Raw genomic sequence first — 115,343 nt, 5'->3', positions numbered from 1 at the left:
ACATCGAGGTGAGGCTTCGGGGAGTACCGGTCGACAACTGCGGCGCTCACGTATTGGGACGCCCACTTGCGGGAAGGCGTGGCCATGGTGTGTTGAGCGGCGCTTGACCCGGCCTGGCCGGTTCTCTCCAGTCCTGTTTCAACAACTTCACCCAGACTGATATTCGAATGACGGCACGGTATTGAAGGTACAGAGCTTGAATGTTCACGACAATCCATTCCTGCTGAAGTCAAGAATTGATCGTGTCGGAAGATGCTTCGAACTCGACTGCGGGCCGTGAATGTGCGCGAAACGTCTTGACGAGCAGCGCACGAGCGGCGCACGGGCGGCAGATCCCGTTGCATCGGCTGGACGCCTTTATGGTCGGCGTCTCACGGGACTGAGACGCCAATGAGGACAACCCCCTGGCTTCCTTCCGGCTAATGCGGCATGCCGATTTCGATCACCTCTCCGTTCAGCTTCGTATTTTGAAAACTGTTGTAGGCAACCGTAATGGAAGTGAAACGCTCGCCTTCGATTTCGTACATGATCAGGCCGCGATAATCGAATCGCTCCCCTTTCTCGACGGCGCCGAACAGGGTGTCGGCTTTGTCCAATGCGGTGAACTGCGTCCACATGCTGATTGCCAGCGTATTGTCATTGCTGATGAAACGCAGCACGTTCAACTTCTCTTCGAAGAACGGCCAGATCCGGCTTTCGTAGTGTTCGCGCATCCCGGCCGACCCTGTAAACGTCAGCGCTCCGTTGACCATCTTCATGTTCGGCGCGATGAACTCGTCGAAGGCCGAAGCATCGCACTCGTTGAAGCGGCGGATATACTCGTTAAAGCGTGCACGTTCCATGATGGATCTCTGCTCTCTCTTGATTGAGTTAATTGCAGCAATCGAAACCCGCGCGGGTTCCGGCATCACATCGCCCGACGGATCGCGAGCCAGTTCCCGCCCAGTTTGTCGCGAAGGATCGGCCACAAGCCGGCCGGGCTGTAAAGCATCGTCGCCACGGCGACACCGCCCATGGCAACCATGTACCAGGTGCCGGAAAGCGGCAGGACAACCGTGAGCAACTGTCTGAGCGCGAAGTAGATCAGCGTGCCGAGAATCGGCCCTTCCAGCGTCCCGATTCCGCCTACCACGACCACGAACGTCATGATCGCGGTCCAATCCGCGGAAAGCGCGTTGCCCGGCTGGACAGTCAGTCCACTCAAACAACTCAGCGCACCGGCGGCGGCACAGCCCGCAGCCGACAGCACGTAAGCGAGAAAGCGGTTACGCCATACGTCGACGCCAATGGTGCGAGCGGCCAGTTCATTGTCGCGAACGCACATGAAAGCGAGACCCGGCTTTGAGCGCAAAAGCCACAGGAACCCCAGCACCGTCAGCAACACCATGGCGCCGCCGATGAGAAACATCTGCGATTCGAAACGCGTGAAATCGAGCACCGAGATATCGGACAGCGACACCCCGCTGATGCCGCCCAACGCGTCCGTTTTCTGCACAGCAATGGACACCACCTCGGCGATCACCCAACTGGCGATCGCGAAATACGCGTCGCGCAACCGAAAGAGCACCGGGGCGATAATCGCCGCAGCGCAGGCGCCGAACGCGAAAGCCATCGGGATACCGAAATAAGGGGACATGCCGGTTGCGTTCGCGAACATGAACAGGACATATCCGCCGGCGCCGAAGTACATTTGATGACCGAGCGATACCAGACCCGCATATCCGGCGAGGAAATTCCACATCGACGCGATAACGATAATGATGAACATCTCGTTGGCGAGGTGCAGCGCGCCGTCGCCCAGCACGAAAGGGGAAATCGCCAGGAAGGCTACAAACAACACAAAAGGAATCGATCTGACGACTAGCTTGTTCAAGATTTTGCTCCCATCAATCCGTTCGGACGCACGAGCAGGAAAGCAAGGAAGGTCAGGTGCGCGTAAAGAAGTCCTGAATTGGCGTCGAACTGAAAGCTCATCAACTGCACCACCCCGAGCATGACGCCAGCAAGGAGCGCCCCCCAGATCGACCCCAAGCCGCCCAACACGACGACTTCGAACGCGATCAGGATACGGTCGACGCCCGACGACGCCGAAAAGGAAGTCCGCATGGCCAGCAGGATGCCCGCAATCGATGCCATGACGAACGCAATGCCCATGACGACGGCGTAAATTCGTTTCGGATTCACGCCCATCAATCTCACGATATCGGGATTGTCAGCCGTTGCGCGGATCATGCGTCCAAAGGCGGTTCGAACAAGCGCGTATTGCAGAGCACTGAATAGCAGAACAGAAATCGCCAGCGTGACGAGCGGCAACAGCCCGATATGAATCCCGGCCACGGAAAACGACTCCTGCGCGATCGGTCCTGTTCGAAGCACCGTCGGATTCGAGCCGAAGCGGGCCAGCATGAGATTGCGCACCACGATCGACACGCCGAAAGTGATCAGCATGGGCGGCAGCATGTCCCCGCCGCGAACGACCTTGTTCAGCAGAATCGTCTGGAAGACATAGCCCATGACAAACGCAATCGCAGCCACGGGCACGATGGCGACGAGCGGAGGCATTCCGGGAACGAGGCTCGTCACCGTCAAGGCCACGAAAGCCGCGCCGACAATAAACTCCCCATGCGCGACATTGATGACACGCATCACGCCAAAAACCAGTGCCAGCCCCAGGCCGAGAACGCCGTACAAACCACCCAGCAACAGGCCATTAATCAGGGTTTCTAAATAACTCATCCGCTCACCCTCCGAAATACGCGGTCGTCAGTCGATCCATATCCGCCACCGCTGCATCGAATTCGAGCGTCACCTGCCCTTTCAGCAGGCAGATCAAACGGTCCGACACGGCCAGGGCGCGCTTGATGTCCTGCTCCACAACGATCACCGCCGTGCCTTCTGCGCGAATCAAGCCGAACGAGTCATAGATTTGCCCGACGATGACCGGCGCGAGGCCAAGGGAGATTTCGTCACAAAGCAGCACGCGCGGATTGGAAAGCAGCGCGCGCCCGATCGCCACCATCTGCTGCTGGCCGCCGGAGAGCGTGATGGCCATCTGCCTGGCGCGTTCGCGCAAAACGGGAAAGAGTTCGTAGACACGGGCCAGCGTCCAGGGCCCGCTTCGTCTCGTGAGCGTACCCATCAGGAGATTCTCTTCAACGCTGAGCGAGGCGAACAGCATGCGCCCTTCTGGCACCATCGCAATGCCCGAACGCGCGATCACTTCCGCCGACGTCGTCGTAATGTCCTTGCCCTGATAGGCGATGCGGCCCTTGAGCTTTCGGTTCAACCCGGTAAGCGCACGCAGGATAGTCGATTTGCCCGCGCCATTCGCCCCCACCAGCGCCAGGCATTCACCTTCGGCAAGCGTGAGGGAAACACCGAATAGCGCCTGCATGTCGCCGTAGAACGCCTCGAGCGCGTCCACCTCAATGATGTTCTTCAACGCCGAGCCCCATGTAGATTTTCTTGACGACCGTGCTGTTCATGACTTCGTCTGGATGGCTGTCCAGCAGTTTTCTTCCGAAATCAAGCACGACAATGCGATCGGCGACGGCTTTCAGCGCGTGGGCAATATGTTCGATCCAGATAATGGCGTACTCACTTTTCAGCCCGGCAATCGTCTCGACTAAACGCATGACTTCGCGCTCCGTGAGCCCTGCGCCAATTTCGTCGAGCATCAGGAGCCTGGCATTCAGCGCCAACGCTTTCGCGAGTTCGAGCCGCTTGCGGTTCAGAAGCGTGAGCGATCCGGCGAGCGCGTTGCCGATAGGCGCGAGGTCGGTCCGCTCCAGCACTTCGAGGCTTTTCGATCGCGCTTTCGCTGCGGACATTTGCCCGCCGAAACTGGCCGCCGCGAAAACATTCTCGTACACCGTCAATCCCGCAAACGGCTTGGGAATCTGAAAAGCCAGGCCGATGCCGAGACGCGCCCGCTTGCTGGTTGAAAGAAAAGTGATGTCCTCCCCATTCAGGCGGATGTTGCCGCTGTCCGGTTTGAGAATCCCGGAAATCATTCCAAACAGCGAACTCTTGCCCGCCCCGTTCGGGCCGATCACGCCGACGCACTCGCCCACATCGAGTTCAAGATTGATGTCATCCGCAACAACGATCTGACCAAATCGCTTGCTCAGTTTTACGACCTCTAGCAGCGCCAAGACGACCTCTCCCATCAACGCCAGTTTGACCAGATACGGCGTCCGCCAAAGCGGACGCCGCTTTCCTCACAACAGCCCCCGTTTATCCGAACGCGAGCGGCTCCAGTTTTCCGCTGAGCGGCACAGCCGGGTTGCTGGAATTGCCGACGACCTTGAGATCGAATTTGAACTTCCCGGCGTCGGCCTTTTGCCACTGGCCGGCCACAATGTGCGTGACACCGATGTTCTTGAGCGGCGAATGCTGGAAATCGACCTTGCCGACGACCGTGTCCAGCGTCATCCGGGCGATGGCGTCTCGAACGGCCGTGGCGTTCTTCGGGTTGCCCGACGCTTTCAGGGCGGCGATGCCGACTTCCAGTAGCGCATGGTCGTAACCGAGTGGCTGTGTCCATTGATTGCCGGTCGCTGCCGTATAGGCATCGGCAATCTGCTGCGCGGACTGGCCAGTCAGGGAAGACTTGAACGGGAAAGTCGGCGTCCACCAGACCTCGGTCGACATGCCGTTGCCGTGACTGCCGAGATTGCTGACCGACGTCGGAAAGAGCAGGCCCGCGGCAATGGTGCAGATCTTCGGCCTGAAACCGGCCTGCATGGCCTGGTTCCAGAAGGTCGCCAGATGGTTTTCGAAGGTGTGGCCCGCGACGATTTCGACGCCAGCTGCCTTGAATCTGGCGATCTGAGTCGAGAAGTCGTCCGTGTTCAGCTGAAAGAGCCCGGTGTCGATCACCTCGTAGCCCGCCGCCTTGAAGGCAGGCGGAAAGCCGTGCTGCGGGTCGCTCATGGCCCGGCCGCCGTCATCGTCGGCATACAACGTGCCGACCTTCTTGTTGGTCGGAAGATGATCCCAAAGCGATGCGTAGGTCCGGCCCAATTCGTCAGCACCCCAAAAGAAGTGGAACGTGAAAGGGAAACCTTTCTTGGGGTCGTAGTGGCGCTGCGCCACCCATCCCTGCCAGGGGCCTCCGCACGAAACCTGCGGGATTCCGCGCGCATCGGCAAGATTGGCGATTGCCGTAGCCCCTTCTGCATCGGACACGAGAATGATGTCCGGTTTGTCATTCAGAATTAACTCGTTGCCCACCTGCAGCGAACGCGACGGACTGGACTGATTGTCCTTGACGATGATTTCGACGTCGTACTTCTTTCCAGCGATTTCAATACCCTCCTTCAGGTACTTGCGAACGAAATCAATGGAGAAATTAGTCGATGCGCCGAAGGACGCACGGATACCCGAGAGCGGGACAATAAACCCGATCTTGATGGTTTGGTCCGGCGATCGGGCCATGCTGAAGCCCGGAAGCGCGGTTGCGGAAACCGCGGCTGTCAACTGTGCGGCACTTTTCAGGAAGTCGCGCCGGCGCAGATCAGGGTGCTCGGCGTGCAGATCCAAGGTCTTGTCCATGATTTCCTCTTCGCTTGTTTTTTGTGAGAGCCATCTACGCTGAACCGCGCGCTTTCCCAGCGATCGACCAACCCGAACATCTTTTCAAAGACGATGCTCGCAATCACAATCGAGAAAATCCCGTTTCTCAGCGTTACTACCTATTCCAGATTCATCCGCTTGCTCGTCGACTGCGTGCCCACCCCGCATCCGCTCAGTTTGATACGGACTACTGGCAGCGATAGACACACTCCGCCAATCAGGTCATTCCCGCAGCGGGAAACGACTGTTCAGGCGACGTAATAATCAACAGATTGGGAATCAACGAGCACAATCGTGCAGCCGGTCAGATCGCTGACCGCGACAAACACAGGTGCTGTTTTACGCTGCACGGTTCATCGCGCCGCGACGAAAATGGGGACTGGGATAGCAGCGAATGCGCCTGCGGACGACGGCCGCGCCACGGGCAATATCGGCGCGATGACCATCGGGTCGACGTCGAATAAATTGCCGCGCTCAATGAACACGTGATAGGGCCTCGGCTCGCGCGCCAGCGCGGCCGACTGCAGTGTCGACAGGGCATACACCAGGTTGTCTCCAAACGCCGAAACGGTTAGCGCGTGACCGTTGACGGCATGGCCGTCCGATCGCGTTCCGCAGCTTTAGTAGTTGTCGAATGATTCCGCTCATTCGGTTTCGGCACAATCAGATTGTGTCGACAGCACCATTCGATTCTGTCGAATTCAACCCGGCGCGGGCGGTACGCTGTGAGGCGGAGAGGTGTTCGCGTCGGGCGCTGTCGCGCGAACGCGGTGATCAGGCAGGCGGCTTAAATGCGCCTCGCGCCGATGGGTGAAATGCCTTGCATCAGGCGGCATTCCTGAGCGAGAAAAAAGGCCGTGCTCGCGGCCTGTTGCTACGGCTGGAGAGGGGTGTATATCGCGCGATGGCGATGGTGATTCATGCGGCCATCACCGTGATCGCCCCGGATTGGTGGCGCGGTCGTTACGGCAAACCTCTGCGGGAAGCCGTAGCGCCCACCAACCCGGAGCGCAGTTTCTATTTTGCGTTGCTCAAGTCCCGGCAACCGCTTTCTGGCCCGCTTCGAGATACGCGCTCATCTCCGCTTGCGGCACCATGCCGCCGCCGGTTGCCCAGATCACATGCGTCGCATTGCGCATGGTTGCATCGTCGAGATGCATGCGCGTGCGATAGTCCTGCGGCGCCTTCGACACGCGCGCGAAACCCGGCGCGCCCGCCAGTGCGGACGGCTCCAGACGGATATCCTGCGTTTGCGCCATCAACGCGAGCAGCGCATAGAGTTCGCGATCATCGACCGTGTAATAGCCGTCGATCATGCGCTGCATCGCGCGACCCACGAAACCGGACGGACGCCCCACCGCAAGACCATCGGCGGCCGTCACGTTGTCGATGCCGAAGTCCTGCACCGCGAGCTTTTCATGCAGGCCCGTGAGCACGCCCATCAACATACACGGCGAATGCGTCGGCTCTGCAAAGATGCAATGCACCGCATCGCCGAAAGCGAGTTTCAGGCCGAACGCCACGCCGCCAGGACCGCCGCCGACGCCGCACGGCAGATACACAAAGAGCGGATGCGCCGCGTCCACGCGCACCTTTGCGGCCTCGAACTGACGCTTCAAACGCTCGCCCGCAACGGCATAACCGAGGAACAGCGTCGTCGAGTTTTCATCGTCGACGAAATGGCACATCGGATCGTTTTCCGCGAGACGCCGCCCGCTTTCGATCGCCTCGCCATAATCGCCCGCGTATTCCACCACCGTGACGCCATGCGCGCGCAAGCGGTCCTTCTTCCACTGGCGCGCATCGGCGGACATATGCACGGTCGTCGTAAAGCCGAGCGTCGCGCTGGCGATGCCGATCGACATCCCGAGATTACCCGTCGATCCCACCGCGATGCTGTGCAGGCGAAACAGCGCACGGCAAGCGTCGCTCGCGAGCACGCGGTAATCGTCGTCTTCCTTGAGCAGACCGTGACGGATGGCGAGTTGCTCGGCATGAAAGAGCACTTCATAAATGCCGCCACGCGCCTTGATCGAGCCGGAAATCGGCAGATGGCTGTCCTGTTTGAGCAGCAGACGCGCAGGCGCTTCCACGTCGTAGCGCTGGCTCACTACCCGCGCGAACGCAGGCACTTCGGTCAACGGCGATTCGATCATGCCGCCCGCCTCTCGCACATCGTCGAAGGCTTCGGCGAGCAACGGCGCGAAACGCTGAAGACGCGCGCTCGCATCGGCGATATCGGCGGCATCGAGCGGAATATCGTGAATCGCTTCAGCGAGCGGCGCCACGGCCGGATTGAACCACTCGACCGGTTTGAGCGCCATGAGGTCGCGCAGGAGCGGGTAATCGTGCAGCCAGGCATCGAGCGGCTTGCCGTAAATCGATTCGATCATGGTGAATTCAAACAGCGGAAGCAGAGTTATTGGAAGACGCGACAGCATCGAGCACGGGCGGATGCGTGACGATGGACTTCAGGTCGACATTCGATGCGCGCAGTTTCGCGGCATCGGGAATCGGACGCCGCAATTCTTCAGAAGTTTCAAACAGCGTTTCAAAGGCACGCGCGGCATCGAGCAGCGCGAGATCGCCGCGAAATGCGCCGATCATCTGCAAACCGAACGGCATGCCGCGATGATCGACACCGCACGGCAGCGACAAGGCCGGATTGGTCGCGAGCGTCACCACATACGTGAGCGAGAGCCAACGATAGTAATTCTCCAGCTCGACACCATTCACCGATTTCAGATACGGCTGCGTCCACGGGAATGGCGAAACCGGCGTGGTCGGCGAAAGAATCACATCGTAACGATCGAACAGCGTCTGGAAACGGCGGAACAGGCGCGTCTGATCGCCATGCGCACGCACGCAATCCGCGAGTCCCAGACCAATACCCATTTCATAATTCGCACGCGGATTCGGGCCGAGCGAATTGGGATCGGCTTCATAGGCTTTTTGCAGGCCCGCGACAAAGGCTTCGGCGCGCAGCACGTCGAAGCAGCGATGCGCACCGTCGAAATCGACTTCGATCGGCTCGCATACCGCCACCTCGCGACGCAGCAATTCGATCTTGCGGCGAAACACGGCGCGAATATCGTTGTCGACTTCGCAAACGCCGAAATCCTCCGTATAACCGATGCGCAGTTTCGACACGTCGGTGAGCGCGCGGCCGTCCATCGTCGGGTTCATCGCGAACGGATAGCCCAGCGGATCGCTGCCCGATTGACCGACTGTCGCCGCGAGTTGCAGCCAGGTGTCTTCGACGTTACGGCCCATCGGGCCGACCACCGCAATCGGCGTCCAGCCCAGCGGCTTGCGATCGCTCGGCACGAGTCCCGGCGAGGTACGCAAGCCCACCACGCCGCATTTCGCGGCGGGAATGCGCAACGAGCCGCCCGTATCCGAGCCGCTGGCGAGCGGGACCATATCGAGCGCGAGCGCGGCCGCCGAACCGCCCGACGAGCCCCCCGCATTCAGACGCGGATCGAATGGATTGCCCGTCGCGCCCCAGACCGGATTAAAACTGTTTGCGCCCGCACCCATTTCCGGCACGTTGGTCTTGCCGACGACAATCGCCCCCGCTGCACGCAGGCGGCGCACCAGCGTGTTGTCCTGCGCGGGCACGTTCGCGCGATAGATCGGCGAGCCATACGTGGTGAGAATGCCTTCGGTCTCTTCGAGATCCTTGATGCCGATAGGCAAGCCGTGCAAGGCGCCGATGGCGTCGCCGCGTGCGAGTGCCGCATCGGCCGCGCGGGCTTCGATACGCGCGCGCTCGAAGCTCGTGGCCGTGATGGCGTTCACAAAGGGATTCAGCGTTTCGATACGCGCAATACAGGCTTCGAGCAATTCGACGGCGGAAATTTCGCGCGTCTGCAACAGCGTACGCAGTGCGACGGCGCTATGACGGGTGAGTTCGTGGCGATCGTTCATCGGACAGTCCATTTAGCGACAAGCAAGAGTTCGCCCAATGTAGACGACGACAAATACGGCCGCTAGTGATGATTATCGAAAGGTCAATTCACTTTTGGTCAACGCTATTTTCAATCGACATGCGGCGACAGTTCACCGCTCAAGCGTTCGATAAACGATTGCAGCAGCGGCGGCAACGCGCGCCGCGCGAGCGTCTGTATTTCCACCGTGCGCTCGCTCGTCGTGAGTTCCGGCACCGGCAGCGCAACCAGTTCGCCGCTCGCGACGCGCGGGCGCACAAACAACTCTCCGCTGAAAGTGACGGCGTCGCTGGCGATCGTAAAACCCAACAGCGTTTCGAGCGTCGCGCTGCTCAGCACGCTTTTGCACGCCACGCCTTCGCGACTGCAATAGATATCGATCAGCTTGTGCAGCGTCGAATGAACGCCCGGCAAGGCGAGCGGATAGGCCAGCAATTCACGGAACGACACCTGCGCCGATTGCGCAAGCGGATGCGACGCCGCCACGATCGCGAAGATGGGCGAAGGCGCGGAGAACGCCACGTGAATATCCTTTTCAGGCCCGAAACTGAATGTGAGGCCAATATCACATTCCGCTTCGCGCACGCGCTGCGTGACGCCTGCCGCCGTATCGACGACGACTTCAAACGAGGCAGGCGCAACCGTGCGGCGAAACTCCGCCATCGCGCGCGGCAAAAACGCAGCGGAGAAACCTTCCGTGCAGGCAATATGGATCGTGCGTTCGGCTTCGCCGCGCAATGCGTCGATTTCCAGCGAAATCTGCTCGGCGTCCAGTTGCGAGCGGCGCGCATAGGCGGCAAGCATTTCGCCCGCCTTGCTCGGCACCATGCCGCGCGACTGCCGCACGAAAAGCGGCGTACCGAGTTCGCTTTCGAGCCGCGCAATCTGGCGACTCACCGCCGACGGCACGACGTTAAGACGACTGGCAGCATCGGCAACGGAACCGGTGTTGACCACTTCGAGGAAGTAGCGAACAGCGGCTTCCTGAAGAATACGGGCGCTCATGATGGATCGATGGGAATACGCGGAATGTTCCATCATAGCGCCTCATTGTCCGCCGATGCGATCGATACGATCACGCCTCCTCAGGCACTCCCAGCCGTGCATCGGCTTCGGGCGAGAGGCGGATCGACAGACTGGTCACGAGCGCGAAGGCCGTCGCCACGATCAGGAAACCAAACACGGCGTTGTAATTGCCGGTGACGGAGACCAGCAAACCAATCACCGCGGGCGCAACGAATCCCGCGACCTGTCCGCCGAAATTCACCATACCCGCGCCCGTGCCGATAAGTTTTTGCGGCAGGAATTTAGCCGGCAGCGCAAATACGCCAGCGAATACGAACGACTTGAAGAAGTAGACGATCGATTGAAACGCGATGACGCCCGTCACCGTTTCAGCCGTATACATTTCATAGAGAAAGAAGCCGGAAATTGCGCAGCACGCCGCCATCAACCATTTCTCGCGGCCATCGAACCAGCGCGTGAGAATCCAGCCGCCCAGCGCCGTCGAAATGCTCGCCGCCACGAACGGCAACGGCGTGAGCATCCCGACCGCCTTGAGATCGAGATGGCGCTCGGTCAGCAGATACGCGGGCATCCAGGCATCGAGTCCCTTGTTGACGATGCCCATACCGAACCACGTCAGCAGGATTTTCCACATCAGCGGCATTTTGAGGAGCGCGCGCGTAGCGGCGCCGTCGATGCGCGTAGAGCGGCCCGTCGAATCGCGCTTTTGATGGGTGTCCTTTACCGCGAACAGATAAAAGAGCGCGAACACCAGACCGGCGCAGCCGGCCACGACAAACGCATGACGCCAGCCCAGCAGCAGAATCAGGGGCGCGATGGCGAGCGGCGCAATAAAGCTGCCCACGTAATTCGACGACATTAGGAAAGCGGACATCTTCGGACGATCGGCGCGCGCGCACGATTCGGTTACGCCTTTAACCGCCGCGCCGGGATAACCGCCTTCGCCGAGACCGAAGATAAAGCGGATCGCGATCAGCGAGGCCAGCGACCAGGCGAGGCCGGTCATCAGCGTAAACAGGGACCAGAACGCCACCGAAACGACGATGACTTTCTTGCTACCCCAGCGGTCCGCAATCCAGCCGCCCGGAATCTGCATGGCGGCGTAGCTGATGTAGAAGGTGCTCATGACCACGCCGAGCGCCGCCGCGCCAACGTGAAACTCCTTACCAATCGCCACCAGCGACAAGGCAATCGCCGAGCGATCGATATACGAAATGCAGTAGCCGAGATAGAGCAGCGCGAATACCGCGAAGCTGGCGCGTCTGCTTTTATTGGGGTCGATCATGCTGGGCATCCGACGAGAGAGTGAAGACCGGGCCCGCGTCGGCTGTGCCGAGCGCTCCCACCGCGACTAGTCGAACTGATCCTAAGTAGCCACAAATGGGGCGACAAGTGACATATTCCGATGCCTGCGTTCGCGAAAACTCATCGGAAAGCGTGCAGCCCTTCTCTCGGCTCTACCCCCTCGCTTTGCATCACGGCGCTCACGCACAGGAAAACCCTTAAGTAATTCCCCATACCGGCCGTTATTTCACAGGCGAACCAAGCCGCGGGAACACCTGCGCGAGACATGGTGCCAGCGGACACGCTGTGTAATAAATAAAAAGGAAAATGATGAAACTGAAAGACCTCCCCGTGAGAACGGGGTTCATTGCGGTGTTGGGACTGTTTGGCGTGCTCGTTCTGCTAATGGCCTTGCTAGGTATCGCCTCGCTCAACGAGAACAATGCCCTCTCCGGGCGAATTTCCACGCTGAATGCGCAGGTTCTCGATCTCAAAGACGTCTATATCAACAACCTGAAGGCGCGGAGCGCGCTGGCCCGTGCTTTTATCGCCATCTCGGCGAATCCGTCGGCCAAAGACGCTGCCGTGCAGGACGCCCAGCGCTTCTTCGATCTTGCCAAAGCGTCCAATAGCGATTTCGAAAGGATTCCGAAAGACAATGACGACTTGCGCGGGACGGCTGAGACCGTAGGCGGAGCATTCCGCGCGCACTCGGGTGCCATCGACGGTCTGTTCGCCGCCATCGCGAACAACGACACGAAGGCCTACGCCGAAACCAACGAAGGTCCGATGACGCAGACCAGCATGGCGTTCGGCAAGAGCAGCGACGCGTTTTTCGCGGTCGCCGCTCAACAGACGAAAATGCTGCAAGAACAAAAAGCGCATACACGTTCGCTGCTGATTGGCGTTGCGATCGGCTTGCTGGCCTTGTCAATCGTCCTGATCATCCTCGTTTATGTTGCGCTTGACCGCATGATCGTCAGGCCGCTCAAGGAAGCGGTTGACGTGGTGGAGCACGTGGCGCGCGGCGATCTCACCATTAAAATCGCGCGCGAGTCGTCGAACGAAATCGGCCGGTTGTTCGCGGCGATGGAGGCAATGCGGAGCAGCCTTGCCGGTATCGTCCGTGCGGTGCAGGGCGGCAGCGAAGTCATCGTGACGGCCGTTCACGAAATGGCGAGCGGCAATACCGACCTCTCGCAGCGCACCGAGGAACAGGCGGCGGCATTGCAGCAAACGGCTTCGTCGATGGAGCAACTCACGAGCACGGTCAGGCAGAACGCCGAAAACGCGAAGCAGGCCACGCAGCTCGTCACGAGCACGGCGGAATTGACCCAGCAAGGTCATCACGCGTCGAAGGATGTCGTCGCGACCATGCGCGGGCTTTCCGAGCTTTCCGGCAAGATTTCCGACATCACGAACGTGATCGAGGGCATCGCCTTTCAGACCAATATTCTCTCGCTGAACGCTGCCGTCGAAGCGGCGCGCGCGGGCGAAGAAGGACGCGGCTTTGCCGTGGTGGCGAGCGAGGTGCGCTCGCTCGCGCAACGCAGCGCGAGCGCAGCGAAGGAGATCAAGGAGCGCATCACCGACTCGCTCGCACGCGTGGAATCGGGCGCGCTACAGGTCGAGAAGGCAAGCGGCGTGATGGCCGAAATCCTCGCCTCGGTGAACAAGGTCAACGATCTGATGGGCGAAATTTCCGCGGCTTCGACCGAGCAATCGACGGGAATCGAGCAGGTCAGCCGCTCGGTGGCGCAAATGGATCAGGTCACGCAGCAGAACGCCGCGCTGGTCGAGGAAGCATCGGCGGCCGCGCTGTCTCTCGAAGATCAGACGCGGGTGCTCAAGGATGCAGTGGCGGTCTTCCGCACGGAGGCGAGCGGCCTGGGCTTGCGTCGGTAAGCGCGCATTGCCCACACGGAAGTCTAGAGGACCAGGGGCAGCGTCATTCGCCTGCGCTGCCTGGTCTTACTGGCAACAACAAACAACGAAGAAGAAGAAGAACAACAACGCCGAACCATCGGCGAAAAAAACTGGCGGAAAGCAGACAGAGTCGAACTGTCCCAGGAACGGCTGACGTCCCCAACTGGGTTTGAAGCCCAGCCGCACCACCCGATGCGATTGCCTTCCTTCAAAAAACGCTAAACGTCACCACCCTTTCACAGCCATTCACGCATCCGGCTATCGGGTCTTAGCAGATGCCGTTCACGCTGGAAACGAGTATATCCAACGCGGTCGAAGAACTCCAGAATCTGGATCGCGCGTTTTCTCCCGAGACCCGACGCATCGCGAAACGCCGCCGCGCCCACACCCGCGCCCTGCTCCTGCGCAAGTTTCGCCACCAGACGCGCAAGCTCGTGCACCACGTCCTGATCGTAAAACAGATCGCGCACGATCTGATAAAGCCTGCCCAGCCGCGCAAGCTTGCGCAACAACGCACGCACCTTTTCTTCGGATTCCTGCGTTTCTCTCGCCAGATCGCGCACCCACGGCGGATCATAGCGTCCCTGCGCAATCAACGGCATGAGCCGCGCGGCCAGCGCTTCCTCCTGCGCATCGAGCGTCACCGCATGCGACGGCAAATGCAGCCACGGTCCGCTTCGCGCAATCCGTCCTTCGTCGACGAGCGCATCCACCGCCGCGCGCCAGACCGTATCGCTCGCGAGCGGCGCCGCCATGCGCCGCAAGCGCGCGGCGTCCGGGCCCTGCTCGTCGGGCGAGCGCGCATGAAAATCGCCCAGCACCTCGACGATGCGTGCCGCGAGTCGCGTCCAGTGATCGCGCGCGAGCACGACCGATTCCTCGGCGCGGCCTTGCGGCGCGATCGTCACCGCGTCGGCGGGTAACGCCAGCGCATCGGCGGCCTGCCCCGTCAACTGCATGAGCGTCGCGAGCGCGAGCCCGCGCGGCGCTTCGCCGATCAGCGCATCGACGCGTCCTTCATCGAGCCACACGCGCAACGCATCGAGCCACGCGCGCCGCTCCGGTGTGCGTCTGCGCCGCGCCGGACCGAACGGATCGAGCACGCGCCCGCCGCCCACCGTCCGGCTCGCCTGCGCATTGCGCACGATGAAGCGGTCGCCCGGGAGCGCATGCAGCGGCGCGTCGAATACGAGCTGCACGCGCGCCGTGTCGCCCGCGCCCAGCGTATCGCCGTCGATCAGCGCGACGTTGGCGACGCGATGTGTCGTGCCCAGATGCACGTGCAGCGGCGACCAGTGCGTGAGCGTGATGCCCGCATCGGCGAGCAGATGCAGTTCGACGTCGAGACGCGTCGCGGTTTGCGCGAGCCGCGCGTCGACGATCCAGTCGCCACGCGCGATCTGCGCCTTGTCGATGCCCGCGAGATTGAGCGCGCAGCGCTCGCCCGCGCGTCCGGTTTCGGCGGCGCGGTTTTGCGCGTGGATGCTGCGCACGCGCACCGTTTCGCCCGCTGGCGCGAGCAGCATCGCGTCGTTGGTCTGCACGCGGCCCGCGAACACCGTGCCGGTCACGACCGTGCCTTGTCCCGTCAACGTGAACACGCGGTCGACGGCGAGCCGGAACAGGCCGTCGTCGCGACGCGCCTGCCACGCGGTCGCGCGCTCGCGCAAGAACGCGTCGAGTTGCGCGACACCTGCATCGCCGTTTTCCGTCGCGTTCGTTTCGAAGCAAGGCGCGCCCGCCAATGCGCCCGGCGCGAGCCACGCATCGATTTCCGCGCGCACTTGCGCGAGCCGCGCGGCATCCACGCGATCGGTCTTCGTCAGCGCGATCGCGCCTTGCGTGACGCCCAGCAATTGCAGAATCGCCAGATGCTCGCGCGTTTGCGGCATCACGCCGTCGTCGGCGGCAATCACGAGCAACGCGAAGTCGATGCCGCACGCGCCCGCCGCCATCGTATGCACGAGCTTTTCGTGGCCCGGCACGTCGATGAAACCGAGCACGTCGCCGTTCGCGAGCGGCGTGTACGCATAGCCGAGTTCGATGGAAATGCCGCGCGCTTTCTCTTCCTTGAGGCGGTCGGTATCGACGCCGGTCAGCGCGCGCACGAGCGTGGTCTTGCCGTGATCGATATGCCCCGCCGTGCCGACGATCACAGGCGCAGCTCCGCGAATTGCGCGACGAACGCGGCTTCGTCCGCGCCTTCGACGCAACGCAGATCGAGACGCAAGGCATCGTCGGCGATGCGGCCGATCACGGGACGCGGCAGCGCGCGCAACGCGCGCTCCAGCTTGAGCAACGCGCGTCCGCTGCCACCCTTCCCCGCGTGGCGGATCACGAGGCCGCTGCTCGGCAGCAGATCGACGGGCAGCGCGCCGCTGCCGATCTGGCTGAACATCGGCTCGATGCCCGCCGTGTACGCGTCGCCGAGCGCGCGTTGCAAGGCGGGCAATGCGCGCGTGGCCGCGTCGTGCATCTCCTGCGCGGGACGCGTGAGCAGACGCAGCGTGGTGAGCCGTTCGCGCAGCAGTTCGGGCGCGCGATAGAGCCGCAGCACGGGTTCGAGCGCGGCGAGCGTGAGCTTGCCCACGCGCAGCGCGCGCTTGAGCGGATGCTTCTTGATCTTCGCGATCAGTTCCTTGCGCCCGACGATCAACCCGGCCTGCGGTCCGCCGAGCAGCTTGTCGCCGCTGAAGGTCACGAGGTCCGCGCCCGCTTCCACGGTCTCGCGCACCGTGGGTTCGGCGGGCAGGCCCCATTGCGTCAGATCCGCGAGCGTGCCGCTGCCGAGATCGACCGCCACCGGCAAGCCATGCTGGCGCGCGAGCGGCGCGAGTTCGTCGAGTTCGACGGTCTTCGTGAAGCCGCTGATCGCGTAGTTGCTGCAATGAACTTTCATCAGCAGCGCCGTGCGGTCGCTGATCGCGGCCTCGTAGTCTTTCAGATGCGTGCGATTGGTCGTGCCGACTTCGCGCAGACGCGCGCCCGCGCGGCTCATGATGTCAGGAATGCGAAACGCTCCGCCAATCTCCACGAGTTCGCCGCGCGACACGATCACGTCCTTGCGCGCGGCCAGCGCCGAAAGCGACAGCAGCACCGCCGCCGCATTGTTGTTGACGACGGTCGCCGCCTCCGCGCCCGTGAGTTCGCAGATGAGTTCGTCGATCAGATCGTCGCGGTCGCCGCGCTTGCCGGTGGCGAGATCGAATTCGAGGTTCGCGGGCTGCGTGAGCGCTTGCACCACGGCGCGCACCGCTTCGTCGGGCAGCAGCGCGCGGCCGAGATTCGTGTGCAGCACGGTGCCGGTGAGATTGAACACGGCGCGCAACGCGCTTTGCGCGCGCGCCTGCAAGGTGGTCGATGTGGCTTCGATCACGCGGGCAATGGAGAACGGCGCGGCGCCTGCACCTTCGTTCGCGTTCACGTCGAACTTCAACGTGCCCGCCTGCGCCTCGCGCCGCCAGCCGTCGAGCGTCGCGCGGATCGCCGCGAGCACCTGCGTGCGGCCGTATTCGGTAATCAGCGGCTGCGCGTTTTCAGACGCGATCACGCGTTCCACCGCGGGCATCTGCGCGAGCATCGCGTTGAGCGCTCGCGCATCGGATTCAGCCGGTGACGCGCCGTGTTGCAGATCCGTTTCGCTCATGGGCGGGGTTCGCGTCATTGATCGGCAGGCGCTTCGGGATACAGCAGCGGATTCGCGCTCGCGCGCCTGTATCCGGCTTCGCTCATCAGCAAGTCGAGCGTGAGGCTCGCGAGATCGTCGGCGAGCGGTTCGAAGTCGAGATCCTTCTCCTGATAGCCGATCTTGCGATACGTATGGCATTCGTCGCACGATTCGGCCTTCAGCGCGCCGTTGCCGCCTTCGATGCCGTGATACGCGATGCCCTTGGTCGAATCGCAATTCGTGCATTTGACGCGCACCACGTGATGCTCGGTCGCGCACAGGCTGCATTGCGTGAAGCGATAACCCTGCAACGCGCCGCCCACGCGCACGATGCTCGCGACCGGCGGCGTGCCGCACACCGGGCACACGCCGGGCGCATCGACATAGGGCACGTCGCGCGCGTTCAGGCGGCTCGCGAGATCGGTCCACACCACTTGCAGCGCGGCCATGATGAACGGCGCGGTGGCCGGCGACACTTCGCTATGACGCTGCGCGAGCAATGCGTCGGCTTGCGCGTCGAGTTGCGCGTCGCTCATCGCACGCAACGCATCGAGCACTTTCGCGAGCGCGGGCGTCACCGCGCCCGCGGCTTCCACGCGGTCGGCGAGACGGCGCAGCACCTCGCGCCATTGCGGATCGCGTTCGCCGCCGAGCGCAGGCAGGATCGGCATCGAATGGCGTTGCGCGTGCTCGATGGCCTCGCGCTCGGGCATACGCGCGTCGAGAGGGTCGAGCGCCTGCTGCTGCGCGTCGACGAGCGCCGCCATCAACCGCACATAGCCGCCGATGGGATTGTGGTCCGCGAGCTTGCGCAGCCGCGCCGCGCGTTCCTTGAACAGCGTGGCGCGTTCGGGCAGACGAATGCGCGGAATCGCGGAAGGATCTTGAGTCTGAATCTGCTCAGGGTCGAGTATGCGTTGCGTCACGGCGAGTCTTCTCCCACACCTGCTCCGACAAACAAAAAGCCGCCGCGCCTTCGCAGGCGGGCGGCTTGCCGGCGGCGCGCGCCACGCGCAAGGCGTGAGCGCACGCGAGCCTTATTTGATGCTCTCGCGGAACCAGCGCGGATGATGCTTGCGCGCCCAGCCCCACGTCACATAACCGCGCGTCATGGCGCCGATCGATCCCTTCACCCAGAGCGCCGCATAGATATGCACGACGATGGAGACGATCAGCACGAAGGCCGCGGCCGCATGCACGACGGAGGCCACGCGGATCACCGTGATCGGGAAATAGAACGAGAAATAGCGACGCCAGATCACGATGCCGCTCACGAGCAGCAGCACGAGGCAAACCACCAGCGTGAAGAATAACAGCTTCTGTCCCGCATTGTATTTACCGATTTCCGGCAGCTTGTCCTCGCGGTTGTTGAGCACGTCGTCCATCTGTTTGAGCCATTGAATATCGGCTTTGTCCAGATAGTTGTGATGCCAGAAACGCAGCACGAGAATCATGAACGACACGAACATCACCACGCCGATGAACGGATGCAGAATGCGCGTCCACTGCCCGCCGCCGAACAGCGCGGAGAGCCAGAACATCGCCGGATGAAACATCGCGAGACCGGAGAGCGCGAGCAGCACGAACGTGATCGCCGTAATCCAGTGATTGCTGCGCTCGTTGGCCGTGTAACGCTGGATCAGACGCGGTTTAGGGTCGTTCATCGTTGCGCTCCTCGGGAGGTTCGCCGCGGGATTCGCGAATGCGCCGCGCTTCGTCTACGGCGGCCTGTTCGTCTTCGGCATGCGTTTCGTTCGGGCCGATGCGCGTGTAGTGGAAGAAGCCCGCCAGCGCCGCGACCGCAATGCCCGCGAGCGCGAGCGGCTTCGCCATGCCCTTCCACAAGCGCACGAACGGACTGATGCGCGGATTGTCGGGCAAGCCGTGATAGAGCGACGGCTTGTCGGCGTGATGCAGCACGTACATCACGTGCGTGCCGCCCACGCCCGGCGGATCGTAGAGACCGGCCTTGTCGAAGCCGCGCTCCTTGAGGTCCTCGATGCGCTCGGCCGCGTGCACTTTCATGTCCTCCTTGGTGCCGAACACGATCGCGCCCGTCGGGCAGGTCTTCACGCAGGCGGGCTCCTGCCCCACGGCCACGCGGTCGGAACAGAGCGTGCATTTATACACGCGATGTTCCGTCTTCGAGAGCCGCGGAATATTGAACGGACAGCCCGTGATGCAATAGCCGCAGCCGATGCAGTTTTCCTCGTGAAAATCGACGATGCCGTTCGTGTACTGCACGATCGCGCCCGGCGAAGGACACGCCTTCAAACAGCCCGGATCCTCGCAATGCATGCAACCGTCCTTGCGGATCAGCCATTCGAGGTTGCCGTCCGGGTTCTCGTATTCCGTGAAGCGCATCACGGTCCACGAGTGCTCGGTGAGGTCGCGCGGATTGTCGTACACGCCGGTGTTGATGCCGACTTCGTCGCGCAGGTCGTTCCATTCCATGCATGCGGTCTGACACGCCTTGCAGCCGATGCATTTGGTGACGTCGATAAGCTTCGCGACCGTGCCCGTGACCGGCTCGCGCACGCCCGGCGGCGGCGTGGTGGTGGCCGACTGGCGTTTGACGTCGAGTGACTGTAGTGCCATGTTCCCCCCTTACGCCTTTTCCACTTTCACGAGGAAGGACTTGAACTCGGGCGTCTGCGAATTGCCGTCGCCGACGGGCGGCGTGAGCGTATTCGTCAGATAGCCGGGTTTCGTCAGTCCCGTGAAGCCCCAGTGCAGCGGCACGCCCACGGTGTGCACCTTCTTGCCCTCGATCGTGAGCGCCTTGATGCGCTTGGTGACCACGGCCACCGCGATCAGATAGCCGCGGTTGCTCGACACCTTGACGCGTCCGCCGTCGACCACGCCCACTTCCTTCGCCAGCTCCTCGCCGATCTCGACGAATTGCTGCGGCTGGATGATGGCGTTCAGCCGCGCGTGCTTGGTCCAGAAATGGAAATGCTCGGTGAGGCGATACGTGGTCGCGACATGCGGGAAGTTCTGCGCGGTGCCGAACGTCTTGCGGTCGTCCGGGAACACGCGCGCCGCCGGATTGCTGGTGGCCTGCGGATTGTTGGGATGGAACGGGTTGTAGCCGAGCGGATTCTCGAAGGGTTCGTAATGCTCGGGGAACGGTCCTTCGTTCATGCCGTCGCGCGCGAAGAAACGCGCCACGCCCTCGGGGTTCATGATGAACGGCCCCATGCCGAGATCGGGCGACTCATCCACCTTGTAGTCGGGCACGTCCGCGCCCGTCCACGCCGCGCCGTTCCAGCCAATCAGCTTGCGCGTGGGATCGAAGGGCTTGCCCGCCGTATCGCACGAGGCGCGGTTATACAGAATGCGCCGGTTCGCGGGCCACGCCCACGCCCAGTTGAGCGTCTGGCCGATACCGGTCGGGTCGGAGTTGTCGCGACGGCCCATCTGATTGCCCGCCTGGGTCCACGCGCCGCAGAAGATCCAGCAGCCGCTCGCGGTGGTGCCGTCGTCCTTCAGTTGCGCGAAGCCGGAAAGCAGATCGCCCTTCTTCACGAGCACCTTGGTCGGGTCCTTCGCGTCGGTCTGATCGGCGAGCGCCTTGCCGTTGTATTCCTTCGCGAGTTCCTCGGGCGTGGGGCTCGCGGGATCGGAATACGGCCAGCTCAGCTTGACGATCGGATCGGGCAGCTTGCCGCCGTCCTTCTGATACGCCGCGCGGATACGCAGGAACAGCCCCGACATGATCTCCAGATCGCTCCTCGCCTCGAACGGCGGCTCCGCGCCCTTCCAGTGCCATTGCAGCACGCGGCTCGAACTGACGAGCGAGCCGTTTTCCTCCGCGAAGCAGGTGGTGGGCAGGCGGAACACCTCGGTCTGGATCGACGCCGTATCGACATCGTTGAACTCGCCGTACTTCTTCCAGAACTCGGACGTTTCGGTCGCGAGCGGGTCCATGATGACGAGCCACTTGAGCTTGCCCAGCGCGGACAGCGTCTTGGCCTTGTCGGGCGCCGACGCGATCACGTTGAAGCCCTGGCAGATATAGCCGTTGACCTTGCCCTGATTCATCAGCTCGATGGTCTGCAAGAGATCGTAGGGCTTGTCGAGCTTGGGCAGCCAGTCGTAACCCCAGTTGTTTTCCTGGGTCGCGTTGTCGCCCCACCACGCCTTCATGAAGCTCACGAAGAACGCGCCGTAGTGCTGCCAGTAGCTGAGCTGATTGGGCCGCATGGGCTGCGAGGCGCGCTTCTTGATGTAGCCGTCGTAGTCCTGTTCGCCCTCGGTCGGCAGCGTCATGTAGCCGGTGAGCAGATTCGACATCAGCCCGAGGTCGGTGAGACCCTGGATGTTCGAGTGCCCGCGCAGCGCGTTCATGCCGCCGCCCGCGATGCCGATGTTGCCGAGCAACAATTGCACCATCGCGCCGGTGCGGATCATCTGCGCGCCGATCGAGTGATGGGTCCAGCCGAGCGCGTACAGGATCGTGCCCGCGCGGCCCGGCACCGCCGTGCTCGCCAGCATTTCGCACACCTTGAGGAATTTATCCTTCGGCGTGCCGCAGACCTTCTCCACCATCTCCGGCGTATAGCGCGAGTAATGCAGCTTGAGCAGCTGATACACGCAGCGCGGATTCTGCAGGGTGTCGTCGGTTTTCACGAAACCGTCGTCGCCGATTTCGTAGTTCCACGACGCCTTGTCGGGATACGCGTGCTTCGCCGGATCGTAGCCCGAATAAATGCCGTCGTTGAACGCGAAATCGTCGCGCACGATGAACGAGAAGTCCGTGTAGTTCTTCACGTACTCGTGCTGGATCTTGTCGTTCGTGAGCAGCCAGTTGATGACGGCGCCCAGGAAAGCGATGTCCGTGCCGGTGCGAATCGGCGCGTAATAGTCCGCGACCGATGCCGTGCGCGTGAAGCGCGGATCCACCACGATGAGCCGCGCCTTGCGGTGCGCCTTCGCCTCCGTGACCCACTTGAAGCCGCACGGGTGCGCCTCGGCCGCATTGCCGCCCATCACCAGAATCACGTCCGCATTGCGAATGTCGACCCAATGGTTCGTCATCGCACCACGGCCAAACGTCGGGGCAAGACCTGCCACCGTCGGGCCGTGTCAGACACGCGCCTGGTTGTCGAATGCGAGCAGGCCCATCGAGCGGGCCACTTTATGCGTGAGGTAACCGACTTCGTTGCTGCCCGCCGACGCGGCCAGCATGCCGGTGGTCAGCCAGCGGTTGACGGTCTTGCCGTCCGCTGTTTTCTCGACGAAGTTCGCGTCGCGATCTTCCTTGAGCAGCTTCGCGATGCGGTCGAGCGCCTCGTCCCACGAGATGCGTTTCCACTCGTTCGACCCCGCCGCCCGGTATTCCGGGTACTTGAGCCGGTTCGGGCTGTGAATGAAGTCGATCAGGCTCGCGCCCTTCGGGCAGAGCGTGCCGCGGTTGACCGGATGATCGGGATCGCCCTCGATGTGGATGATGCTCGCCGTGGCGTTCTTCGCGCCGTCGCCGAGACCGTACATGAGGATGCCGCAACCCACCGAGCAGTACGGGCAGGTATTGCGGGTTTCAGTGGTACGCGCCAGTTTGTATTGTCGGACTTCGGCAAGCGCGTCGGCGGGCGCGAAGCCCATCAACGCGAGGCTGGATCCTGCCAGCGACGTAGCCGTGACCTTGAGGAACTGACGCCGGGACATCTGCAACATGATTGCGTCCTCGGCTTTCTGGTTGTGGGTCGTTTCAGTATAAGACGTTTTGGGCGCCGGATCGCGCGAGATGCACCGCGCAGATCCAGCGCGCCCGGGTATTGCGCTTGCTATATTCGTGTGACTAACTTCGTGTGACTCACGCGTGGGGCCGCCGGGCTTCGGGGCGCTTCGGGACTTGAAGCGAAACGCGATCTGCTCCATGCCTGCGGGATCGGTTGCGCGCGCCGCGACCGGCTGCAACGCAGCACGTCGACCAGCACGACGCAGCATTTCGAAACAGCACGAACCAGCACGAACCAGCAGCGAGCCGCAACCGCATCACCCTGTTTTCACGCCGAACCGCGGGACGTCGATCATGGCAACTATTTCCTCCGAACGGCTCGAATCGGCCGCGCGCAAAGAAGCGTCGTGGGCGGTAGGCGCCTGCCGCCAGTTCATCGCCAACCGCTGCCCGTCGCTCGCCGCCAGCATTGCCTTCTATTCCGCGTTTTCGCTCGCGCCGACGCTGGTCATGGTGATCGCCGTGGCGGGCTGGTTTTTCGGCGCCGACGCGGCGCGCGGCGAGTTGTTCCGCCAGGTTCACAACGTGCTCGGCAACGACGCCGCCGCCGCCATCACCACCATCGTGCAGAACGCCCATCGCGCGGGCAGCGCGGGCGGCGTCGCCGCCGTGATCTCGCTGGCGATGCTCGCGGTCGGCGCTTCCGCAACGTTTTCGTCGCTCAATTCCGCACTCAATATTGTTTGGCCGCTCGAAGGGCCGCGCTCGTCGTCGGTCTTCGCGCTCGTGCGCGTGCGGCTGATCTCGTTCGGCCTCGTGCTGGGCGTCGCCTTTCTCCTGATTGTTTCGCTGGTGCTCGACGCGGCCATCACCTTCGTCGGCCAGTGGCTGATGGGCGAATCGACCTATCTGATCATCGGCAACATCATCCAGCTCGTGGTCGGGCTGCTGGTGCTCGCGGTCGCGTTCGCGGGGCTGATGAAATTTCTGCCCGATGCGCCCGTGCAGTGGCGCGACGCGCTGGTCGGCGGCATCGTCGCGGCCGTGCTGTTTTCGGTCGGCAAGAAGCTGTTCGCGCTTTATCTGGCGCACGCCGGCATGGCCACGGCGTTCGGCGCGGCCGGGTCGCTGGCCGTGCTGCTGATGTGGCTGTATTTCTCGGCGGCGGTGCTGCTGCTCGGCGCGGAGTTTTCCGCCGCGCGCGGCCGTCTGCACGATCCGCGCGGCGCGTGGGGAATGCTGGAGGAAACGCCGCCGGGCAGCCGCGCCAAGCTGGCTTCGGTACTGGCCGCGTCCACCATTGCGCCGATGCGCGAAGCGGCGGCGGGCGCGCAGATGGCGAAAGCCATCGCGGCGGGCAGCGGCGCGGATGCGGCGGGGAACGGTGCGAATGGTGCGGATGGTGCGACCAGTGCGAACGGCGGCAACGGCGCGACTCGCGCAGGCCATGGTGCAGCCCGTGGAGCAACCGCCGAACCGGCCCCCGGCGCCATCGGCGCCGCACCGCCTTATGCCGCGGCCATCGCCGCCAGCGTGCAGCCGGGCGTGCCTCCGCGCGCCGCCGACGCCCCGCTGCGCGCGATCGGCAAGGCCCGGTCGGCGGGCGGCGCATTCGCGCGCCGGCACGGCGGCGGCCTGCAGATCCGACGCTCGGTCGTGCGTCTCGAAGACAGCGCCACCTACGCCGCCGCTTTGACGCTGGTCCAGGCGGGCCGCACGGTTGCGGCCGCCGACCGCTACGTCAAACGCCACCCGTGGAGTTCGGTCCTGATCGTGGCGAGCGCCGCGATCGCCATGACCGCCGCCACCGGACGCCGTCACACCGTCGGCCGCCGCAAGGGCTGAACGCCGCTGCCGCACCTCCCGCCCGCGCCCGGCACCCACGTCAGTCGGGCGTTCGACCGGTAATACTTCGCGCACTCCAGGCGCAACCAGGGCACACCCCTAGTTGCACCCTGTTTACCCTGATTCGCCATCTCGCGAGGTTGCACATTTCGCCACTTGTATCAGAAACGACAATAATGCAGAGTCAACAATCCAATATTTCGTTATCAGGAAGAATCGCTCAATAGCCCGTGTCATAAGGGCTCGTGAGGCGGTGTCAGCTTTTTGCGACACTGATTTTTTTTTAATTCTAGGGATTTGCACCCCTGCGTTATTCTCCATCGCGCAACAGCAACAATTAAACCAAACAACTGCGTGGAGAAAACTGGATGAAACGAATCGCACTCTCGACCCTTTCCGTGGCACTGCTGGCCGCAACGGGCGCAGCACACGCACAAAGCAGCGTGACCCTGTATGGCGTGATCGATGAATCGATCCAGTGGGCACACAACACCATGGATGCCAACGGCAACAACGCAAACCTCGTTGGCCTCTATGCAGGCAATATCTCGGGCGATCGCTGGGGCCTCAAGGGCACGGAAGATCTGGGCGGTGGCCTGAAGGCTATCTTCCAGTTGGAAAACGGCTTTGACCTGAACACCGGCGCTGCACAGCAAGGCGGCCGCATGTTCGGTCGTCAGGCATTCGTCGGCCTGACGCATGACCAGTACGGCACCGTGACGCTGGGCCGCCAGTACGACCCGCTGGTCGACATGGTTCAGCCGCTGACCGCCGACAACTACTTCGGCAGCACGTTCACGACGCCGGGCGACATCGACAACAACGACAACAGCTCGCGTACCAACAACGCGATCAAGTACGTCTCGCCGGTTCTGAGCGGCTTCCAGTTCGAAGGCCTGTACGCACTGGGCGGCGTCGCGGGCGCGACGGGCTCGGGCCAGACGTGGTCGGCTGCCGCCACGTACGGCATCGGCTCGTTCAACATCGCCGCGGGCTACTTCCGCGCCGACAACTCGTCGAGCCTCTCGGATCGTTCGACGTCGGCATGGAGCACGGTCTCGACGTCGGGCGCTGTGTTCGACAACCAGATCACGGAAGGCTACCAGACGGCCAAGTCGCTCGGCATCGCTTCGATCGCCCTGCAATACGTCGCCGGTCCGTTCACGTTCGGCGCACGTTACAGCAACGTCCAGTTCAAGCCGGACGCGTACTCGACGGCTCTGAACCCGGGCTTCACGTCGACCGAGCGCTTCAACATCGCTGCTGGCTTCCTCGGCTATCAACTGACGCCGGCGATGCTGCTGGGCCTCGGCTACACGTACACGCACGGCGCGGGCAACGTGTCGAACACGTACCACCAGGTGTCGATCGGCGCGGACTACAACCTGTCGAAGCGCACCGACCTGTACGCACTGGCTGCTTACCAGCACGCCAACGGCACGCAGCTGAACGCGGACGGCTCGACGTCGGTCGCCGGCGCGGCAATCGGCTCGTACAGCTACAACTCGGCTTCGAGCTCGCAAGAGCTGGTCAGCCTCGGCATCCGCCACAAGTTCTAATCGAGCAGCCAGGCCGGGCGCGAGCCCGGCGGCGCGAAGAGACCTCGCAGCTAAAAAGCACACGCTGCATGAGCCAGCCCCAAGCGAAAGCCGGGCTGGCTTTTTTATTGCCGCTGCACTTCTGCACCGCTGTATCTCTGCGGCTCCTGCGCAAGTTGCGCGACCGCCCCCCCGGCAGCCAGTCGATCACAGCATCCTGCGTGCGATGGCAGCCTCGCGCTCGGCGCTCGACGTCGTCTTCGACGTCACCCGAAACGCCACCCCAACGTCACCCGCCACGCGCCCTCAGCGCAACCTGCCCAGCGCCGCCACCGCCTGATCGACGAACGCCTGCGCAAGCGGCGCACGCTCCTGCTCCGCATAACGCGCCACGTAAAGCGGCTCCGGCAACGCGGGCGCGAAGCGCTTCACCGCCACGCGTGCACTCGCGGCCGCCGCCGTGAGCGGATCGATCAGCGCGATGCCGCAGCCCGCTTCCACGAGCGTCACGACCGCCTGCGCGAGACTCGCCTCGACGCCCAGACGGCGCGTCACGCCGCATTCCGAAAACGCACGGTCGACCCGCAAACGCGCCTCCGTTCCCGCCGCGAACGAGACGAAAGCCTCGCCCTCGCAGTCCGCCGCACTCACCGCGCGCTTGCGCGCGAGACGATGGCCGCGCGGCACGATGCAGCGCATCGGCCACTCGCCGAGCAAATCGAGCCGCACCGCGCGCGGCGCCGCTGCCGCGCCGACAAACGCCAGATCGCAGCGCCGCGCCGCAACACGCTCTAGCGCGAGCGCGGGCTCCAGCGCGAGCAGCGCCACGTCGACACCCGCATGCTCGTGCGCGAACGCCGCCGCCACGCGCGGCAGAAAATCCGCGGCGAACTCCGGCGCGCCCGCGATGCACAGCGCGCCGCGACGCTGCTCGCGAATCTGCGCCGCCGCCTGAATGACCCGCTCGAATCCCGTGAAGGCCCGCTCGACTTCCTCGTGCAGCGCGTGCGCGTGCGCGGTCGGCCAGAGGCGTCCGTTGCGGCGCTCGAACAGCGCGAACCCGACGCCCGCCTCGAAGTCGGCGAGCAGACGGCTCACCGCCGGTTGCGAGACGCCGAGCGCCGCCGCCGCGCGCGTCACGGTGCGCGCCTGCATCAAGGCACGAAACGCTTCGATCTGGCGGATGCTGGGTTCGGAATCAGGCATAACATCGAAGCATGGATGAAACGGAAATCTCGGAACTTGCGTTAAGAATCGGCAGGCCGTTCGTCACAATCGCCCTAGGATTACGGCTCATTGCTGACAAGACACATCAATAACATCTGAACATAGATAATACGCCCGCCACATCGCCGCTACGTTTCTCGCGCGCAAATAAAAATCCCCGCGGGCGCGATGCCAACGGGGATTCTTTGGGTACTGAAGCAAAAGCTGACGCAAACCGTGACCGCGAGGCCACGGCGAAGGCGATTAGCCTGCTGCTGCGTCCTTCAGCTTCTTCAGTGCGCGTGCCTTGACGCGGACCGATGCCGGCTTGGCCGGGAACCAGCGCTCTTCACCCGTGAACGGGTCCTTGCCGAAGCGCTTCTTCTTCGCCGGAACAGCCTGAACGACGATCTTCAGAAGACCCGACAGCGTGAACTCGCCGGCGCCCTTCTTGTGGACCGAACCCAGGATCGTGTCTTCCAGCGCGGCGAGCACGGCCTTCGTGGCCTTCGGCTCGACGCCAGCGCGCTCAGCAACGTGAGCAGCCAGCGAGGCCTTCGTGAAGGTGTCCTTGATCGGCGACGAAACGCCGGACGCCTTCACGGCGACCTTCTTAGCTGCGGCCGTCTTGGCGGGCGCTTTCTTTGCTGCAACTTTCTTGGTAGCCGGGGCTGCTGCCTTTTTGGCTACTTTCTTTGCGGAAGTCGGCATGTTTCTCCTACCAGTGTTGGTCAGTGAGTCGACGAAGCACAGCGGGATGCAAATGCTTCAACGGCGGATTCTACAAGCGTGCAAGCGTTTTGCGTGATTCTTTTGCATCGCAGATGCAAATCTGTTGCTCCGCGCTGACTGCACGACGCATTTTGACACCTGTTTACAGGGGTAAACGCGCTCCCGAGCGCCTCGCGTGCGACGCGTCCGCGTCGGTCCGACACAGCCGCGATGGCGCAAAAACGCCACACGTATGGCGTTTTTGCGCCGCTGGAGTCGTTTTTGCGTCGTGCAGAAGACACTTCAGCGGGGTAAAGACACGCCCGCAATGTGCCGTAACAGCTTTTACGACGTCTGCAATCGCGTCGCGAGCGCGGCGAGCGCCGTGTCGATCTGCTCGACCTCCACCGCGCCGTAGCCGAACAAAAAGCCGCGCTGCGCCGGTTCGCGCAGATGAAACGGCGTGAGCGCATGCAAGCCGACCGACGCCGCGCGCGCCGCTGCCACGAGCGCGGCTTCGTCGGCGCCCGGCGCGAGACGCGCGGCCAGGTGCAGGCCCGCGGTGTTCGGCATCACGGGTTCGAGCCAGCGCGCGAGCGGCCCGCGCAAATGCGCGAGCAAGGCCGCGCGCCGCGCCGCATAGGTCTGATGCATGCGCCGCAGATGCCGCGCGAAATGGCCGTTGAGCATGAAGCTTGCGAGCGCCGTCTGCGTCAGCATGCAGCCGTGGCAGTCGGCGACCTGGCGCGCGCGCATCAGCGGTGCGGCGAGCGCGGCGGGCGGCACCATGTAGCCCACACGCAGCTCGGGGAAAATCGTCTTCGAAAAGGTGCCCACATACGCCACGAGACCCGCTTGATCGAGACTCTTGAGCGGCTCCAGCGAGCGTCCCTCGAAGCGGAACTCGCAGTCGTAGTCGTCTTCGATCACGAGCGCGCCGCGCGCCTGCGCCCATTCGAGCAGCGCCACGCGCCGTTCGAGACTCATCGGCATGCCGAGCGGAAACTGATGCGACGGCGTCACGTAGACGATGCGCGCCGCCTCCGGCAACTGGTCGACGATCAGGCCGTCGCCGTCGACGGGCACCGGCACGACCGTCGCGCCCAGCGAGGCGAAGATGTCGCGCGCGGGCGGATAACCGGGATCTTCGACGGCGACCGTATCGCCGGGACGCAGCATCACGCGCGCCAGCAAAGTCAGCGCCTGCTGCGCGCCCTGCGTGACGATCACCTCGTCCCAGTTGCTCTCCACCGCGCGGTTGAAGGCGAGATAGCGCGCGATCGCAAGACGCAGACTCTCCTCGCCCGCCGGCTCGCGATACGCGCCGTGGCCGCGCGCCTGCACGCGCAGCGCCTCGTTCACGCAGCGGCGCCAGACGTCGAACGGAAAGCGCGACTTGTCGATCACGCCGCCCGCGAAATCGCAGACGAGCCGCGCATCGGGACGCGGCAGCGCGAGCATGCCGTCGGACGCGCCTTCGTCCACGCGCCACCATGGCTGCGCCTGCACGCCGGGCGGCACGGCGGTCTGGCGGTTAGCTTCGCGGCTTGCGTTGCGGCTCGGGTCACGGCTCGGGTCACGGCTTGGTTCGAGGCTTGCTTCGAGGCGTGCTTCGGCGGCCTGCGCCGCGCGGATCTGCGCGTTCGCATGCACGGGCGTGCGCGCGGGCAGACGCTCCAGCGTTTCAGCGACGAAGGTGCCCGAACCGCGCCGCGCGACCAGATAGCCTTCGGCGAGCAGACGCTCGAACACGTCGAGCGTGGTCTTGCGCGAGACCTTCAGTTGCAGCGCGAGGTCGCGCGTGGACGGCAGGCGCGTGCCGCCCGCCAGCCGTCCCTCGACGATGCGCTCGCGCAACTGCCGGTAGATCTGCCCGGCGAGATCGCGGCGGCCTGAAACGGTGACGTGGAGATCCATGCGGAAAACGGGAAAACGGTCGATGCGGATGGGCGGCGCGATTCAACGCGCGAAACGTGCGAAACGTGCGAAACGCGCGAAACACACGATCAAACGCGCGGATAGCGCACGCTCGCCTTGCCTCGCGGTGGCGCAGGCGATTAGCGGTGATCAGCAGGAATATTGCCAGAATGGCGCTAACAACGCGTTCCTGCACGCGCGAACGTCCCATTGCGATTTCGCCGCGCAAGCGATCGCGTCCAACAAAAAACGCCCGGACTGACGCAACGTCCGGGCGCTCTCCTCACGTGCCGCGCCTACCGCACAGCGCGCGCGTCGCGTATTAAGCGGCGGCTGAAGGCTCGCGCTCGTCGCCTTTAACCTGGACGCTGCTCGCATGATGCTCGCGCGAGAGGCGGCGCATCAGCGGCAGCAGCAACACCGCGATCAGCATGCCGAGCGCCGCGAGCCAGCCGAGGCCGGTAAACAGCCGCGTATAGAGCGGCAGCGACGTGACGGCGTCGAGTTCGCCCGACGGCATCTTCGCGAAATTCGCCACCACGCTGCCCAGATACTGCGAAACGCCCGTCGCGACCAGATACGCGCCCATCATGAAGCCGCCCATGCGCGCGGGCACGTAGCGCGCGACCATCGCGAGCCCGAGGCCGCTCACGAGCAGTTCGCCGAGCGAATAGAGGCCGTAGCCCGCCACCATGAACCACGACGACACGCGTCCGTCCACGGCGTAGCGTCCGCTGCCCGCGAACACGAAGAAGCCCGCCGCCACCACCGCGAAGCCGATCGCGTATTTGACGGCCACCGCCACATCGCGGCCGCGCCTGGCGAGCGACGTGTAAAGCATCGCGAGCGGCGGCGAAAGCAGCATGATCCAGATCGGATTGAGCGCCTGGAATTGCGCCGCGCTCCAGCTAAAGAGCGCGTGGCCGAACAGCGAGAATTGCGGATCGACGTTGCGCAGCGCGAACAGCGTCAGCGAGGTCGACATCTGCTGATAGAAGATGAAGAACAGAATCACCTGGAACACGAGGATCAGCGCGGCGACGAGGCCCGCGCGCTCGGCGCGTTCGCAGCGCGCCAGCATCCACGCGAACACCAGCAGCACGGCGACACCCGCCGCATAGACGCAGGCCACCGCCACGTCCTTGTGCTGGAGCACGAACAGCGTGGCCGCGCCCAGCGCCACGCCGCCCACGGCGACGAGCGCCACGCGGCCGGGACGCAGCGGTTCGTCGTCGGGCGCGGAGCCGATGTGCGCGAGCGTGCGGCGCATCAGGAAGAAGTTGAGCACGCCGAACACCATGCCCGCGCAGCACACCGCGAAGGCCGCGTGCCAGCCCCAGTGATCCTTGATCCACGGCGTCGCGAGCATCGACACGGTCGAGCCGACGTTCACGGCCATGTAGTAGATCGTGAACGCGCTGTCGAGGCGCGCGTCGTCGCCCTCGTAGATGCGGCGCACGAGGTTGGCCGCGTTCGACTTGAACAGGCCGTTGCCGACCACGATCACGCCGAGCGACGCGAACATGTGGTGCAGGCTGTCGTTGGGCAGCGCCAGCATCAGGTAGCCGACGGCGAGCACGGCCGCGCCCGCGATCATCGAGCGGCGCGCGCCGAGCACCTGGTCGCCGATCCAGCCGCCGATGGCTGGCGCGGCATAGACGAGCGCCGTGAAGGCGCCCCACGTGAGATTGGCCTGGCTGTCGGTGAAGCCGACCTGACCGACCATGAAGAGGACGAGCAGCGCGGCCATGCCGTAGTAGCCGAAGCGCTCCCACATTTCGATCAGAAAGACGGTCGTGAAGGAGCGCGTCTGGGAGATGCCAGGAGTGGGGGGAGTCATGTCGAGTCCTGCGAATACAGAGTGGCCCGGATTGTACGCATGTGCGGACGGTGGCCGCGGTTAGCTGCGCGCGACGAGAATTTGCGCGGGTTTATGGGGCGTTTGTGCACAGTTCGCGGCGTGATCAGGCACGCTGAAGCGGCACGCGCCGCGCGTCTGCACCACGCTCGTGCGCGCGCAGCATGCGCGTCAGCGATCGCCATCGTCGATGGGCGCTGGCAGCTTTTACGCCTTTTTTGGCGCTCCGGCGCGCGCGCGGGAACCTAAAGTCGTGATGTGGGCCGTCGGCGAATTGCATCGTCATCGATGCCCTCACGCTTTCTTCAACGCTCCCTTCCCCTCACTCGACGGAACACAGCATGGCGCTCCAGATCGGCTTTCTCCTTTTCCCCAACGTACAGCCGCTCGATCTCTGCGGCCCCTGGGACGTGCTGGCGTCGATGCCCGACACGGCGGTGCGGCTCGTCGGCAAGACGCGCGACGCGGTCACCGGCGCGACCGGCCTCGTGCTCACGCCCGATACGACCTTCGACGATTGCCCGCCGCTCGACGTGATCTGCGTGCCGGGCGGCAGCGGCGTCGGCCCCCTGCTCGACGACGACGCCACGCTCGCCTTCCTGCAACGCCAGGCAAGCGGCGCGCGCTACGTCACATCGGTCTGCACAGGCGCGCTCGTGCTGGGCGCGGCAGGCCTGCTGCGCGGCCGCCGCGCGACCACGCACTGGGCCTTTCACACGCTGCTGGAGCCGTTCGGCGCGATCGCGGTCAAGGCGCGCGTGGTGCGCGACGGCAACCTGATCACGGGCGGCGGCATCACGGCGGGCATCGATTTCGCGCTGACGCTCGCGGCGGAACTGATCGGCGTGGAAGCGGCGCAAGCGCTGCAACTGGAGCTGGAATACGCGCCCGCGCCGCCGTTCGACGCGGGCAGTCCCGACAGCGCGCCGCCCGCCGTGGTCGAGCGCGTGCGCGCGCTCAACGCGGCGTCGCTGACCGAACGCGCGCGCCTCGTCGCGCACGCGGCGGCGAAGCTCGGCGTTTAGCGGCGCACGTTGATCGGGGCAACGCGTCACAACGTGGCATAACGCGGCGCAAGCGCCATAAACGGCATGGGCGGTGGAACCGGCATCCATTCACGCTCGCGCGCGAGGCGCACGCATCATGCGATAAACGCCGCGCAAAACCCCACGCCATCCCCGCTCAAAATGCGCGCGACAAGCGCCCTGCAAGCCAGGGTCGGCCTTGCTACCGTCTTCGGCACGGATCGTATACATTGGGCGCGGGCCGTCATGGGCCCGTCGACGGCGTCCGCGCGGACGCCGCTTCTCGCGTCCTTGCATCACAGCCCTAAACCAGCAGTACAAATCAACCAAGAGGGGTATCAATGCGTTCCACCACCAGCAAGCTGACTTTCGCCGCGGCCCTCGCCGCGTTCGCGCTCGGCGTCACCGCACCGGCCTTCGCTCAGGACGCCAGCGCACCGGCCGCCACGGAAGCCGCGCCCGCCGCCTCGGCGCCGCTCACCAAGGAACAGAAAGCGCAGCAACACAAGGAACAGAAAGCTCAGCAGAAGGCGCAGCACAAGGCCGAACGCAAGGCCGCCCGCGCCAAGAACAACGCGGAACTGAAGAAGCTCGAAGACGCCGGCTACAAGCCCGCGAACAACGACCCGAACTACCCGCAGAACATCCAGGACGCGCAGAAGAAGGCCGCTGCGGCCGCAGGCGCGAGCCAGTAACGCGCATGGGGGACCGGCGTGATAGCCGGTCCCCCTTTCCTTTTCCCCCGCCTTTCCCCCCACCTTTTCCCGCCTCGCCGCGATCTTCCCCGGCTCGCGCACCGCCTCCCCGACGTTTGCAACACAGTCGTTTCGCGCGCACCTTCAGCGCAGCGCCCTGCCCGATATGGGACGATCTTTCCCGCCATCGGCCAAACGCGCATCCGGCCCAGGATTAAACCGGTCGCCGATTTTGGCCGCGTGATAGCGGATCGATTGCCGACCGACGGCTGCCCGATAACCGATCCACAGCCACACCCAGGACACACGCACCGACACGATTCGCCTCGCGCGCCGCCGCCGCCCGCCTTGCATCGCTTCGCATCGCCTCGCGGCCCGCGACTTCCACCCGGAGTCCACGTCATGAATACAGCGAATCCGCAGGCCAGTTCACAGCCGACACCGGCGCCCAAAAAAGGCATCCCCATCGGCTTGATCGCGGGCGTCATCGCGCTTGTCATCGTGTTGCTGCTGCCCTTGCCCGCGAGCCTGCCCGCCGCCGGCCAGCGCATGCTCGCGATCCTCGCCTTCGCCGTGGTCGTGTGGCTGACCGAAGCCGTCTCGTACGAAGCCAGCGCGATCATCATCACCTCGCTGATGGCGTTTCTGGTCGGCACCGCGCCCACCATCGAGAATCCGGCCGTCGACTACGGCACCTCGAAAGCGATCAGCATGGCGCTCGCGGGCTTCTCGAACTCGGCGCTCGCGCTGGTGGCGGGCGCGCTGTTCATCTCGGCGGCGATGACCGTCACCGGCCTCGACAAGCGCATCGCGCTCGTCACGCTCTCGCTGATCGGCACGACCACGCGGCGCATCCTGATCGGCGCGGTCGCGGTGACCATCGTGCTCTCGCTCGTGGTGCCGAGCGCCACCGCGCGCAGCGCCTGCGTGGTGCCGATCATGGTCGGCGTGATCTCGGCGTTCGGCGTCGAGAAGCGCTCGAACATCGCGGCCGGCATCATGATCGTGGTGGCGGAAGCGACCAGCATCTGGAACGTCGGCATCCAGACGGCCGCCGCGCAGAACCTGCTGACCGTCGGCTTCATGGACAAGATGCTCGGCGCGCGCGTGACCTGGCTCGACTGGCTGATCGCGGGCGCGCCGTGGGCGCTCATCATGTCGGCGGTGCTGCTCGTGCTGGTGCTCAAGATGCTGCCGCCCGAAACCGACGCCATCGCGGGCGGCAAGGAAGCCGTCGAAAAGTCGCTGCGCGAGCTTGGGCCGATGACCGGGCCGCAGAAGCGCCTGCTCGGCGTCTCCATCGGCCTGCTGTGCTTCTGGGCTACCGAGGGCAAGCTGCACCCCTTCGACACCACCTCGGTGACCTACGTGGGCCTCGTGCTGCTGTTGCTGCCGCGCTTCGGCGTGATGGACTGGAAGACCGTGCAGAACCGCATCCCCTGGGGCACGGTGATCGTGTTCGGCGTGGGCATCAGCCTCGGCACCGCGCTGCTCACGACCAAGGCGGGCCAATGGCTCGGCGATCTCGTCGCGCATCACACCGGCCTCGACACGGCCGGCCCGTTCATGGCCTTCGCGATCCTCTCCGCATTCCTGATCGTGATCCACCTCGGTTTCGCGAGCGCGACCGCGCTCACGTCCGCGATGCTGCCGATCCTGATCGCAGTGCTGCAATCGATGTCGGGCGACTTCAACCGGCTCGGCGTGGCGATGCTGCTCGGCTTCACGGTGAGCTTCGGCTTCATCCTGCCGATCAACGCGCCGCAGAACATGGTGTGCCTCGCCACCGAAACCTTCACCGCGAAACAGTTCGCGAGAGTGGGCATCGTGCTCACGATCGTCGGCTATCTGCTGTTACTGCTGTTCGCGGCGACGTGGTGGCGCTGGCTCGGCTGGCTTTGATCGAACGATCGACGTTGACGGATTTTCATCGAACGAAACGCATCGGCCGACGTTCGTTAACCGAAGTTCATTAAGCGCAGTTCATTAACCGCAGTTCGTCGGCCGATTTCATCGCTATTTCACGGCGCCCCGCTGCACGCGGCCCGGGCGCCGCTTCACGCAACCAGGAGCCGCTGATGGAAGTCGCAATCGCCGATGCACGCCGCTTCGCCGTGGACGTGCTCACGCATCTCTCGGTGCCCGCCGATATCGCCGCCGATGTCGCCGATCACCTGATCGAATCCGACCGCGTGGGCTACGCGAGCCACGGCCTGTCGATCCTGCCGAACTACCGGCGCGGACTCGAAGCGGGTCTCGTGGTCGCCGACGGCCGGCCCGAGCGCGTGGTCGACCGCGGCGCGCTGATCGCCTACGACGGCCACACGGGTTTCGGCCAGCACGTGGGCAAGGTCGTGATCGACGACGCCATCGCCCGCGCGCGCGATCACGGCCAGTGCATCGTCACGCTGCGCCACACGCATCATCTGGGGCGCATGGGCCATTTCGGCGAGATGGTCGCCGAGCAGGGCTTCGTGCTGCTCGCGTTCACCAACGTCGTGAACCGCCCGCCGATCGTCGCGCCGTTCGGCGGACGCGAGCCGCGCCTCACGACCAATCCGCTCTGTTTCGCGGGGCCGCTGCCGGGCGGACGGCCGCCGTTCGTGGTCGATATCGCGACCAGTGCGATCGCCGTGAACAAGGCGCGCGTGCTCGCGGAAAACGGCCTCGAAGCGCCGCCGGGCTCGCTGATCGACGCCGACGGCCAGCCGACCAACGACCCGCACGTGCTGCAAGCCGATCCGCCCGGCGCGCTGCTGCCGTTCGGCGCGCACAAGGGCTATGCGCTTGGCCTCGTGGCGGAACTGCTCGCGGGCGTGCTGTCGGGCGGCGGCACGATCCATCCCGACAATCCGCGCAACGGCGTCGCGCATAACAACATGTTCGCGCTCGTGCTCGATCCGCAGGTGGATTTCGACGCGACGTGGCGCTCGCAGGAAGTCGATTCGTTCCTCGACTATCTGCTGAGCTGCCCGCCGCAGGACCCGGCGTATCCCGTGCAGTATCCGGGGCAATACGAGGCGAACAATCGCGCGCGGCATCAGACGACGATCGATCTGCCCGATTCCGTGCGCAAGCCGTTCAACGATCTGGCGGCGGAGTTCGGCATCGCGCCGTTGACGGCGATCTGAGCGGGCCGCGTTGCGCTTTGCGCCGATGTGCGTTGGCCTGCTTCTGGCGAATGCACCATGAAACAAGGGGCGCCTGAGCGCCCCTTGTTTTTTACCGCGAGTTTTACCGCGAGTTTTACCGCTGGATTTCCAGCAGATTGTCGTGAACGCGCGCGCCGCGCCTCAAACCGCGACCGCGCCGACGTAGTTCTCGGCCATCGCCATGGCCGCCGCGCGCGAGGTGGTGACGTGCTCCAGTTCCGCGACCTGCAAACGCTGCTCGAACGGCGAAGCATCGTCGAGGCGGTGCATCATGCGCGTCATCCAGTACGAGAAGTGCTCGGCGCGCCAGATGCGGCGCAGCGCGGTTTCGCTGTACGCATCGAGCAGATCGGTACGGCTTTCCTTGTAGAACGCGACCAGCGCCGCGGTCAGCACGCGCACGTCGGCGACTGCGAGATTCAGGCCCTTCGCGCCCGTGGGCGGCACGATATGGGCCGCGTCGCCCGCGAGAAACAGGCGGCCGTGCTGCATCGTCGTCGAAACGAAACTGCGCATGCCGACGATATTCTTCTGGAAGATCTTGCCCTCGACCACCTGATGCCCGTCGTGCGAGTCGACGCGCGCATGCATTTCGGCCCAGATGCGGTCGTCGGACCAGTTGTCGACGCTGTCTTTCGGATCGCACTGGAAATACATGCGCTGCACGTTCGGCGAGCGCGTGCTGACGAGCGCGAAGCCGCGTTCGTGACGCGCGTAGATCAGTTCCTCGGACGACGGCGGCGCTTCGACCAGAATGCCGAACCAGCCGAACGGGAACACACGTTCGTAATCCTGGCGCAGCGCCGCCGGAATCGCGGCGCGCGAGACGCCTTGCGAGCCGTCGCAGCCGATCACGTAGTCGCAATGCAGCGTGTGCTGCTCGCCTGCATGCTCGAAACGGATCGACGGCGTATCGGTTTCGATGCCGTGAATCGACGTGTTGCTGACGTTGAAGAACAGCTTGCCGTCCGCCTGCACGCGCGCGGCGACGAGGTCCTTGAGCACTTCGTGCTGCGCGTAGACGGTGATCGATTTGCCGGTCAGATCGGTGAGGTCGATGCGGCGGCGCTTGCCTTCGAACGCGAGTTCGAAGCCGTGATGCAGCGCGCCTTCGGCCTTCATGCGCGCGCCGACGCCGGCTTCGCTGAGCGTGTCCATCGTGCCTTGCTCGAGCACGCCTGCGCGGATCGTCGATTCGATCTGCTCGCGGCCGCGCATTTCGAGCACGACCGAGTCGATGCCGCGCAGATGAAGAAGGTGGGAAAGAAGCAGGCCTGCGGGCCCGGCGCCGATGATGCCGACTTGTGTGCGCATGCTGGTTGTCTCCGTTTGCATGTTGAGCATGTTGATTTTTCGCAAGTTTGGCGGGCGCAGGCGATATCGCGCAACGCGATATCGAGAATAGGGACTATCTTGATTACGAATAACGTACCGGAACGCGAGTTTCCGAAAGCGAATAGTTGGCGCCGCCGATGCCGATGGGAAACACGCCGCCGCGAGCGGCGTTTCCGATCGGCACGATAGTGAGCGGAAGTGAGTGGAATGGAAATTGCTGCACCGCGCCAGCGCCTTGTTACCGACCTCCTCGAAAAACGACCTCAAGCCATGCCGACTTCGTTTGCTTCGTCCGCTTCGTCCGCCTCTCGTCGCCCTTCCGCAGCAAAAGTTTTCCCGATTTCCGATTGGAAACCGCACACGAACTTGAAGCAGCGCGCCGCCGCGCTGTGCGTCGCGTTCGCGCTTGGATGCGCCGCGCAGGGCGCGGCGTTCGCGCAGGACGTGGCGCAATCCGCTGTGCCCGCCACAGCGCAAGCCGCTTCGCAACCCGCTTCGCAACCCGCCCAAGCCGCATCGGCATCGGCAGCGCAGCAACCCGCCGCCCTGCCGCTGCCGCCGTCCGAGCTGTACGGCCAGCTTTATCGCGACGTCGAACTCGCGCAGGTCTTTCCAGACAGCAAAACGTTCGCGGACATGACGCCGAACGAAGCACCCGCCAGAATCGTCGAGGAATACGAAATGTGGCGCGCCCAGCACGCCGGCATCACCGACGCCGACGCGCGCAAAACCGCGCTCCGGCAGTTCGTCGGGCAGCATTTTTCCGAAGCGAAACTCGCCACCGACCGCTATGTTTCCGATCCGAATCAGGACGTCGCGAGCCATATCGACACGCTCTGGAACGTGCTGCGCCGCAACCCCGATGCGGGCCAGCAGACGTATTCGTCGCTGCTGCCGCTGCCGAATCCTTACGTGGTGCCGGGCGGCCGCTTCAACGAGATTTACTACTGGGATTCGTACTTCATCATGCTCGGCCTGGAGGCGAGCGGACGTCACGATCTGACGCGCGACACGCTCGATAACTTCGCTGCCCTGATCGACCGCTACGGCCACATTCCGAACGGCAACCGCAGCTATTACCTGAGCCGTTCGCAGCCGCCGTTTTTCGCGCAGATGGTGGCGCTCGTCGCGCAGCGCGACGGCGACGCCGTCTACGTGCGCTATCTGCCGGAACTGCGCAAGGAATACGACTACTGGATGGCGGGCGCGGACACGCTCAAGCCCGGCGAGGCCGCGCAGCACGTGGTGCGGCTCGCGGACGGCACGCTGCTGAACCGCTACTGGGACGCGCGCGACACGCCGCGCGACGAGTCCTACCGCGAGGACGTGCTGACCGCGCAGGCCGCGCCGCAGCGCGAGGCCGCCGACCTCTGGCGCAATCTGCGCGCGGGCGGCGAAACCGGCTGGGATTTCAGCTCGCGCTGGTTCGCCGACAACCGCACGCTCGCGACCATCGACATCACCTCGCTCGTGCCCGTCGACCTCAACTCGCTGCTCGTCGATCTCGAACGCACGCTCGCGAAAGCCTACGGCCTGAAGGGCGACGCCGCGCAGGCCGAGGCGATGAGCCAGCGCGCGCAGCAGCGCAGCGCCGCCATCGGCCGCGTGCTCTGGGACCCGAAACTGCACGCGTTCGGCGACTACGACTTCGTGCACCACACGCTCACGCACCGGCTCACGGCGGCGACCGTCTATCCGCTTTACGCGGGCGTCGCCACGCGCGCGCAGGCCCGCCAGGTGGCCGCCGCCGTGCGCGCGGGCCTGCTGCGTCCGGGCGGACTCGCGACCACGCAGGTGTCGAGCGGCCAGCAATGGGACGAGCCGAACGGCTGGGCGCCGCTGCAATATCTCGCCATCGCCGGGCTGCGCCGCTACGGCGAAAACGCGCTCGCGCAGACCATCGCCACGCGCTGGATCGCGACCAACCTCGTCTACTATCGGCGCACCTTCAAGCTGGTCGAAAAGTACGACGTGAGCGCGGCGGCCGCGAAGGCTTCGTCGGCGGGCGGCGGCGAATATCCGCTGCAGGACGGCTTCGGCTGGACCAACGGCGTGCTGCGCGTGCTGCTCGCGATGTATCCGCATACCGAAGGGACGACGATTCCGGCGCGCTGATTCCGCCCCGCCGATCGTTGCACAGCACGCGGCAATCGCGCGGATCGCCGCGTCGAAACCCGCTCCGCAACGCAGCATCGGCACCCGCATCGCGCCGATACCCCGTTCATGCACCGCGCGCGTGCGCGGCCCCGGACCGGCCATGACGTGCACGCGCCGCGCCTTCGGCGTATGCTCGAACTCATGACCGCAGAGCGATCTGCATACTGGCCGCCGGCTCAAGCCGTCCGAACCGCCATGAACGCATCCGATCCCGCCTCAGCGTCCGAATCCGCGCCCCGCACGGGGCCGCGCGTCACCGTGATCGTGCTCACGCGCAATCACGTGCGCCAGACCATCGACACCGTCGCGCGCCTCACGGCGCTGCCCGAGCATCCGTACGTGATCGTCGCCGACAACGGCTCCACCGATTCCACCGTCAGCCTGCTCGCCTCGCTATTCCCGCAAGTGCGCATCGTCCAGGCGCTCGGCGACGTCGGCATGGCGGGCTTCAACCGCGCCATCGCGCTCGCGCCCACCGACTACGTCGCCTGCTGCGACGACAGCACGTGGTTCGCCCCCGGCGCGCTCGCGCGCGCAGCGCTGCTGCTCGACGAGCATCCGCAGGTCGCCGTGCTCAACGCGCGCGTGGTCGGCGACGACGAGCGCGAAATCCATCCGGCCTGCCTGATGCTGCACGCCACCTCGCCCGGCGTCGACGAGCAACCCGGCCCCACGCTCGCTGGCTACATGCCGGGCGCCTGCATTTTCCGCGCGGCCGCGTTCCGTGCGCTCGGCGGCTACGAAACGCGCCTATCGCACGGCGGCGCGGAAGAACTGGCCGCGCTCGACCTGCTCGCCGCCGGTCATTCGATCGTCTATTGCGAGCAGGCGCTCGCGCATCGCGAACCGCTCTACCGCGCCTTCACGCGCGCGCAGCACTGCACGTTCGCGCGCAATGCCGCCTGGGTCGCCTGGATGCGCCTGCCGATGCGCGACGCCCTCGCCGCCACGGGCCGCGCGCTGGCCGTGTTCGCGCGCCAGCGCTCGCTCGGGCCCGCCGGTTTCGCGCTGCTGCGCGGCGCGTTCTGGACGCTGCGCCGCCGCCGTCTCGCGCCGCCGCACGTCGTGCTGCTCACGCGCCAGGTGCGCCGCGCCGAGCGCCAGGTGCGCGCCGGCATTCCCGCCGTGGCCGAAAAGTACGACCGCGCGGGCCAGCGTGCGTGGTAAGCTGCGCCCGGACAGCGGCGCCCCGGCGAAGGGACGCCGGACCGCGCCAGGCGCGCGTCTTGCGCGCCCTGATCACCTGAGAGACCTCAACGCGACTACAAGGACCATGACGACGTCCGGCCCCGCCCTGCAACCCGACACCGGCCTCGCAGCTGAAGGCCATAGCGGACGCCGCTTCGAAGCGCTCGTGCAGCCGATCGAGGATTACGCGATCTTCCTGCTCGACCCGCGCGGCTATGTCGTGAGCTGGAATAACGGCGCGGCGCGCATCAAGGGTTACGCGGCCCACGAAATCATCGGTCAGCATTTCTCGCGTTTCTACACCGACGAAGCCAACGGCCGCCGCTGGCCCGAGCACGAACTCGAACAGGCCGCGCTGCACGGCCGCTTCAACGACGAAGGCTGGCGCGTGCGCAAGGACGGCTCGATGTTCTGGGCCAACGTCGTGATCACGGCGCTGCGCGAACAGGACGGTTCGCTCGCCGGTTTCGCCAAGGTCACGCGCGACCTCACGGCCGAGCGCCGCCAGGTCGAGGCGCTGCGCCTGTCCGAGGAACGCTTCCGCCTGCTGGTCGAAAGCGTCAGCGACTACGCGATCTTCATGCTCGATCCGCAGGGCCGCGTGGTGAGCTGGAACAGCGGCGCGACCAATCTCAAGGGCTATCGTCCCGCCGAAATCGTCGGCCAGCATTTTTCCGTGTTCTATCCGCCCGAAGCCGCCGCCGCCGGCGCGCCCGAGCGCGAGCTGCGCCGCGCCGCCGAGCTGGGCCGCTGCACCAACGAAGGCTGGCGCGTGCGCAAGGACGGCTCGATGTTCTGGGCCAACGTCACGCTCACGGCGATTCACGACATGCACGGCCGCCTGACCGGCTTCGCCAAGGTCACGCGCGACATGACAGAAAGCCGCCGCACCGACGAGCTAGAACATTCGAGCGAGCAGATGAAGCAGTTCCTCGCGATGCTCGCGCACGAGCTGCGCAATCCGCTCGCGCCGGTGCGCAACGCCATCGCCACGATGCGGCTGATGCAGGCGAGCCCCGAAATCGAACAGGCGCGCGACCTGATCGACCGGCAGATCGTGCATCTCACGCGGCTCGTCGACGATCTGCTCGACGTGGGCCGCATCACCTCCGGCAAGATCGAATTGCGCGAGGCGCCGCTCGATCTCTGCGAAGTCATGAAGCACGCCGTCGATGCCGCGCGGCCCTTCACGGCGGCGCGTCGCCAGCAGGTCGAGGTCAACATGCCCGACGCGCCGCTGATCATGACCGGCGACCACACGCGTCTCGTGCAGGTGCTCCAGAACCTGCTGCACAACGCCTCGAAATTCTCGCCCGACGAAAGCCGCATCGTGATCGACACGCATCGCGCGGGCCGTACGGTGCAGATCCAGGTGCGTGACGAAGGGCGCGGCCTGCGGCCCGAAACCTTCGAATCGATCTTCGGCCTCTTCAGCCAGGACCGCTCGATGCCGGGACCGAGCGAGAACGGACTCGGCATCGGCCTGATGCTGTGCCGCTCGCTCATCGAACTGCACGGCGGCACGATTTCGGCGACGAGCGCGGGGCCCGGCACCGGCAGCACCTTCACGATCCGGCTGCCGCTGTCGCGCGCGAGCGCGCAGGCCATGAGTGGTGCGAATCCGCTCGGCGACGGCCTGATCAGCACGGTCGAGCCGATCGCGAGCGCGCAGGACGCCGCCGCGCCGCTGCGCGTGCTCGTGGTCGACGACAACCGCGATTCCGCCGACAGCCTCGCGATGCTGCTGGAATTGAAGGGCCACGACGTGCGCGTGGCCTATAGCGCGACCCAGGCGCGCGAATGCGTGAGCGACTTCACGCCCGACGCCGCGCTGATCGACATCGCCATGCCCGAGATCGACGGTTATGCCGCGCTGCGCTTCCTGCGCGCGCACGCGCCGCTCGCGCATACGCTGTTCGCCGCGATGACCGGTTTCGGCCAGGCCGCCGACATCGAACTCACGCGCGCGGCGGGCTTCGAGATGCACCTGGTCAAGCCCGTCGATACCTCGCTGTTCGACGAAGTGCTCGCGCGCGCCGCCGTGCGCCGCGCCGCGCTTGCACCACTCTCGCCGCTCACGCCACTATCGCCGCTCACTCCGCCTTCATCCTCGTCGTCTTCGTCGAGCTGAAGCCGCGACGGCGATTTCAGCCCTTGTTTCAGGGCATTTTCGGCACGAAATCGCGATACTCGATCTGCGCGCCGCGCACCACGATCGCGGTCGATTCCGGCACTTCGGACCACACGCCCGGCAAATCGACAATCGGCTCGGACACGAGCAGATAGGCATCCTCTCCCACCGCATCGATACGCGGATCGTCTGGATACAACTCGCGCAGATGCTTGAACGAATTGCTATGAAACAGCGAACGCGAATTGCGCTCGCTCGAATAGCGCACGGCCACGATCTGCTCGCCGTCGCTCGCGCAAACGGTCATGTTCAGCGCCTGCTCGATACCGTGCGCCTTCGCCGTCGCCTCGACGAAACCCGCCATGCGCTCGAGCGCGAGCACGGGATCGAGTTCGAGGCCGAAGGTCATCGCCAGATAAAACATCGCCTCCGAATCGGTCGAACCTTCGAGCGCGTTGAAACGGCCCGGATCGATCGCGACCAGCAACTCGCGCCGCACCAGCGGAAAACTCTCGATCAGCCCGTTATGCGCGAACATCCAGCGCCGATGCCGGAACGGATGGCAATTGGTTTCCTGCACGGGCGTATGCGTGGCGGCCCGCACGTGCGCGATGAACATCGGCGCGCTGACGGCCCGCGCGAGTTCGCGCAGATTGCGGTCGTTCCAGGCCGGATGCACGCTGCGGTAACGATACGGAATGTCGTCGGGACGCTGATACCAGCCGAGCCCGAAGCCGTCGCCATTGGTCGTGGTGGCGCCGAGCTTCGAATGCAGACTCTGGTCGATCAGCGAATGGCGCGCGCGAAACAGCATGGTTTCGAGCGGCACGGGGTTGCCCGTGTAGGCGAGCCAGCGGCACATGATTGCACTCCTTCATCCGGCGAAGTCGAGGCGATGCGGGCGTGTTGCGGGCGTGTTGCCGACGTGTTGCGAACGGCCAGGCTCACCCAGGCGGATCAGTTCGCGTGAAGACCGGCGATCGGCGTGAGAAAGCCCGTCAGCCCGGTGAGTATGATCTGCACGCCGATACACAGCAACAGGAACGACGACACGCGCATCGCCACGCGCGTGCCCTCCACGCCGAGGTAATGCGCGAGGCGCGCGGCGCGGCTGTAGACGTAATAGATCACGAGCATCACGAGCACCGAGATCGCCACCGACGCGATGCTCGACAGCAGCCACGCCGACAGCTTGTGCGTGCGGTTCGCGTTCAGCGCGATGGCCGTGGCGATCGAGCCAGGACCGGTGGTGAGCGGAATCGTCAGCGGAAAGAAAGCCTTGCCGGTCGCCGACCACGCGCTCACGGGCTTGATGGCCGGATCGTTCGCCACGGGCGGCTCGGGTTCCGGCGCGTTGAGCATCTGCCAGCCGCTCACGGCCACCGCGAGCCCGCCGCCGATCCGCAGCGCCTCCATCGAAATGCCGAAGAAGTGCAGGATCGGCGTGCCGACGAAAAAGGCCGCGAGCAGCACGAAACACGCGTTGGTCGCGACGCGCTTGGCGAGCAGGCGGCGCTCCTCGTCGGTGAGCGTCGAGGTGCGGTCGAGAAAGACGAACGCAATGCCGATCGGGTTGATGATGCTGATCAGTCCGGTGAACCCGAACAGGATGTCTGAAATGAGGCTCTCGATCATAAAGGCGATCCGGTAAGGCCCCACGAGGGCCAGGCTGCGAGCAGTGTACCCAAAGCGGTGCGCGGCGTGTCCCGACGGTGCCGGATCGTGCGCCCGGGCGTCGCCTGAAGTCCGGCGCGCTTGACGCGACGCAGCAACGGCGGGCACAAGCCATGCGCGTCGCAAACGATAAATCGGGGATTTTTGGCGGCTTTACGGGGCAAATTCGCAGGCATAGAGTGGCGGGACCGCACCCGGACGCAACGTTTGCCTTCTTCCAAAGGAGTCGCCATGTCACTGAGGTTGCTTGCCGCCCTGCCTTTCATCGGCATTCTGCTGGGCGTGCCGTTCGTGAACCATACCGAGCCGCTCGTGCTTGGCATGCCGCTCGTGCTGGCGTGGATCGTCATGTGGGTCGTGCTGACCTCGGTGATCATGGCGATCGTCTACCGGCTCGATCCGTCGAACCGGCTCGTGCAGGACGGCGAATCCGACCTGCGACGCGAGGTGCGATCATGAGCGCGCTCGTCATCATCGCGGCCATCACGGTCGTGGCGCTCGTGCTGGGCATGCGCGCGCGGCGCGGCCACGACATGAGTCTCGAACAGTGGTCGGTGGGCGGACGCAGCTTCGGCACCGCATTCGTGTTCCTGCTGATGGCGGGCGAGATCTACACCACCTTCACGTTTCTCGGCGGCAGCGGCTTCGCGTACGGCAAGGGCGCGCCGGTCTATTACATCCTCGCTTACGCGACGCTCGCGTACATCCTCTCGTACTGGATGCTGCCGCCGATCTGGCGCTTCGCGAAGCAGCACCGCCTCGTTTCGCAGCCGCACTTCTTCGCGCGCAAATACAACAGCCCCGCGCTCGGCGTGCTGGTCGCCTGCGTGGGCGTGCTCGCGCTGGTGCCCTATCTCGTGCTGCAACTGAAGGGGCTCGGCATCATCGTGACGACGGCCTCGTATGGCGCGATTTCGTCGACGGCGGCGATCTGGATCGGCGCGGCCGTGGTGACGGCCTACGTGATCGTCTCGGGCGTGCGCGGCTGCGCGTGGAATTCGGTCGTGAAGGACACGATGATTCTCGCCATCGCCGTGTTCCTCGGCATCTATTTGCCGATCCATCATTACGGCAGCCTCGGCGACATGTTCCGCGCCATCGACGCCGCGAAACCCGGCTTCCTCACCTTCCCGGCGAAGGGCCAGAGCGTGACGTGGTTCCAGTCGACGGTGCTGCTCACGGCGCTCGGCTTTTTCATGTGGCCGCATACGTTCGGCTCGGTTTACACCGCGAAGGACGACCGCATTTTTCGCCGCAACGCGATGATCCTGCCGCTGTATCAGCTGATCCTGCTGTTCGTGTTCTTCTGCGGATTCGCGGCCGTGCTCAAGGTGCCGGGCCTCAAGGGCGGCGACATCGATCTCTCGCTGTTCCGCCTCTCGCTGCAAACCTTCGATCCGTGGTTCGTGGGCGTGATCGGCGCGGCGGGCGTGCTCACGGCGCTCGTGCCGGGCTCGATGATTCTGACCACAGCGTCGACGCTGCTCGCCAACGACGTCTATCGCGGCGCGATGATGAAAAGCGCCGACGACGCACGCGTCACGCAACTCGCGCGCATGTTCGTGCCGGTGATCGCACTGGTGGCCGTGGGCTTCACGCTCAAGGGCGGCGATACGATCGTCGCGCTGCTGCTGATGGGCTATAACTTCGTGACGCAGCTGTTTCCCGCGCTGGTGTGCAGCCTCGCGCCGCGCAATCGCGTGACGAAACAGGGCGCGTTCTGCGGGATTCTCGCGGGCGCGCTGGTGGTCGCGCTGACCACGCTGATGCACGTGAGCGTCGCGCAACTGATTCCGTTCGCGCCCGATGCGCTCAAGGACATCAATATCGGCTTTCTGGCGCTCGGCGTGAATATCGTCGTGCTCGCGGCCGTGAGCGTGGTGACGCAGCCGCGCACGCATGCGGATCATGAGCCTGCGGGGGCGCATTGACGACCTGAACGTCAGACGCGAAAAAGGCCGTTACAAGACGGCCTTTTTCATTTTGCTCACTTCGCGGACCCCGCCGCTTTCGTCAGCCTCGACGTTGCGGCGCGGGCTTCGACCAGCAACGTATCCCAATCGTCGGGCGGCCGCTTGCGGTCGAGCATCTTGCCGAACACGCGGTACGCATCGCTCGCCGAACCATAGGCGCGTTTGGTCTCGTCGTCGTTAACCCAGCCGAGAATGAGGGTGCGGCTCGGCTTGTGAAAACGAAAAAACAATCGATATTGCTGGAAAAATTTCGCCCGGAACCAGTGCTTGCGGCCATCGCCCAAGGTGTCGCCCTGCCGGTATTCCGGCTTCTCGGGATCACCGGGGATCAGTTCCCATGCGAGCTTCGCGATAGCCGCGAGCCGTTTCGCGGCATTTTTCCTGACGTACTCTTCCGGCAGCTTGCGTTTGAGCGATTCCACTTCCTCAATCAGCGATTCGAGCTGATCGAGAAAGCATGGGTGAGCGAAGATCGCCCATCCATTGACCACGAGGATGGGCGTTTGCTCCGGCGCGGCGGTCATTCGTCATCCGGCGAAAGCGCCGCGTCGAGATCGATCTCGACGCCTTGCGTCAACGCCTGGACGCGCGCCACATAAGCCGGCGGAAACGAGCGCAGCGATTCCGGCCGATGCTGGATCTCGCGCGCGAGGAAATCGAGAAACGGCGCGAACGCGGGATCTTCTTCGTCCTCGGGCGCCGCGCGCTCCATCACGACCTCGCCCGAGGCTTTGACCCTGTAATGAATCTTGTCGCGCTTGCCGAGTTTCAGCGCGCGCCGGATCGGCTCGGGCACCGTGGTCTGGTAGCGGTCGGTCAGCGAAGATTCCGCTTCGACCACGAGGTCCGCGTCGCTCACAAAAGAAGAGGCCATGATCGACTCCCATTGCTTCAGTTCGTCACTGTCTGCAATGGTAATGCAGTCGCATTGTCAAGGCAATGCAAATGCATTGTCGCCGGTCAAATCGCGTCAAGCCCAGCCAAACGCACGAGAAAATGCGTGCCTTATCGCTTCCCCACCCCATACAGCTTCGAATCCGCGAATCCTTCCGCGCCCAGCACACGACCAACCAGAATCAGCGCCGTGCGCTCGATATCGGTGGCCTGCACTTTCTCGACGATATCCGCGAGCGTCCCCGTCACGCGTTCCTCATCCGGCCAGCTCGCGCGATAAACCACGGCCACGGGACAATCGTCGCCGTAATGCGGACGCAGTTCCTCGACGATCCGCGCGATATGGCGCACGCCCAGATGAATCGCCATGGTCGCGCGATGGCGCGCGAGATCGCCGAGCGCCTCGCCTTCGGGCATCGTCGTTTTGGTCGCATAGCGCGTGAGAATCAGCGTCTGCGAAATGCCGGGCAGCGTGAGTTCGCTGCCGAGCGTCGCGGCGCACGCCGCCGTTGCAGTTACGCCCGGCACGATTTCATAAGGAATCCCGAGTTCCCGCAAACGACGGATCTGTTCGCCGATCGCGCCATACAGCGACGGATCGCCCGAATGCACGCGCGCGACGTCGTGGCCCGCGCGATGCGCCGCGTCGAGCAGCGCCACGATCTCGTCGAGCGTGAGCGGCGCGGTGTCCACGACCTGCTGCGCGCGATGGCCGTCGAGCACGGCGGGCGGCACGAGCGAACCCGCGTAGAGAATCACGGGGCACGTGCGCACGAGGCGCTGGCCCTTCACGGTGATCAGTTCGGGATCGCCCGGACCCGCGCCGATAAAGTAGACGGTCATGCGTTGAAATCCTGCTGGTTAATCGGATAAAGCGGAGATAGCGGAGATAGCGGAGATAGCGGAGATAGCGGAGAAACGAAAGCGCGGATCGCGTCGATGGCTTCCTGCGGCGCGTCGAATTCGCGCTGCGCGGGCGGCAGCGCCGGACGCCGCATCATCACCACCGGCAGGCCGCGTTCGCGCGCGACGGCGAGCTTCGCTTCGGTGGCCGCCCCGCCGCTGTTCTTGCTGACGATCACGTCGAAGCGCCCCGCCTCGAACAGCGCGCGCTCGCCTTCGGGCGTGAACGGTCCGCGCGCGTCGATCACCTCGGCGCGCGCGTGGCCGGGATGCGCGTCGAGACAGCGGATCGTCCAGTGTTGATGCGCCGGGATTTCGTCGAGATGGGCGAGCGGTTCGCGGCCGAGCGTGAACAGCGGACGCGCAAACCCGGCGAGCGCGTCGATCACGCCGCCCCAACCGTCCACGGCGCGCCAGTCGTCGCCCGCTTGCGGCTGCCACGGCGCGCGGCGCAGCGCCCAGTACGGCACGCGCGCGTCGGCGCAGGCCTGCGCCGCGTTCGCGCTGATGCGCGCGGCGTACGGATGCGTGGCGTCGAGCACGAGCGCGATCTGTTCGTCGGCGAGATAACGCGCGAGCCCTGGCGCGCCGCCGAAGCCGCCCACGCGCACGGCGCACGCGAGATCGGCGGGCACGCGGCCCAAACCCGCGAGGCTGTAGACGTGCCCGGGTGCGAGCGTGCGTGCGATGCGCAGCGCGTCGCCGGTCCCGCCGAGCAAAAGAATACGAGGCGCGCGCGCGTTCATGGCTTGCGCACGTCGTAGAGCGTGACGGGCAGCGCCTGACGCCAGGTATCGAAACGCCCGAGCGGTTCCGCCTCGCCGATGCCGATGCGCGTGAGCGTGCCGCCGTGCCGCGCGCGCCACGCGACGAGCGCCGCCTCGCTCTGCACCGTCACGGCGTTGGCGACGAGACGCCCGCCCGGCGCGAGCCGTTCCCAGCAGGTGTCGAGCACGCCCGGCACCGTCACGCCGCCGCCGATGAACACGGCATCCGGCGCGGCGAGGCCCGCGAGCGCATCGGGCGCGCGGCCCGCGACGAGTTGCAGCGCGGGCACGCCCAGCGTGTTGCGGTTGTGCTCGATGAAGCGCTGGCGCTCGGCGTTCGCTTCGATCGCGATCGCGCGGCAAGCGGCATGCGCGCGCATCCATTCGATGCCGATCGAGCCGCTGCCCGCGCCCACGTCCCAGAGCAGCGCGCCCGGCGTCGGCGCGAGGCGCGCGAGCGTGAGCGCGCGCACGTCGCGCTTGGTGAGCTGGCCGTCGTGCAGGAAGGCGTCGTCGGGCAGGCCGGGCGTGAGCGTCCAGGACTGCGCCGCGCGTGCGCCATCGACGTCATCCGCTTCGCATTCGAACGCGACCAGATTGAGCGCGGCGCTCTCCTCGACTTGCCACGCATCGGCGCGGCCTTCGATGCGGCGTTCGAGCGCACCGCCCAGATGCTCGAACACGGTCAGACGCGTCGCGCCGAAACCCTGCGCAACGAGCAGCGCGGCGAGCGCGGCGGGCGTGCGGCCATCGGCGCTCAGGGCGAGCACGCGCGAGCGCGTGAACAAATGGCGGCGCAGCGCGTCGAGCGGACGGCCGACGAGCGACACCGCCGCCACGTCCTGCAAGGCCCAGCCGAGCCGCGCCGCCGCCAGCGACAGCGACGAGGGCGCGGGCAGCACGTCCATCTCGTCGATCGGCACATGGCGCGCGAGCGTCGCGCCCACGCCAAAACACATCGGATCGCCGCTCGCGAGCACGCACACGCGCCCGTGACCGTTACTATGAGACTCACGCAGCGCCAGCAGCGGCGCGACGCTGAACGGCTGCGGCCAGGCCTCGCGGCGCGCGCCCACGCGCGCCGGCAGCATCGCGAGATGCCGCTCGCCGCCCGTCACGACATCCGCCTCGAACAGCGCGCGCCGCGCGGCGCGTCCGAGTCCCGCGTATCCGTCGTCGCCTATGCCGATCACCGTCAGCCACGCCCGCCTGCCCTGCATCCGATCTCCGTTTCGGGTTGCGCGCGCGCCGTTTCGTCTCGCGGAGCGCGCTGGAAAACGGGCATAATACCGCTTCCGCCGGCGCCGGACGGGCCTGAAAACCTCGACGGCATAAAAGGGAACACAGCAAAACTGTGGCCGCCCCCGCGACTGTGAGCAGCGAGACCGCATCCACCCGAGCCACTGGTTTTACCGGGAAGGCCGATGCAGCCGCCGACCTGCGAGCCAGGAGACCTGCCGGCCGAACGACTGTTCGTGCGAGCCCATGCCGGGCGGGGTGTACCGGCGGCCATCGTCCCGCCAGCGCATGTCGCGCCGGGGCGGTCCGCCTCGCGCGACGCAACCACGGTGTCCCTTGAATCACGACTCGAAGCCCGCTTCGTCCCCTGCCACGCTTGCCGAGGCGCGCCGCTCGGCGTGTCCGGGGCTCGTGCGCGTCGTCGCGGCGCGTGACGGCGGGCTGTGCCGCATCCGCCTGCCCGGCGGCGTGCTGAGCGCCGCGCAGGCGCACGCCATCGCGCACGCGGCGCGCGCGTTCGCCGACGGCACGCTCGAACTGACCAACCGCGCCAACGTGCAGGTGCGCGGCGTGCGCGCGGGCCAGGAAGCGGCGCTCACGGCCGCGCTCGTCGCGGGCGGGCTCGGGCCCGCGAACGGCGTGCAGACGCCCGACAATCTCTGCGCCGCCGACGAACTGCGCAACCTGATGCTGAGCCCGCTCGCGGGCCTCGATCCGCACGCGCTGTTCGACACCGCCGCGCTCGCCGCGCCCCTCGTCGCGATGCTGCAAGACGAGCCGCGTTTCGCGGCGCTGTCGCCGAAATTCGCCGTGCTGATCGACGGCGGCGAGCGGCTCGCGGCGCTCGATCATCCGCACGATATCTGGCTCGCGGCCACGCGCGAGCACGGCGAAACGCGTTTCGCCTTCGGCCTCGCGGGCTGCCCCGACGACGGCGCGCTCGGCTTCATCGCCGCCGCGCACGTGCAAACGCTGATCCGCGCGCTGCTGCATGCGTTTCTCGATCTCGCCGCGCCCGATCAATTGCGGATGCGCGATGTGGTCGCCACGCACGGCGCGGCCGCGGTGCTCGACGCCGCGCAACATCACGCCGATATCGCGATCGCGGCTCCGCAGCCCGCCGCCGATGAACACGCGCCATCCGCATGGCGACGCCCGCGCGTCGATCTCACGCAACGTCTGGGCGCACACGCGCTGCACGCGAACGGCGACGGCTACGTGGGCGCGCAACCGCCGCTCGCGCGCCTCGACGCCGCCACGCTCGACGCGCTCGCCGACCTCGCCGAACGCCACGGCGACGGCACGCTGCGCATCACGCCGTGGCAAGGCGCGCTGGTGCCGCACGTCGCGCGCGACGCGCTGATTCCCGTGCTCGACAGCCTGCGCGCGCTGGGCCTGAGCGTCGATGCCGCCGATCCGCTCGCACGCACGATCGCCTGCACCGGCTCGGCGGGCTGCGCGAAAAGCCGCGCCGACACCAAGGCCGACGCGCTGCGCCTCGCGCCGCATCTGCCGCCGCACGTGCAGGCGCACCTGAGCGGCTGCGAGCGTTCCTGCGCCGCCGCGCATCGCGCGCCGTTCACGCTGCTGGCCGCCGCGCCGGACCATTACGACCTTTACGAACGCGACGCGAGCGCAGCCGGTTTCGGCCGCCTCGTCGCGCGCCACCTGACCCTCGAAGCCGCCGCGCACGCCATCGCGCAGCGGCCCCGGAGCCTTTCCGATGTCTGATTACATCCGCGACGGCCAGGCGATCTATCGCGAGTCGTTCGCGACGATCCGCGCCGAAGCCGATCTCGCACACATTCCCGCCGACCTCGAAAAACTCGCCGTGCGCGTGATCCACGCCTGCGGCATGGTCGACATCGCCGCCGACCTCGCGTTCTCGCCGGGCGCAGGCGACGCCGGCCGCCGCGCGCTCGCGCAAGGCGCGCCGATTCTCTGCGACGCCAAAATGGTCGCGTTCGGCGTCACGCGCGCGCGCCTGCCCGCCGACAACGCCGTGATCTGCACGCTCGACGATCCCGCCGTGCCCGCGCTCGCGCGCGAACTCGGCAACACGCGTTCAGCCGCCGCGCTCGAACTGTGGCGTCCGCATCTCGAAGGCAGCGTCGTCGCCATCGGCAACGCGCCGACCGCGCTGTTCTATCTGCTCGACATGATCGCGGCCGGCGCGCCGCGTCCCGCGCTGATTCTCGGCATGCCCGTGGGCTTCATCGGCGCGGCGGAATCGAAAGCCGCGCTCGCCAGTTCGACGCTCGGCGTGCCGTTCGTGGTCGTCCGCGGACGGCGCGGCGGCAGCGCGATGGCCGCCGCCGCCGTCAACGCACTCGCTTCGGAGACCGAATAAATGTCCGAGCACGAACACAATAACGAACCGCGCATCGGCCGCCTGCATGGCATCGGCGTCGGTCCCGGCGATCCCGAGCTGCTCACGCTCAAGGCGCTGCGGCTGCTGAAAGCCGCGCCCGTGGTCGCCTACTTCGTCGCCAAGGGCAAGAAGGGCAACGCGTTCGGCATCGTCGAGTCGCATCTCGGCCCCGAGCAGGAACGCCTGCCGCTCGTCTATCCGGTCACGACCGAAGCGCTCGAACCGCCGCTCTCGTACGAAACCATCATCGCCGACTTCTACGACGGCGCCGCGCGCACCGTGGCCGCGCATCTCGACGCGGGCCGCGACGTCGCCGTGATCTGCGAAGGCGATCCGTTCTTCTACGGCTCGTACATGTATCTGCACGACCGCCTGGCCGCGCGCTACGACGCCGAAGTCGTGCCCGGCGTCTGCTCGATGCTCGGCGGCGCGGCGGTGCTGGGCGCGCCGCTCGTGTACCGCAACCAGAGTCTCGCGGTGCTCTCGGGCGTGCTGCCCGAAGATCAATTGCGCCGCCGTCTCGCCGACGCGGACGCCGCCGTCATCATGAAGCTCGGCCGCAACTTCGAGAAAGTGCGCCGCGTGCTCGCCGATCTCGGTCTCGCGAAGCGCGCGCTCTATGTCGAGCGCGCGACCATGGCGAACCAGCGCATCGTGCCGCTCGACGACGTCGATCCGATGGCCTCGCCGTATTTTTCGCTGCTTGTGGTGCCGGGGGAAAAATGGCAAGCATGAACGCCGAGTTGCGTCCGCCCGCCGTGATCGTGCTCGGGCCGGGCGCGCTCGCCACGGCGCAGCGCGTGAAGGCGCTGTACGCGCACGCGCAGATCCACGCGCTGCAGGACCGCGCGCAAGGCGACGTCGCGTTCAGCGAACTCGGCGAGCATCTGCGCGAGCTGTACCGGCGCGGCACGCCGCTCGTCGCACTGTGCGCGGCGGGCATCGTGATCCGCTGCCTCGCGCCGCTGCTCGCGAACAAGGGCGCGGAGCCGCCCGTGCTCGCGCTCGCCGAGGACGGCAGCGCGGTCGTGCCGCTGCTCGGCGGCCTGACCGGCGTGAACGTGATGGCGCGCGAGATCGGCGCGGCGCTCGGCATCGCGCCCGCGATCACGACCAGCGGCGAATTGCGATTCGGCACCTGCCTGCTCAATCCGCCCGACGGTTATGCGCTGTCGAGTCTCGCGCAGGGCAAGCGCTTCGTTTCCGATCTGCTCGCGGGCGACGCGACGCGCATCGAAGGCGACGCGCCCTGGCTCGATCACGTCGATCTGCCGCGCGACGCGGCGGCCGCGCATGCGATCCGCGTGAGTCCGCATGTCTGGGACGGCGATCCCGCGCAACTCGTGATTCATCCGCGCAGCGTCGTGGCCGCCGTGCGCGCATCGAACGAACGGCTCGCCGATCACGTGCAGGCCGCGCTCGACGAACGCGGTCTCGCGGCGGCCTCGCTCGCGGCGCTGCTCGCGCCCGCCGCGCTGATGGGCGACGCGTCGCTCGCGCAGGCGGCGGCGGTGCTGCATGTGCCGCTGCGCTTTGTCGATCAGGCCGATGCGGCCAATGTCGCCGATGCCGATCACGACAACGCATCACGCCTGATCGAAGCCCTGAAGCTCGACGACGCCACGCTGCACGCCGACGACACCCACGGCATCGCGCTCGCCGTCGCGCGCGCGCCGCTCGACGCGGCCACGCTCGGCCAGGCGCGCGGCAAGCTCACGGTGCTCGGTCTCGGGCCGGGCCGCGCCGACCTGCTCACGCCGATGGCGCGCGCCGCGCTCGACGACGCGACCGACCTCGTCGGCTATGCGACCTACGTCGACATGGCCGGCCCGCAGCGGCCCGGCCAGCGCCGCCACGCCACCGACAACCGCGAGGAATTGCAGCGCGCGCGTCACGCCTTCGAACTCGCGTGCGAAGGCCGCCGCGTGGCCGTGGTGTCGTCGGGCGATCCCGGCGTGTTCGCGATGGCCGCCGCCGTGCTCGAAGCGCTCGAAGGCGCCGACGATCCGCGCTGGCAGCGTGTCGAGTTGCAGATCGTGCCGGGCGTCTCGGCCGCGCTCGCCACCGCCGCGCAGGCCGGCGCGCCGCTCGGCCACGACTTCTGCATGCTCTCGCTCTCGGACAATCTGAAGCCGTGGGCAGTGATCGAAAAGCGTCTGCATCACGCCGCGCTCGCGGACCTCGTGATGGCCTTCTACAACCCGATCTCGCGCGCGCGTCCGTGGCAGCTGGACCGCGCGCTGGAGATCGTGCGCGCGGTGCGCGCGCCCGCCACGCGCGTCGTGCTGGGCCGCGACGTGGGCCGCCCCGGCGAGACGCTGCGCACGATGACGCTCGGCGAACTCCAGTCGTCGGATGTCGATATGCGCACGATGGTGATCGTCGGTTCCTCGACCACGCGCGGATTCGCCCGCGAAGGCACGCATGAAGCGCTGAGTGAATGGGTCTACACGCCGCGTTTTTATGCGGAATAAATCGCGATATCGACCGTTGAATCCGCACTGAAGTTTTGTCGCGGCGCGCCGTTAACACAGGGAATCTGTTACCCAACCCTGGCGCGCCGATGACCGACACTCTTGCCACCGCATCCGCTGCGGCTTCCGAAGTCGCTTCTGAATCCGCAACTGAATCCGCCGCTGCGCATAGCGCGGCAAATACCGCTGCAAGCGCTTCCACCGACCTCGCCGCGCTGACACCCGCCGACGTGCCCGTCGGCCAGCCGCTCGACTGGCCGCTCGTCGACCGCGACGGCACGCTGCTGCTCGAACGCGGCGCCTCGCTCGTCGGCGAAGTCGAACGCGATTTCCTGTTCCGCCATTTCGCGCCCCATCGCGGCGACCTCGACGCGTCCGCCGCCGAACAGGCCGCTGCGCCCGCCCTCAAAAGCGACGAACCGGCCGCGACGCTGCCGAGCGTGCGCGACCTGCATCTGAACATCGGCGCGCTGATGGGTCTGCGCCCGCAACAGGGCGCGAGCGGCGCGCCCATGCATCCGTGCAAGCTGATCGGCTTCGCGCCGAACGAAGCGATCTTCGTCACGCTGCCTTATGTCGATGGCCGCCCGATCGAGATCACGCCCGGCGAGAACGTCGAACTCGTCGCCATCGCGAGTCAGGCCGTCTATCGCTTCGTCTGCACGATTCACGCGATGAATCAGGCGCCGCTCGGCTATCTCGTGCTCTCGCAGCCCGCCAACATCCGCATGCTGCGCGAGCGCAAGTCGATTCGCGTGCGCGCGCAGTTTCCGGTGCGCTACGGCATCGGCGCGGAGAGCGAGGGATATCAGGGCGTGGCGCTCGCGCGCGGCATCAGCGCGCTCGGGCTGTCGATCGCCGCGCCGTGGGCGCCCGGCAAGGTCGGCGAGCGTCTGCGCGTGGCGTTCCGGCTGCGTTCGGGCGATCTCGACACCGTCGTCGAAACGAGCGCGGTGATCCGCAACGTGCATCAGGAAGACGCCACGCCGGCGCACAGCACGCTCGGCCTCGAACTCGACAGCCTCACGCCCGCCGAACAGATGGCGATGAAGGTCTACGTATTCGACCGTCAGGACGACGTGCTCTACTGGACCGGCGCGTCGCGCTGAACCGGACGCCGCGCGGGCTCAGGCGAGCAGCGCGTCGGCGTCGAGACACTCGCCGCCCCACGCCTGGGCAAGCGCGCGACAGCGTCCGAGACGCAGCGCCGACGCCTCGCAATCGACCACGGTGATGTGATCGGCGTGCGCAGGACGCGCGGGCAGTTGCGTCGTGCGTCCGTCGCTGAACAGCCAGAGATGACGCGCGCGTCCAGGATCGCGGCGCACGGTGCGTTCGAGCAGTTGCGCGGCGCGCGCGAGCCCCGCTTCGAGCGGCGTGCCGCCGCCCGCGCCCACGGGCTCGATCCAGCGTTCGTTCCACCAGCGCGGCACGGCGGGGCCGAAGCGCAGCTCGGCGCGTGCGCCGCCGAAGCAGATCAGCGCCACTTCCACGCGTTCGCCGCGCGCGCGATCGAATAGCGCGATCAACAGCCCTTTCGCGAGCGCGAACTGGCCGCGCGCGAGCATCGACGCCGAACAATCGAGCACGAAGCAATGCAGCGCGCCGCTGCCGGTTTTGCGCGGCGCGTAGCGCAGATGCGCGGCGCTCAGCGCTTCGCCGCGTTTGGCCGCGAGCGTGGGCGGCCAGGCGATGCGCGCGTTCGGCGCGGCGTCGCGTGTGAGACGCGGCTGCGCGCGTCCGGGGCCCTCTCGCCGCCGTGCGCCGCCCTGTGCGTGGGCGGCGGCCCTTGCCCGGCGGCTCAGCGTTTTTTTGCGGGCAGCGGGATCACGCCTTTGACCTGGCGCGCCGCGACGGGCTCGGGCGGGAGTTCGCCCCAATCGGCATCAGATTCGTTATTTACTTCGGATTCCTGTGGACTTCGCGAAAACTCATTCGATGCATCGCGCGATCGATCAGGAGCCTGCGTATTGCCACCCGACGCAGGCGGCTCCGGCATCGCACGGCGGCGATGCGCGAGCACGGCATCCGCGACCGCATCGACATGCTCCGGCGTGATCTGCGCCGCGCCTTCGAAGGCCGCGAGCGCACGCGCCGCGCGCAGCATCACGAGATCGGCGCGCAAACCGTCGACGGCCGCTTCCACGCAGCGTTGCGCCGCGCGTTCATGCACCGCGTCGCTCCATTCGAGCGCATCGAGCGCCGCGCGCGCGGCACGCAAACGCTGCGCGAGTTCGCGTTGCGCCGCGTCGTGCGCCGCGCAGAACGCCTGCGGATTCGCATCGAACGCGAGCCGCGCCTTGACGATGCGCTGACGCTCGCCCGCATCGTGGCAATTGTCCAGTTCGATCATCAAGCCGAAGCGGTCGAGCAGTTGCGGACGCAGTTCGCCCTCTTCCGGGTTCATCGTGCCGACCAGCACGAAACGCGCGTCGTGCGTGTGCGAAACGCCATCGCGTTCGACGGTGTTCACGCCGCTCGCGGCGGCGTCGAGCAGCGCGTCGACGAGCGCGTCGGGCAGCAGATTCACTTCGTCGACATAGAGCACGCCTTCATGCGCGCGCGCGAGCAATCCCGGCGCGAAACGCACGGCGCTCTCGCGCAGCGCGGCTTCGAGATCGAGCGTGCCGATCAGCTTCTCCTCGCTCGCGCCGAGCGGCAGCGTGACGAACGCGCCATCGGGCAGCAGCGCCGCGAGCGCGCGCGCCGCCGTGGATTTCGCGGTACCGCGCGGGCCGCTCACGAGCACGCCGCCGATCGCGGGATCGATGGCCGCAAGCAGCAGCGCGCGCTGCAACGGCGCCTGGCCGACCAGCGCGGTGAAGGGAAAGGCGGGACGCGTCGCTGCCTGGCTCGTCACTCGGCTCATGATTCGGATTCCTTCATTGTGCTTCGCTTATCGACCTTCAATATGCTGCCCGGCTTCGAGCAAACGCTGTTCGACGCGCTCGCGATGCTCGCCGGGCTGCTGCCACAAACCGCGCTGCATCGCCTCGATCAGACGTTCGCAGATCGCGTGCAGCGCATGCGGATTGTGGCGCTCCATGAACGCACGCGTGTCGTCGTCGTGCACATAGGCGTCGGCGACCAGCGCGTATTGATGATCGCCGACCACGCGCGCGGTCGCATCGTAACCAAACAGATAATCGACGGTCGCGGCCATTTCCGCCGCGCCCTTGTAGCCGTGCCGCTTCACGCCGTCGATCCATTTCGGATTGACCACGCGCGATCGGATCACGCGCGCGATCTCCTCGTGCAGCGGACGAATGCGCGGCGCGGCGGGATTGCTGTGATCGGCGTGATAGAGCGTGGGCTGCGCCTGCGAGAAGTGCCGCGCGGCGGCGGCCATGCCGCCCTGGAACTGGTAGTAATCGTTCGAGTCGAGCAGATCGTGTTCGCGGTTGTCCTGGTTTTGCAGCACCACGTCGATGGTGGCGAGGCGCTTGCGGAACGCGTCGCGCGCCTCGTCGCCCGCGCTTTTCTGCGCGTAGGCATAACCGCCCCACGCCTCGTAGGCCTGCGCGAGATCGGCGTCGCTCTGCCACTGGCGATGATCGATCATCGATTGCAGGCCCGCGCCATACGCGCCCGGCTTCGCGCTGAACACGCGCCAGCCCGCGCGGCGGCGCGCTTCGGCGGCGTCCATGCCGTCGGCCACCAGCGCGTCGCGCTCGCGCTGGATACGCGCGCGCAGCGGATTCAGAGGCTCGGGCTCGTCGAGTTCGGCGACGGCCTGCACGGCAGCATCGAACAGATGCATCACGTTCGGAAACGCATCGCGGAAAAAGCCCGACACGCGCAGCGTCACGTCGATACGCGGACGGTCGAGCGCCTCCACCGGCATGATCTCGAAGTCGATCACGCGCTGGCTGCCCGCCGCCCATTTCGGACGCGCGCCGATCAGCGCGAGCGCCTGGGCGATATCGTCGCCGCCCGTGCGCATCGTCGCCGTGCCCCAGACCGACAGCCCGATCGCGCGCGGATAGTCGCCGTGCTCCTGCACATGCCGCTCGATCAGTTGCTGCGCCGACTTCATGCCGAGCGACCACGCCGCCTGCGTGGGCACCGCGCGCGTATCGACCGAATAGAAGTTGCGGCCCGTGGGCAGCACATCGGGACGGCCGCGCGACGGCGAACCGCTCGGGCCAGGCGGCACGAAGCGGCCTTCGAAACCGCGCCGAAGCTGACGCAGTTCCTCGGGGCCGCAGGCGTCGAGACGCGGCAGCACGTCGTCGCGCAAGCGGGCGAGCACGCGCGCCGTTTGCGGCCAGGTTTGCGCGTCGATCTCCGCGCCTTCATCGCCGCACGCGTGCGCGATAAAGCGCGCCGCCAGCGTTTCGAGTCGCTCGCGCGTATCGCCCGCGTGACGCCACGGCGCATCGCTGAGATGCGCGAGCGCATCGGCGCGCGGTCCGGTCCACGGCGCGGCCCAATCCACGGTCGCCGCATCGAGCAGATGATCGATACGCAGATCACGCGCGAGCGCGTCGATCAGCCCCGCGTTCGCGCCCTGCCCGTCTCCGCACGCGTAACGGCCGAGCGCGAGCAGCGTGTCGCGCCGTTGCGTGCCTTGCGGCGACGCGCCGAACGTATGCAGCCCGTCGCGGATCTGCGCTTCCTTCAACTCGCACAAGTACGCATCGGCGCGCGTGAGCAGTTCGTCTTCGGCGTCGGCGCTGGTGGGCGCTTCGACGCTCAATTCCTCGTGCAATTTGTGTTCGACGATCGTCGCGAGGATGGTCTTGCGCAGCAGCTTCGCGCGGCGCGGATCGACCATCAAGGCTTCGTAGTATTCGTCGACCTGACGTTCGAGATCCTGCAACGGCCCGTAGTTTTCGGCGCGCGTGAGCGGCGGCATCAGGTGATCGATAATCACGGCCTGCGCGCGGCGCTTGGCCTGGCTGCCCTCGCCCGGATCGTTGACGATAAACGGATACAGATGCGGCAGCGGGCCGAGCACCATGTCGGGCCAGCACGTCTGCGCGAGCGCGACGCTCTTGCCCGGCAGCCATTCGAGATTGCCGTGCTTGCCGACGTGCGCGATCGCGTCGATGCCGAAGGTCTCGCGCAGCCAGAAATAGAACGCCAGATACGCGTGCGGCGGCACGAGATCGGCGTCGTGATAGTTCGCGTAGCTGTCGTCGCCGCGCGAACGCGACGGTTGAATGCCGACGAACACCTGGCCGCAGCGCCAGCCCGCGATCATGAAGCGTCCGCGCCGCACGCCGGGGTCCTGCTCGGGCGCGCCCCAACGCGCGATCAGCGCGTTCTGCGCCTCCACGGGCAGTTGCGCGAAATAACGCCGATAGTCGTCGAGCGAAAGACTCTGAAACGCGGGCCGCAGCGCGCGCGTGTCGGGATCGTTGGTCACGCCCTGCGTGAGCGTGTCCATGAGCGCTTCGCCGTCCTCGGGCAGATCGGCGACACGATAGCCTTCGTCGCGCAGCATGCGCAGAATGTTCACCACCGACGCGGGCGTATCGAGCCCCACGCCGTTGCCGATGCGCCCTTCGCTCATCGGATAGTTGGCGAGCACGAGCGCGAGTGTCTTTTCAGCGTTCGGCAGCGTGCGCAAACGGCACCAGCGGCGCGCGAGTTCGGCCACGAAGGCCACGCGCTCCGCGTCGGGCTGATAGCGCACCACGTCCACCTGCGTGTCCTTGCAGTGATACGCGAGCCCCTTGAAGCTGATCGCGCGCGTGATCACGCGGCCATCGACTTCGGGCAGCGCGATATGCATGGCGATGTCGCGCGAATTCAGGCCGTGATTGTCCTTGACCCAGTCGTCGCGATTGCCGCCGCTCAGGATCACCTGCAACACGGGCGCGTCGCCCGCGAGCGCGAGCGGTTCGGGATCGTCGAGCGACGAGGCCGCGAACGCCGTCGTGTTGAGCACGAGCGCGATATCGTGCTCGGCCGCGAGACGATCGAGCACGTCGCGACTAATCGCATCCTTGAGCGAGGTGATGGCGAGCGGCAGCGGATTGAGCCCGCGCGCGAGCAGCGCCTCGATCAGCGCATCGAACGCGGCCGTGTTCGCGGCCTGCAAATGCGCCTTGTAAAACAGGATCGCGACGACGGGCGCGCCGGACGTCCAGCGCGCGCGCCAGTCGTCGACGGTGGCCACGTCGCGGGCCGGATGATAGATCGCGGCGGCGGGCAGCACGACGGGCAGCGCGGGCTCACTGCCCCAGTCGAACGCGCGCCACGCGAGCGCGCGCAGAAAACCTTCGGCGTTCGCCGCGCCGCCTTCGCGCAGATAACGCCACAAAAGACGGCAAAAATCCGGCTCGGCGCGGCTCTTGGCGATCAGGTTCGGATCTTCCTGCAAGTCGCCCGAGAACATCGCGAGCAGTTGCCCGCGCTGCTCCGCGAGCGACACGACCTGCTCGATGCCATACGGCCAATAGGTTTCGCCGCCCAGATGATCGACCACGACCACGCGCGCGTGCTTGAGCACGTCGTCGATATAAAAATCCACCGACGCGTTCTGGCGCAGATACGTGACGTTCGCGAGCCGCACGCCCGGAAAGCCCGCGGGCAGACGCGGCACCACGCTCGCCAGCAGCGCAAGCGTGGTATCCGCCGAACTCAGAATGACGATCTCGGCGGGCTGCTGATCGATGCGGATCACGCCCTGCGTGTCGTCGACGAAACCGCCCGGCGTGGTGCGCAGCAAATGCATGTGTGTCGCTCGTAAAACGTCGTGCTGATTGCGCTGATCGTGCTCATTGCGCGGACGCGGTTTGCACGGCGTTTTGCGCCGCCGCCAGCGCCGCGTCGAACGCGGCTTGCAGCGTGGCGGCGTCGAGGTCCTCGCCGATCAGCACAAAGCGGCTCGCGAGCGGTTGCGCCGCGCTTTCCTGCGCGTTCCAGCGGCGGTCGAAATAGCTGTCGAAGCGGCGGCCCACGCCCTGAATCACGAGGCGCATCGGCGCGCCCGGCAGCGCGGCGAAACCCTTCACGCGATAGATCGTGTGCGCATCGACGAGCTTTTGCAGCGCCTCGACCGCCACGTCGCGCGACGCGACCTGCGCCTCAACGACGACCGAATCGAATTCGTCGTGATGATGGTCGGCATCGTCGGCGGAACCGTGATGGTCGTGGCGCAGATGGATGCTCTCCTCCGACGCCGCTTCGAGACCGAGCAGCGTGTGCAGGTCGAGCTTGCCGTGCTGCGCGCGCACGATCTTCACCTGCGGCGGCAGTTCTTCGCGCAGGTCTTCGATCAGCGCGTCCTGCGCGGCGGCGTCGATCAGATCGGTCTTGTTCAGGATGACGAGATCGGCGGCCGAAAGCTGGTCTTCGAACAGTTCGTGCAGCGGCGATTCGTGATCGAGATTCGGATCGGCCTTGCGCTGCGCATCGACGGCCTGCGGGTTTTCCGCGAACTGGCCGCTCGCGGCGGCGGGACCGTCGACGACCGTCACGACCGCATCGACCGTGAAGGCGTTGCGGATCGACGGCCAGTTGAAGGCCTGCACGAGCGGCTTGGGCAGCGCGAGGCCCGAGGTTTCGATCAGCACGTGGTCGATGTCGGCGCGGCGTTCGAGCAGTTGCTCCATCACCGGGAAGAATTCTTCCTGCACGGTGCAGCACAGGCAGCCGTTCGCGAGTTCGTAGAGCTGGCCTTCCGTTTCGTTGCCGTTCTCGTCGCAACCGATGCCGCAGCCGCGCAGGATTTCGCCGTCGATACCCAGTTCGCCGAATTCGTTGACGATGACCGCGACGCGCAGGCCGCCCGCGTGCTGGAGGATGTGGCGCAGCAGCGTGGTTTTGCCGCTGCCGAGGAAGCCCGTGACGATGGTGACGGGGATTTTGCGCATCTGCATGTGGAAGCTCCTTCGGCGCATCGGCCGCAGGTGAAGTGCGCCGCGCCGGGCGTGTCGCGCGTGGGCGTCCGGCCGGAGGGGATCGTCGCGTGGCGCGCATGAAAACACGCGCAACACGCGGAACACGCGCAAGCGGCGCGCGGCGGCATGCAGCCCGCACCACTTCGATCGACGATACAACCGGCTTGGACGCGCCACGGGCAAGGCCCGGCATGACGCATGAAATCATGGACGCGGCGCCGCAACCCCGCAGCGCGCATCCCGCGTATCTGGCCGGTATCCGGACTGACGAGTCACGCCGCTTCGCCTTCCCGCGCGCCGCGCCGTGGGGCGCGCTTCGCACAGTGGCCATGCATGCGGCGCATGCGATGAAGCGGCTTGCATCGACCTTGCAGCCGATGCGCTCGTTGTACCGTTGCGGGTGCAGTTCAGGTTGGCCGTGCCCGTGGCGGGATGGCTCCCTGATTCCCGTTTAACTGCGTGCGAAACGTACGCGCACGCGAGCACCAGAGTGCGTGCGAGTGTAGGCGCGGGTGGGCGGCGCGTCAACCGGGCGGGGGCGCGGCTCAGGGGCATTGGGGCGCGGATTTGCGGCGGATTTGCGGCGGATTTGCGGCGGATTTGCGGCGGATTTTCCGCCTCGGCCCGAGGCCGTCACGCGCTCGCCGCCGCCCCCGGTTTTATCCGCGATGCCGCCCAAGCGAGGCGCAGCGCGCGAAATGCGTGTGCTATCGTATGCGCGCATTTGCGGCGTTTCCGACGTTTCCGCTCGATTTCGCCTGCTGTTTTTGGCTGGTTTTTGGGCTGTTTTTTGGCGGCCCCCACGCGAGACGCCCTGATTTTTGCCCCGGCCTTCACCCCCGACTTTCCGCGCTCAGTGAACCCTTCCCCGCCCGCCGACTGCTTGCCCGATGCCGCCCCGGCAGCGGACAATGCGGCGCCGCGCGCGCTTGCGATGGGCATCGGCTGCCGCCAGGGCGTGACGGTCGCGCAGATCGAGGCCGCCGTGCGGGCCGCGCTCGGCGCGTGGCCGCTCGCACGCGTGCGGGCCGTGGCGACGCTCGACGCGAAAATCGACGAGCCCGCATTGCGCGCGTTTTGCGCCGCGCATGCGCTGCCGCTGCAGGGCTTCACGCGCGGGCAGGTGGAGGCGATGTCGCTGCAAGCGGCGTCAAAATCGGCATCAAAATCGGCACTACAAGCAGCACCGGATTCACCACCGAGCGCGGCGGCACTCGCGCGTTTCGGCGTGCCCGGCGTGTGCGAACCGTGCGCGCGGCTCGCGGCCGGAGGCGGCGCGCTGGTCCGCGGCAAGCTCGCGCTCGACGGCGTGACCGTCGCGCTCGCCGCCATCGCGCCCGATCCACGAAGCTGACGCCAGCAACGCACGCATACGCACAAACACGCACGAACACGCAGCACCCGACACTCATCGCATACACAACAGGACTCTTCGCGACGATGAAAACCGATCCCGAATCGCACCAACGCATGACCCAGCGCCGCCGCGAAGGCCACGAGAAAAAGCAGGCCGCCGCGACGCTCGAAAAAGGCCTCTTGATCGTCAACACCGGCAACGGCAAGGGCAAGAGCACGGCGGCGTTCGGCATGGCCGTGCGCGTGCTCGGCCACGGCATGAAGCTCGGCGTCGTGCAGTTCATCAAGGGCGCGCTGCATACGTCCGAGCGCGATTTTCTCGCCAGCGTGGCGCACTGCGACTTCGTCACGATGGGCGACGGCTACACCTGGAACACGCAGAATCGCGACGCCGACATCGCCACCGCGCGCAAAGGCTGGGACGCCGCGAAGCGCATGATCGAGAGCGGCGAATACGCCATGGTGATCCTCGACGAGCTGAACACCGTGCTCAAGTACGACTATCTGCCGCTCGACGAAGTGCTCGGTGTACTGACCGCGCGCGGGCCGATGCAGCACATCGTCGTCACGGGCCGCCACGCCGCCGACGAAATGATCGAAGCCGCCGACCTCGTCACCGAAATGCGGCTCGTCAAGCATCCGTATCGCGAGCAAGGCGTGAAGGCGCAAAAGGGCGTGGAGTTCTGACGCGATGACCGCGACGGCGACGCGCGTGGCCTGCCCCGCGCTCTTTATCAGCGCGCCGGCCTCGGGCCAGGGCAAGACCACGCTCACGGCGGGGCTCGCGCGTCTGCACCGGCGCGCCGGGCGGCGCGTGCGCGTGTTCAAGACCGGCCCCGACTTTCTCGACCCGATGATCCTCGAACGCGCGAGCGGCGCGCCCGTGCTCTCGCTCGACTTGTGGATGGTCGGCGAAGCGGGCTGCCGCGCGCTGCTCGCGCAGGCCGCGCAGGAAGCCGACCTGATCCTGATCGAAGGCGTGATGGGCCTGTTCGACGGCACGCCGAGCAGCGCCGATCTCGCCGCCACGTTCGGCGTGCCGGTGGCTGCCGCGATCTCCGCGAAGTCGATGGCGCAGACCTTCGGCGCGATTGCGTTCGGCCTCGCGCGCTTTCGCGCCGACGTGCCGTTTCACGGCGTGCTCGCCAATCACGTCGGCTCGCCGCGCCACGCGCAGATGTTGCAGGAAGCGCTGCCCGCCGATATCCGCTGGCTCGGCCACGTCGCCAGCGACGCGGCGTTCGCGCTGCCCGAGCGTCATCTGGGCCTGCATCGCGCCGACGAAATCGGCGACCTCGACGCGCGCATCGACCGCGCCGCCGACGCGCTCGAAGCGACCGCGCTCGCCGCCTTGCCGCCCGCCGTCGAATTCGCGCTGCCCTGTAACGATAACGACGCCGACGCCGACTCCGCGCCGCGCCCGCTCGACGGCCGCCACATCGCCGTCGCGCGCGACGCGGCGTTCTCGTTCATCTATCCGGCGAACCTCGCGCTGCTCGAAGCGATGGGCGCGCGCCTGAGCTTCTTCTCGCCGCTCGCCGACGAAGCCGCGCCCGCCGACGCCGACGCGATCTATCTGCCCGGCGGCTATCCCGAACTGCACACGGCCACGCTTGCGGCCAACGCGCGCAGCGCGCAATCGCTGCGCGCGCACGTCGCCGCGCAGCGACCGCTCGTCGCCGAATGCGGCGGCCTGCTCTATCTGCTCGACACGCTCACGACCACCGACGGCGCGTGCACGCCGATGCTCGGCCTGCTGCCCGGCGCGGCGGTCATGCAAAAGCGCTTCGCCGCGCTCGGCATGCAGCGCCTCGACAGCGCGCGCCACGGCACGGTCACGGGCCACACGTTCCACTACTCGCGCGTGAGCACGCCGCTCGCCGCCGAACTGCACGCGCGCCACGCGCAAACCGGCGCGGCGGGCGAGCCGGTGTACCGGCACGGCGCCATCGTCGCGACGTATATGCACGCCTATTGGCCTTCCAATCCGGCCTTCGCGGCCGCACTTTTCCATGGCACAGCCCTTTGACGAAGCCGAACGCGCGGCGGTCTACCGCGCGATCTACGAGCGGCGCGACATGCGCCACTTCGCGCCCGGTCCCGTCGATCCGGCGACGATGACGCGTCTGCTCGACGCCGCCCATCACGCGCCGAGCGTGGGCTTCATGCAGCCGTGGCGCATCGTGCGCATCACCGATGCGGCCGTGCGCGCGCAGTTGCAGGACGCCGTCGAGCGCGAGCGCCTCGCGACCGCCGACGCGCTCGGCAAGCGCCGCGAAGAGTTCATGAAGCTCAAGGTCGAAGGCATGCGCGAATGCGGCGAACTGCTCGTCGTCGCGCTGATGGACCGCCGCGAGGCGCACATTTTCGGCCGCCGCACGCTGCCCGAGATGGACCTGGCGTCGGTGGCCTGCGCGATCCAGAACATGTGGCTCGCGGCGCGCGCCGAAGGGCTCGGCATGGGCTGGGTGTCGATCTTCGACGTCGACGAAGTCCACGCGCTGCTCGGCATGCCGCCCGGCGCGAAGCCGGTGGCGATTCTCTGCGTCGGCCACGTCGCGGAGTTCTATCCGCGGCCGATGCTCGAAATGGAGCGCTGGGCGGAGCGCAAGGCGCTCGGCGAGTGTGTCTACGAGAATCGCTGGCCGGATGAGGCCGATGCCGTCGACGCGGTTGGCGACGAGTGCGCGGAGCAATCCGCCCCGCAAAACAAGGGCTGAAATTTAACGCGCGCCGCGAAGCTAGCGCGCATGCGCGCGCTCACTGGCCTTGCGGCGTCACCGAAATCACGTCGGGCATGGCCTGCGTGGCCGTTTGCGCCTCGGCCGCGCGCGGCTTCATCGTCACGCGCCATTGCGACGCGCCCGCATAAGGCAGCTGCGCCAGCGCACTCGCGACGAGATACGGCAGCGCCTGCTGCGCGTCGGCGTTGCGGTCGCGTTTGATCGCGCTCACCTTGTAGGCTTCGTGGCCGTCGGCCAGCGTGAAAAAGCGCAGCGTCAGCGAATGCACATAAGGATGGCCGAACCAGGGCAGCGACGGCGCCTGGGTCGGCACGCAGCCGCCCGTGCAATTGCCCGCGGCGACCGTGACGTCGGCGGGCCGCGACGCCCACGCCGCCGACACCAGATAACGCGCCGTATCGGGCGCGCCCAGCGGGACCGGCCCGGCCTCCTCGAAGCCGCGCTGCGCGAGCGCCGCGCGCAGCAGCGTCTCGCCGGACGGCGTGGCGTCGGCATCCGTTTGCGGGGTTGATGCAGTCTTCGCGGTCTTCGCGGCCTGCTCGTCCTGGACGGGCGTGTGCGCGAAGCGGTAGCTCGCGCCTGCCGCCCCGCTCACGGACAAGCCGCCTTGCGCCCGCACGTCGGCGCTCGGGCTCGCGCAAGCGGCCAGCGCGCCCACCATCGTCAGGGCGCAGATCGTCATCGGGATCTTCACGGGACATACTCCATCGGATTCTTGGCCGGCTCAGGCCGGCGGCATCGCATCGACGAAACGCTTCGTCCAGACGCATCGACCTGACGCGGTAACGCCACGCAGCAACCTGCGCTCAGTCCGGCGCATCGAGCGCGGGCAGTGACATCGTCAACGTGGTGCCGTTGCCGGGCGCGCTCTCGACGTGGACCTCGCCGCCGTGGCGCGTCACGACCGTCTTCACGAACGCCATGCCGAGCCCCGCGCCGCTCACCTCGGGACGCTTGTCCGCGTGAAAACGCCGGAACGGCTCGAACAGCTTCGTCTGGTCTTCGAGCGGAATGCCGTAGCCGTGGTCGCGGATCGAGCAGATCACGCGCGGCGGCAGGCTATCCGCGACAGCGATACTACAGATAATTCTGGTGTCCGGTGGGCTGTACTTCACCGCGTTGTTCAGAATATTCACCAGCGTGCGCGTCATCAGCGAGCGGTCGGCGTTGATCCAGCCCATTTCGTCGCCGTCGAATGCCGTCTCGATCTGGATGCGCTTCGCGCTCGCCTGCGGCCAGACTTCGTCGCTGGCGTCGATCATCAGTTCGGCGAGACTCGTAGGCTCCAGCGCGTAGACCTGCGACTCCGCGCGCGCGAGTTGCACGAAGTCGTCGGCCAGCGTGAGCGAGCGGCGCGCGTAGCGCTCGATGCGGTCCATCACCTCGCGCACCGGCGCGGCGGCCAGCGTGCCGCGCTCGCGCTCGGTTTCGACCAGCGCGACGATCGACGCCTGCGGCGAGCGCATGTCGTGCGAGAGCAGACGCAGCGCATCTTCGCGCTGACGCTCGGCGTCGTGCAGCGCCGTCACGTCGACGAGACCCGCGATCCAGCCCACCGCCTGCCCCTGCGCATTCGTGCAGCTCGCGTAGCGCAGCAGATAGTCGCTGCCGTCACGCGCATGCACTTCCACGCCGCGCTCCATCAGCTGCGCGAATTCGCCGCGCGCCGGGTCGAGCGGCGCGGGCCAGTGCGCGTGCGCGAAGGCGAGCGTCTCCGGGTTCGGGTCGATCGGCTTGACGAGCGCGAGGTCGCCGAACACGTCCTGCACCCAGCGGCCCTCGAACGCGCCCACATTCAGGCGCGCGAAATAGGCGCGCGCCGCGTGATTGGCGATCAGCACGATGCCGCGCAGGTCGGCGACCAGCAGCGGCTCCGGCACCGAATCGAGACTGTCCCAGACGAAGCGGCGCATGTCCTGCAAGCGCTGCGCGGCCTGCGCCATCAGCGCCATCTGCTGCGCGAGCGCGTCGCCCGCGTACTCGCGGCCCGGCGCGGACGCCTCGGGCAAAAGATAGGGTTCGTCGGCGAGTTGCTGCAACTCCTTGCGCAGATACGACATCGTCATTTCGAGACGCCGCCAGCTCCAGAGCGGATACACCACGGCCAGCGCGACGATGGCGGGCACGGGCGTGAGCCAGATGCGCGCGCCGTACAGCAGTGCCGCGCTCGCGGCCAGCGAGAGCAGCGCGAGCAAGGGCAGCAGCAGCAGCGTGCGCAGCGGCGCGAACACGAGGAAACCGGCCAGCAGCAGCGCCAGCGGCAGCAGCGACGCCAGCACGACGGTCAGCGGTCCGGCCGGTTCGATGGCGGTGCCGTTGAGCAGCGTATCGAGCACGAGCGCGTGGATATCGACGCCCGGCAGCGGCCCGAGCGTGCCCGCGAGCGGCGTGGCGAAGCGGTCGTACAGCCCCGACGCCGTCACGCCCACCAGCGCCACGCGCCCGCGCAACAGGCCCGGCGGCACGCGGCCTTCGAGCACGTCGGCGAACGACACCTTGCGGTAATGCTCGACGTTCGCGCTGAACGGCAGCAGGAAACGCGCCTCGCTTTGCGGGCCGCCCGCGTGCAACAGGCTGGCGTCGCGGCGCGCGGCATCGGCCGGATAGCTGGCGTGCGCGAGCGCGATCTGGCCGCCGCGCACCGCGCGCCACAGCGGCACCATGAGTTGCGGCCAGCGCTGCCGGGCGTCGCCTTCGAACAGCGCGACGCTGCGCACGATGCCGTCCGTATCGACTTCGAGATTGATGTGGCCGATGCCGGCCGACGACTGGGCAAGCTGCGCGACAGGCTGGACGACCGTGCGCCGGCCGCCGTCGGTCTCGTCGGCGGGCGACAGCAGCATCGGCAGATACGCGGGCCGCTTGCGCAGCGCCTCGCCGAAGCGCGCGTCGTCGAACGACGGCTCGGTGAACAGCACGTCGTAGACCACGGCCGCCGCGCCCGCCTGGGCGAGCCGGTCGACCACCTGGGCGTGCACGCTGCGCGGCCAGGGCCAGCGGCCGAGCGCCGCCACGCTCGCATTGTCGATCTCGACGATCACGATGTCGGGCGAGACCGGCCGCTCGCGCAGAGTCAGCAGGCGGTCGTAGACGAGATGATCGGCGCCGAGCGTCCAGTGTCCGAGCACGCTCAGCAATACGATGACGACGCCCGCGCACGCCACGCCCGCCCATTCGAACAAAAAGCGCCGCCCGACCGGACGGCCAAGCGGCGTGGGCGGGCTCACGCTCATGCGCGCCTGCGTCACCAGTCGAGCCGGAACGACTGGACCGGACTGACCTTCTGGTAGTAGCGGCCGCCTTCGAACTGCTCGGCGATCACGCTCCAGTAGTAGGTGCCCTTGGGCAGATCGCGCACCACGGCCTCGCCGTCTTCGATATCGGTGCGGTCGACGAGCGGCGCGCGCAGATCCTCGGACTTCGCCAGCACGAAGCGAAAACGCGTGTTCTGCGTGGCGCGGTCGACGTACCAGCGGAACGCGTAATCGCGCGTGCCGTCGACGCGCCCGGCCGTCGCGCCGAGCGCAATGCGGCGGCGCTCGAACGCGTAGGTGGACGGCATGCCGTCGAGGCCGTTTTCGTCGATCGCGGACAGGCGCACGAAATACGTGCCGTCGGGGAGCGCGCCTGCTTCGACGTGCGGCGAGTCGCTGCGCAGGTCGCGGATCATGTCGTAGAGGCCCGCATCGCGGCCGATCTGCACGCGATAGCCGTGCGCGCCTTCGCGCGGCGCGAGGTCGAAGGCCACGTTGGCCTCGTCCTGCACGCGGGCGGGATGGCGCAGTTCCGGCGCACCGAGCAGTTCGACGGGCGCGCCGGCCGCGCCGCCCGCCGGCGTGAGGCTGCCGTGACCGGCCGCGACCAGTTGCGCCGAGGCCGCGAGCGGCATGCCCGGCGCGGGCGCGACCGCGTCGGCGTGGGCGCGCGCGGAGGCGTCGACGCCCACCGCGCCGTCGAGCACTTCCACCGCCGTCGAGCCCTTGTCGCCGTCGTAATTCACGCGGAAACGCGTACCGCGCACGCCCGCGACCACCGAAGGCGAGCGGATCTGGAAGCGATCGTCTTTCTTCGTGGCGTGCGTGACTTCGGTATCGACTTCACCGCCATGCAGGTTGACGACGCGGTCGGTCGCTCCCGTCAGCACGGTCTGACGCAGCGTGGCAAGGTCGAGCGAGGTGTTGGGCGGCAGGATCAGATGCGAGCCGTCGCCGAGTTCGAGCGTGGCGAAGCCTTCGGGGCCGGTCTGCACGCGGTCGCCCTCGACCAGCTTCGTGCCGACCGCGAGCGGCAACTGCGGCGCGCTGCGGAAGGCGTGGCTCGCGGGGCCGCTGGTGGCGATCACGCGCGCGCTCAGGCCGTCCTGGCGCAGCAGCGCGACCGGCACGCGCAGCTGCACGCCCGCCTGCAGACGGCGCGGCGCGCTCACGCCGTTCAGGCGCGCGAGCTGGGTCCAGTCGGCGGGATCGCGCAGATAACGCACAGCGATGTCGTAGAGCGAGTCGCCGGCGCGCGTGACGTAGATTGCCGTTTGCACCGGCTGCGCGCGGGGAGCGCGCGGTTCGCGGGCCTGGGCGTCGCGCAGGGCGGGCAGCAGGCTCAGCGCGAGCGCGCAGGCGAACAACGGCCGCGCCAGCGCCGCGCGCCCGCCCGCAATGGGGCGGTTCCTGCGGGCGGTCGTCACGCCGCGTCCCCCTCGATGCGTTCGAGGCGATAGCCATAGCCGTAGATCGGCGTGAGGCGGTAGCCGTTTTCGGGACGCAGGCCGAGCTTCGAGCGCAGCATCGAGACGTGCGTGTCCATGGTGCGCGACGGGATGTCGTCGGATTGCTTCCAGATCACGTCGAGGATGTGCGCGCGCGACAGCGGGCGGCTCAGGTGCTGGAACAGCAGCAGCGCGAGGTCGAATTCCTTCTGCGTGAGCGCGACCGCCTTGCCGGCCACCGTCGCCTGGCGCGACTTCAGGTCGAACTCGTATTCGCCGAAGACTTCCTTCTGCGCGGGCGGATGCAGCTGATACGCGCGGCGCAGCAGCGAGCCGACGCGCGCGAGCAGCACCGGCGCGGACACCGGCTTGACGACGTAGTCGTCGGCGCCGCTGTTGAGCATCAGCGCGATATCGACCTCGCGGCTGCGGCTCGTCATGAACAGCACCGGCAGGCGCGTGGACAGGCTCTGCCGCACCCAATGGAGGACTTCGTCGCCGGCCATGTCCGGCACGTTCCAGTCGAGGACGAGCAGGTCGAAGGTCTGCCGGCGCAGCTGCCGGACCAGCTCGCCGCCCTTGGCGAATGCGTGGCAGACGTGACCTGCCGCCATCAACGTTTGACAGACGAAGTCGGTCTGCGCCGGATCGTCATCCAGTACTGCAATTCTCATAGTGCCCCGCACCCAGTATCGTTTTTCATGTTCTCGGGATGGCTCCACCCTGCGGTCCCGCCAGCGTTGCCGACGGCGCTGGCGAATGCCCTCCCCAACCCCGCAGCGCGCCAACCACGCCGCGCGCGCAAACCGCCACTTTCGCAGCGTCTCGAAATAAACGGGAGCGGCAAACGCAGTCCGAATCGGGGAGACAGAATCCGCCCATGGTAGTCGAAAACGCTCTCATCCGACGCAAGGGCCCATGACGTGGCGTTTGCGGATCGGTCTCGCGTCGTTTTCGCGTCGTTTTCGCCGCGTTCTCATATCGTTCGCGGATCATTTACGGTCCGCTTACGGCTACCGGACGGTCCGTGGCGGACCCTTGTTCTGGCCGTGCTCGCCGGCTAGCGCCGCCGCCCCGACTGCATGAGCGCATCGTCGGCCGATGGTGCGTCCGCCTGCGCGGGCTGGCCGTGGTGAGCATGCTCGCCGTGGTGACCGTTATGGCTGCCGCTGTGATCGCCGTGTCCGCCGTGTCCGCCGTGTCCGCCGCGCTCCTCGGCCGCAGGCGGTTCGCCCGCGAGCAACGCGGCCAGATGGACGCGCACATGCTCCCACGCGGCGTGCGCGTAGTCGGGCTGCGCGGCGGCGCGCGCCTGCGCGAGCACGAAGGCACGCAGCACGGTGGAAGAACATTGCGTCAACTTGTCCGAACGGCCAAAGCGCGACTGGCGCAGCGCCTCGCTCAGCCAGGGCAGTTCGGCCTCGCACGAATCGGCGTAAGCCTCCATCGCGGCACGCGCATGACGGTCGCGCGCAAGGTCCAGCTCGACGCGGTCAAGATCGCGGCTGCCCCCCGACCCATTGACGCGGGAAGCCGGCGGAAACCGGATGCTGCCGGAACGGAAAAACATGAAAACCTCGTGTTGCTGACCCGCGCTGCCCACTTTTGCGGCTAACCTTTTTCGGCTAACTCGCGGCTAACTGTTACTGATAAGGCCTACTGCTGATTCGTGATGCCAACTTGTGCTGCTGATTCGTCATGCCGACCCATGCCATCGCGAACACGCCGCGCGGACGATGAAAACCGCCCGGGCTGCCGGCGCTGCGCGTGTCGTCGGATGCCGGAATGCGGCCGCACGGACTCGACGGCGCGCCGTTGCGCGCCATGCCGCACGTGCGGGCCTGCCCGCGCCTGCCTGAAGGGATGAAGGAAAAACGAGTGACGATGGCCGCAGTCCGCGCACCGCGTAGTCTCCGGCAGTCCTCGCCCCCGGACCAGAACCGTCGGCGCGTGCGCCGGCGCCACCTCGACGGCGCGTCGCACGCAGACGGACATCACCGCCCGACGTCCGCCCGCTGGCCGCAGCCGTGCTCATTGCATGGCGCCACGCTCACCGCCATCGCCACTCCTACTACCAGGCGCTGTTACCAGCGTTATGCGGCGAACTTGAGTCCGCTCTGTCCTCGCACCGGCGCGTCGCCGTGTCCCGATCGCGCCGGCCCCCGTAGCCGAATTCCGTGCTTGTCGCGCTTGCCGCGCTTGCCACGCGCATCGCCAGGGACCGGGAATTTCGGTCCGTCTGGAGCGATGTCGGACGTCATCGGAAAACCTCCGGCGATGACGTATCAGGCGGCGACGGCTTATTGTCGTCGCAAGCATAAAAACCTACTGTCAGGGATTGTTAAATCCGACGGATTTAAGGAGGAGAAACGTAGGAAAACGATGAATCAGCGCCAGACGCCGAGCGAGCGCTCGCTGACGTGACGATAGACGCGTCGGGGCGCGCCCGCGTCTTTCCGAAGCTTTCCGAAACTTCCCAACACGCCCAACACGCCCAACACGCCCAACACGCCGAACACGCCGAACACGCCGAACATGCCGAACGCGCCGCGTGCCCGCCGCATTGCACGGCGGGCACGCAAGCGCATGCACCGGCAGACTGGCCGCGCGCGACTTACTTCGCGGCGGCTTGTCCGCCCGCAGACGTGCGCGCGAGCGAAATCTCGACACGGCGATTGGGCGCCAGACAGGCGATCAGCGCCTCACGATTGCGCTCATTGCACTGGACGAGCGGATTCGCCTTGCCGCGCCCGACCGCGCTGACCGCGACGCTCGCCGCGCCCCGATCGCGCAGATAAGCGGCGACGGTTTCCGCGCGTTGCCGCGACAGACGCTGGTTGTAGCTATCGCTGCCGAGCCGGTCGGTATAGCCCTCCGCGCGGATGGCCGTGACGTCGCCACTCTCGGCGATATCGCGCGCCAGCGTGTCGAGACTCGCGCGCCCCTGCGGCAACAGGCCATTGAGATCGCCGCGATCGAAACGGAACAGCGTGTCGGTCGGCAGCGTGATGTTGTTCGGCAGTGACGGCGGCTCGACACGCGGCGGCGGCTGACACGCGTTCAGGACCGCAGGCAGGTCGGCGATCTTGCGCTGCACTTCGTCGACGCGCTGCGCGCTCGCGTCGAACGAGCGCGTCCAGGCCTCGTGACCCGCGTGCATCAGTTCGACTTCGGCGCAGGCCACGCGCTCCTGCGCGGGCTGACACGAGGCGAACACCGGCGACGATTTCGCCGCCAGCAACCGCTGCCACAGATCGGGCCGCACGATGGCCGCGGTGCGCAGCTTCGGATTCTCGACGGTTGCCTGCCCGCGCCCTTCAAGCGCGCCGATCAACTGGTCGGCCTGACGCGCCGCCTCTTCGACGAATCCCCAATGGTTGTATTGCGTATGCTCCTCGCGCGCGGCGTAGATCCAGCACTGCGCCTTCGCGCCGAAATAGCCGGCTTGCTTCGGGCCGAGCGCCTGAAGGCGGCGTTGCTCGTCGTCGAGTTGCGCACGGCCGATGCTGCCCGGATACGTGGCAACCCAGGCGTCGGTGGCCGCGCCGGCTTGCTCGCTCTGCGACGTTCGCAGCCCGTCTTCGAGCACGGTGGGGTCCTGAACCTGCAGGGAATCGCGCGTCGCTTGCGACGCGCATCCGGCGAGCACGGCTGACGCCGCAATCGCCATGGCGATGGTTTTCATGTTGGTTGTTGCCCATGGAAAGGGCCGCACGGTTCGCCCGTGCGGTTGGAGCGTGCGGGGCGTGCCGCGTGAGGTGCGCGGCCGGCATTGCGCCGGCCGCGCCGCCAGGATCGCTGCCCGCTGCGTCAACCGCCGAACACGATGCCAAGACCCGCACGGACGATGGTGCTGTTGCCGCCCGCCGACGAGACGCCGAGGTTGTAGTTGACGCTGCCCTTCTCGTTCCAGCGCGACACGCCGATACCGATTGCCGCCTGACCGCGATACGCCGCGACGCCCGCGTTCATGGTCGTGCGCCCGGGCAGATACGGTGTAACGACGTTGAGCGCCGAGGCCGCCGCGATGCCGCGCCGCGCGTCGCGGTCGACGTCGTCGATCCGGCTGTTGACGCCGCCGAGCGAACTGTTGAGCTGGCCCAGATTGACCGCGTCGGTAGGCGCCGTGCCGTTCGCGACATTGGTGATCTGCCGCTCGTTGCCGATGCTGCCCACCGACACCGAGTTGGCGCGGTCGGCCACCGAGTTCGCGCCGAGCGCCACCGAATTCGCGCCGTTGGCATGCGCCTGATCGCCGATCGCCGTCGATGAGGTGCCGCTCGCGACCGCGCCCCCGCCGACCGCCAGCGTGTTCGAACCGCTGGCCGTGGCGGCGCCGTTCGGCGAGTTCACGGCCACATACATCGTGGCGCTCGTGGCCACGTTCTGCACGGCCTGCTCGATGCTCGCGACCTGCATATTGGTCGCGAAAAGCTGCGAGCCGGTAACGGCGTCGGTGCTGCTCGCGCTCAGCACGGCGTCGGCGAGATTCGTGAGTTTTACAGCCGCGCCCGTGCCACCCAGCGTGACCGAGTCGTGCGCCGACGAGTCGTACTGCACAGCGTTCGCGACCGAGCCCGCGATGTTGGTGACCGACTTCTGCAGATTCGTGATGTCGGTGGTGTTTTGCGTGACGCGGCCGTCGAGGTTCGTGAGCGCCGAGCCGACGTTGTTGATGGTCGTGCCGCCGATCGTGTAGGACGGCGCGGCGAGCGAGCCGTCCGGCGCCACGCTCGCGCCGCCGCCCAGCGCTGCCGCCGTATTCGCGATGCTGGCATAGAGTTGCTGGCCGTTGACCGCCTCCGAGCTCGTCGCATTGACCGCGCCCGCCGCGACGCCCGTGAGCGTGCGGTTACCCGCCGTGCCCGCGAAATTGACGACCGTGCCGTTGGTGTTTGCGCCGACGTTGATCGCGCGGCTGGTGGTGTCTTGCGTGACGAGGTCGATGCCCGAATCCGAAATCTTCTGCTGCAGCGAAGTCAGCCCGGTATCGAGCGTGTCGAGCGCGCTGCCGACGGTGTTCTGCGTGCCGCCCTGCACGTGATAGGCGGGCGCGACGATGCTGCCGTCCGACGCGAGCCCCGCGCCGCCGCCAAGCGTGCCGGCGAGCGCGCGCAACTGCCCGGCGTTCACTGCATCGCCGGACGCCGAGCCCGCCGCAAGGTTCGTGATCTTCGTGCCGTTGACGCCGCCGAGCGTGACGGTTGCGCGCGAGGTGTCGTCGTAGGCGACGAAGCTGTTCGTGAAGTTGCCGCTGCCGTCCACGTCGAGGCCTGCGGCCTTCAACTGGCCGAGGTTGACCGCGTCGCGGTCCGCCTTGCCGTTGGCCACGTTCGACAGCACCGTGCCGTCCGGGCCGCCGTCGAAGGTGACGCGCGTGTGTGCGGACGTGTCGTATTTCACGCCGTCCACCGAGCCCGTAGCCGCCGCGCTTTCGACTGCCTTCAGCGCGGTGCCGACGTCGGAGTATGTCGTGCCGCCGAGCACGTAGCTCGGTCCGCTCAGCGAGCCGTCGGTGTTGACGCCCGCGCCGCCGCCGAGGGCCGTGGCCGCGCTGCTGGAAACGCCGTAGAGTTGCGCGCCGTTCACGGCGTCGCTGCTGCCTGCCGCAATGTTGCCCGCCGCGAGATTCGTGATACGCGTGCCGCTCGCGCCGCCCAGCGTGATCTGCGACTTCGTGATGTCGTCGTAGGCGACGAAGGCATTCGTGACGTTGCCGCTGCCATCCACATCGAGACCTGCCGACTTCAACTGACCGAGGTTGACCGCGTCGCGGTCCGCCGCGCCGTTGGCCACGTTCGACAGCACCGTGCCGTCCGCGCCGCCATCGAAGGTGACACGCGTGTGTGCGGACGTGTCGTACTTCACACCATCCACGGAACCCGTAGCCGCCGCGCTCTCGACTGCCTTCAGCGCCGTGCCGACGTCGGAGTATGTCGTGCCGCCGAGCACGTAGCTCGGCCCGCTCAGCGAGCCGTCGGTCTTGACGCCCGCGCCACCGCCGAGGGCCGTAGCCGTGCTGCTGGAAACGCCGTAGAGTTGCGCGCCGTTCACCGCGTCGGTGCTTCCCACTGCAATGTTGCCCGCCGCGAGATTCGTGATGCGCGTGCCGCTCGCGCCAGCCAGCGTGACCTGCGACTTCGTGGCGTCGTCGTAGGCGACGAAGGCGTTCGTCACGTTGCCGCTGCCATCTACATCGAGGCCCGCCGACTTCAACTGGCCGACATTGACCGCGTCGCGGTCCGCCGCACCATTGGCCACGTTCGACAGCACCGTGCCGTCCGTGCCGCCGTCGAACGTGACACGCGTATGCGCGGACGTGTCATATTTCACGCCATCCACCGAACCCGTAGCCGCCGCGCTCTCGACTGCCTTCAGCGCAGTTCCAACGTCAGAGTATGTCGTGCCGCCGAGCACATAGCTCGGTCCGCTCAGCGAACCGTCGGTCTTGACGCCCGCGCCGCCGCCCAGGGCCGTGGCCGCGCTACTGGAAACGCCGTAGAGTTGCGCGCCGTTCACCGCATCGCTGCTGCCCGCCGCAACGTTGCCCGCCGCGAGATTCGTAATGCGTGTGCCACTCGCGCCAGCCAGCGTGACCTGCGATTTCGTGGCATCGTCGTACGCGACGAAGGCGTTCGTCACGTTGCCGCTGCCGTCCACATCGAGACCCGCCGACTTCAACTGGCCGACATTGACCGCGTCGCGGTCCGCCGCGCCATTGGCCACGTTCGACAGCACCGTGCCATCCGTGCCGCCGTCGAAGGTGACGCGCGTGTGCGCGGACGTGTCGTACTTCACACCGTCAACAGAACCCGTTGCCGCCGTGGCCTCGACCGCTTTCAGCGCCGTGCCGACGTCGGAATACGTCGTGCCGCCGAGCACGTAGCTCGGTCCGCTCAGTGAACCGTCGGTGTTGACGCCCGCGCCGCCGCCCAGGGCCGTGGCCGCGCTACTGGAAACACCATAGAGTTGCGAGCCATTCACGGCGTCGCTGCTGCCCACCGCAACGTTGCCCGCCGCGAGATTCGTGATGCGTGTGCCACTCGCGCCAGCCAGCGTGACGTGCGATTTCGTGGCGTCGTCATAGGCGACGAAGGCATTCGTGACGTTGCCGCTGCCGTCCACATCGAGACCTGCCGCCTTCAACTGCCCGACATTGACCGCGTCGCGATTCGCCGCGCCGTTGGCCACGTTCGACAGCACCGTGCCGTCCGTGCCGCCGTCGAAGGTGATGCGCGTATGCGCGGACGTGTCGTATTTCACACCGTCCGTCGAACCTGTGATGGCCGTGTTCTCCACGGCCTTCAGTGCCGTGCCCACGTCGCTATAGGTCTGGTTGCCCAGCACATAGCCCGGCGCCGTGACCGAACCGTCGCTGTTCACCGCCGCGCCGCCGCCCAGCGCGCCCGTCACGCTCTTGAGCTGCGCGACGTTCACGGCGTCCGTGTCGCCCTGGCCCGCCGCCATGTTCACGATACGGCGCGTGTTTGCCTTGCTCGGCAGCGTGGCGGCGTTATTGTCCGCGTCGACGACAACGTGCGTTTGCGTGCCGTCGCTGCCGACCGAGACGGTGTTGGCCTGATTGGCCACCGAGCCCGCACCGAGCGCCACCGAATCGGTTGCATTCGCGAGCGACTGCACACCCAGCGCCATGCTCGTGTTCGCCGAGGTTTGCGCGTTCGAGCCCATGGCGATACTGCCGTCGCCGCCCACGCGCGCCATGTCGGTCGGCCCCGTTGAGCCCGAGGCGTTGGCAATGCCCTTGATCTGCGTGTACCAGGCAGCGGTCTTGAATACCATGTTCAAGGAGGACGCCTCGACGCCCGAACCGGCGCCTGCCGCCATTAGCGAGACCCCTTGCGGCGCGGCTGCGGCCATCACGACCGGACTCGCGGAAGCCATGGAAACCGTGGAAGCCGACGCTGCGCCCGTGCTTTGCACACCCAGCGACGCAAGCAGCAAGGCGTTCTGCGCTTCGAGCGCGGTGGCGGTGGCAGTGGCGGGCGTGCTAACGTACGCACCGGGATTCGCCGTGCCGCCCGCAGTGGCGCCCTGATCGTTCGCCGCATTGCCGGAGAGCGAGGCGGCTTCATCCGATGACGTCTGCGCCGCGTTCGCGGCAAGCGCGACACCGCCGAACCCAAGCAACGCCACGGCCTGCGCCGCGCTCAGCACGCTCGCCCTCATGCCGCCCTTCCCCTGACCGCGGGCGTTTTCCTGCACCGCCACCCACGCGCCAGCCGACTCGTTCCACACAGATCGATAAGCCTTGTTCATACGCTTCCTTGGTCGTTTCAATGGGGCCGGCATGGAACGGACCCAATCGGGCCACGCCATGCCTTGTTACTTCGGAATCCAAACTTTTTAGTTGCGACTTGCCCGCCCACGACGAATCGACGCGTGCCCGACAAGCTCATTCTTGCTTCAGTTGATGCTGGAAATCAGCTAGCCGAATGGCTAATCTCGCTGACACCTTGACCGGCACGCGACAATTGCCGATGACGCACGGCGACGGAATCGTCAATGAATCGGCAACGACCCGGCCACTCAATGCATCGCATACCTGATCGATTTATCTCGAACTCCGACAGCAAGCGATTTCGTGAATCGCTGGCGTACGGAGTTGAAAAATCGCCCGTTTAAGGTATTCGGACTGACTCGGGCGCGACACACGAAAACTCTTAAATTCTCTTTACCGAGCTAAAAATTGTGTGATTCATCTGAGCGCACGCCAAAGAAAAACGGGCGCTCCTAAAGAGCGCCCGTGGCATTGAGATTCCGATTGCGGATCAGTTTTGCTTGCGTTCGTCGCCGTGGCCGCCGCCCTGGCCGGACGGATGACCGCCTTGCGGCGCTTCGGGCCGGCCATGTTCGGCGGGCGGCGCAGGCGGACGCGCGCCACCCTGCGGCGGACCACCGGAACCCGGCCCGCGATTGAACGCGGGCTCGGGCGCGTGGCCCGCATTGGGCTGCTGCATCTGCGGACGCGGCGTTTCGGCGGGACGCGGCGCTTGCTGCGGCATCTGCTGCGGGGCGCGCGGGGCTTCGGCGGGACGCGGCGCCTGTTGAGGCGCGCGCGGCGCTTCGGTGCGCTCCCCGCCGTTCATGGGCGGACGGCCGGCATTCGGCGGCGGCGCGGCGTTGCCCGGCGCACGCGCATTGCCTGGCGGCGGACCGCCTTGCGGACGGCCAGCGCCCTCAGGCATGCCGCCCGGCGGCCTTGCGCCCGGCGGCGGACCGCCATTCCCGGGCGGACGGCCCCCGCCACCCTGCGGCGGCGGCAATGGCCGCGCCGGGCCGCCGTGCCAGTTCGGCGCAGGCGGACGCGCGCCATAGCCCGGCGGCGGCGCATGCGTCCAGCGCTCGCGCTCGCCGTACCACGGACGGTCGCGATAAAAGCTGCCCCAATAGGCGCCGATGGAAAACGTCACGATCGGCAGGCCGATGGCCGCGCCGTAGCCGGCGAGCGGCACATAGCCGCCCTGATAGGGATAGGTCAGATAGCCGCCGTACACCCAGCCGCGCACGCCCTCGGCGCCGATGTCGCACCAGGAGTAATCGCTCACACAGCCGAATACGACGACCGGCACGCTCGGCCCGAGTTCGCTGACGACGGGATAGTCGCCGGACGGCCCCGCATAGAGATCGACCGGCTCGCTGGTGTAGGCCTGCGACTGCGCCTCGACGCCGGGCGCCGCGAGCGCGAGGCCGGCGGCCACGCACAACGCCATCTTCATTGGAATGGTGGACATGCTCCCCCCTTTTTGTTTCGACTCATGCGTGGGGCAGAGCATATTCCGTTCCCGGCGTGGGGCCTTACTCGTTTTCCTCGAAGTAATGGCCGAACTTCACCTGCTTCGTGCGGATGTAGCGCTCGTTTTCCTCGCGCATCGGGATCGCCAGCGCGACGCGCTCGATCACGGGAATGCCGTGCTTCGAGAGCGTGTCGAACTTGTGCGGATTGTTGCTCATCAGGCGCACCGAGGTGACGTTGAGCAGACGCAGGATCGCCGCCGCCGAATCGTACTCGCGCGCGTCGTCGGGCAGGCCGAGGTCGAGGTTGGCTTCGACCGTGTCGCGGCCCTGCTGTTGCAGCTGGTACGCGCGGATCTTGTTCGACAGGCCGATGCCGCGCCCTTCGTGCCCACGCAGATACAGCAGCACGCCACGGCCTTCCGCCGCGATGTAGCGCAGCGCGAGGTCGAGCTGCTCGCCGCAGTCGCAGCGGTAGGAACCGAACACGTCGCCGGTCAGACATTCGGAATGCAGGCGGGCGAGCACCGGCTCGCCGCTCCCCACGTCGCCCATCACGAGCGCGCAATGCTCGGCGCCGCCGTCCTTCACCCGATAGACGTAGGACTCAAAGGTGCCGTAACGGGTCGGCAGCGTGGCGCTCGCGTCAAGCACGACGCATTCGTTGGCGTTGTCGCCGTCCGCGCAGGACGGCTCTTGAAGCGTAGGCATGATCTGGAACAGAGGTCTGGCAAAAACCGGCGCGAAGCCGGATTGAAGTTAGGAACCGGAGTGTACCGCCATTTGCGACGCGCCGCGCCGCACGGCCTCGCAGGCCCTGGGAAGCGTCCGCTCATACACCGGCTCGTCCGTGCGGACGGAAGCACGGATGGAAGCACGGACCAAAGCGCGCGCGAACGCGATCCGCCGCGCATCGACGGAGGGCCGCAGGGCGGCCGGACGCACACTTCGCGCATACCCCGACGGCTCCGCCGCGCCCATCCGCCTATACTGGAGTGGCTTTCATGGCTTTCGACGAAGGCACGCACGGCGCGCCCCTCTCGCCGCGCCGCACCAGGCAATGACCGAAGACAAGAAGGACGAACTGGAGTCGCCCTATGACGAGCGTTGCACAGGTACTCAAATCCAAGCCCGAACAAGTGGTCTACACGATCGCAGCGGGCGATTCCGTCTACGATGCCATCCGCCTGATGGCCGAAAAACAGATCGGCGCCCTGGTCGTCACCGACGGCCCCGACATCGTCGGCATCGTCACGGAGCGCGATTACGCGCGCAAGATCGTGCTGATGGACCGCTCGTCGAAGACCACGGCCGTGCGCGACATCATGACTCCGCACGTGCGTTTCGTGGAGCTCGACCAGACCACCTACGACTGCATGGCGCTGATGACGCAGCGGCGCATGCGCCACCTGCCCGTGATGGCGGGCGGCCGGCTCGTCGGTATGGTGTCGATCGGCGACCTCGTGAAAGAGATCATCGCCGAGCAGCAGTTCACCATCGAGCAACTCGAGCACTACATCACCGGCGGTCCTGGCGCCTGACGTCGGACACCGCCCGCCTCCGCGCAGCAAAAAAAGCCCAATCCTTCTCGGGTTGGGCATAAGCCACCTTGCGGCGGCGGAGGTTCCACGCATGAAAAACGCGTGATCGCTCACGGGCCGGCGCGGCCGCGTTGTCGCGCCGCGCCGGCTCGCCGGATGGGGTGCTGGACGGTTATCCCGTCATCGGACCTGGCGCCTGACCGCACGCCGGACGGTGCCCGGCGGTGCGGTATGGCGTGCTGAACGGCTCACGCCGGCACATCGACACAATCTCGCCTTGGCGAGATTCGGTCTCAGTGACCGATCTTAGTTACCGAAATAAATCGATTGCGACGGCGCGGCGTGTGCCGGTTGACCCGACTGCGTCGAGCCTGCGGGCGCGCCGCCATAGCTGGTGTCGGCGACCGGCTGCTGGGTCTGGGCCACGTCTTGCTGCTGCGCGACGCGCGCTTCGGCGGCCTGGATGTCACGCGGATACGCGGCGTCGTTCGCGGTCGCCGGGTTATAGCCCGCCTGCTCGACCTGGATCAGTTCCTGACGGACTTCGGCGCGCGTCATCGGCGCGTTGGTCTGGCTTTGGGCGAACGAGAGCGCCGGAGCGGCGAGGAGCGCGGCAACGGCCGCGGCTTGAATCAGGGTACGGGTATTCATGATCACTAACCTCCATCACTTGTTTTGAGGTCGGCGTTCGCCGACCGGTGACTTCAGTTTATTGAGACTAGAGATCAGGGCAAATACCTATTTCCCCAAAATACAGTTTCGTTCTCGACAACAATACAAAGCGCGCAATAATCGCTGAAAACAGGGTGGAATCGTTCATTCACACCCTAATTTACCGTCCCACTTCCCGCCCCATTTCAAGCCGATGCGAGCAGCTTGCGCGGCCCGCTCACGAACGGGCTGCCGACAACGTAAAACCGCAGCGGCCGATCGATTTCACGCGAAAGCCCGATGCGCGTCGTCGTACCGATAACGAGCGACGCGTCGTTCGCCGCAGGCTCCCGATCGCGTCCGATCCACAAGCCCTCGCCGCCGCACAGATCGACTCCGTCGAACGCCGCGCCCACGCCGAATGCCTGCGTGAGCCGCCCCGGCCCGCGCGCGAGTTCTCGCAGTGGCGCGCCGGCCCGTCGCGCCGCCATCGACGCCAGCCCGTCGAGCGGCTCCACCGCGCGAAACAGCACGCCCGCGCCGACGCCCGCCTGCTCGCTCGCCATGTTGAGCATCCACGACACGCCATACGTGAGCCGCACATAAGCGTGTCCGCGCGCGAGAAACAGCGACGCGTTCCAGCCGCGCGGACCGATGAACGCGTGCCCCGTCGAGTCGCCGACCGGATAAGCCTCCACTTCCACGAGGCGTCCGCTCACGCGGCCCTCGGGCAGATCGTGGACCAGATACTTGCCGACCATGAAACGCGCGAGCGCGACGGTATCGACAGGCAATTCGTCGCGCGCGAGCGCCACGATGGACCGCGCGGGCGGCGCGCCATCGCTGGCTCCGCCCGCGCGCCGCGTCACCGCGCCGCCTCGCTCGACTGCGTCGCGCTACGCAGCTTCGCGACATCCGCCGCGCTCACCGTGCCTTGCTTGTTGTTCCAGCCCGTGCGGATAAAGCTCAGCACGTCGGCGATCTGCTGGTCGTTGAGCTGGTCGCGATACGCGGGCATCGGATACGGCGCGGGCACGCCCTGAATCACGAGGTCGCCCGTGCCGTTGAGCGTGACGTTGATGAGCGACGACGCGTCCTTCTCCAGCACGTTCGGATTGCCCGCCAGCGGCGCGAACATCGGCGCGAAACCGCGTCCGTCGGCGCCGTGGCAGTGCATGCAGAACGCCGTGTAGACGCGCGCGCCCGCATCGTTCGCGGGCCGTCCGAGCGACACCTTGGTCGCCTGCGGATCGTACGCATAGGCGGGCGCGCCGTCGCCGCCCGCGGGCGGCAGCGACTTCAGATACGCGGACATCGCCTGCACGTCCGCATCGTTCATGGCCTGGGTGCTGTTGTTGATGACGCTCGTCATCGCGCCGAACGCCGACGCGTGCTGGTTCGCGCCCGTCTTGAGGAACTGCGCGAGATCGGCCTCGCTCCAGCGCCCGAGCCCGGTGTTGTGCTCGCCCGTCAGGTTCGACGCGTACCAGTTGTCGAGCAGCGCGCCCGTGAGGAACGCGTTGCCGCTTTCGTCGAGCGCCTGCTCGTTGAAGCCGACGCCGCGCGGCGTATGGCACGAGCCGCAATGGCCGAGCCCTTGCACGAGATACGCGCCGCGATTCCATGCGGCGTCCTTGCCCGGCTTGTCCTGGTACGGGCCTTTCTTGAGGAAGAACACGTTCCAGATCTTGAGCGGCCAGCGCATGTTCAACGGCCACTTGATGTCGCTGTCGCGATTGGCCTGCTTGACGGGCTGCACGCCATGCATGAAGTACGCGTAGAGCGCGGCCACGTCGTCGTCGCGGACCTTCGCGTAGGACGGGTACGGCATCGCCGGATAGAGATTGTGGCCGTCCTTCGCCACGCCCTCGCGCAGCGCGCGCGCGAAATCGTCCTGCGTGTAGCCGCCGATGCCCGTGTCCGGGTCGGGCGTGATGTTGGTCGTGTAGATGTGGCCGAGCGGCGTGCTCATCGGCAAGCCGCCCGCGAACGGCTTGCCGTGCGGCGCAGTGTGGCAGGCCGCGCAGTCGCCGGCTGCGGCGAGGTAGGCGCCGCGCTGGATCAAGGCCTGATCGGCGGACGTTGTGGAACTGGCCGGGTCCTGCGCATGCGCGAACTGCGGAACGACTGCGCACGCCAAAGCGGCAAAGGCCACGCGCACGGCGGCGCGCGCGACGGACAGCATCGAGGCGGTCTGGATCGTTTTCATCGTTATCGCCTCCTTAAGCCGTTTTCGTGTTCATGAGCTGACGGCCCACCGGCAGCTTGCGCAGCCGCGTGCCGGTCGCCGCGTAGATCGCGTTCGTGACCGCGGGCGCGAGCGCCGCCGTGCCCGGTTCGCCGATCCCGCCCGGCGCTTCCGTGCTCGGCACGATATGCACCTCGATCACGGGCGATTCGTCGATGCGCAGCATCCGGTAATCGGTGAAATTGGTCTGCGTGACGCGGCCGCGCTCGATCGTGATCTCGCCATACAGCGCCGCCGTGATGCCGAACACGATGCCGCCCTGCACCTGCGCTTCGATCGTGGTCGGGTTCACGACCATGCCGCAATCGACGGCCGCGACCACGCGGTTCACGCGCACCTCACCGTTCGTCACGGTCACGTCGGCGACCATCGCGAAGAAGCTGCCGAACGCATGCATCACCGAGACGCCGCGCCCTTGCCCCTTCGGCATCGGCGGCCCCCAGTTGGCGGCGCGCGTGGCGACGTCGAGCACGCCCAGCGCGCGCGGCGACTTGCCGAGCAGATTGCGCCGGTAGGTGACCGGATCGGTCTTCGCGGCCGCCGCGCATTCGTCGACGAAACTCTCCACCACGAAGGTGCCGCGCGTCGGGCCGACGCCGCGCCAGAACGCGGTCGGCACCGTATGCGGCTCCTGGCGCACGTATTCGATCAGCTGGTTCGGCAGGTCATAAGGCAGATCGACGGCCACTTCCACGGCGTCGGGATCGATACCGTTCTTGAACGCGGGCGGCGCGAAGCGCGCCATGATCGACGAGCCGACGATGCGGTGCTGCCACGCCGCCGGCTTGCCGTTCGCGTCGAGCCCGGCCGAGATGCGGTCGTAGTAATACGGCCGGTACATGTCGTGCTGAATGTCCTCCTCGCGCGTCCAGAACACCTTGACCGGCGTGTTGACCTGCTTGCCGACCTTGAGCGCCTGGGTGATCGCGTCGACTTCCAGACGACGACCGAAACCGCCGCCGAGCAGATGGTTGTGCAGCACGATCTGCTCGGGCTTGAGACCGGTGACGGCCACGCCCGCATCGACCGCGCGCGTGGGCACCTGGGTGCCGACCCAGATCTCGCAGGCGTCGGCGCGCACGTGCACGGTGCAGTTGATCGGCTCCATCGTGGCGTGCGCGAGGAACGGCTGCTCGTACACGGCGTCGACGCGCGTCTTCGCGCCGCCGAACGCCTGCTGCACGTCGCCGTCCTTGCGCGCGACCGCGCCGGGCTGCTGCTGCGCCGCATTCGCGAGTTCGCCGACGATCTGCTGCATCGACAGATTCGCCGCCGCGCCTTCGTTCCATTCGATCACAAGCGCCGCCGCGCCGCGCTTCGCGGCCCACGTGTGCGCGCCGATCACGGCCACGCCGTTGTCGATCTTGACGATCTGCGTGACGCCCGGAATCTTGCGCGCATGCGTGTCGTCGACGCGTACGAGCGTGCCGCCGAACACCGGGCAATTGACGATGGCGGCGTAGACCATGCCGGGCAGCCGCACGTCGAGGCCGAACAGCGCCGAACCGTCCACTTTCTCGGGCGAGTCGAGGCGTTTCGTCGGCTTGCCGATCAGCGTGAATTCCTTCGGGCTCTTGAGCGCCACGTTCTGCGGCGCGGGCAGCTTCGCGGCGGCGTCCACGAGTTCGCCATAGGACGCGCGACGCCCGCTCGCGTCGTGCAGCACCTGGCCGCTTTTCGCGTGGCAACTGGCCGGATCGACCTGCCATTGCTGCGCCGCCGCCGCGATCAGCGCGGCGCGCGCGGTCGCGCCCGCCTGGCGCATCGGCTCCCACGCGTAGCGGATCGAGGTCGAGCCGCCCGTGAGCTGGCCGCCGAGCAGCGGATCGGTGAAGCGCTTCGCGTCGGGCGGCGCGTGATCGAGCGTCACGCTGTCGAGCGGCACTTCGAGTTCCTCGGCGATCAGCATCGGGATCGACGTGTACACGCCTTGCCCCATCTCCACCTTCGGGATGATCAGCGTGACCTTGCCCGCGCGGTCGATCTGGATGAACGCGTTCGGCTCGAACACGCCCGCTTGCGGCGTCTCGTTACCGTCGCCGCCGACCACCGAGCGGCGCGCGGCGCTTTCGCCCTGCGCGCCCGCCGAAAAACTGAAGCCGAGCAGCAGGCCGCCGCCCGCCGCCGCGCCGAGCTTGAGAAACGCGCGGCGGGAAACCTGCGATTGACCGGCGTGCGCGCGCGCCGCGCCGTTTTGCGCGTCGAGAAGACCTTGTGACATCTCAGGCCTCCTTCGCGGCTTGTTTGATCGCCGCGCGGATGCGGCTATAGGTGCCGCAGCGGCAGATGTTGCCGGTCATGGCGGCATCGATGTCGGCGTCGCTCGGGTTCGGATTTTCGGCGAGCAGCGCCGCCGCCGACATCACCTGCCCGGATTGACAGTAGCCGCACTGCACCACGTCGATCTGGCGCCAGGCCTTCTGCACTTTCTGGCCCGAGGGCGTCGCGCCGACGGCTTCGATCGTGGTGATCTTGCGGCCTTCGAGCGCCGCGACGGGCAGCACGCACGAGCGCACCGCGACGCCGTCGAGATGCACGGTGCAGGCGCCGCATTGCGCGATGCCACAGCCGAATTTCGTGCCGGTCAGGCCGACGATGTCGCGCAACACCCAAAGCAGCGGCATGTCGGGCGGCGCGTCGATCGTGTGGGTCTCGCCGTTGATGGTCAACGTCGTCATGGGGCGGCTCTCCGGTGTGGGGATTTGTCGGTTCTTGTCGATCAATCGAAGGCCTTACGCACGCGTTGTTCCGCATGCCGTGCAAATCGCGCGGACGGCGCACGGACAGCACGCCAAAGGGCCAGTCGAGGATGGGCGGAGTGTAGCGCCGACTTTAAATACGTGCTGACAAGCGAGCCGCAGACGCGTGAAAACCGCCATCGGCATGCAGGCACCCACGCATGCGCGCCGCATGGTAACGACGCGCGCGCGGCCCTTGCGCTACCATCGACAGATTCAAGATTGCGACGGCGCCTGCGCGCCGCGTCGCCCACTTTCGAAGGAGCCGCCACGATGGACGAAGCCCGCGCGATTCAATTTCTCAACGAGATCCGCAAGCCCCTGCTCACGCTGCACAAGGCGATCCTCGACCACGAGCGCGCCGAGTACGAGCGCGAGTTCGGCGCGACCACGCCCGCGGCCTTCCTGCAGGCGCTGATCAACGGCACGGGCTATCGCTGGCTGATGCCGCTCTCGACGGTGATCGCCAACGTCGACGAAACGCTCGACGCCAAGGACGCCAAGCCCGAAGACCGCCTGGGCGCGGTGGAAGGCGTGTCCGCTTTGTTTACGGGCGAGGAATCGAAGGAGTTTTTCGAGCGCTATCAGGCGCTGCTGCAAAAGAGCCCTGAAGTGCTGCATCTGCACGGCGCGGTCGCGCAACTGCTCAACGGCATCAAGAACTGAGACCGAGGCCGCGCCGCGCGCGGCCTGCTTGAGCACCTACTTCGCGGCCCGCAAACGCCGCCACAGCGTGGTCTTGCTGATGCCTAGCAGCTCGCACACGCGCTCGCGGTCGCCGCCGCAGGCGTCGAGCGCCGCGCGTATTTCTTCGGCCTGCGCGTTCAGGGTGCGTTCGCGCAGTGTCGTCGGCGCGTCGCCGGATTCAGGCGGCGTCTCTTGCGGTACTTCACGCGACGCCTCGCGCGGCGCAACGAACACCTCCGGCGCAATCGCGCGCAGCACTTCGGGCGTCAGCACGTCCACATCGGAATCCGCGAGTTCCACCACGATCCGCTCGACCACGTTCTGCAACTCGCGCACGTTGCCGGGCCACGCATGGCGTTCGAGCGCGCCGCCGATCGGCGCGAGCGCGCGCGCCGCATCGTCCTGCGTGCGAATCCTCAGCGCCACGCGCGGTTCGCGCCGCGCCGATTGCAGCAGCAATTCGGCGGCGAGCGGCTCGATATCGGCGCGCCGCTCGCGCAGCGGCGGAATCGCCAGATTCAGAATGTTCAGCCGATAAAACAGGTCCGCGCGAAACTCGCCGCTCTCGATCTGCTCGGTGAGCGCGCGATGCGTGGCGGCCACCACGCGCACGTCGACGCGCGTCGGTTCCGTCGCGCCCAGCCGCACCACTTCGCGCTCCTGCAACACGCGCAGCAACCGGCTCTGCAAGGGCAAAGGCATCTCGCCGATCTCGTCGAGAAACAGCGTGCCGCGATGCGCCGCTTCGATCAGCCCGACCTTGCCGCCGCGCCGCGCGCCCGTGAACGCACCCTCCTCGTAGCCGAACAGCTCGCTCTCCAGCAATGCCTCGGGAAACGCGCCGCAATTGATCGCGACGAACGGGAAATCGCGCCGCGCGCTTTCGCGATGCAAGCCCTGCGCGACCATCTCCTTGCCGGTGCCGCTTTCGCCGCGAATCAGCACGGTCGCATCCGATTTCGCGTAACGCTGCGCCAGTTGCCGCACGCGCGCGATGCCGGGCGTCGCGCCGCTCAGATCGGCGATACGCCAGCGCGCCACGAACTGCTGCGTGCGCTGCCGCGAGCGCAGCGTGCGGTCGAGCCGCTCCACCGCGCGCGATTCCTGAAACGTGAGCACCGCGCCCGTGGTCACGCCGTTGTCGACGAGCGGCCCGCGATGCACGACATAACTCACGCCGCGCACGGTTTCGAGCGATTCGCCGTCGGCGTCGGGCAGCGTGAAGGCGATGTCGGGCGCGAGCGCGGCGAGCGGCTGGCCCGCCGCCGTCGCAGGATCGATGCCGAGCACGCCCGCGAGGCGCTGGTTGATCGCCTCCACGCGGCCGCGCGCGTCGAGCGCAACCACGCCATCGCGCAGATGCTGCAACACGCTGTCGAGCCGCTGACGCCGCTGCGTCTCGCGCCACGTGGCCTGCACGACTTCGAGCGCGTTATCGAACGCCGCATGCACGGACGAGCGCGAATAGACGAAGAACGGCACGAGCCCGAGCCGCGCCGCGAGATCGTTGACGAGACCCGGCCCGACCACCGCGCCCACGCCGCGGTCGCGCAGATCGAGCACACAGGCCTCGGCGTCCTGCACGGTGCGGTACGAGGCGAACACCACGTCGATGCCATAGGCGCTCGCGAAACGCCGCACCTCGCTGGGCGTCTCGCCGTAGGTGACGAGCGCGACCAGATCGGCTTCGCGGCGCGCGCGGGCGAGCGCCTGCATCACGTCGAAACCGGTGGGCTGCACGAGCACGACGGGCAGATCGACGCGCGTCTTGAGATACGTGCCGTTCGAGCCCGCCGCGACCACTACGTCGGGACGCTGGCTCGGCCCGGCGGCGGCGATCTCGGCGGCGGCTTCCTCGAAGCCGCGCGGCACCACGCGCAGGTCGGCGCGGTCGTCGTATTCGCGCGCGATGTCGCGGAACAGGTCGCGCAGGCGGCTGATGCCCATCGCCCAGACGCGCGGGCGGAATTCGGATGGCGTGGGGAAGCGGTTCATGATGTCACGGCGGGTCGTTTCACGCGGTTCCGTTCATTATTGCGCTTCGATTTCAAATTTGAAATCGACATTTCACTTGCGAAATCGGGGCGTGAGCGACATGCGCCGCGATCCAGCGCAAAATCAACGCGTTAGCGGCGCCGCTTCGCGCTGGCACGGTCTGTGCAGTAGTAGCCCCCGTTCCTTCGGAGACTCAACACATGAACAGCAAAACCCCTTCGAGCGCCGGCGCGAAATTCCGCGCGGCCGTGGCCAACGAACACCCGCTGCAAGTCGTCGGCGCGATCACCGCCTACGCGGCGAAGCTCGCCGAGCAAACCGGCTTCAAGGCCGTCTATCTTTCCGGCGGCGGCGTGGCCGCGAACTCGCTGGGCGTGCCCGACCTCGGCATCAGCACGATGGACGACGTGCTGATCGACGCGCGCCGCATCACCGACGCGGTCGACATTCCGCTGATGGTGGACATCGACACGGGCTGGGGCGGCGCCTTCAACATCGCGCGCACGATCAAGTCCTTCATCAAGGCGGGCGTCGCGGCCGTGCACCTGGAAGACCAGGTGGGCCAGAAGCGCTGCGGCCATCGTCCGGGCAAGGAAGTCGTCTCGACCGACGAAATGGTCGACCGCGTGAAGGCCGCCGTGGACGCGCGCACCGACGACCAGTTCGTCATCATGGCGCGCACCGACGCAGCCGCCGTGGAAGGCATCGACGCCGCCATCGAGCGCGCGATCGCCTACGTGGAAGCGGGCGCGGACATGATCTTCCCGGAAGCGATGAAGACGCTCGACGACTACCGCCGCTTCCGCGCGGCCGTGAAGGTGCCGATCCTCGCGAATTTGACCGAGTTCGGCTCGACGCCGTTTTTCACGACCGACGAACTCAATAGCGCGAACGTGGACATCGCGCTCTACTGCTGCGGCGCGTATCGTGCAATGAACGCGGCGGCGCTGAACTTCTACGAGACGGTCAAGCGCGACGGCACGCAAAAAGCCGCCGTGTCGACCATGCAGACGCGCGAGGACCTCTACAAGTACCTCGGCTATCACGCTTACGAAGACAAGCTCGACGCGCTGTTCGCCGCGAAGAAGTAAGCGGTCCGCATCGAAACCCAGATCATTCGAGACATTCAGAAAAGAGGAAGACATCATGAGCGAAACGGACAACACCACGCAGGCCGCAGGCGGTTTCAAGCCCAAGAAGTCGGTCGCGCTGTCGGGCGTCGCGGCGGGCAACACGGCGCTGTGCACGGTCGGCCGCACCGGCAACGACCTGCACTATCGCGGCTACGACATTCTCGATCTCGCCACCGCGTGCGAGTTCGAGGAAGTCGCGTATCTGCTGGTGCACGGCAAGCTGCCGAACACGGCCGAACTGACCGCGTACAAGACGAAGCTCAAGGCGCTGCGCGGCCTGCCCGCGAACGTGAAGGCGGCGCTCGAATGGGTGCCCGCCTCCGCGCATCCGATGGACGTGATGCGCACGGGCGTGTCGGTGCTCGGCACGGTGCTGCCCGAGAAGGACGATCACAACCTGCCGGGCGCGCGCGATATCGCCGACCGCCTGATGGCCTCGCTCGGTTCGATGCTGCTGTACTGGTATCACTATTCGCACAACGGCAAGCGCATCGAAGTGGAAACCGACGACGACTCGATCGGGGGCCATTTCCTGCATCTGCTGCACGGCGTGGAGCCGTCGAAGTCGTGGGTCGACGCGATGCACGTTTCGCTCAACCTCTACGCCGAACACGAGTTCAACGCTTCGACCTTCACGGGCCGCGTGATCGCGGGCACGGGCGCGGACATCTACTCGGCCATCACGGGCGCGATCGGCGCGCTGCGCGGTCCGAAGCACGGCGGTGCGAACGAAGTGGCGTTCGAGATCCAGTCGCGCTATGAAGACCCCGATCAGGCGGAAGCCGACATTCGCGCGCGCGTCGAGAAGAAGGAAGTCGTGATCGGCTTCGGCCATCCGGTCTATACGATCTCGGACCCGCGCAACAAGGTGATCAAGGAAGTCGCGAAGAAGCTCTCGAAAGAGCAGTCGAATCTCAAGCTGTTCGATATCGCCGAGCGCCTCGAATCGACGATGTGGGACGTCAAGAAGATGTTCCCGAACCTCGACTGGTTCAGCGCCGTTTCGTATCACATGATGGGCGTGCCGACCGCGATGTTCACGCCGCTGTTCGTGATCGCGCGTACCGCCGGCTGGAGCGCGCACATCATCGAGCAGCGCATCGACAACAAGATCATCCGCCCGAGCGCCAACTACACGGGCCCGGAAAACCTGAAGTTCGTGCCGATCGGCAAGCGCTGAGCCGCGCTTCGTGCTCACCAGTCGTCCGAACGGCATAGTCCGTGCGGACGACTGCAAGACAGCGGCGCGTGCGCGTAGAGTGAAGTCGTCACGAACGCCCCACGCCTGCGGTTTCATCGCACCGCGCGCCGCTGCAACCTTATTCCAACCATTGGTCCCCAAGCCGTGAATACCGCCCATCGCAAAGCCCTGCCCGGCACCCGGCTCGATTACTTCGACGCGCGCGAAGCCGTCGAGGCCATCCAGCCCGGCGCCTGGAACACGCTGCCGTACACCTCGCGCGTGCTCGCCGAAAATCTCGTGCGCCGCTGCGACCCGGCCACCCTCAACGCCTCGCTCGCGCAGCTCGTCGAACGCAAGCGCGACCTCGACTTCCCGTGGTATCCCGCGCGCGTCGTCTGCCACGACATTCTTGGCCAGACCGCGCTCGTCGACCTCGCGGGCCTGCGCGACGCCATCGCCGATCAAGGCGGCGACCCCGCCAAGGTGAATCCGGTCGTGCCGGTTCAGCTGATCGTCGACCACTCGCTCGCCGTGGAATGCGGCGGCTTCGACCCGCAGGCGTTCGAGAAGAACCGCGCGATCGAGGACCGCCGTAACGAAGACCGCTTCGACTTCATCAACTGGACGAAGAAGGCCTTCAAGAACGTCGACGTGATCCCGCCCGGCAACGGCATCATGCACCAGATCAATCTGGAGAAAATGTCGCCGGTGATCGGCGTGCACGACGGCGTGGCCTACCCGGACACCTGCGTGGGCACCGACAGCCACACGCCGCACGTGGACGCGCTCGGCGTGATCGCCATCGGCGTGGGCGGCCTCGAAGCCGAAAACGTCATGCTCGGCCGCGCCTCGTGGATGCGCCTGCCCGACATCGTCGGCGTGGAGCTCACGGGCAAGCGCCAGCCCGGCATCACGGCCACCGACATCGTGCTCGCGCTGACCGAATTCCTGCGCAAGGAAAAGGTCGTGGGCGCGTATCTGGAGTTTCGCGGCGCGGGCGCGTCGAGCCTCACGCTCGGCGACCGCGCGACCATCTCGAACATGGCGCCCGAATACGGCGCCACGGCCGCGATGTTCTTCATCGACGATCAGACGCTCGCCTACCTGCGCCTCACGGGCCGCGAGGAAGCGCAGGTGAAGCTGGTCGAGACCTACGCGAAAACCGTGGGCCTGTGGGCCGATTCGCTCGCGCACGCGCAGTACGAGCGCACGCTCACGTTCGATCTGTCGAGCGTGGTGCGCAACATGGCCGGTCCGTCGAATCCGCACAAGCGCCTGCCCACGTCCGATCTCGCGGCGCGCGGCATCGCGGGCCAGTGGGAAGAAACGCCGGGCCAGATGCCCGACGGCGCGGTGATCATCGCGGCCATTACGAGCTGCACGAACACCAGCAATCCGCGCAACGTGATCGCCGCCGCGCTGCTCGCGCGCAATGCGAACGCACGCGGCCTCACGCGCAAGCCGTGGGTGAAGAGTTCGCTCGCGCCGGGATCGAAGGCGGTGGAGCTGTATCTGGAAGAAGCGAAGCTGCTGCCGGATCTGGAGAAGCTGGGCTTTGGCATCGTCGCGTTCGCGTGCACCACGTGTAACGGCATGTCGGGTGCGCTCGATCCGAAGATCCAGCAGGAAATCGTCGACCGCGACCTGTACGCGACGGCGGTCCTGTCGGGCAACCGCAATTTCGACGGCCGCATCCATCCGTACGCGAAGCAGGCGTTTCTGGCGTCGCCGCCGCTCGTGGTCGCGTATGCGATTGCGGGCACGATCCGCTTCGATATCGAGAAAGACGCGCTCGGCACGGACCAGAACGGTCAGCCGGTGTATCTGAAAGACCTGTGGCCGAGCGACGAGGAAATCGACGCGATCGTGGCGCAGAGCGTGAAGCCCGAGCAGTTCCGCAAGGTGTACGAACCGATGTTCGCGGCCACGGCGGCCAGCGGCGAAACCACCGACCCGCTCTACGACTGGCGCGCGCAAAGCACGTATATCCGCCGCCCGCCGTACTGGGAAGGCGCGCTCGCGGGCGAGCGCACGCTGCGCGGCCTGCGTCCGCTCGCGGTGCTCGGCGACAACATCACGACCGACCACCTGTCGCCGTCGAACGCGATTCTGCTGGATAGCGCTGCGGGCGAATACCTCGCGAAAATGGGCCTGCCCGAAGAGGATTTCAACTCGTACGCCACGCACCGCGGCGACCACCTGACGGCGCAGCGCGCGACCTTCGCGAACCCGACGCTCGTCAACGAAATGGCCGTGGTCGATGGCGCGGTGAAGAAGGGCTCGCTCGCGCGCATCGAACCGGAAGGCCAGGTCGTGCGCATGTGGGAAGCGATCGAAACCTACATGGATCGCAAGCAGCCGCTCATCATCATCGCGGGCGCGGACTACGGCCAGGGATCGTCGCGCGACTGGGCGGCCAAGGGCGTGCGGCTCGCGGGCGTGGAAGTGATCGTGGCGGAGGGCTTCGAGCGCATTCACCGCACGAACCTGATCGGCATGGGCGTGGTGCCGCTGGAGTTCAAGGCGGGCACGAACCGCACGACGCTGGGCATCGATGGCACGGAGACGTTCGACGTGCGCGGCGAGCGCACGCCGCGCGCCGACCTGACGCTGGTGATCAACCGGAAGAACGGCGAGCGAGTGGAAGTGCCGGTGACGTGCCGCCTGGATACGGCGGAGGAAGTCTCGATCTACGAAGCGGGCGGCGTGCTGCAGCGCTTTGCGCAAGACTTCCTGGAATCATCGCGCGCCTGAAGCAAACGGAGCCCCTCTCCCTGTGGGAGAGGGGTTGGGGAGTGGGGAGTGGGGAGTGGGGGAAATGCGGCACGCAACGATAATCGAACGCGCCAGACATCTGCGCAAAAACATGACCGAGGCAGAGCAACTGCTCTGGCGTCATCTTCGCGCGCATCGCCTGTGCGGTGAGAAATTCCGCCGCCAGCACCCCATCGGCCGCTATATCGTGGATTTCGCGCATTGCGGTGCGCGTGTCGCCATCGAAGCGGATGGCGGACAGCACAACGGCAGCGTCGACGATGCTGTGCGCGATGCCTCGTTGCGTAGCCGTGGCTATACCGTGCTGCGGTTCTGGAACGATGAGATATTGCGGAACACCGAGGCGGTGTTGGAGGTGATATTGATGACGGTTCGTGAACGGCGTGCGCTGTCGCCACTTTCGCCACTCCCCCCCACTCCCTCCACTCCCCCTGCCCCTCTCCCCTGGGAGAGGGGGGTAAATTGTTGACACGGGATTTTTATGAGCCATCAACCCCAGATCAAGATTCCCGCCACCTACCTGCGCGGGGGCACCAGCAAAGGCGTGTTCTTCCGCCTTCAAGACCTGCCCGCTGCCGCACAGCAGCCGGGCGTCGCGCGCGACAAACTGCTGATGCGCGTGATCGGCAGCCCCGACCCCTACGGCAAACAGATCGACGGCATGGGCGGCGCCACCTCCAGCACGAGCAAGACCGTGATCGTCGCGAAGAGTGAGCGCCCCGGTCACGACGTCGACTATCTGTTCGGCCAGGTCGCCATCGACAAAGCCTTCGTCGACTGGAGCGGCAACTGCGGCAACCTCTCGGCGGCGGTCGGTCCGTTCGCGATCAGCGGCGGTCTCGTCGACCCCGCGCGCGTGCCCGACAACGGCGTCGCGGTCGTGCGCATCTGGCAAGCCAATATCGGTAAAACCATCGTCGCGCACGTGCCCATCACGAACGGCCAGGTGCAGGAAACCGGTGACTTCGAACTCGACGGCGTGACCTTCCCCGCCGCCGAAGTGCAGCTCGAATTCCTCGATCCCGCCGCCGAGGAAGAAGGCGCGGGCGGCGCGATGTTCCCCACCGGCCATCTCGTCGACGACCTCGAAGTGCCCGGCGTCGGCACGCTCAAGGCCACCATGATCAACGCGGGCATTCCCACCATCTTCGTGAACGCCGAAGCCATCGGCTACACGGGCACGGAATTGCAGGACGCGATCAACAGCGACGCCGAGGCGCTGAAGAAGTTCGAGACCATCCGCGGGCACGGCGCATTGCGCATGGGCCTCATCAAGCATCTCGACGAGATCGCTACGCGCCAGCACACGCCGAAGATCGCCTTCGTCGCGAAGCCGGCGGCGTACACGGCGTCGAGCGGCAAGCGCGTCGAAACCGGCGACGTCGATCTACTCGTGCGCGCGATGTCGATGGGCAAGCTGCATCACGCCATGATGGGCACGGCGGCCGTGGCCATCGGCACCGCGGCGGCCATTCCGGGCACGCTCGTGAATCTCGCAGCGGGCGGCGGCGAGCGCAGCGCGGTGCGCTTCGGCCATCCGTCGGGCACGCTGCGCGTCGGCGCCGAAGCCAGCCAGCAGGACGGCGAATGGTGCGTCACGAAGGCCATCATGAGCCGCAGCGCACGCGTGCTGATGGAAGGCTGGGTGCGGGTGCCCGGCGACGCGTTTTAAGCCGCGCGCCTGGCAACGATCACCGGCGAACGGTCATCGGCGGGCGCACTGTCCGCCATGACGAAAAAAACCGCCCTGACGCGATGTAGCGTCAGGGCGGTTTTTCGTTTTCCAGCGAGGCCCGCACAGCGCGCGCGTCGCGATCTCAACTCTTCTGCGTCGGCAGATACGGCATCGGATCGACCGGCTTGCCGTCGCGGCGCACCTCGAACAGCACCGCCACGCGGTCGTTGTTCTCGTTGCCCATTTCAGCGATCTGCTGGCCCTGATGCACCGTGTCGCCGGTCTTCACCAGCAGGCGGCGGTTATGCGAATACGCCGTCAGAAAGTCCTTGTTGTGCTGGACGATGATGAGGCTGCCGTACTCGTTGAGGCCGGTGCCCGCGTACATCACCTTGCCGTCGGCGGCGGCGAGCACCGGATCGCCCGCCTTCCCGGCGATCTCGATGCCGCGCGTCGTACCCGGCGCGAACGGCTCGATCACGCGGCCCTGCGCGGGCCAGACCAGCGTCACGCTGTTCGCATGACGCGCCACCTCGGCGGCCACGGCGCGGCTTTGCGCGGTGTTCGCGGGCGCGGCCTTGCCCGGCGCGGCGGCCTGCACCGTGATCGTCTGCTTCGAGACGATCTTCAGCGACTGGCCCGCGCGCAGGCGGCTATTCGGCTTCAGACGGTTCCACGCCGACAGGTCCCTGACCGAGACGCTGTGGTTCGACGCGATGCGCTGCAGCGTGTCGCCACGACGCACGCGCACGTAGGTGGTCTTCGTGACGACGCGTGTGACCGGCGCGCTGGCGGCGGCTTGCGCCGCGCTGGCCGCCGCGTCGGACGCAGGCGCGGCCGAAGCCGACGGGTCGGGCTGCGGCTGCGACTCCGGCGGCGTCTGCTGCTGATCGACGTTCGCGCAGGCGGCCAGCAAGACGGCCAGACCGACGCCGGCGATGCCGGCACGCAAACGCGACAGACCGTGGGTCCACTGACCGGTACGATCCTCGAACATGTTTTTTAGCTCCTTGTGCTGCGCGGCGGCTCGCGTCGCCCGGGTGGCATCGTGCGGTTTGCTGCGTCGTTGCGCGCTCCCGCCTCTCCTGGCCAGCCCCGGACGCTCGCGCCCAGCCCGCTCCCTTCTGCATTCAAATTACGTGCTTCTTCAAGCAAAACGCTATAACCGTCGCACAAAACCCGCACTGCGGCAAAATAGCGTCCAGCTCGAAGCACCCGGCATTGTAAAGCGCGTTTCACATATATCAGTCGCGCGACAACACTCTGATACCTCTGATACAACTCCCCCAGCCAGGCCCGGCCAACGCTGCCGCCGTTGCGCCTGGAATCGACGGCCATCTCGCCGCCCATGCCCGTCAGACGGCCTTCAGGGCCATTTGCGCAGACAATTGGGGCGCACAAATAGCGCCAGTTCACGGTGTAATCTCTTCGACATATCGGCAGCAAAAACGAGAACTTGAACTGGCTTGCACGCCGAAAGCCCTTTGAAAATTAAGGTAGTATTGCCTCCATTGCGCGTCGGCATGCCTGTCACGGGAACCCTGAGACGTCCATCAGGTCTTTTCCTGGGACTCGCGAATCGCCGCGCCCCCCGGCCTGCACCATCGCGAAACTGCCCAGTTTTACGGACCAGCGTTTGCGGACCAGCGTTTGCGGACCGGCGTTTGCGGACCGGCGCGCAGCGCTCCCGGGATTTCGCCACTGGCCGCCGGTTTTGAATCGGCGCAATGGCAGATTGCCGCAGCTTGCGCCGCGCCCTATGCCCTGTTCGCAGAGCCGCAAAGCCTGATACGCAGCACCCATTTTTTGCATGCGCCAGCCCGGCCGTGCGCGCCGTCCGGCCGGTCCGGCCCACCCGCGCGACGTCTCCGGCTGGCGCCGGATCCATGTCACAGTCTTCCAATCGTCTCGTCGAACTCGACTTCTTTCGCGGACTCGTTCTGCTCATCATCGTCGTCGATCACATCGGCGGCAGCATCATTTCGCGCGTAACGCTGCACGCCTACGCGCTCTGCGACGCCGCCGAAGTGTTCGTCTTCCTCGGCGGCTACGCCACGGCCACCGCGTGGGCCGCGCTCTGCGCGCGCCGCACCGAGGCCGCCGCGCGCCAGCGCTTCGTCAAGCGCGCCTTCGAGATCTATCGCGCGTTCGTGGTCACGGCGCTGCTGATGCTGCTCGTCACGGCCATCCTGACCGCCCTGAACGTCGACGCCCCCAACCTCGCGACCACCGATCTCGACGATCTCATGCTCGCGCCCGGCGCCGCGCTGCGCGACATCGTGCTGCTGCGCCGCCAGCCCTATCTCGCGGGCGTCCTGCCGATGTACGCGTGCTTCGCGCTGGCCGCGCCGCTCGCGCTGCCGCTCGCGCGCACGCGGCCCTGGCTGCTCGCGGCGATCAGCCTCGCGCTGTGGGGCGTCGCGCCGCATTTCGCGCCGTATCTGCCGCACGTCGAGGACGTGCACTGGGACTTCAACCCGTTCGGCTGGCAACTGATGTTCATGGCCGGCGTGATCGCGCAGGCGCAGCCGGTGTTCCAGAACGTGACCGCGCGGCCGAAGCTCGGCACGCTCGTGACGATGTTCGCGCTCGCCGTGGTCGCGGCGGCGGCCATCTATCGGCTGCAACTCGGCAACACGCCGCTCGACGGCGACTTCAAGCGCAATCTCGCGTGGTTCCGCGCGCTGAACTTCTTCGGCATCGCGTGGCTCGTCGCGCACCTGATCCGGCTCGGCTGGGCGAGGCGTCTCGCGACCTGGCTGCCGTGGGTGGGCCTCGTGGGCCGCAAGGGCATGCTGTCGTTCGTGGCGGGCGCGGTGATCTCGCTGACCGTCGACTCGGTGCTCTACTGGTACACCGACGGCTATCTCGACGTGCCGCTCGGCCTGACCGCCGACGCCGTCGCGCTCACCGCGCTGTTCGTGGTCGTGCGTGCCGCCGATCCGCTCAAACGGCTGCTGCCCTCGCGCGCGAAGGCGTCGGCCTGACGCGCGCGAAGGCTCGGGCGCGCGCGGCGAGACCGAGTGCGCCCGAGCCCCAAACTTCACGCGAAAATCGCCCACTCAGTCGCCCACTCGGTCGTCCGCAAAATCGTCCGCTTCCTGGCCGCGCGCGGCGCTGCTAGCATGATGACCCCGCGCCGACGGCGTGCCCTCGACACCCGCTTTCCGCCATGCGCAGCTCCCTTTGCCCCGCGCCGTCCGGCTCGCCGCTCGATCCGCCGCTCGATCCGTCGTCCAATCCGCGCCTTGCCGCGACACGAAGCACCACACCTCGCGCAAACCGAAGCCGTTCGCACAACACCGCGCGCAGCTTCATGCACGCCGTCGCGCGCGCGGCGGCCTCAGCAGGTTTGGTCGCGCTGGCATCGGCGTTCACCTTCGTGGCGCTCGCCGCCAGGCCGAGCCTCGCGGCGGCCAGCACGATCGCGGCGCGCACCTTCCACGCGGCGGCGCTCAATCGCGACTGGCCTTACTTGGTCTATCTGCCGAGCGGCTATCACGCCGACGCCGCGCGCTATCCGGTGCTCTATCTCCTGCACGGCAACAACGGCGACGCGATGGACTGGATCACCCAGGGCGACCTGCAAACCGCCGCCGACACGCTGATCGCGCGCCACGAGATTCCGCCCGTCGTGATCGTGATGCCGCAAGGCGGCACCGACTGGTACGTCGATCGCAAGGAAAAGATGGAGACGGCGTTCTTCAACGACCTGATGCCCGAGATCGAGGCGCATTTCGCGGTCGCGGACGAACGCGGCGGCCGCGCGATCGGCGGCGTCTCGATGGGCGGATTCGGCGCGCTGCGCTACACGCTCGAGCATCCCGACATGTTCTGCGGCGCGCTGCTGCTCTCGCCCGCGGTCTATTCGGGCGAGCCGCCGCCGTCCTCGTCGGCGCGGCGCGTGGGCGTGTTCGGCGAGCACCAGTTCGATGCGCACATCTGGCGTACGCTCAACTATCCGGCGCTGTGGAACGGCTATTTCGGACGGCCGTGGCGCGTGCCCTTCTTCATCGCCTCGGGCGACGACGACCTCGTGATCCAGGCCGAATCGTCGCTGCTTTATACGCGTTTGCGCGAGGCGGGCAATCCGGCGGCGCTACGCATCGTCGACGGCGGCCACGTCTGGCCGGTCTGGCGGCAGCTGCTGCCCGCCGCGCTCAAATACGCGCTCGCCTGCGTACACTGAGGACGCCGGCGGCGCGATCCGCGAATCCGGCGCGTGAACCTCGCGTCCACGCGCCTCCCGACCTCACTCCGCCCAGTTCGCCCACAGCACCATCAGCACGGTCATCAGCGCCGGGCCGATGAAGATGCCGATCAGCCCGAACGTCGTCGCGCCGCCGAGTATGCCGAACAGCACGAGCAGAAACGGCAGACGCGTGGAATTGCCGATCAGCACGGGCCGCACGAAATGCTCGGCGACGAACACCACCACGAAGCCCCAGACCGCCAGCGACACCGCCGCGACCACCGAGCCCTGCACCACGAGCCAGAGCGCCGCGAGGCAGAACACCACGGGCGCGCAGAACGGCAGCATGGCCGCGACTGCCGTCACGGTGCCGAGCAGCGCCGCATGCGGCACGCCGCCGAACAGATAGCCGATGCCCAGCAGCACGCCCTCGCCGAGCCCGACCACCACGAGCCCCGTGACCGTCGCGCGCACGGCGGCGGCCATGCGCTGGAGCAGTTGCGCACCGTCCGCGCCGAACGCGCGGCGCGCACCGCGCATCACCGTGCCCGACAGGCGCGGGCCCGCCTGAAAGATCACGAACAGCGTGACGAGCATGAAGCCGAACGTCACGGAGGCATGCACGGCGCGCGCGCCGAAGTGGCGTCCGAACGAGACGATGGTGTCGCCGTGCAGGTTCTTCATCGCGGGCGAGGTCTTGAGCGGCTGCGCCAGATTCGCCTGCCACCAGTCGCTGACCTGATGGCTGCCGAACGGCAGACGCGCGACGACGTCGGGCACCGGCACGCCGTTTTCCTGGGCGGCGTGCACCCACAGGTAGAGATCGTGCGCCTCGCCGCCCGCCTGGATCGCCGTGATGGTGATCGGCAGGACGACCAGCAGCGCGACGGCCAGCGTCAGCACGGTGGCGAGCGAGGTCGTGCGGCCCTTGAACAGGCGGTGACGCTCGACGGCCTGGTAGGCCGGCCACAGCACGATGGCGACGACGCCCGCCCACGCGACGGCGGGCACGAATTCGCGCACGACCCAGAGCGCGACCAGGACGAGCGCGGCGTACAGGGCGGCCGACGCGGCGCGCTGGATTTTTTGCTCGTTTGCGGAGTTCGGAGCAGGCGGGCGATGAATCATGTAACCTCGGGGCAATTCGACAGGACGGCTCGGTCGGCCTTGCTGGCCATACCGGCGCCGCGAGCGGCAAAAAGTCTAAACAGAACGCATAAAGACGCGCATAAAAGCGCGCCGCAACAAGCCGCCAGCATAAGGGCGACAGACCGAAAGACGAAATCTGCACGGCCATTCAGCGCCGCATTCGATCAGATTCATACGCCGCCCCGGCGTTCCAACCCCGCCTCACCAGACCATTTCGATGTCGCGCCACGCACAACACTGCGTTGCACAAATTCGAGATGTCAGACTTTGATCGCCCGCAAACCCCCATTCCTTCGTTATCTGCATGGTGTCGCAGGGCAATTGTTGCCGATTTTGGAATGGTGTTTCAACGCCGACACAATGGCACTTGGCGTCGCAGAGGACTACATTCGCGGCATCCCACTCACGGAGCCGACAATGAAAAAGAAGGCGTGTCTCGCGCTTGACGGTGCCAACGGTGAACGCATTGAAATCCTCGAGCAGACGGATTCAGCGCTCGTCATCCGCTGGGTCGAACCCGGCCGCTGCCACTATGGCGAGCAGCGCTGGCGACGCCGTTCGGCGCATACTTCGGGAACCTGCGCCGTGTCGCGCCGCAAGATCCGCCGTGGCGACGCGGTGTACAAGCCGGCTGAACGGCCGGCTCCGCTGAACGCCTCGGTGATGATCGCCGCGGAAGTATTCGGCGACCTCGTGGCCAACGTGCCGTTCAGCGAAGCGGCCTGAGCGGACCGCAAGTCGCCGGAAACGGCGCGAGCGCATCCCGGCCGGCCCAGGCGGCAAAAAGCGATTAGCAGACTTTCTCGTAACAATCGCTGAACGATTGCGTCGCAATCGTGCAGTGATCGACGAATCGGCCAGGCGTCACTCGCGCCATTCGCCAACACCGCGTTCCGGCCACACAAGCGCGCTCTGAGGCCAAACCCGCCTCGCCCCGCCGCGTGCTGCGGCGCCGCATCTCAGGACGAGACCGCGGCCGCCCCCGGCGCGAGCGAGATGGACCGCCCGGCGTAACGCGCCACCCGCCCCACCGACTCGCCGCGCAGCGCAGCCACGCGCGCGAGCACGTCGGCATCGAAGGGCGCCGCGCGCGGACCCGCGCGATCGACGTGCAGCAACACCTGCTCGCTCGCCGACACCAGCGCCTCCTGCGCGAACATCTCCAGATACACCCGCACGCGCTTGGCGTCGTGCTCCAGCACCGAGACCTCCACGCGCACCGGCGTGCCCTCCTTGATCTCCCGCACGTAGTTCAGATGCGCTTCCAGCGTGTACATCGAACGCCCGCGCGCCTCGCGCTGCGCCGCGTCGAGCCCGATCGCGTCGAGCAGCGCATCGGTCGCGAAGCTGTAGATCAGCATGTAGAACGCGTCGCGCAAATGGCCGTTGTAATCGACCCATTCCGCGCGCACATGGTCGCGGTAGATCACGCTGGGCGCGGTCGTCTCCGTCATCGTTGCTCCTCGTTGTGGCGGCTTTTTAGTGTCAGCCAGTGTAACCGCGCGCGCCCTCGCCGAGCCCTCGACCGACGCCACCCGCGGCGCGCTGACGCTGCGCACGCGCGCCGCCGCTGCGGTAAGGTGGAAGCCATGTGCAGTTCTCGATGAAGCGATGCGGCGCCGGTCCCGGCCAGTCCAGACGGGATCGCCAGAACCGGCCTGCCGCCGCGCGACTTCCGCGCAAACTTCGCGCAAACTTCGTGCAACCACCGCGCCGCCCGGCACGCCGCGACGCCCCGAAAGGACCCGGTCATGGCAGAAAACACGCCCCCGCTTTCCCACGCAGATCGCCCCGCTCCGCAGCCGTTCTCGCTCGACGTGATGCTCGAAAAATACGCCAAGGGCGACGAGCAGACCGCCGACGACATCTATCGCCGCGTCGCGCGCGGCGTCGCCCAGGCCGAGCCGCCCGCGCTGCGCGCCGAGATCGAGGCGCGCTTCGTCGACAACCTGCGCAACGGCGCGCTGGGCGCGGGCCGCATCATGAGCGCGGCGGGCACGGCCATCGAATCGACGCTCATCAACTGCTTCGTGCAGCCCGTCGGCGACAGCATTCAGGGCATCGACGCCGAAGGCCGTCCCGGCATCTACGTCGCGTTGTTGCAGGCCGCCGAAACCATGCGGCGCGGCGGCGGCGTGGGCTACAACTTTTCGGCGATCCGTCCGCGCGGCGCGCTGGTCAAATCGACGGGATCGAGCGCCTCGGGACCGTGCAGCTATATCGACGTATTCGACGCCTCGTGCCGCACCGTCGAGAGCGCCGGCTCGCGGCGCGGCGCGCAGATGGCCGTGCTCGACTGCGATCACCCGGACCTGCCCGAGTTCATCGAGGCGAAGCATTCGAAGGGACGCTGGAACAACTTCAACGTGTCGGTGGCGGTGACCGACGCGTTCATGCGCGCCGTCGAAAACGACGACATCTGGCAGCTCGTGCATCGCGCCGCGCCCTCGCCCGCGCTGCGCGCAGCAGGCGACCTCAAGCAGCGCGACGACGGCCTCTGGATCTACGCGGAGAAACGCGCGCGCGATCTCTGGGACACCATCATGCGCTCGACCTACGACGTGGCCGAGCCCGGCGTGGTGTTCATCTCGCGCATGAACGAGGACAACAACCTGCGCGCGCAGGAGACGATCCGCGCGACCAATCCGTGTGGCGAGCAGCCCTTGCCGCCGTATGGCTGCTGCAATCTCGGGCCGCTCGATCTCACGCGCTTCGTGAAGGCGCCGTTCGCGCAGTTGCGCGGCGCGAAACACGCGAGCGCCAGCGCCGCCGACCACAACTTCGACTGGGACGCGCTCGCCGCGCGCACCGCCACGCAGGTGCGTTTTCTCGACGACGTGCTCGACGTCACGCTCTGGCCGCTGCCCGAGCAGCAGGCCGAAGCCGCCGCCAAGCGGCGCATCGGCGTGGGCTTCACGGGACTCGGCGACACGCTCGTGATGCTCGGCATCCGCTACAACAGCGAGGAAGGCTGCGCGTTCGGCGCTCGCGTCGGGCGCACGATGCGCGACGCCGCCTACGCGGCCTCGGTCGAACTCGCGCGCGAGCGCGGCGCGTTTCCGTTGTTCGACGCGAGCACCTACCTCGCGCCCGGCACCTTCGCGTCGCGCCTGTCCGACGCGCTGCAAGACGAGATCCGCGTGCACGGCATCCGCAACAGCCATCTGTTGTCGATCGCCCCGACCGGCACAGTGAGTCTCGCGTTCGCCGACAACGTCTCGAACGGCATCGAGCCCGCGTTTTCGTGGACCTATCAGCGCACGCGCCGCATGGCCGACGGCGGCAGCGAAACCTTCGCGGTCGAAGACCACGCGTGGCGCGTGTATCGCGAACTCGTTGGAGACGCCGGCGATGCGAACGCGCTGCCCGACTACTTCGTGAGCGCGCTGCAAATGAGCGCGCAGGATCACGTGCAGATGATGGCGGCGGTGCAGCCTTACGTGGACACGTCGATTTCGAAAACCGTGAACGTGCCCGCCGATTACCCGTTCGAAGACTTCGAAAACCTCTATCTCGATGCGTGGCGGCGCGGACTCAAGGGGCTCGCGACCTATCGTCCGAACGAGACGCTCGGCGCGGTGCTTCAAGTCACGCCCACGGCCGCCGACTCGCTCGACGACGCGCAAAGCGACGCGCTGCTCGATCCGCTGCGCGTGGCGATCGATCATCGGCCCAAGGGCGAATTGCCCGCCGTGATCGAGAAGATCGAATACCTCACGCAGACGGGCAAGGTCTCGCTCTACGTGGCCGTGTCGTTCCTCGAAGTGACGGGCCAGGTGGGCAGCGAACCGGTGACGATCGAGCGGCCTATCGAGTTCTTCATTCCCGTCGGGCAGCGCGACGAGTCGCAGCAATGGATCACGGCGACCATGCGCTCACTGTCGCTCGCGGCGCGCGGCGGCTTCGTCGCGCGCAATCTGCAGGACTTGCGCAAGGTGTCGTGGGATCGCGGCCAGGTGCGTTACGGCGAGACGCAGCGCCTCGACGGCAAGCGCACGCCGCTGTGGCACGACTCGGAAGTCGCGGCGATCGCCTACGCGATCCAGCAGATCCTGCATCGGCGCGGCTTTCTCGATGCGGAGGGACGGCAAGTGCCCTCGCGTCTGCTCGCGCAGCGGCGCGCCGAAGCGCGTCACGGCAACGCCTCGCCTCTCGCGGATGAAGGCCGTGCAGCACGCGCGGGCGATCAGGTGCTCGACGGCCCGAATGCGCTGCCCGCCGACGCCGCGCTCGCCGCGCCGCACGCGATGCTCGGACGCAAATGCGGATCGTGCGGCGCGAATGCCGTGATTCGCCGTGACGGCTGCGACTTCTGCACCGCGTGCGGAGAGATTGGGACCTGCGGATAAAGCAGGCGAGCGACGCAAGCGGCAACAGGTTAGGCGGGCGCGGCCGCCTAACCTATACTGGTTTCGATCGCGCACTCCGGCTGGGCGCGATCTCGCCCGGCGCGTCGGCGTGCAGTTCATGTGCACCGTTCGTGCATGCACTTCAAGCGTGCACATCACTTCGCGCACTGTGATTCATTGCCTGCCAGGGATGACGAATCATGCTGACCACTGACGACCTCCGCGCCATCCCCCTCTTCTCGACGCTCGGCGACACCGAACTCGAACATCTCGCGCACACATCGGCCGACCTGCAGCTTAGCAGTGGCGAATTCGCGGTCCATGAGGGTGCGGAGCGCGCGCTCTATGCCGTGCTCAGCGGCAAGATCGAAGTCATCAAATTGTTCGACGGCGTCGAGCGCACGCTGGGATGGCGCTTGCCCGGAACCATCTTTGGCGAGGTGCCGCTCGCCCTGAGTTCGCCGTTTCCGGGCGCTTATCGAGCCGCGGAGCCGTCGCGCGTCATGCGCGTGGACGCGTCGCACTATTACGCGCTCGCGGCGGCGTCGCCGGAAGTCGCGGTGAAGATGGGCGCGCTCGCACGCGAGCGCATCGGCGGCTTGCAGGGCCTTTCCGCTGAACCGCCCAAGCCGCGCGTGACTATAGTCGGCGCGCGATGGGACCCGGCGTGCACGGAGTTGCGCCAGTTCCTCGAACGCAATCAGATCAGCTGTGACTGGATGGCGCCCGATGCGTCCGAACTGAGCACGCGCTGGCCCGGTCAATGTCCATCGGAGCAGGAATGCCCGGCGCTGCGCCTCGCCGACGGCACGCTCCTCAATCGGCCCGCGATACGCGAACTCGCCGAGCGCCTCGGTCTTCAGACGAAACCGCTCATCGACGAATACGACGCGGTGATCATCGGCGGCGGACCCGCGGGCCTCGCCGCGGCGGTGTATGGCGCGTCCGAAGGCTTGCGAACGATCGTGGTCGAACGCGAGGCGCCGGGCGGACAGGCTGGCACGTCGTCGCGCATTGAAAATTACCTGGGATTCCCAAACGGTGTGTCCGGCGACGAACTCGCCAACCGCGCACTGCTACAGGCGAAGCGGCTCGGCGCGGAGATTCTGGTGACGCGCGCCGTGGCGGGCATCGATGTCGGATCGCGGCAAGTGCACCTCGACGGCGGCGATGTCGTCGGCGCGCGCACGCTCATTCTTGCGACCGGCGTCACGTGGCGGCGACTGGCCATCGAAGGCTTCGACCGCTTCATCGGCCGAGGCATTTATTACGGCGCGTCGCGCAATGAAGCCAGCGCGACGCATGGCCTGGACGTGTATCTGATCGGCGGCGGCAACTCGGCCGGACAAGCCGCGCTCTACTTTTCCGGCCACGCGCGGCAGGTGACGCTCGTGGTGCGCGGCGACGCGCTGGAGAACAGCATGTCCCGCTATCTGGTCGAACAACTCGCCCGAAAGTCGAATGTCGAGGTCAGGTTGCAGGCCGAAGTGGTGGGCGCGTATGGCGAAACCCATCTGGGCGCTATCGACATCGTCGACAAAGCGAGCGCGAACGTCACCCGGCACGATTGCGGAGGCTTGTTTGTTTTCATCGGCGCGGATGCGGAGACGGGTTGGCTGCCGGAAGGCATTGCGCGTAACGCACGCGGCTATGTCTTGACCGGCGACGATGTCGTCAAGGCGGGACGCTGGGCGCACACGCGAGATCCTTATCTGCTCGAAACGAGCACGCCTGGCATATTTGCCTGCGGCGATGTGCGGCTGAGCCCCATCAAGCGGGTCGCGTCGGCCGTTGGCGAGGGCAGCATGGCGATTGCGTTCGTCCACAAGTATCTGCAGGAGACGCTTCAGTAGGCTCTGCGTGTTGGGATGATCGCGCTGACGATGCGCTCAGAGAGATTTGGGGCAAGCCATGCACGGCGTCCAGCGGACTAGCTCCCCGACGCGAACCACTTCTTCTGAATCAGTTCGTACGTCCCGTCTTCATACATGGACAGCAACGCCTCGTTGATCGCCTTGCGCAACGGGCTGCCGTTGGGTAAGGCAATGCCATATTTCTCCGGCCGGAACACTGGTCCCACCACGGCGAGCGTGCCGCTGCCCAGCCGCCCGCTCCAGTACTGCAAAGTCGGCGCATCGTAGACGATGGCCTGGATGTCGCCGTGCATCAGCAGCCGGAAACCATCATCGGCGGTGTTCATGCTGACGAACGGCAGCCCTCGCTCGGTGAGATAGTCGGCGGCGACGGTGCCCGGCACCGAGCCGATCAATTTCCCCGGCAGATCGTCAGGACCCCGTATGTTCGATTGCAGGCGCGCCACCGTCTGCGAAGACGTCACCGTCGCCGTGAACTGGGCCACCAGCACCACGCCGATCAACCACATGGCGGGCACGAGTACGCGTTTCCACAGGCCCGGTTCATCGCGTTCGCCGTGCTCGCCCGTTGCGATAATCAGCATCGTGATCCAGAGGCCCTCTCCAATCGCCCGCCAATAAGGCTTCTGGAAATTGCGATCGCGTTTTCGCTCGACCAGCCAGACGAGATTGGCCAGCACGAAAACGATCGCCGCGCTGATCGCCGCGAACTGCCCCATCGCCCGCCACGGAACCGACCAGATGGTGCTCAGGAAAGAACTATCGTTGCGCGCGCGCACCATGATCTGCAAGCCCGCATCGAAATAAGGAATCGAAAAATCGACCTGGCGCTCGCGCTCGGGCGTCATGGTGATGGCGGATATCGCGAGATCCGCGTTGCCTTGCTCGACGGTCGGGAGCACGTTGGCTTGCGTGGCGACCGGCACCCACGTGAAATCGCGGCGAATACGGCGCGCGATCTCGTTCCAGATATCGATACTGAAGCCTTCGGGCGTCTTCGTTTGCGGCAGCACGAAGGGGGCGACCGGCGCGATGGCGACGCGCACAACGGACGACGGCTTCGCGCCACCTGACGCTATCGGCGATTCGTCAGCGCAGGCGGTTCCCATCATGGACGATGCGAGAATCGCGATTGCGCACCACGCCAGCCACCTGGTTCGCTTGTGTCGCTTGTGTCGCTTATCCCGTTCGTCTCGCTCGCTCAACGCGTCGCTCCCAATCCAGTCTGCGTGCCGATCATCCCGGCGCAATGTCGCGGCCGATTAATGGAAAATCCAGGCACCGTCAATCGTCGACCTTCAAGGCTGGCTGCGCGTCGCCTCGCCGACGGCATCCAGCAGCGCCGCGCCCAGAAAAGGCTTGGTCAGCAACGCATGCTGACCCGCCCTCGCCACGGCCTGCCGCGTGACCGGCGCATCGTACGCCGTGATGAACACGACGGGCGGACGCGGCGACTGCAACGCTTCATAAAACGCAGGCCCCGACGTGCCCGGAAGCTGCACGTCGACAATGAGGCAACGCGCGGCCAGCGCGCAATCGTATGCCCCCGCCTCCTCCGCGCTTTGAAACGAACGCGTGACGAATCCCGAGTGGCGGAACAGGCGCTCGATGGCGCGGCACAGGCCCGTGTCGTCCTCGATAATCACGATCGAGAGTGGCTCCGCGTTCATGCGTCGTCGTCCAGATAATCGATGCCGAAGTGTCATGCGAGCGTGAGGCTGACGCCATAGGGACTTAGGGCAATGCCTTGCTCCCCGACCCGATACTCAGCGTTTCGCACGCAATACAAGGGGCGAAATCGCTGAACGAGTCCGGCTGATTCCAACCATTCGATCATCGTTGTCTATATGACGCGCACCATGCCATAGGGATTTGGGGCAATCCCATTTCCCTTTCGGGCAATGTCGGGCAGAGCGCTTGTCTTTCACATGCCGCGCATGCTCGTGTCGACGCGCAAAGGCGTCGTCGTCGCCTCACGGTGGCGAACCGCGCCGCGCGCTGGCCTCCGCTTGTGCGAGTTGCTGGACAGCGGGATACGACGAACCAACATCACGCCGCGAGCGATACCGCTTCGGCGTGCCTTAGCAACTCCGCGAACGAGCCCGCGCTAAATTTGCGCATGAGTTGCGCCCGACAGCTCTTGATGGTGCGCTCCGAAAGTCCGAGTTCCGCCGCGATCTGCTTGTTGCGCCGCCCCGCGACGATCCCTTTCAACACCGTCCGCTCTCGCTCGCCGAGGCTCACGCCCGGTGCCGCCTCGTTCGGCAACGGCGCGTCCGCGTGCGCATCCGTGCTGAATGCGGCGTCGAGCGCGTCCAGCAACGCCTGCCGCTCGAAGGGCTTGACGAGGAAATCCACGGCACCCGCTTTCATCGCCTGCACGGTACGCGGCACATCGCTGTAGCCGCTCATGAACACGACCGGCATCGCGCGTGGCTGACGCCGCAGCGCCTGCTGAAGATCCAGCCCGCTCGGGCCGCCGAGTTCCAGATCGAGCAGCAGACAGCCACGCCACGCTTCGGGCTCGCTCACCAGAAATTCGCCGGCGGAGGCATACGTCTGGACCGCATAACCTGCACTGCTCAGGAGTCTTTTCAACGCCGATCGCATGGATGCATCGTCTTCGACAACGTGAATCGTCCTGATGGAATCGCTATTCACGACATCACTCCGTCTTCGCCAATTCATCCGTATTTTTGGGTCGGATTTCGTGGCTCCCTGATACCGCTCCTTGACACCTCTGCGCGACTCGCATGACACGAATCGAACGCATGTAAGCCGTTATAGCAATTTACGAGACCATGTGGTTTCAGACTGATCAGAACGAAAATAATCGATTCATTCCGCAATGAATTCGCCTGGCGCGCTGCGTGGCATTCATTCAATTGAGTCAACGATCCGTGCATTCATTCAACCGATCGCAACAGCGCATGATGCGTGCGATTGCAAACCGGCCCGCCCTGCCTCCGCTCGCGAAAGCGCGGTTTGACTCAGGGTTTGGGGCAACGCGTTGACGCCATGGTTCACGTTAAGATCGATCGGCACGGAGCATATCAGGGCGGCATTCATCGCTATTCATTCGGATCCCAAATGACTCAGCTCGTTCATCATCCCGCATACCTGTTCATCCTGCTGATCGTGCTGCTTTCGACTGGCGCGGCACTCGGCGCGATCGTGATGCAGCGTGTCCTGCCGCTCTCGGATGACGCGCGCGATAACTACAACGTCATTCAGGGCGCCACGCTCACGCTGCTTGCGCTGTTAATCGGCTTTACGCTTTCGATGGCGGTCAGCCGTTACGACCAGCGCAAGAATTACGAGGAAGAAGAAGCCAATGCGATCGGCACCGAATATCTGCGCGCCGACCTGCTGGGCACACCCGGTTCGGCAAAAGCCAAAGCGCTGCTGGCCCAGTATCTGGAATTGCGCATCGTGTTTTATCGCACGCGCAACGCGCACGAACTCGACGTGCTCAACAGCAAAACCATGGCGCTTCAGGGCCAGTTGTGGGACACCGTGCGCGAGGCCGCCGAGGCGCGGCCCACGCCCATCACCGCGCTCGCGGTCGGGGGCATGAACGACGTGATCAATACGCAGGGTTATACGCAGGCCGCGTGGCTCAATCGCATTCCGGTTTCGGCGTGGGCGTTGATGATGGCGATCGCCTTCTTCAGCAACCTGATGCAGGGCTATGGCGTGCGCGGTAAAAATGGACGGCGCGTGCTGCTGTTCGTCTTGCCGATCACCGTGTCGCTGTCACTGTCGCTGATCGCGGATATCGACAGTCCGCGTGGCGGTCTGATTCGCGTCGTGCCGCAAAACCTGCTTAGCCTCCAGCAGTCGATGCCGCCGAACTAGCGCCTCGCGTCCGCACAAGGCCCGGCGACGCGCCATAGGATGCGGGGCAATCCCATTGCGTAAAAGCGCAGACATCGCGTAACCGTCAGCGGTTTGCATACGTCGATGCGAAAGTTATAGCAAAGCGCGCGCCCCGCCTGCCGATTGCCCTCAGGGGCAATGCCGTTGCCCCATCTACCGATAGCGAAACCGCGGCGGCGCTCCAATACTGCAAGCCGGTACGCCGCATGCCTTGCTCGCCGACGCCAATGCAGACGCCAACGCCGACACCAACGTTTCACCGTCCGCGCCCATGCGATTCCACACCCTGCCGCCCACCCTGACTGCCCATGATCCACACCGCACCCGAAGCGATCAACGACGCCTGTGACGCCCCCTCGCACGCTGCGTCGCCAGGCATGGTCCGTATCGAAGGCGGCACGTTCCTGATGGGCTCGAATCATCACTATCCCGAGGAAGCGCCCGCGCACAAGGTCCGCGTGCGCGGATTCTGGATCGATCGTCATGCGGTGACGAACGCCGACTTCCAGCGCTTCGTCGACGCCACCGGCCACATCACGTCCGCCGAGCGCCCCGCCAATCCCGACGACTATCCGGGCGCGCTGCCCGAGATGCTGGCGCCGTCCTCGGTGGTGTTCGCGAAGCCTGAGAAGCGCGTGGATCTGCGCAATCACTACAACTGGTGGACTTATACGCAAGGCGCCGACTGGCGGCATCCGCG

Annotated in this window: 90 protein-coding genes, 1 tRNA gene, 1 pseudogene and 2 riboswitches; of the genes and pseudogenes, 36 read left to right on the top strand and 56 right to left on the bottom strand. The window is 66.4% G+C overall.

The genetic code is table 11. The features are described from left to right. Positions 1–419 precede the first annotated feature (419 nt). From U4Y88_RS26215 to U4Y88_RS26165, 11 genes are all read right to left on the bottom strand, one after another. Positions 420–842, bottom strand: a complete 423-nt coding sequence (locus U4Y88_RS26215; protein ID WP_321787388.1) for a nuclear transport factor 2 family protein — start codon at positions 840–842, stop codon at positions 420–422. 65 nt (positions 843–907) lie between these two features. After that, the gene (locus U4Y88_RS26210) at positions 908–1,873 is read right to left on the bottom strand and encodes a branched-chain amino acid ABC transporter permease (protein WP_321787386.1); all 966 of its coding nucleotides are present in this window, start codon (positions 1,871–1,873) and stop codon (positions 908–910) included. Beyond that, a complete protein-coding gene (locus U4Y88_RS26205; RefSeq protein WP_224015167.1) occupies positions 1,870–2,736 on the bottom strand; it encodes a branched-chain amino acid ABC transporter permease in 867 nt (288 codons plus the stop codon). The genes U4Y88_RS26210 and U4Y88_RS26205 overlap by 4 nt, the downstream gene beginning before the upstream one ends. A 4-nt stretch (positions 2,737–2,740) precedes the next feature. Then, the gene (locus tag U4Y88_RS26200) at positions 2,741–3,442 is read right to left on the bottom strand and encodes an ABC transporter ATP-binding protein (RefSeq protein WP_224015169.1); all 702 of its coding nucleotides are present in this window, start codon (positions 3,440–3,442) and stop codon (positions 2,741–2,743) included. Continuing rightward, positions 3,426–4,154 (bottom strand): ABC transporter ATP-binding protein, encoded by a 729-nt coding sequence (locus tag U4Y88_RS26195; RefSeq protein WP_224015171.1) that lies wholly within the window; start codon positions 4,152–4,154, stop codon positions 3,426–3,428. Before U4Y88_RS26195 ends, U4Y88_RS26200 begins: the two co-directional genes overlap by 17 nt. Before the next feature lie 82 nt (positions 4,155–4,236). After that, positions 4,237–5,556 (bottom strand): ABC transporter substrate-binding protein, encoded by a 1,320-nt coding sequence (locus U4Y88_RS26190; protein WP_321787384.1) that lies wholly within the window; start codon positions 5,554–5,556, stop codon positions 4,237–4,239. A 374-nt stretch (positions 5,557–5,930) separates the two neighbouring features. Next, entirely contained in the window at positions 5,931–6,122 is a 192-nt protein-coding gene (locus tag U4Y88_RS26185) for a hypothetical protein (RefSeq protein ID WP_321787382.1), read from the bottom strand. A 486-nt stretch (positions 6,123–6,608) separates the two neighbouring features. Next, a complete protein-coding gene (gene dsdA / locus U4Y88_RS26180) occupies positions 6,609–7,970 on the bottom strand; it encodes a D-serine ammonia-lyase (RefSeq protein ID WP_321787536.1) in 1,362 nt (453 codons plus the stop codon). A gap of 7 nt (positions 7,971–7,977) precedes the next feature. After that, positions 7,978–9,507 (bottom strand): amidase, encoded by a 1,530-nt coding sequence (locus U4Y88_RS26175; RefSeq protein ID WP_321787380.1) that lies wholly within the window; start codon positions 9,505–9,507, stop codon positions 7,978–7,980. 110 nt (positions 9,508–9,617) lie between these two features. Then, complete coding sequence (locus U4Y88_RS26170) at positions 9,618–10,532, bottom strand: LysR family transcriptional regulator (RefSeq protein WP_321787378.1); 915 nt, start codon at positions 10,530–10,532, stop codon at positions 9,618–9,620. 70 nt (positions 10,533–10,602) lie between these two features. After that, positions 10,603–11,838: an MFS transporter gene (locus U4Y88_RS26165; RefSeq protein WP_310632809.1), complete on the bottom strand. Its 1,236-nt coding sequence runs from the start codon at positions 11,836–11,838 to the stop codon at positions 10,603–10,605. Between the two features lie 326 nt (positions 11,839–12,164). Here U4Y88_RS26165 and U4Y88_RS26160 point away from each other — a divergent pair, with 326 nt between their 5' ends. Beyond that, a complete protein-coding gene (locus U4Y88_RS26160) occupies positions 12,165–13,742 on the top strand; it encodes a methyl-accepting chemotaxis protein (RefSeq protein WP_321787376.1) in 1,578 nt (525 codons plus the stop codon). A 132-nt stretch (positions 13,743–13,874) separates the two neighbouring features. Here U4Y88_RS26160 and U4Y88_RS26155 read toward each other — a convergent pair. The 7 genes from U4Y88_RS26155 to fdnG form a co-directional block, all read right to left on the bottom strand. Then, positions 13,875–13,970 (bottom strand) — tRNA-Sec (locus tag U4Y88_RS26155). Positions 13,971–13,999: 29 nt separating this feature from the next. Further along, positions 14,000–15,919 carry a selenocysteine-specific translation elongation factor gene (gene selB, locus U4Y88_RS26150; protein WP_321787374.1) on the bottom strand — a complete coding sequence of 640 codons (1,920 nt, stop codon included), beginning with the start codon at positions 15,917–15,919 and terminating at the stop codon, positions 14,000–14,002. Continuing rightward, entirely contained in the window at positions 15,916–17,343 is a 1,428-nt protein-coding gene (gene selA, locus U4Y88_RS26145; protein ID WP_415774504.1) for an L-seryl-tRNA(Sec) selenium transferase, read from the bottom strand. Before selA ends, selB begins: the two co-directional genes overlap by 4 nt. An 80-nt stretch (positions 17,344–17,423) precedes the next feature. Next, positions 17,424–18,356 carry a formate dehydrogenase accessory protein FdhE gene (gene fdhE / locus U4Y88_RS26140; RefSeq protein WP_224015190.1) on the bottom strand — a complete coding sequence of 311 codons (933 nt, stop codon included), beginning with the start codon at positions 18,354–18,356 and terminating at the stop codon, positions 17,424–17,426. Positions 18,357–18,467: 111 nt separating this feature from the next. After that, positions 18,468–19,094, bottom strand: coding sequence for a formate dehydrogenase subunit gamma (locus U4Y88_RS26135; RefSeq protein ID WP_224015192.1), 627 nt, complete (start codon positions 19,092–19,094; stop codon positions 18,468–18,470). Continuing rightward, positions 19,081–20,028 (bottom strand): formate dehydrogenase subunit beta, encoded by a 948-nt coding sequence (gene fdxH / locus U4Y88_RS26130; protein WP_321787370.1) that lies wholly within the window; start codon positions 20,026–20,028, stop codon positions 19,081–19,083. Before fdxH ends, U4Y88_RS26135 begins: the two co-directional genes overlap by 14 nt. Positions 20,029–20,037: 9 nt before the next feature. Continuing rightward, complete coding sequence (gene fdnG / locus U4Y88_RS26125; RefSeq protein ID WP_321787369.1) at positions 20,038–23,109, bottom strand: formate dehydrogenase-N subunit alpha; 3,072 nt, start codon at positions 23,107–23,109, stop codon at positions 20,038–20,040. Between the two features lie 358 nt (positions 23,110–23,467). Between fdnG and U4Y88_RS26120 the strand changes: the two genes are divergently transcribed. Together U4Y88_RS26120 and U4Y88_RS26115 are read left to right on the top strand one after the other, a co-directional pair. Then, positions 23,468–24,958 carry a YihY/virulence factor BrkB family protein gene (locus U4Y88_RS26120; RefSeq protein ID WP_321787367.1) on the top strand — a complete coding sequence of 497 codons (1,491 nt, stop codon included), beginning with the start codon at positions 23,468–23,470 and terminating at the stop codon, positions 24,956–24,958. Positions 24,959–25,326: 368 nt separating this feature from the next. Further along, on the top strand, positions 25,327–26,517 hold the full coding sequence (locus U4Y88_RS26115) for a porin (RefSeq protein ID WP_321787365.1): 1,191 nt from the start codon (positions 25,327–25,329) through the stop codon (positions 26,515–26,517). A gap of 285 nt (positions 26,518–26,802) precedes the next feature. Here U4Y88_RS26115 and U4Y88_RS26110 read toward each other — a convergent pair whose 3' ends face one another. From U4Y88_RS26110 to U4Y88_RS26100, 3 genes are all read right to left on the bottom strand, one after another. After that, positions 26,803–27,702 carry a LysR substrate-binding domain-containing protein gene (locus U4Y88_RS26110; protein WP_321787363.1) on the bottom strand — a complete coding sequence of 300 codons (900 nt, stop codon included), beginning with the start codon at positions 27,700–27,702 and terminating at the stop codon, positions 26,803–26,805. A 264-nt stretch (positions 27,703–27,966) separates the two neighbouring features. After that, positions 27,967–28,413: an HU family DNA-binding protein gene (locus U4Y88_RS26105; RefSeq protein WP_065059517.1), complete on the bottom strand. Its 447-nt coding sequence runs from the start codon at positions 28,411–28,413 to the stop codon at positions 27,967–27,969. A 345-nt stretch (positions 28,414–28,758) separates the two neighbouring features. After that, entirely contained in the window at positions 28,759–30,330 is a 1,572-nt protein-coding gene (locus tag U4Y88_RS26100) for a PLP-dependent aminotransferase family protein (protein WP_321787361.1), read from the bottom strand. A 28-nt stretch (positions 30,331–30,358) separates the two neighbouring features. Between U4Y88_RS26100 and U4Y88_RS26095 the strand changes: the two genes are divergently transcribed. Then, positions 30,359–30,592 carry a hypothetical protein gene (locus tag U4Y88_RS26095; RefSeq protein ID WP_321787359.1) on the top strand — a complete coding sequence of 78 codons (234 nt, stop codon included), beginning with the start codon at positions 30,359–30,361 and terminating at the stop codon, positions 30,590–30,592. Positions 30,593–30,652: 60 nt separating this feature from the next. Here U4Y88_RS26095 and U4Y88_RS26090 read toward each other — a convergent pair whose 3' ends face one another. Next, positions 30,653–32,170, bottom strand: a complete 1,518-nt coding sequence (locus tag U4Y88_RS26090) for an oligopeptide:H+ symporter (RefSeq protein WP_321787357.1) — start codon at positions 32,168–32,170, stop codon at positions 30,653–30,655. A 359-nt stretch (positions 32,171–32,529) separates the two neighbouring features. Between U4Y88_RS26090 and U4Y88_RS26085 the strand changes: the two genes are divergently transcribed. The 4 genes from U4Y88_RS26085 to U4Y88_RS26070 all read left to right on the top strand — a co-directional run bounded on the left by U4Y88_RS26085 (position 32,530) and on the right by U4Y88_RS26070 (position 37,039). Next, positions 32,530–33,213 (top strand): DJ-1/PfpI family protein, encoded by a 684-nt coding sequence (locus tag U4Y88_RS26085; RefSeq protein WP_321787355.1) that lies wholly within the window; start codon positions 32,530–32,532, stop codon positions 33,211–33,213. A 341-nt stretch (positions 33,214–33,554) separates the two neighbouring features. After that, positions 33,555–33,908 (top strand): DUF4148 domain-containing protein, encoded by a 354-nt coding sequence (locus U4Y88_RS26080; protein WP_224018329.1) that lies wholly within the window; start codon positions 33,555–33,557, stop codon positions 33,906–33,908. A gap of 402 nt (positions 33,909–34,310) precedes the next feature. After that, a complete protein-coding gene (locus tag U4Y88_RS26075) occupies positions 34,311–35,810 on the top strand; it encodes a DASS family sodium-coupled anion symporter (RefSeq protein ID WP_321787353.1) in 1,500 nt (499 codons plus the stop codon). Positions 35,811–35,986: 176 nt separating this feature from the next. Next, positions 35,987–37,039, top strand: coding sequence for an Ldh family oxidoreductase (locus tag U4Y88_RS26070; RefSeq protein WP_224018325.1), 1,053 nt, complete (start codon positions 35,987–35,989; stop codon positions 37,037–37,039). A 162-nt stretch (positions 37,040–37,201) separates the two neighbouring features. Here U4Y88_RS26070 and U4Y88_RS26065 read toward each other — a convergent pair whose 3' ends face one another. Then, positions 37,202–38,374 carry a 4-hydroxybenzoate 3-monooxygenase gene (locus U4Y88_RS26065; RefSeq protein ID WP_321787352.1) on the bottom strand — a complete coding sequence of 391 codons (1,173 nt, stop codon included), beginning with the start codon at positions 38,372–38,374 and terminating at the stop codon, positions 37,202–37,204. Positions 38,375–38,665: 291 nt separating this feature from the next. On the opposite strand from U4Y88_RS26065, the gene treF reads away from it, so the two are divergent. The 3 genes from treF to U4Y88_RS26050 all read left to right on the top strand — a co-directional run bounded on the left by treF (position 38,666) and on the right by U4Y88_RS26050 (position 43,871). Next, positions 38,666–40,510, top strand: a complete 1,845-nt coding sequence (gene treF, locus U4Y88_RS26060; RefSeq protein ID WP_415774502.1) for an alpha,alpha-trehalase TreF — start codon at positions 38,666–38,668, stop codon at positions 40,508–40,510. A gap of 237 nt (positions 40,511–40,747) precedes the next feature. After that, a complete protein-coding gene (locus tag U4Y88_RS26055; protein ID WP_321787348.1) occupies positions 40,748–41,719 on the top strand; it encodes a glycosyltransferase family 2 protein in 972 nt (323 codons plus the stop codon). Positions 41,720–41,825: 106 nt separating this feature from the next. Continuing rightward, positions 41,826–43,871, top strand: a complete 2,046-nt coding sequence (locus tag U4Y88_RS26050; RefSeq protein ID WP_321787346.1) for a PAS domain S-box protein — start codon at positions 41,826–41,828, stop codon at positions 43,869–43,871. Between the two features lie 28 nt (positions 43,872–43,899). Here U4Y88_RS26050 and U4Y88_RS26045 read toward each other — a convergent pair whose 3' ends face one another. Together U4Y88_RS26045 and U4Y88_RS26040 are read right to left on the bottom strand one after the other, a co-directional pair. Further along, the gene (locus U4Y88_RS26045; protein ID WP_224018304.1) at positions 43,900–44,733 is read right to left on the bottom strand and encodes a class II glutamine amidotransferase; all 834 of its coding nucleotides are present in this window, start codon (positions 44,731–44,733) and stop codon (positions 43,900–43,902) included. Between the two features lie 95 nt (positions 44,734–44,828). Beyond that, positions 44,829–45,506 carry a MarC family protein gene (locus tag U4Y88_RS26040; RefSeq protein WP_224018306.1) on the bottom strand — a complete coding sequence of 226 codons (678 nt, stop codon included), beginning with the start codon at positions 45,504–45,506 and terminating at the stop codon, positions 44,829–44,831. A gap of 270 nt (positions 45,507–45,776) precedes the next feature. On the opposite strand from U4Y88_RS26040, the gene U4Y88_RS26035 reads away from it, so the two are divergent. Both U4Y88_RS26035 and U4Y88_RS26030 read left to right on the top strand, forming a co-directional pair. Further along, positions 45,777–46,004, top strand: coding sequence for a DUF3311 domain-containing protein (locus U4Y88_RS26035; protein WP_321787344.1), 228 nt, complete (start codon positions 45,777–45,779; stop codon positions 46,002–46,004). Further along, positions 46,001–47,476, top strand: a complete 1,476-nt coding sequence (locus tag U4Y88_RS26030) for a sodium:solute symporter family protein (RefSeq protein ID WP_224018310.1) — start codon at positions 46,001–46,003, stop codon at positions 47,474–47,476. The genes U4Y88_RS26035 and U4Y88_RS26030 overlap by 4 nt, the downstream gene beginning before the upstream one ends. A 56-nt stretch (positions 47,477–47,532) precedes the next feature. Here U4Y88_RS26030 and U4Y88_RS26025 read toward each other — a convergent pair whose 3' ends face one another. The 5 genes from U4Y88_RS26025 to cbiE form a co-directional block, all read right to left on the bottom strand. Next, on the bottom strand, positions 47,533–48,042 hold the full coding sequence (locus U4Y88_RS26025; protein WP_321787342.1) for a type II toxin-antitoxin system YhaV family toxin: 510 nt from the start codon (positions 48,040–48,042) through the stop codon (positions 47,533–47,535). Further along, a complete protein-coding gene (locus U4Y88_RS26020) occupies positions 48,039–48,392 on the bottom strand; it encodes a type II toxin-antitoxin system PrlF family antitoxin (RefSeq protein WP_310633502.1) in 354 nt (117 codons plus the stop codon). The genes U4Y88_RS26025 and U4Y88_RS26020 overlap by 4 nt, the downstream gene beginning before the upstream one ends. Before the next feature lie 131 nt (positions 48,393–48,523). Continuing rightward, positions 48,524–49,255: a precorrin-4 C(11)-methyltransferase gene (gene cobM, locus U4Y88_RS26015; protein ID WP_321787340.1), complete on the bottom strand. Its 732-nt coding sequence runs from the start codon at positions 49,253–49,255 to the stop codon at positions 48,524–48,526. After that, positions 49,252–50,061, bottom strand: coding sequence for a cobalt-precorrin-6A reductase (locus tag U4Y88_RS26010; protein ID WP_321787338.1), 810 nt, complete (start codon positions 50,059–50,061; stop codon positions 49,252–49,254). Before U4Y88_RS26010 ends, cobM begins: the two co-directional genes overlap by 4 nt. Next, positions 50,058–51,302, bottom strand: a complete 1,245-nt coding sequence (gene cbiE, locus U4Y88_RS26005; RefSeq protein WP_321787336.1) for a precorrin-6y C5,15-methyltransferase (decarboxylating) subunit CbiE — start codon at positions 51,300–51,302, stop codon at positions 50,058–50,060. Before cbiE ends, U4Y88_RS26010 begins: the two co-directional genes overlap by 4 nt. 62 nt (positions 51,303–51,364) lie before the next feature. Beyond that, positions 51,365–51,559, top strand: a riboswitch (cobalamin riboswitch). Positions 51,560–51,609: 50 nt separating this feature from the next. On the opposite strand from cbiE, the gene cobG reads away from it, so the two are divergent. From cobG to U4Y88_RS25980, 5 genes are all read left to right on the top strand, one after another. Continuing rightward, entirely contained in the window at positions 51,610–53,052 is a 1,443-nt protein-coding gene (gene cobG / locus U4Y88_RS26000) for a precorrin-3B synthase (RefSeq protein ID WP_415774501.1), read from the top strand. Beyond that, the gene (locus U4Y88_RS25995; protein ID WP_321787332.1) at positions 53,045–53,671 is read left to right on the top strand and encodes a precorrin-8X methylmutase; all 627 of its coding nucleotides are present in this window, start codon (positions 53,045–53,047) and stop codon (positions 53,669–53,671) included. Before cobG ends, U4Y88_RS25995 begins: the two co-directional genes overlap by 8 nt. Next, complete coding sequence (locus U4Y88_RS25990; RefSeq protein ID WP_321787330.1) at positions 53,672–54,427, top strand: precorrin-2 C(20)-methyltransferase; 756 nt, start codon at positions 53,672–53,674, stop codon at positions 54,425–54,427. Next, a complete protein-coding gene (cobJ, locus tag U4Y88_RS25985) occupies positions 54,424–56,166 on the top strand; it encodes a precorrin-3B C(17)-methyltransferase (protein WP_321787328.1) in 1,743 nt (580 codons plus the stop codon). Before U4Y88_RS25990 ends, cobJ begins: the two co-directional genes overlap by 4 nt. Before the next feature lie 89 nt (positions 56,167–56,255). Then, a complete protein-coding gene (locus U4Y88_RS25980; RefSeq protein ID WP_321787326.1) occupies positions 56,256–57,275 on the top strand; it encodes a flagellar brake protein in 1,020 nt (339 codons plus the stop codon). Between the two features lie 18 nt (positions 57,276–57,293). Here U4Y88_RS25980 and U4Y88_RS25975 read toward each other — a convergent pair whose 3' ends face one another. From U4Y88_RS25975 to cobW, 4 genes are all read right to left on the bottom strand, one after another. Beyond that, the gene (locus U4Y88_RS25975) at positions 57,294–57,860 is read right to left on the bottom strand and encodes a vWA domain-containing protein (RefSeq protein ID WP_321787535.1); all 567 of its coding nucleotides are present in this window, start codon (positions 57,858–57,860) and stop codon (positions 57,294–57,296) included. A gap of 107 nt (positions 57,861–57,967) precedes the next feature. After that, positions 57,968–59,035, bottom strand: coding sequence for an ATP-binding protein (locus U4Y88_RS25970; protein ID WP_321787324.1), 1,068 nt, complete (start codon positions 59,033–59,035; stop codon positions 57,968–57,970). A gap of 27 nt (positions 59,036–59,062) precedes the next feature. Beyond that, a complete protein-coding gene (gene cobN, locus U4Y88_RS25965; RefSeq protein WP_321787322.1) occupies positions 59,063–62,851 on the bottom strand; it encodes a cobaltochelatase subunit CobN in 3,789 nt (1,262 codons plus the stop codon). Positions 62,852–62,894: 43 nt separating this feature from the next. Continuing rightward, entirely contained in the window at positions 62,895–63,992 is a 1,098-nt protein-coding gene (gene cobW, locus U4Y88_RS25960) for a cobalamin biosynthesis protein CobW (RefSeq protein ID WP_290371153.1), read from the bottom strand. Between the two features lie 259 nt (positions 63,993–64,251). After that, a riboswitch (cobalamin riboswitch) is annotated at positions 64,252–64,524 on the bottom strand. 429 nt (positions 64,525–64,953) lie between these two features. On the opposite strand from cobW, the gene U4Y88_RS25955 reads away from it, so the two are divergent. The 4 genes from U4Y88_RS25955 (at position 64,954) to bluB (ending at position 68,095) form a co-directional block, all read left to right on the top strand. Then, the gene (locus tag U4Y88_RS25955) at positions 64,954–65,373 is read left to right on the top strand and encodes a cobalamin biosynthesis protein (RefSeq protein ID WP_321787533.1); all 420 of its coding nucleotides are present in this window, start codon (positions 64,954–64,956) and stop codon (positions 65,371–65,373) included. Positions 65,374–65,459: 86 nt separating this feature from the next. Further along, positions 65,460–66,062 carry a cob(I)yrinic acid a,c-diamide adenosyltransferase gene (cobO, locus tag U4Y88_RS25950; protein WP_224014659.1) on the top strand — a complete coding sequence of 201 codons (603 nt, stop codon included), beginning with the start codon at positions 65,460–65,462 and terminating at the stop codon, positions 66,060–66,062. Positions 66,063–66,066: 4 nt separating this feature from the next. Continuing rightward, entirely contained in the window at positions 66,067–67,404 is a 1,338-nt protein-coding gene (locus U4Y88_RS25945; RefSeq protein WP_321787320.1) for a cobyrinate a,c-diamide synthase, read from the top strand. Then, positions 67,388–68,095: a 5,6-dimethylbenzimidazole synthase gene (bluB, locus tag U4Y88_RS25940; RefSeq protein ID WP_321787318.1), complete on the top strand. Its 708-nt coding sequence runs from the start codon at positions 67,388–67,390 to the stop codon at positions 68,093–68,095. The genes U4Y88_RS25945 and bluB overlap by 17 nt, the downstream gene beginning before the upstream one ends. Before the next feature lie 40 nt (positions 68,096–68,135). Here bluB and U4Y88_RS25935 read toward each other — a convergent pair whose 3' ends face one another. The 10 genes and pseudogenes from U4Y88_RS25935 to ribA form a co-directional block, all read right to left on the bottom strand. After that, complete coding sequence (locus tag U4Y88_RS25935) at positions 68,136–68,813, bottom strand: hypothetical protein (protein WP_321787316.1); 678 nt, start codon at positions 68,811–68,813, stop codon at positions 68,136–68,138. A gap of 112 nt (positions 68,814–68,925) precedes the next feature. Next, positions 68,926–71,352, bottom strand: coding sequence for a CHASE2 domain-containing protein (locus U4Y88_RS25930; protein WP_321787314.1), 2,427 nt, complete (start codon positions 71,350–71,352; stop codon positions 68,926–68,928). 11 nt (positions 71,353–71,363) lie between these two features. Further along, on the bottom strand, positions 71,364–72,800 hold the full coding sequence (locus U4Y88_RS25925) for a FecR domain-containing protein (protein ID WP_321787312.1): 1,437 nt from the start codon (positions 72,798–72,800) through the stop codon (positions 71,364–71,366). Next, entirely contained in the window at positions 72,797–73,495 is a 699-nt protein-coding gene (locus U4Y88_RS25920) for a response regulator transcription factor (RefSeq protein WP_224014647.1), read from the bottom strand. The genes U4Y88_RS25925 and U4Y88_RS25920 overlap by 4 nt, the downstream gene beginning before the upstream one ends. Before the next feature lie 545 nt (positions 73,496–74,040). Next, a pseudogene (locus U4Y88_RS25915) lies at positions 74,041–74,391 on the bottom strand (hypothetical protein); the annotation flags it as partial. 817 nt (positions 74,392–75,208) lie between these two features. Continuing rightward, positions 75,209–75,358, bottom strand: a complete 150-nt coding sequence (locus U4Y88_RS25910) for a hypothetical protein (protein ID WP_321787308.1) — start codon at positions 75,356–75,358, stop codon at positions 75,209–75,211. A 77-nt stretch (positions 75,359–75,435) separates the two neighbouring features. Further along, positions 75,436–76,506, bottom strand: a complete 1,071-nt coding sequence (locus U4Y88_RS25905) for an OmpA family protein (RefSeq protein WP_321787306.1) — start codon at positions 76,504–76,506, stop codon at positions 75,436–75,438. Positions 76,507–76,631: 125 nt separating this feature from the next. After that, on the bottom strand, positions 76,632–81,098 hold the full coding sequence (locus U4Y88_RS25900) for an ESPR-type extended signal peptide-containing protein (RefSeq protein WP_321787305.1): 4,467 nt from the start codon (positions 81,096–81,098) through the stop codon (positions 76,632–76,634). A 512-nt stretch (positions 81,099–81,610) separates the two neighbouring features. Further along, a complete protein-coding gene (locus U4Y88_RS25895; protein ID WP_321787303.1) occupies positions 81,611–82,573 on the bottom strand; it encodes an SH3 domain-containing protein in 963 nt (320 codons plus the stop codon). Between the two features lie 64 nt (positions 82,574–82,637). Beyond that, positions 82,638–83,285, bottom strand: a complete 648-nt coding sequence (gene ribA, locus U4Y88_RS25890) for a GTP cyclohydrolase II (protein ID WP_224014639.1) — start codon at positions 83,283–83,285, stop codon at positions 82,638–82,640. Between the two features lie 386 nt (positions 83,286–83,671). Here ribA and U4Y88_RS25885 point away from each other — a divergent pair, with 386 nt between their 5' ends. Beyond that, the gene (locus U4Y88_RS25885; protein WP_224014637.1) at positions 83,672–84,115 is read left to right on the top strand and encodes a CBS domain-containing protein; all 444 of its coding nucleotides are present in this window, start codon (positions 83,672–83,674) and stop codon (positions 84,113–84,115) included. Between the two features lie 306 nt (positions 84,116–84,421). Here the strand turns inward: U4Y88_RS25885 and U4Y88_RS25880 are convergent, their stop codons facing one another. From U4Y88_RS25880 to U4Y88_RS25860, 5 genes are all read right to left on the bottom strand, one after another. Further along, complete coding sequence (locus tag U4Y88_RS25880; protein ID WP_224014635.1) at positions 84,422–84,766, bottom strand: DUF4148 domain-containing protein; 345 nt, start codon at positions 84,764–84,766, stop codon at positions 84,422–84,424. Between the two features lie 206 nt (positions 84,767–84,972). Next, positions 84,973–85,635 carry a DNA-3-methyladenine glycosylase gene (locus U4Y88_RS25875; RefSeq protein ID WP_321787301.1) on the bottom strand — a complete coding sequence of 221 codons (663 nt, stop codon included), beginning with the start codon at positions 85,633–85,635 and terminating at the stop codon, positions 84,973–84,975. Beyond that, positions 85,632–86,975, bottom strand: coding sequence for a cytochrome c (locus U4Y88_RS25870; RefSeq protein WP_321787300.1), 1,344 nt, complete (start codon positions 86,973–86,975; stop codon positions 85,632–85,634). The genes U4Y88_RS25875 and U4Y88_RS25870 overlap by 4 nt, the downstream gene beginning before the upstream one ends. Before the next feature lie 13 nt (positions 86,976–86,988). After that, positions 86,989–89,235, bottom strand: coding sequence for a xanthine dehydrogenase family protein molybdopterin-binding subunit (locus tag U4Y88_RS25865; protein ID WP_321787298.1), 2,247 nt, complete (start codon positions 89,233–89,235; stop codon positions 86,989–86,991). 1 nt (position 89,236) lies between these two features. Then, a complete protein-coding gene (locus tag U4Y88_RS25860) occupies positions 89,237–89,692 on the bottom strand; it encodes a (2Fe-2S)-binding protein (protein WP_224014628.1) in 456 nt (151 codons plus the stop codon). A 333-nt stretch (positions 89,693–90,025) separates the two neighbouring features. On the opposite strand from U4Y88_RS25860, the gene U4Y88_RS25855 reads away from it, so the two are divergent. Further along, positions 90,026–90,418, top strand: coding sequence for a hypothetical protein (locus U4Y88_RS25855; protein WP_321787296.1), 393 nt, complete (start codon positions 90,026–90,028; stop codon positions 90,416–90,418). Between the two features lie 36 nt (positions 90,419–90,454). Here the strand turns inward: U4Y88_RS25855 and prpR are convergent, their stop codons facing one another. Further along, positions 90,455–92,434, bottom strand: a complete 1,980-nt coding sequence (gene prpR / locus U4Y88_RS25850) for a propionate catabolism operon regulatory protein PrpR (protein ID WP_321787294.1) — start codon at positions 92,432–92,434, stop codon at positions 90,455–90,457. Between the two features lie 200 nt (positions 92,435–92,634). Here prpR and prpB point away from each other — a divergent pair, with 200 nt between their 5' ends. From prpB to prpF, 5 genes are all read left to right on the top strand, one after another. Further along, positions 92,635–93,525 carry a methylisocitrate lyase gene (gene prpB / locus U4Y88_RS25845; protein ID WP_321787292.1) on the top strand — a complete coding sequence of 297 codons (891 nt, stop codon included), beginning with the start codon at positions 92,635–92,637 and terminating at the stop codon, positions 93,523–93,525. Between the two features lie 55 nt (positions 93,526–93,580). Then, positions 93,581–94,747 (top strand): 2-methylcitrate synthase, encoded by a 1,167-nt coding sequence (gene prpC / locus U4Y88_RS25840; RefSeq protein ID WP_321787290.1) that lies wholly within the window; start codon positions 93,581–93,583, stop codon positions 94,745–94,747. Between the two features lie 165 nt (positions 94,748–94,912). Continuing rightward, positions 94,913–97,504 carry a Fe/S-dependent 2-methylisocitrate dehydratase AcnD gene (acnD, locus tag U4Y88_RS25835; RefSeq protein WP_310630860.1) on the top strand — a complete coding sequence of 864 codons (2,592 nt, stop codon included), beginning with the start codon at positions 94,913–94,915 and terminating at the stop codon, positions 97,502–97,504. Between the two features lie 64 nt (positions 97,505–97,568). Beyond that, complete coding sequence (locus tag U4Y88_RS25830; RefSeq protein ID WP_321787288.1) at positions 97,569–97,994, top strand: endonuclease domain-containing protein; 426 nt, start codon at positions 97,569–97,571, stop codon at positions 97,992–97,994. 12 nt (positions 97,995–98,006) lie between these two features. Further along, a complete protein-coding gene (prpF, locus tag U4Y88_RS25825; protein ID WP_321787286.1) occupies positions 98,007–99,197 on the top strand; it encodes a 2-methylaconitate cis-trans isomerase PrpF in 1,191 nt (396 codons plus the stop codon). Positions 99,198–99,342: 145 nt separating this feature from the next. Here the strand turns inward: prpF and U4Y88_RS25820 are convergent, their stop codons facing one another. Next, on the bottom strand, positions 99,343–100,197 hold the full coding sequence (locus tag U4Y88_RS25820) for a peptidoglycan DD-metalloendopeptidase family protein (protein ID WP_310630747.1): 855 nt from the start codon (positions 100,195–100,197) through the stop codon (positions 99,343–99,345). Between the two features lie 889 nt (positions 100,198–101,086). On the opposite strand from U4Y88_RS25820, the gene U4Y88_RS25815 reads away from it, so the two are divergent. Both U4Y88_RS25815 and U4Y88_RS25810 read left to right on the top strand, forming a co-directional pair. Then, positions 101,087–102,187, top strand: a complete 1,101-nt coding sequence (locus U4Y88_RS25815) for an OpgC domain-containing protein (protein ID WP_321787284.1) — start codon at positions 101,087–101,089, stop codon at positions 102,185–102,187. Positions 102,188–102,372: 185 nt separating this feature from the next. Beyond that, positions 102,373–103,389 (top strand): alpha/beta hydrolase, encoded by a 1,017-nt coding sequence (locus U4Y88_RS25810; RefSeq protein WP_415774500.1) that lies wholly within the window; start codon positions 102,373–102,375, stop codon positions 103,387–103,389. Positions 103,390–103,452: 63 nt separating this feature from the next. On the opposite strand, the gene U4Y88_RS25805 is transcribed toward U4Y88_RS25810, so the two are convergent. Next, on the bottom strand, positions 103,453–104,520 hold the full coding sequence (locus U4Y88_RS25805) for an AI-2E family transporter (protein WP_224014609.1): 1,068 nt from the start codon (positions 104,518–104,520) through the stop codon (positions 103,453–103,455). 438 nt (positions 104,521–104,958) lie between these two features. Between U4Y88_RS25805 and U4Y88_RS25800 the strand changes: the two genes are divergently transcribed. Next, a complete protein-coding gene (locus tag U4Y88_RS25800) occupies positions 104,959–105,267 on the top strand; it encodes a DUF3331 domain-containing protein (protein ID WP_205997904.1) in 309 nt (102 codons plus the stop codon). 233 nt (positions 105,268–105,500) lie between these two features. Here the strand turns inward: U4Y88_RS25800 and U4Y88_RS25795 are convergent, their stop codons facing one another. Beyond that, positions 105,501–105,995 (bottom strand): thioesterase family protein, encoded by a 495-nt coding sequence (locus U4Y88_RS25795; RefSeq protein ID WP_224014607.1) that lies wholly within the window; start codon positions 105,993–105,995, stop codon positions 105,501–105,503. Between the two features lie 297 nt (positions 105,996–106,292). On the opposite strand from U4Y88_RS25795, the gene U4Y88_RS25790 reads away from it, so the two are divergent. Then, the gene (locus U4Y88_RS25790) at positions 106,293–108,890 is read left to right on the top strand and encodes an adenosylcobalamin-dependent ribonucleoside-diphosphate reductase (RefSeq protein WP_321787282.1); all 2,598 of its coding nucleotides are present in this window, start codon (positions 106,293–106,295) and stop codon (positions 108,888–108,890) included. Positions 108,891–109,090: 200 nt separating this feature from the next. Beyond that, complete coding sequence (locus tag U4Y88_RS25785; protein ID WP_321787280.1) at positions 109,091–110,743, top strand: FAD-dependent oxidoreductase; 1,653 nt, start codon at positions 109,091–109,093, stop codon at positions 110,741–110,743. Between the two features lie 77 nt (positions 110,744–110,820). On the opposite strand, the gene U4Y88_RS25780 is transcribed toward U4Y88_RS25785, so the two are convergent. From U4Y88_RS25780 to U4Y88_RS25770, 3 genes are all read right to left on the bottom strand, one after another. Then, positions 110,821–111,969 carry a transporter substrate-binding domain-containing protein gene (locus U4Y88_RS25780; RefSeq protein ID WP_321787278.1) on the bottom strand — a complete coding sequence of 383 codons (1,149 nt, stop codon included), beginning with the start codon at positions 111,967–111,969 and terminating at the stop codon, positions 110,821–110,823. Positions 111,970–112,062: 93 nt separating this feature from the next. Beyond that, positions 112,063–112,434 (bottom strand): response regulator transcription factor, encoded by a 372-nt coding sequence (locus U4Y88_RS25775; protein ID WP_224014600.1) that lies wholly within the window; start codon positions 112,432–112,434, stop codon positions 112,063–112,065. A gap of 379 nt (positions 112,435–112,813) precedes the next feature. After that, positions 112,814–113,524: a response regulator transcription factor gene (locus U4Y88_RS25770; protein WP_321787276.1), complete on the bottom strand. Its 711-nt coding sequence runs from the start codon at positions 113,522–113,524 to the stop codon at positions 112,814–112,816. Positions 113,525–113,854: 330 nt separating this feature from the next. On the opposite strand from U4Y88_RS25770, the gene U4Y88_RS25765 reads away from it, so the two are divergent. Continuing rightward, positions 113,855–114,622, top strand: a complete 768-nt coding sequence (locus tag U4Y88_RS25765; protein ID WP_224014598.1) for a hypothetical protein — start codon at positions 113,855–113,857, stop codon at positions 114,620–114,622. 329 nt (positions 114,623–114,951) lie between these two features. Then, the coding region (locus tag U4Y88_RS25760; protein ID WP_321787274.1) for an SUMF1/EgtB/PvdO family nonheme iron enzyme at positions 114,952–115,343 on the top strand (392 nt) is incomplete at its 3' end.

The sequence above is a fragment of the Paraburkholderia sp. J94 genome, assembly GCF_905220285.1.
Lineage (GTDB): Bacteria > Pseudomonadota > Gammaproteobacteria > Burkholderiales > Burkholderiaceae > Paraburkholderia > Paraburkholderia tropica_A.
The sequence above is the reverse complement of the archived record's forward strand: the minus strand, read 5'-3'. Positions and strand labels throughout refer to the sequence as shown.

Coding starts and splice junctions, on each gene's coding strand:
- U4Y88_RS26165 (WP_310632809.1), bottom strand. CDS start 11,838: ATGATCGACCCCAATAAAAGCAGACGCGCCAGCTTCGCGGTATTCGCG.
- prpF (WP_321787286.1), top strand. CDS start 98,007: ATGAGCCATCAACCCCAGATCAAGATTCCCGCCACCTACCTGCGCGGG.
- U4Y88_RS26215 (WP_321787388.1), bottom strand. CDS start 842: ATGGAACGTGCACGCTTTAACGAGTATATCCGCCGCTTCAACGAGTGC.
- U4Y88_RS25970 (WP_321787324.1), bottom strand. CDS start 59,035: ATGAGCCGAGTGACGAGCCAGGCAGCGACGCGTCCCGCCTTTCCCTTC.
- U4Y88_RS26170 (WP_321787378.1), bottom strand. CDS start 10,532: ATGAGCGCCCGTATTCTTCAGGAAGCCGCTGTTCGCTACTTCCTCGAA.
- U4Y88_RS25945 (WP_321787320.1), top strand. CDS start 66,067: ATGACCGCGACGGCGACGCGCGTGGCCTGCCCCGCGCTCTTTATCAGC.
- bluB (WP_321787318.1), top strand. CDS start 67,388: ATGGCACAGCCCTTTGACGAAGCCGAACGCGCGGCGGTCTACCGCGCG.
- cobN (WP_321787322.1), bottom strand. CDS start 62,851: ATGCATTTGCTGCGCACCACGCCGGGCGGTTTCGTCGACGACACGCAG.
- U4Y88_RS26075 (WP_321787353.1), top strand. CDS start 34,311: ATGAATACAGCGAATCCGCAGGCCAGTTCACAGCCGACACCGGCGCCC.
- U4Y88_RS25955 (WP_321787533.1), top strand. CDS start 64,954: ATGGGCATCGGCTGCCGCCAGGGCGTGACGGTCGCGCAGATCGAGGCC.
- U4Y88_RS25765 (WP_224014598.1), top strand. CDS start 113,855: ATGACTCAGCTCGTTCATCATCCCGCATACCTGTTCATCCTGCTGATC.
- U4Y88_RS25870 (WP_321787300.1), bottom strand. CDS start 86,975: ATGAAAACGATCCAGACCGCCTCGATGCTGTCCGTCGCGCGCGCCGCC.
- U4Y88_RS25800 (WP_205997904.1), top strand. CDS start 104,959: ATGAAAAAGAAGGCGTGTCTCGCGCTTGACGGTGCCAACGGTGAACGC.
- prpC (WP_321787290.1), top strand. CDS start 93,581: ATGAGCGAAACGGACAACACCACGCAGGCCGCAGGCGGTTTCAAGCCC.
- U4Y88_RS25930 (WP_321787314.1), bottom strand. CDS start 71,352: ATGAGCGTGAGCCCGCCCACGCCGCTTGGCCGTCCGGTCGGGCGGCGC.
- U4Y88_RS26055 (WP_321787348.1), top strand. CDS start 40,748: ATGAACGCATCCGATCCCGCCTCAGCGTCCGAATCCGCGCCCCGCACG.
- cobM (WP_321787340.1), bottom strand. CDS start 49,255: ATGACCGTCTACTTTATCGGCGCGGGTCCGGGCGATCCCGAACTGATC.
- U4Y88_RS26110 (WP_321787363.1), bottom strand. CDS start 27,702: ATGCCTGATTCCGAACCCAGCATCCGCCAGATCGAAGCGTTTCGTGCC.
- U4Y88_RS26205 (WP_224015167.1), bottom strand. CDS start 2,736: ATGAGTTATTTAGAAACCCTGATTAATGGCCTGTTGCTGGGTGGTTTG.
- U4Y88_RS25910 (WP_321787308.1), bottom strand. CDS start 75,358: ATGTTCGGCGTGTTCGGCGTGTTCGGCGTGTTGGGCGTGTTGGGCGTG.
- U4Y88_RS25785 (WP_321787280.1), top strand. CDS start 109,091: ATGCTGACCACTGACGACCTCCGCGCCATCCCCCTCTTCTCGACGCTC.
- U4Y88_RS25905 (WP_321787306.1), bottom strand. CDS start 76,506: ATGAAAACCATCGCCATGGCGATTGCGGCGTCAGCCGTGCTCGCCGGA.
- U4Y88_RS25790 (WP_321787282.1), top strand. CDS start 106,293: ATGGCAGAAAACACGCCCCCGCTTTCCCACGCAGATCGCCCCGCTCCG.
- U4Y88_RS25900 (WP_321787305.1), bottom strand. CDS start 81,098: ATGAACAAGGCTTATCGATCTGTGTGGAACGAGTCGGCTGGCGCGTGG.
- U4Y88_RS25810 (WP_415774500.1), top strand. CDS start 102,373: ATGCGCAGCTCCCTTTGCCCCGCGCCGTCCGGCTCGCCGCTCGATCCG.
- U4Y88_RS25830 (WP_321787288.1), top strand. CDS start 97,569: ATGCGGCACGCAACGATAATCGAACGCGCCAGACATCTGCGCAAAAAC.
- U4Y88_RS26035 (WP_321787344.1), top strand. CDS start 45,777: ATGTCACTGAGGTTGCTTGCCGCCCTGCCTTTCATCGGCATTCTGCTG.
- U4Y88_RS26175 (WP_321787380.1), bottom strand. CDS start 9,507: ATGAACGATCGCCACGAACTCACCCGTCATAGCGCCGTCGCACTGCGT.
- U4Y88_RS25795 (WP_224014607.1), bottom strand. CDS start 105,995: ATGACGGAGACGACCGCGCCCAGCGTGATCTACCGCGACCATGTGCGC.
- U4Y88_RS25880 (WP_224014635.1), bottom strand. CDS start 84,766: ATGAATACCCGTACCCTGATTCAAGCCGCGGCCGTTGCCGCGCTCCTC.
- U4Y88_RS25860 (WP_224014628.1), bottom strand. CDS start 89,692: ATGACGACGTTGACCATCAACGGCGAGACCCACACGATCGACGCGCCG.
- U4Y88_RS26115 (WP_321787365.1), top strand. CDS start 25,327: ATGAAACGAATCGCACTCTCGACCCTTTCCGTGGCACTGCTGGCCGCA.
- U4Y88_RS26160 (WP_321787376.1), top strand. CDS start 12,165: ATGATGAAACTGAAAGACCTCCCCGTGAGAACGGGGTTCATTGCGGTG.
- cobG (WP_415774501.1), top strand. CDS start 51,610: ATGTCGCGCCGGGGCGGTCCGCCTCGCGCGACGCAACCACGGTGTCCC.
- prpB (WP_321787292.1), top strand. CDS start 92,635: ATGAACAGCAAAACCCCTTCGAGCGCCGGCGCGAAATTCCGCGCGGCC.
- U4Y88_RS26095 (WP_321787359.1), top strand. CDS start 30,359: ATGGGCGGCGCGATTCAACGCGCGAAACGTGCGAAACGTGCGAAACGC.
- U4Y88_RS26040 (WP_224018306.1), bottom strand. CDS start 45,506: ATGATCGAGAGCCTCATTTCAGACATCCTGTTCGGGTTCACCGGACTG.
- cobW (WP_290371153.1), bottom strand. CDS start 63,992: ATGCGCAAAATCCCCGTCACCATCGTCACGGGCTTCCTCGGCAGCGGC.
- U4Y88_RS25990 (WP_321787330.1), top strand. CDS start 53,672: ATGTCCGAGCACGAACACAATAACGAACCGCGCATCGGCCGCCTGCAT.
- U4Y88_RS25815 (WP_321787284.1), top strand. CDS start 101,087: ATGTCACAGTCTTCCAATCGTCTCGTCGAACTCGACTTCTTTCGCGGA.
- U4Y88_RS26120 (WP_321787367.1), top strand. CDS start 23,468: ATGGCAACTATTTCCTCCGAACGGCTCGAATCGGCCGCGCGCAAAGAA.
- U4Y88_RS25865 (WP_321787298.1), bottom strand. CDS start 89,235: ATGTCACAAGGTCTTCTCGACGCGCAAAACGGCGCGGCGCGCGCGCAC.
- cbiE (WP_321787336.1), bottom strand. CDS start 51,302: ATGCAGGGCAGGCGGGCGTGGCTGACGGTGATCGGCATAGGCGACGAC.
- U4Y88_RS26010 (WP_321787338.1), bottom strand. CDS start 50,061: ATGAACGCGCGCGCGCCTCGTATTCTTTTGCTCGGCGGGACCGGCGAC.
- ribA (WP_224014639.1), bottom strand. CDS start 83,285: ATGCCTACGCTTCAAGAGCCGTCCTGCGCGGACGGCGACAACGCCAAC.
- U4Y88_RS26105 (WP_065059517.1), bottom strand. CDS start 28,413: ATGCCGACTTCCGCAAAGAAAGTAGCCAAAAAGGCAGCAGCCCCGGCT.
- U4Y88_RS25805 (WP_224014609.1), bottom strand. CDS start 104,520: ATGATTCATCGCCCGCCTGCTCCGAACTCCGCAAACGAGCAAAAAATC.
- U4Y88_RS25980 (WP_321787326.1), top strand. CDS start 56,256: ATGACCGACACTCTTGCCACCGCATCCGCTGCGGCTTCCGAAGTCGCT.
- U4Y88_RS26025 (WP_321787342.1), bottom strand. CDS start 48,042: ATGACCGCCGCGCCGGAGCAAACGCCCATCCTCGTGGTCAATGGATGG.
- U4Y88_RS26100 (WP_321787361.1), bottom strand. CDS start 30,330: ATGGATCTCCACGTCACCGTTTCAGGCCGCCGCGATCTCGCCGGGCAG.
- U4Y88_RS25895 (WP_321787303.1), bottom strand. CDS start 82,573: ATGTCCACCATTCCAATGAAGATGGCGTTGTGCGTGGCCGCCGGCCTC.
- U4Y88_RS26020 (WP_310633502.1), bottom strand. CDS start 48,392: ATGGCCTCTTCTTTTGTGAGCGACGCGGACCTCGTGGTCGAAGCGGAA.
- treF (WP_415774502.1), top strand. CDS start 38,666: ATGCCGACTTCGTTTGCTTCGTCCGCTTCGTCCGCCTCTCGTCGCCCT.
- U4Y88_RS25820 (WP_310630747.1), bottom strand. CDS start 100,197: ATGTTCGAGGATCGTACCGGTCAGTGGACCCACGGTCTGTCGCGTTTG.
- U4Y88_RS25885 (WP_224014637.1), top strand. CDS start 83,672: ATGACGAGCGTTGCACAGGTACTCAAATCCAAGCCCGAACAAGTGGTC.
- U4Y88_RS25855 (WP_321787296.1), top strand. CDS start 90,026: ATGGACGAAGCCCGCGCGATTCAATTTCTCAACGAGATCCGCAAGCCC.
- U4Y88_RS26030 (WP_224018310.1), top strand. CDS start 46,001: ATGAGCGCGCTCGTCATCATCGCGGCCATCACGGTCGTGGCGCTCGTG.
- U4Y88_RS26080 (WP_224018329.1), top strand. CDS start 33,555: ATGCGTTCCACCACCAGCAAGCTGACTTTCGCCGCGGCCCTCGCCGCG.
- dsdA (WP_321787536.1), bottom strand. CDS start 7,970: ATGATCGAATCGATTTACGGCAAGCCGCTCGATGCCTGGCTGCACGAT.
- selA (WP_415774504.1), bottom strand. CDS start 17,343: ATGCTCGCGCAGATGCCCGCGGTGGAACGCGTGATCGCGTCTGAAAAC.
- U4Y88_RS26090 (WP_321787357.1), bottom strand. CDS start 32,170: ATGACTCCCCCCACTCCTGGCATCTCCCAGACGCGCTCCTTCACGACC.
- U4Y88_RS26045 (WP_224018304.1), bottom strand. CDS start 44,733: ATGTGCCGCTGGCTCGCCTACACGGGCAACCCCGTGCCGCTCGAAACC.
- U4Y88_RS26190 (WP_321787384.1), bottom strand. CDS start 5,556: ATGGACAAGACCTTGGATCTGCACGCCGAGCACCCTGATCTGCGCCGG.
- U4Y88_RS25995 (WP_321787332.1), top strand. CDS start 53,045: ATGTCTGATTACATCCGCGACGGCCAGGCGATCTATCGCGAGTCGTTC.
- U4Y88_RS26070 (WP_224018325.1), top strand. CDS start 35,987: ATGGAAGTCGCAATCGCCGATGCACGCCGCTTCGCCGTGGACGTGCTC.
- cobJ (WP_321787328.1), top strand. CDS start 54,424: ATGAACGCCGAGTTGCGTCCGCCCGCCGTGATCGTGCTCGGGCCGGGC.
- U4Y88_RS26135 (WP_224015192.1), bottom strand. CDS start 19,094: ATGAACGACCCTAAACCGCGTCTGATCCAGCGTTACACGGCCAACGAG.
- cobO (WP_224014659.1), top strand. CDS start 65,460: ATGAAAACCGATCCCGAATCGCACCAACGCATGACCCAGCGCCGCCGC.
- U4Y88_RS25920 (WP_224014647.1), bottom strand. CDS start 73,495: ATGAGAATTGCAGTACTGGATGACGATCCGGCGCAGACCGACTTCGTC.
- prpR (WP_321787294.1), bottom strand. CDS start 92,434: ATGAACCGCTTCCCCACGCCATCCGAATTCCGCCCGCGCGTCTGGGCG.
- U4Y88_RS26050 (WP_321787346.1), top strand. CDS start 41,826: ATGACGACGTCCGGCCCCGCCCTGCAACCCGACACCGGCCTCGCAGCT.
- U4Y88_RS26065 (WP_321787352.1), bottom strand. CDS start 38,374: ATGCGCACACAAGTCGGCATCATCGGCGCCGGGCCCGCAGGCCTGCTT.
- U4Y88_RS25775 (WP_224014600.1), bottom strand. CDS start 112,434: ATGAACGCGGAGCCACTCTCGATCGTGATTATCGAGGACGACACGGGC.
- fdxH (WP_321787370.1), bottom strand. CDS start 20,028: ATGGCACTACAGTCACTCGACGTCAAACGCCAGTCGGCCACCACCACG.
- U4Y88_RS26085 (WP_321787355.1), top strand. CDS start 32,530: ATGGCGCTCCAGATCGGCTTTCTCCTTTTCCCCAACGTACAGCCGCTC.